Raw genomic sequence first — 115,343 nt, forward strand, 5'->3', positions numbered from 1 at the left:
TTCGGTTGGTATGAGCACCCTTGCTATAATTAGACCCGCTACAATTATTCCAATAGTTTGCTTGATAGTTAATTTAAAGGCCGCATACATTAATAGTGGTACGATAATAACCAAATCGATTAGTGAACCCATTACTGCACCAGTATTTAGTTGCAGAGACAAAAAGTCCTGTACAGAGGATTGATATATTAGGAAATTGGATAAAAGAACTAAGAATAATAAAGTAATTGCTATATTTGCATACTTGGTTTTACGATAAACCATAAAATTCCCTCCTTTATATATCCTGCCTATATTATAACTTTCTGTTTTTACAGAACACCAGTATAATATGTAGAACTATTCAAAAAAGGAGCACAATTGTATGAACATAGAAAAATACCAACTTGAAAAGCGAATTTTAGTTTCTCAACAAAAACTATCCGCAGATTTTATCCTCCGAAACGCTACTGTGGCGGATATATTTTCACTGAGATGGATAAAAGCAGACATAGTCGTTTCAGATGGCATGATTGTTGCAATTGATGCTACAGGAAATTATGAAGCATTGCAGGAGGAAGATGCTGAAGGAAAATATGTTATACCTGGACTGATCGACGGACATATTCATATAGAGTCTTCCATGGTAACTCCTGCTGAATTTAGTCGTATATTACTCCCTCATGGTATTACAACCGTTATTACTGACCCGCATGAAATAGCAAATGTAGCTGGAGCGGAAGGAATTCAATTTATGCTAGATGATGCAACAAATTGCGAAATGGATATTCATGTAATGCTTCCATCCAGTGTTCCAGCTACACCTTTGGAGCACACAGGTGCCATTCTTCATGCAAGTGACTTGCAGCCTTTCCTTGAAAATGATGCAGTTCTAGGGCTTGCGGAAGTAATGGATTTCCCTGCTGTCCTATCTGCTGAGTCTAATATGATGGACAAACTCAAAATGGCCATGGATGCGAATGTAATAATTGATGGTCATGGTTCTGGACTTAACTCCGAGCAAATTAGAGGATACCGCGCAGCAGGTATTCAAACAGATCATGAATGCGTTACAGCTGACGAGGCATTAGACAGAGTTTCTCAAGGAATGTATGTCTTGATGAGAGAAGGCTCAGCTGCAAAAAATGTACGGGATTTACTACCTGTTGTTAACACTTATAACGCTCGTCGATTTTTATTTTGTACAGATGACAAACATTTAGATGAACTTCTCGAGGAAGGCAGTATTAATCACGCTGTTCGGTTAGCTATAAAAGAAGGCATGGAGCCTCTCCAAGCAATTCAGTTAGCGACACTAAACGCAGCTGAATGTTACCAACTAACCAATAAAGGAGCACTTACACCAGGCTTTGTAGCGGATTTCTTACTAGTTGAAAGCTTAGAGGATTTAACAGCTATTGCCGTTTGGAAAAATGGAGTTAAAGTAGCACAGCATCAAGAAATGCTTATTAAAGAATACAATAAACAGGAACCATCTACTCATTTAACTAATACAGTGAACCTACCTAATTTGTCGACGGATTCTTTTGCCATTCCTTTTACCAATGACGGAATGGCTAATGTTATGGAGATTATGCCAAACCAAATTACTACGAAGAAAAAAGTAATGAAAGTGCCAGTTGAAAATGGTCTATTCGCAACAAGTGTTGAGCAGGATTTACTTAAGCTTGCCGTTATTGAACGCCATCGCTCTCTCGGAACGATAGGACTTGGAATTGCTCACGGTTTCGGTTTGAAGCAAGGTGCCATCGCAACTACCATAGCCCATGACTCACATAATCTCATCGTCTTAGGAACGAACGATGAGGATATGCTAAAAGCTAGCCAGGAATTAGAGGAGATTCAAGGTGGATTCGTTATCGTCCACGAAGGAAAGGTACTCGCCTCCCTCGCTTTACCTATTGCGGGTTTAATGACAAATCGTCCCGCTAAAGAAACCGCACTAGAATTAAAAAAACTGCATGAAGCGCTCCATATACTTCACCCAGATTTGGATTTCCACTTATTTTTAACGTTATCCTTTATCAGTCTTCCGGTAATTCCAGAACTGAAGTTAACGGATAGTGGGCTTTTCGATGTCGTCCAGTTCAAACATATCCCGATTCAAGTGGATTGAAGTTATCCAACCAAACACCAAAAAAGCTGCTCCATTTAGGAACAGCTTTTCTCACGCTATTTTCTTTGCACCTTTCCAAATAATAGACCCAATCGTAGTTATTACTAATACAACCAGCCCTAATAAAAAAGGATAAATGATATTCACATCATATAACACACCAGCAAGTAATGGTCCTAAAACATTTCCTATACTCATGTAAGCGTTGTTCATACCCATCGCAAACCCTTGCTCGTTTCCAGCTAACTTTGATATTAATGTTGTCAAGACTGGGCGTAAAATTGAAGTAGAAAGGAAGATAATCATCGTAATAACAAAGAAAAATGCATAGTTCGAAACTAGAATTGAAAGAAGAAATCCAAATGCTGCAACACCTAAAAAGATTCTTAATACATTTGTTTCGCCGAAACGCCTCACAACTTTATCCACAACAAATAGTTGAATAAGGACACTCACGATTCCAGTACCAGTAATCATCCATGCAATATCCTGTGGGGTTGCTGAAAACTGATCATCAACAAAAAGTCCTAGAACAGATTCATAGGCAAGTAACCCAAAGCTCATTACTAACGTAATAACGAGGGGGATGAAGTATGGCTTTTTAAACGATTGAGCAATTTCTTTCACCATCGGTTCAGATTTAACATTTGGTGCACTCACACCTTCTGGCTTGCTTTCCTTTAACACAAGAGCAGAAAAGACCACAGCCACGACACCAACTAACGCAGAAACGAGCAGTGGAATTTTTAAACCAAATTCCGCTAAAAATCCACCTATTCCCGGTCCAACCACTATACCTAAAGACATGGCTGCAGATATTAAGCTATTTCCCTTTGCTCGTTGATCCATGGATGTAATATCTGCTACATATGCAAAAATAGCGGGAACTAATAACGCTGCACCGACTCCACCAATAACACGGGAAACATACAAGATACCAATAGAATCGGAGAAATAAAACACAAACATCGATAATGCAAGTCCACTGAGGCCAGCAATAATCATAATTCTTCGTCCATATTTATCTGCCCATTTTCCGGCAATCGGAGACATCACTAGCTGTGCTCCAGCAAAAATAGATATCATTAAACCAGCTGCCATTCCACCTTGATCAATGGATTTTAAATATGCAGGTAAAATAGGAATAATAATACCAAAACTCCCTATAGCAATAAACATATTAATCATTAATATAAATAATTTCTTTTGTTGATCCTTCGTCATCTTATACCTCTTTCATCTACAGTATCAATACATAAGGAATAGATTAACATGCTTTCTCTATATAAGTAAACAACAAAGCTACCTTTCACCCTTGGAACTGGTGACAGATAGCTTTTGTTTACTTATTCATTTAACTTTTCAATCGTCCTAGCCGCTCCTTGAGCAGGATATGATTCATCGAGAGCAGTGTATCCAACCTTCACTTCATCATATAACTTAAATCGATTACGCTGATCCATAGTCAAAGAAAACCAAGCAGCTTCATTTTCAGTTGCTAGTGCTTCATCCACCGACATATTTTTTGCTTCATCAGCTGTTAATCCACCAATTACTAAAATAGAAGCATCCTTTATATCGACAATAATCCCCTCGTTATAGCCAGTTGGCTGCTGAGGCTGAGTAGGATTATCTTCAAAAAATTGCATGATAAAATAAAAGCTAGCACCGATCGCCAATAATAGAATACCTATCAATATTCCTACCGTATACTTACCCTTCATCATTAAAGCCTCCTTACTTTTTCTCTGCTAGTCGGAAGCCTTCTTCTAAAAGGTACGCTTTTGCTTCACTATAAGAGCCAAAGCTTTCTTCTAAGTTATACCCGTGATAAATATTCCAAAGTGTATCTTCTTGTAATAATGTCAGCTTAGAATCTTCTTTGTTTTTCCAAACTTCTTCTATTTCCTCGTCTTGTAGCTCTTCTTCCTCTGTTGAAAGATAAGTTATAGAGTCTTTAATAATCTTTCTTAGTTCATCAGCCGAAGCTTCACGAATATTCAATAGTCCTTTATCGTCAGCTGCTTCATATTGAGGAAGGTCTCCTACGTAAACAAAGCCATTTCCATTCGGATGGAGGTGATAAATAACCGTTGTTTTTTCATATAAACTTTTTTCGTAATGATAATTTACTCGTTTCATTGACACTTCTTTACGAGTAAGCTCTGTAAATTCTTGAATAATTGCTTCTTTTTCTTCAAATGTTAGCATGCGATTCCTCTTCCTATACGTTTTTTCATTTATCTAGTATAGCATAACCTTTATCCTCTTCGCGTCCACCATTCCGCTAATATAACAAAACAAATAACTACCGCAATTACTACTGCAAAAAACCAATCTGGTAAGCTCCCCAAATTTATGCCTCCTTACTAATTCGCATCACAAATCGTTCGAAATTCTTTGATGTGAACCCTTCTACTTCCTCGCTTGTATAGCTTTTTAATAATTTCCTTACTAAATTTTGTGTTTTGGATGCATCCTCTAAGCCCACAACACAATCACTAATCCCATCAAAGTCAGAGCCTAATCCTATAAGATGTTTACCCCCAAGTGAAACGATATGCTCTATATGTTTCTCCAAGTCCTGTATTTCCACTGACTTTTTGGTAGCATCTATAAATGGTGGATAATACACCACATGAATCGGGCTGTTGTTAGCGATTAGTGCTTTTATTTGCATGTCACTTAAATTTCTCGGCGAGTTACATAGAGCTCTTGAATTAGAATGACTTGCCATTAGCCATTTCGCCTTAGGAAGAACATCCCAAAAAGATTGCTCACTCAAATGAGAGACATCAACAATTATATTTTGGTCGTTCAACAAGGATATGACTTCTTCTCCAAATGGAGTTAACCCAGTACCAGATTCCTCGGAAGACCCATCTGCTACTTTGTTAGCCCCATTCCAAGTCAAACCGACTAATTTCACTCCATGCGATAAAAGTAGCTTCAGCTTATGCATATCGCCGTCTATCATATCAAGTCCTTCTAATGATAATACAGCCCCAATTTGTCCTTCTTGTAATGATTCAAGCTGTTCCCACTCGTATATAGGGATTATATTGTCATCCTTCCCCACGATTTCAGTGTGAAAAAACTCAATTTGACGAATTGCCTCTAAAAATAGCCGTTCCTTCGGAAAACCTTCCGAAACGAATACTGCAAACACCTGGAGTGCTATTTCTCCAGCTTCTAAAGCTTGTTTGCTTGCCTGTAGCTTCGATGAGTCAGCAAAAGAAAGAGGTTCCTCCGCTTTCGCTAATTTGTATAGCACGTCACAGTGTAAATCATAAACTCTCATCTTATCCTCCTAAAATCTTGAGCACTTCTATAATCATTCTGGTGCTTCTTCACCAAACGCCAACCACTCGTCTTTCGATGGTCCATACATTCCCGGAACCGGCAAACCAGCTTGTCGCATAAGTATTGTCATCTGCCCGCGGTGATGTATTTGGTGGTAGATTAAAATTTGCAATACGGTCGCAACTGTCCACTGTTCACCGTACATATCTCTTTCTACTAAAAGGCTTTCATCCGTCCATTGTTCTTTCATAGCCTTAACAACTGAGTCACTAGACTGTTTGTAGGCTTCTACCATTTCGTTCGTAGTTGATGGTTGGGCAGATTCATGTGGAGTCGCGGAAAATTGCAATCCAGTTCTCCCTACCATTTCGTCTATGCTTGTAATAATATGCCATGTGAGTTTTCCAAGGGTACGACCGTCCTCAGAAACTCTTTGTTTTAATGACTCATCTGTCAATGTTTCTAAAATTTTCAGTGTTGAATTACTTTCATGCTGCCAATCAGCGAAAAAATCTTCTAGGCTTCTTATCATGTTCATTCCTCCAAACAGTATAATATAACTAATTTCGTCACTTGCTTTAAATAATCCTGCAAAATACCTTTCGAATAGATATTGCAGACCAGTTCTGATATAGTAAAGAATAGACAATAAGAGGACGTGAGCGAATGATTAAAATTGAATTACCAAAACCAACTGTAACGATTACACAGCGTGAACAAGTACTAAAAGAAGGCGATGTAGAAATCCCAGCAATCCATGGATTTATCGACTTTCATCAAATCCCTCGTGATAAAGGCGGCATTTTCTTTTTCTACAATAAGAATGATGAGCTTTTATTCGTCGGTAAAGCACGTAAAATTAGACAGCGTATTAAAAAACACTTTGAAGACAACGTTTCACCAATGATCAAACATCGCGATGAAGTGTACAAAATTAGTGTTTGTATAGTAGAAGAAGCAATGGATCGTGAAATTTACGAAACCTATGCGATCAATACACAAAAAGCCAAATATAATATCGATAAAGCATTTTTTAGATAAGTCGAATGAAATCCCATGTTCTCCTAAAAGAGAACATGGGATTTTTTTCTGCCTAGTTTCAGCTCCTAGCCCCACGACTCGCTTCAGGATTTCGGGGTCGCACTATGTCGGCCAGTCGATAGTCACGACACAATGCAGCGAAATGAGACTGACTTCCAAAACATGGGTGCTTGCGCTTTTCTTACTTTACTTCTTCAAAAATACTCGTGCTGTGCTTTGGCTGTACGCGTGCTTTTGGATCTATGAATGCTTTAATATGACTAATAGCAATTGGAACTTCTCCAAATCCTACGGCAATCAGTTTTACTTTTCCATCATGCGTACATACATCGCCAGCAGCATATATTCCTTCTACACTTGTTTCCATTTTTTCATTGACTACTACTGAATTCTTTTCCATTTCAAGACCCCATTGTTTAAGGGGTCCGAGTGATGCAACATTTCCATAGTTCACTAAAACATGGTCTGCTGTGATTCTTTCCTCAGTTTTATCTTTACTGACTATCACTACTTCTTCAATCTTTTCGCCATCACCAATGACTTCTTTTATTCCATATGGTGTTTTGACTTGTACAGTAGAATTTTGAAGTTGTTGAATGGTCATTTCATGTGCAGTAAACTCTCTGCGATGGCAAATAGTCACTTTCGAAGCAACATCCTCTAACATTAGTGACCAGTCGAGTGCAGAATCTCCTCCACCTAATACAAGTACATCAGAACCTCTGAAATTCTCCAAACTCTTTACATTATAATGAAGGTTTTTCCCTTCATACTCAGAAGCTCCTGGAACATTTAACTTACGTGGCTGAAAAGAACCAATGCCAGAAGTAAGTAGAATCGTTTTGGAATAATGCACATCTTTATCCGTTGTCAGCGCAAAATAATCTGGTAGTCTCTCTAGCGCTATTGCTGTTTCCTCTAAGCAAATGGTTGGATTACTATAAGCAGCCTGTTCTACTAAATTTGCTACTAAATCCTTTGCTAAAACTTTCGGAATGCCACCAATATCATAAATATATTTGTCAGGGTAAAGCTCCATCAATTGTCCACCTAGTTGTGGAAGGCTATCGATAATCTTCACTTTCAAATCACGTAGTCCTCCATAAAAAGAAGCGAACAAACCTGTTGGACCCCCTCCAATAATCGTTACATCATATAAGTCACTATCCACTATTTCACCTCATAACTACATTATTATAGAAATCGATTTCGTATCTCGGGAGATGGAATCGAACAGCTATCTTTTTTGCCAAACCATGCGTACCGATTTTTTGCTACAAATTTATATACAATATCACGTAGCCGTTTAGGAACTAGCTTCAACACATATAAAAATCCCCATAGTCCACTTAAGTGTTTGGTAATGTGGAGAGCAGCGTCCGAGGAGTTATACACTTTATGTTGGTCAACAACGACTAAACTATCCATAGCTTCAGGTATAGCATATTGACGTTTCAGTTCTTCTCCTATCTCGCTTTGCTGGGCCGCAAATTGGAAATAGCCTTTTGGATCACGTTTAATAATAAATTGCACACTTGCATCACAAAAATTGCATTCCCCGTCAAACAAAATGATAGCTGGCATCGGACTCCCCCCTTTCCCCTAGTGTACTATAATCACTGCTGAAATGCGCTTGTCGGCATTATATAAGAAAAACCGGGCAAAAAAAAACCGTCTTTTTAGAATAAAAACCTGGATATGCCGTTGATTGTAGCGAAGGTCGGACGCTTTCCGCGGGCACTGCACAAGCCTATAACTTCCTAAGCAGGAACAAAAAAAGATGCCCTTAAGTCCACTAGAACTTTCCAGGCATCACTCTCATCATTGTTTGTCTTGTGGTGAATCAGATGAACCGACCTCTTCTAGTATCTCAAAGCTATTGGAGTAATCGCGAAGTCTATCATCTTCATCCTCCACCGGCTGATCTGTTGAAGAATTTAGAAGTGATTCTTCCACTGGACGACTGTCTTCATATACACCTTGATGCGCATGCTCCACACATGTCAAAGTAGTCGGGACCGCTTCTAATCGAGCAAGTGGGATTTCTTCTCCGCATTCAGCACATTTCCCGTATGTACCCTCCTCGATAGCAGCTAACGCTTTTTCAATGTCCTCCATTTCCTCATCAAAATGCCTATTTAACGCTAGACGCGTATGCTGATCGGTTAAGTCAGTTGCATTATCCGCAGGATGATTATCGTAGTTAGATAACTCCGTAGTCTCAAACTCCTCTTCATTTTGTTTTTGATGCTCTAACTCTTCAAAACGTTTTTCTAATGTATTTTTTAATTTATCGTATTTTGTCATGTAAATTCCTCCTTGGGTTACTTAAGGATTACCCAAATAAGAGCGAAATAAAACAATCTGCCACAACGTTTAGAAATTACCTTTTTGTCTATATAATCAAATAGAAGGACTAGTTTATCATTTCACTTTAATTCATAGTGATTTAGTATGGTATTTTTTAAATTTTTCCAGTATGATTATATTTAGGGAGTGATTGTGAATGGGTATACATAAATTTTTTATGAGTATGAACGATTTAGAAAGAATTATTCGCTGTCCCGGACGTTTTAAATTTGAAGAGCATAATGTTGCTGCTCACTCATGGAAAGTTTCCCAATACGCTATGTTTTTTGCAACACTAGAAGAGAATAACGGTGCAACAATTAACTGGAAATCACTTTATGAAAAAACGATCAACCATGACTTTGCAGAGATTTTTATCGGAGATATTAAAACACCAGTGAAGCATGCATCTCCTGAGCTTAAACAAATGCTTGCACATGTTGAAGAAAAAATGATGGAGAAGTTTATATTAGATGAAATTCCAAAAGAATTTCAGCCAGTATTTTTTGACCGTATGAAAGAAGGGAAAGACGATACGATTGAAGGTCGTCTACTCGAGTTAGCAGATAAATTGGATCAGGTGTACGAAGCTTTTGCTGAATTGCAGCGCGGAAATACGGATGCAGAATTTGTAAATATGTACGAAACTGCATTAAGAAAGATTCTTCATATCCCATTAAATACAAGTATCAATTATTTTAAAGAGGTTATTTTACAGGAAATTATGAAGGAAGAATCCGTTATAGATGTAAAATCTATCACTGTACAATTACTAGTAGAATAATCTCTTCCAATTTATGCGATATATTGTATAATATGTTGTATGATATTGTTGAACTATTAAGACAATTGAAAGGAGGGAATCTTTGTGCCAATTCCGGTGAATCATACTAAACCTGTTCGTACAACCGCCAAGTTGCATGCTTTTAACCAATTACAGCAGTGGATTATCGACGGAACTTTACAACCTGAAGAGAAGCTAAACGATATTGAACTCGCCCAAGCTTTAGGGGTGAGTAGAACACCTATTAGAGAATCCTTACAGCTTCTAGAATCCCAAGGTTTTGTAACAATGCACCCTGGTAGAGCAACGCAAGTCACAGCCGTCGAGAAAGAGGATATTAATAATCTCTTGCCACCATTGGCAGTACTGCAAGCGCTCGCAGCTGAGATAGCCGTTCCTAATATGGATGAGGAAGTTCTAAGTCTATTAGAAGAAAAAAATAGAGAATTCGCTAACGCTCTACAGCAAAAAGAATTTTCCACAGCTCTAAAAGTGGATGAAGAATTTCATCAACTTATTGTAGACACTGCTAATAATCCATACATACATTCCATGGTAGAAATGCTTCAAGCACATGTACGTAGGCTATTTTATTATGAAAAAATTGTCCTACGAGAATATTCTATTGAGCAACATGAGAATCTAATTCGCGCATTCCGCGAAAAAAACACCAAAGAACTAGCAGAAGTAATGCGCTCCAATTGGATTTATACAATCGAAGAGTTTTAAAAACGAAGATAATTAAAAGGTGGCAGAAAGCGTTGTGATATTCACAATCTTTCTAACCACCTTTTTTATTTATTTAGCTGATTTTACTTCTGTTTTTTCAAATCTCGAAATGATTCCAGTTACAAGCATTACTACGATAAATGGTATTAACCATCCTAACCCTACATTATAAAATGGCAATACATTCTCGTAAAAACTTACGATTGGTTGTAGCCAGTTATAATATTCAATATCTAATGAACCACACAGCGCTTTAAAACCATCTACAATACTGATTAAAAACGTCACGAACATTACACTAACATACACCATTCTCGCATGATTAAACAATGGTGACAAGAATGTTAAGAAAATCAATACAATCGCTAGTGGATATAATAACATTAAAACCGGAATAGAATAAGTAATAATATTAGACAATCCAAAATTTGCAATTATACATGTGAAAACACTAAAGAAAATAACAAATGCTTTGTAACTAATCTTAGGCATTAAAGTGTGGAAGTATTCCGCGCACGCTGTAGTCAATCCAATACTTGTAGTTAAACATGCTAAGAAGATAATAATGGATAAAAGTATAGCGCCAAATGACCCGAAATAATGCTCCGATGCAGCACTTAATACTGGACCACCATTTTCAAACAGGCCATATGTTTGTACACTAGTTGCCCCTAAGTAAGCTATCCCAGCATAAATTAAACCTAAAAACAAAATGGCAATCCCACCAGATTTCGCTGTAGCAACTAAAATTCCCTTAGTCGATGTTACACCCATGGAACGAATTGCATGAATTACGATAATACCAAAAACTAAGGAAGCCAGTGCATCCATCGTATTATAACCTTCTGTAAATCCTGTCATAAATGCATTTGTTACATAGTTCCCTTGTGGTTCTTGAAAGCTACCCATTGGCTTAAAAATTACAAATAATAATAAGAAGAATAATCCTATTATTATTCCTGGAGAAAGAAATTTCCCGACATTATCAACGATTTTAGATGGATTCAGTGACAGCAATAACGTGAGTCCGAAGAAAATAATCGTAAATATTAACAAACCAATTTGTGCAGAATCCTGATTCATAAATGGCAGAATACCAATTTCAAATGAAACGGCTCCTGTTCTTGGTAAAGCAAAAAATGGTCCTATTGTTAAGTAAAGCAGTGAGGTAAAGATTACGGCAAAGACGGGATGTACTCTACTAGAAAGATCCTGTAAATTTTTACTTCCCGAGAATCCCATCGCTAGAGTACCTAAAAACGGCAACCCAATTCCAGTTAGTAAAAATCCAATAACTGCTATCCATACCTGTGTTCCTGCATTTTGACCTAAACTAGCTGGAAAAATTAGATTTCCTGCTCCAAAAAATAATGCAAATAGCATAACCCCAATCACTAAATGATTAGAGAATGATAACTTAGTCTTCATTTTTTGTTCCTCCTGTGATATAAGAAATAATCATTTCTTTGTTTTCTGGATGTTTGTTATGAATGCTAGACAAATGATTGTTCCTAATCACGCCGTATGCAATATATCAAAGTTGATAATACTATGGAATTTGGTAGAATGCAATATATTAGACGAAATTAATTGAACATTTATTTTATTTCAATAAATAGAATTAAATAAATCGATATATTCTCAACTACTCTTTTAGATCTTTAAAACCTTGTGCTACAAAGGATACCTCACATTCATTCTGGTTTATGAGCCTTTCATCTGCCATCAATATTTACCATAAATTACCACTATTAACATTAGACCTAATATACGAAATTATAAACATGAAATCCAATTACTGGTTTTTATAAAACTATTAAATTACCAATTCCCTCCAAGTGCAGAACCTTTTTTCTCTTTGAGCTTTCCTTCAACTATAAGAACTGATTAGTAAAGCTTTTGAGGATCTACAGCATACAACGCATAGAGTCTATTCCGAAAACCACACATTGTAAAAAAAGCTATACAATCGGAGATCTCTCCAATCGTATAGCTTTTCTTTTGTTATTTATCCTCAGGAAATAATACTTCCTTTAAAGCATCATCGGAGGAATTTTCGGTAAGCTTCACTTTCGATCGATAAGCTGCACGCGTTAGCAAATGCCCTGAGACAGGGGCGGTTAAAAACACAAATAATATACCTAGTATAAGACGAACGCTTACTAAATTTTCGCTTACCCAAAAATATATAAAGGCTCCAGTTAGAGACAACAGTACTGCTACCGTTGAACTTTTGGTCGCTGCGTGGGAGCGCGTATAAACGTCTGGAAGACGAATAATACCAAAGGCACTAATCACACTCATAACACTTCCTAAAAAAATGATAATAACCGCAACTAGCTCAATTATCTGACTTATGCTCAATGATAGCCCCCCTTTCAATATACCTGGAAATAGCAATCGTGCTAATAAATGCAAGTATACCTAGGATAAGAATAGCTTCTAAAAAAGCTTTGGTATTCAAAACAATCGAAATAATAGCGATCATCGATATAAGATTTACACCAATCATATCTAATGCTACTGCCCGGTCTGGCATGGACGGGCCTTTAATGATTCGAAAAAGTGCAATTGCAATGGAAATAACAAATAGCGTTAGTGAAACCAACAGTATTTTATCAATCATTAACGGGTCACCTCCATAATTGCTGCTTCAAATTTAGTAATCGATCTCAATACATCCGCCTTAGACTGCTCTATATCCATTGCATGTATATAAAACATGTCCCCTTCTGGATTTACTTCCATCACAACGGAACCAGGAGTTAATGTTAACAACATTGCTAACGTGGTAATTTCCCAGTCTCCTTTAAGCTCCGTTTTATAGGTGAAAATTCCAGGCTTCAGGTCCCAACGTGGGTTTAATATTTGTTTACTTATTAACAAACTCGACTGAGCTAATTCTGATATAAATATGAAAATTAACTTAATGACGGAGAATAATCTTCTCAAATAAAACTGAGTCCCGAATAAGCGATGCATTAAGAAAATGATGAAGATCCCTACGATGAAACCACTAAAAAACGTCGTCATCTTCAGTTCGTCTTCATCTTTTAAGGTTGTCCATAAAAATGCGATGAATAGGTTTAGTAAAAATTGTGCTGGCATATTCTCACCTCTCAATCACTTATTTCCACCCATTACCGCATCAATATAAACGGATGGATTGGCTAGAGTATGAGCTGCATCCGTAACATAGTCGGATATAAACTCTGCTCCAAGTCCCAATGAAATCGTTGCTATCCCTAACAAAACAATTGGGATAATCATTCCCTTTTTCATTGGTTTTTCATCTTCCGGACTAATAATAGTTTCCCCAAATATAGTATTTAAGAAAATTCGAAGAAGTGAATATAGTACAACAATACTGGAGAGAAAAGCCAATGCTAGCAATATGTAAGAACCAGATTCAATTGCCCCTTGCCCAACCAATATTTTCCCAACAAATCCACTTAACGGTGGAATACCTGCCAATGAACAAGTGACTAGGAAGAACATCCATCCAAATAGAGGATAATTTCGTATTAGCCCACTCATTTCATCTATTTTGGATTTTCCAGTCACATAAATCATCGTACCAGCCAACAAGAATAGCATGGCTTTAGCAATCATGTCATGAATGACGTAATATATAGATCCTGCGATAGACGTTTCCGTACCTACAGCCAATCCGATTAATATAAATCCAACTGCAATTACTACGTTATAGGAAACGATTAACCGAACATCCTTAAAGGCTATGGCTCCCATACACCCAACAATTAGTGTAATTCCTGCCATTATCCCTATTAAAGTGTGGGATATTAAGGTCTCGTGATAGAATATGAGCGTAAATGTCCGGAAAAGCGCATATATCCCGACCTTTGTAAGCAATGCTCCAAACAATGCTGCAATTGCAGTTGGAGGCACTGAATAAGATCCTGGAAGCCAAAAGAATAGCAACAACCCTGCTTTCAAACTAAATACGATTAAAAACAAAATACTTATTGTTGTAAGTAAAGGTCCTTGCCCTGCTTCTGCCACTCTTTCCGATATATGAGCCATATTTAAAGTACCTACAGTACCATATAAATAAGCAAGGGCTACGAGGAAGAACCAGGAGGCTAGAATATTAATCACCACATATTTTATTGCTTCTCTCAACTGACGCTTGGTTCCTCCCAATGTCACTAATACATAGGAAGCTAATAACATAACTTCAAAACAGACAAATAGGTTAAATAGATCTCCGGTTAAAAACGATCCATTAACTCCTGCAACTAAAAATAAAACAAAAGGATAGAAATACATTTTTTCGTGTCTTTCTCCAATAGAAGAAAAAGCGTAGATTAAACAAATAGCAGTAACAATACTTGCCGTAAGCACAAGTAACATAGCAAAGGAATCTGCCACAAATAGAATCCCAAATGGGGGCTCCCATCCACCAAAATCTAGACGGAGGATTCCGTCAGTCTGAACTATATTTAATAGAAATAAACTTATTCCAGCTGTGACAATCATTGTTAGTAAACTAATGGCACGCTGTATTTTTATATATGGTCGTAAAAATACCAATATAACCCCAACCATTATTGGTAGGATCAACGGTAAAACAATTAAATTATTCATCTTTTGCCCCTCTCAATTCATCGAGATCATCCGTACCAATATCTTGATAAATACGGTAGGCAAGCACAAGGATGAATGCAGTAATTGCTAAACTAATAACGATAGCAGTTAAGATAAGCGCTTGTGGTAAAGCATCGGTATAAGGCGCATTAGCTTCCTTTAACAAAGGTACATTTCCTTGCTTTAAGTCCCCCATCGTTAAAATGAGCAAATGGACTGAATGAGAAAACACTGCAGTTCCTAAAATGATTCGAATAATATTTCTGGAGAGGATTAGATACGTGGCAACAGCAACTAAAATCCCTATTAACATAATGATTAATGTTTCCATTTTTTATCCACCATCCTCACTTATGCTAAAAATAATCGTTACTAGTACACCGACAACAGTTAAAGCTACACCAGCTTCAAATATAGTCACCGTTGTCAGTTCTGTTACACCAAATATAGGCAAATCAAAATAGGCAAAGGTTTGAGACATAAACGGAACTCCAAAAATGATGGACCCAAAGCCTGTGGATGTAGCTAGTAACACGCCGAGCGCTGCAACATATTTAAAATCTAACGGAAGACTCTTTTGGACGGTTTCCAAGTCTGTAGATAAATAGAGCAGTACAATTGCACATGCTAAAACTAAACCACCTATAAATCCACCGCCGGGTGTATTGTGACCTGAAAGAAATAAATACACACCAAATGTCAAAATGATAAATACAACAATTCTACTGATTGTACGGAGTATGACATCATTGATCTTCAATGTTTTCATCCTCCTTTTTTGTTCTTAGCTTAATCATCGAATACACACCCAAACCTGCTATAAATAGGACAACCACCTCGAGCATCGTATCAAAACCACGGAAATCTCCCAATATGGCATTAACGATATTTGCTCCTCCAGCTAGTTCATAGGCATTCTCAAAATAACTTGAAATAGGATCAAAATGATTGAAATCTACTACGGATAAACCAATTAAAACAACTATTAATCCCACTGCTACTGATACTATTCCATTGATTAGCTTTGTACGTGTTGGGAGTTTTTCCTTCTTCCAGTCTGGCAAATGAGAAAAAGCTAGTAGAAATAAGGCTGTCGTTACAGATTCTACAACTAACTGAGTTAAAGCTAAGTCCGGAGCGCGGAAAAGGACAAAAAAGATAGCTATAGAGTACCCTAATACCCCGTTTAACAATGTCGCTGTTATACGTGACTTCGCAAAGAGCATGGACACTGCTGCAACCCCCATAATAGCTACTAAACACACTTCAAAGACACGGAAAGATGCATTGGTTGAAATATCAAACGAAAATGCTCTTGAATAGAACAGATAACTACCTACTGTCACTATAAAGAAAACAAATATATACGTTAAATAATGTCGTAATAGTCCGTTCATATAGCGATTCGTTACTATGTTAGAGTTCCTAACAGAAAATGCCAACAAATTATTATAAAGTGAGTTAAATGTAAAAGAGGATGAGAATAATCCATAGACAAACGGTTTCCACAATTTAAGGAATTTATATAGAAGAGCACCTATTAAAATAACACCAATTGTCATGAGTAATTCAGGTTTTACTCCATGCCAAGCGGAGATTTTCGGTGTTAAATCTGCAGAATCTCCAAACGTTGGGTAAATACTACCCATTGCTGGTTGCAAAATATATTGACCTAATAGATTTGGAAAGAAGAATATGCCAACCACCAAAGCACCAAGAATCATAGGAGATAATAACATTCCGATAGGAGCTTCATGGATAGGTTTATCCAATTTCTCTTGCTGAGGCTTACCAAGAAATACTTTAAAAACGATAATCATACAGTAAACAAAAGTTAAAACACTCGCAATCCAAGCTACAACCGGGAAAATAATTCCGAATGAAGGTAAAGAAAAAATATCTACTTCCATAATATAAACGGTTGAGGCAAAGAACATTTCCTTACTAAGGAATCCATTAAACGGTGGTAAACCCGCCATCGATAAACTTCCTATTAGAGCAACCGTAAATGTAAACGGCATAAGTGTCATTAATCCCCCAAGCCGTCGGATATCCCGAGTTCCTAGCTCATGATCGAGAATTCCAACGACCATAAACAATGCACCTTTAAAGGTTGAATGATTAATCAAGTGAAACAAAGCAGCGAATGTTGCCTGTGTATACAAAACTGAATCAGCTGAATAACCAAACTGCAATGCTATAGATCCTAAACCAAGCAAACTCATGATAAGTCCTAGCTGACTAACAGTAGAAAAGGCTAATAATGCTTTTAAGTCGGTTTGTCGAACAGCATTAAAAGAACCCCAAAATAGAGTAATCATCCCGACTATACTTACTACCCAAAACCATACTTCATCCGCTCCAAAAACTGGCGTGAACCGTGCTACCAAGTATATACCTGCCTTTACCATTGTCGCCGAGTGTAAATAAGCACTAACAGGGGTCGGTGCTTCCATTGCATCCGGTAACCAAATATGGAAAGGGAATTGTGCTGATTTCGTAAACGCCCCAAGTAGTATTAATATCATTGCAGGTATGAACAAAGCATGGTCACTAATCTCATTCACACTGGCAATTATTTCTCGAATACTAAAGGAGCCAGTCATTGTATGTAGCATGATAAAGCCGACTAACATAGCAATACCACCACTTACAGTGATTAGCATAGCTTTTTGTGCACCTTGTCTTGATCCTTGACGGTGATTCCAAAAGGCGATCAATAGGAAGGAAGAAACACTCGTTAATTCCCAAAAAACATATAACACCATTAAGTTATCTGAAAAAACAACACCAAGCATGGCACCCATGAATAATAGTAAATAGCAATAAAAATGCTGTAAGGACTCTTTAGAAGACAGGTAAAAGATAGAATATAGAATAACTAAACTACCAACGCCTGTGATTAATAGAGCAAAGATCATACTAAGACCATCTAAATATGTTGTGAAGTTAAAATCTAATGTGGGAATCCATTCATATGTATGGACGTATGTTTTTCCATCTGCTACCGAGGGAATTAGCCTAGCAAGAAGAACAAACAAAACAGTAGGTACTATTAAAACAAACCAACCTAAGTGATTCTTTTTGAATCGCCTGAATGAAAAAGGTAGGAGTGCAGCAACAATAAATGGGATTAATATAACTAAATTTATAGAAAACAATTTTTAACCTCCTATTGGTTAAGTAAGAATTAGGATGGGGTGTTCTGAGGGTAGAAATTCTTTTTCAAACTATAGACTTGACTATCCTAACAAGAAGTATCATAATAGGATTCCATATGAGGCCCTTCAAAATACATTAGAATTTAGGATATTTAACTTGCTAGTGTTAAAAGCAAGTGCATATTATGTATAGAACATTAGTAATTTCTCTCTATATATGCATTTAATAATTATACATGAAAGTAGGGTGCAACGCACTTTTCATGTTTTGAAGCATAGTGTTATACAATAGAAAATTATACGACAATAAATAGAACAAGAAAAAAGAAGAGGTGTGTAAAACCGTGAAACGCGTAAAAGGTCGAATGGATGAGAGTATACTTGTCTGCGTATACTACGGACCAAATGGTGAGCGACTAATTAGAAGAGGACATAAAATGGCAAGCATGCTGGATTGTCCACTATATATACTAACAGTTGACCCACTACCATATGATGCATTCGATGCTGAGAAATCTGGCTATATTGAAGATTGGAAAGCTTTAGCAGAAGAATTGGAGGTTGAGGAGTTTATCATTCGTGATAACGAAAAACGTCCTTCTCCAAAAGTTATTAAAGAAGTTGCCCACGGATTAAATATAACCCAAATTATTATAGGACAAACTGCACAAAGCAGATGGGAAGAAATAACAAGGGGTTCCTTTATGAATGTCTTATTAAAAGAAATCCCTTTCGTGGACTTCCATGTTGTTTCTGTTGCTCGCTATATCAAAGATGAAGAAGATGGCATTTTTGAAAAAGGAGTCCGTGCTTATTTGGTGACTGACGGAGATTCTTATAAAGTTTCCTTTACGTGCGCGAAAAATATGTGCCAAGAAGGTATTTTCTTCAAAGAAATTGGAACAGATTTTGATAACGGTATTTTCAAATTTATGCACAATAACAAAATGCACCAAGTTCATATACATGAGAATCTTGTTACCGACCCTACGCAAGTTCCGGATGGTTGTAGCTTAAAATTATAAGGACAGATGAAAAGCGAGCGATTTCATAATCACTCGCTTTTTTTAATTGGGTATCCCTATTTTTCGATCCTTCGGTAGTGCCAAAGCTACTAATCCTATTATTGGTAACGTCGACACGACAATCATTGTCGTATAAACCCCTATATAATCCATCAATATACCGATTACTACTGCTCCTATTGCTCCCATACCAAAAGCTAGTCCTACAGTTAAACCTGCCATCGTCCCAATTTTACTTGGCACGAGCTCCTGCGCATACACGACAGTTACCGAGAAACTTAACATGATGAAAAATCCTATCGCAATGAGCAATAATATTATGGACCAAACAGGAACGTAAGGAAGTGCTAGACATAATGGAATGGGAACCGCTATTGATAGTAATATAATATTTTTTCTTCCAAAGCGATCAGCCATTGGTCCCCCAAACAATGTTCCTACTGCTCCCAATGCTAGGAAAACAAAGATAATTAACTGCCCTTCTTTTATAGACAAGTCATAGTTCTCCATCAAGTGAAAAATATAAAAATTGGTCATATTAGTAACATAGAAGGAACGAGCAAAAATGATGACCATCAATAATGTTAAGGCAACTCCAATTTGTCTATTAGTCAATGCTGGTAAAGAAGAAAGCAACGTCCTCTTCCTTTTGGAATGCTTCTCTGCTTCCAACTGGCTTTTATACCATGCAGAAATCCTCGACAATATGAAAATTCCAATTGCCGCTACTATTAAGAACAGAGCTGCTCCCTTTTGACCCAAAGGCACTAATATAAAGGCACTTATCAATGGCGCTAGTGCTTGTCCAGAGTTTCCCCCCACTTGATAAATAGATTGGGAAAGTCCTCGTTTAGAACCAGCTGCCATAAAGGATACACGTGAACCCTCTGGATGAAAGACTGCGGACCCTAGCCCTAAAAATATGACGGACACAAGGATCATCCAATACTCTGGTGCAAGGGCTAATCCTGCCATTCCGACGAACGAACTCGTCATTCCAAGTGGCAATGCATAAGGCATAGGTTTTTTATCACTTATAAAGCCGACAACTGGCTGTAGAACCGATGCAACAATATTTAATACAAATGAGATGAGTCCTAATTGTGTAAATGTAAGACCTAGTTCCAATTCTAATACAGGAAACATCGCAGGAATTACCGCCTGCAACGTATCATTAAATAGATGACATACGCCTATCGCAAACATTATAGGATATACTGGATTACCCATTTTGTGACTAGAGTTCAATTTGAACATATTTCCACATTCTTTCTAATTAATACATGATTAAAATTATTATAGCTCAAATTCGACAAATTAATTTAAAAATGAATCAATCTGAGTCAATTTCATAAACTATGTCGATAAAAACGAACATTAAAGTAATTTCACAATTAGTTAACTGAATAGTATAGCGACAAATTTTGTGGCAACAATAAGTATTACGTCTAGAATGAAATGAGGTTATATGCGAATATGGAAACCTTTTTCGAAATGAACTTTTGGGAAATGATATTGAGAACTACGATTTCCTTTATGGCATTACTTGGATTAGCAAGACTATTAGGAAAGAAACAACTGAGTCAACTAACATTTTTCCACTACATTACTGGCATAACGGTAGGATCCATAGCAGCTGAGATTGCCTCTCAAAAGGAAACACCTTTTATTGATGGATTGATTTCACTTATTTGGTGGGCAGTTCTCGTAATGTTAATGAGTTATATATCATTAAAATTCCCTACCATTAGAACATGGATTGATGACGAGCCTACCATTATTATAAAAGACGGTGAATTAAGTCCGAAGTCTTTAAAATCAGCACGCTTACATATGGATGATCTATTAATGCTGCTTAGAGAGCAATCTATTTTTTCCATCCAGGATGTACATTATGCTGTTTTGGAAACAAACGGTGAATTAAGCGTGATGAAAAAAGTCGGGTTACAGGAAGCAACAAAACAGGATGTAAAGGTGCCAATTACCCTTCCTTTGTTCATGCCCTCTGAAATAATAGCTGACGGCAAAATTGTAAAAAAAAATCTAGAAGAATTAGATTTAACCGAAGAATGGGTTATGAAGAAACTCAGAAAACATGGAGTTGAATCAGTAAGTGAAGTATTTTATGCACAGTTACAAACAAATGGCTCGTTGCATATAAGCTTAAGAGACAATGGCATTTAACCAATTTTAAGGAGCAACAAAATGTGATGTATTCACTTTTGTCGCTCCTTTTTGTTTATGCTTTCTTTATATAAGAGAGAATAGCATTAGACAGTTCCTCCGGCGCCTCATACATACTCATATGACCTGCGCCCTTTATCATTACTTGTTTAATATTTTCTCCACTCGCTGTAAATGTCTTGTCAGCTGGAATCAGTTGGTCATCTTCTCCTGCTATTAATAGTACTGGTAGCTCTGTATTCCCCAAAACCTTCGTACGATCTTTTCTGTCTTTCATCGCTTGAAGTGCATTTTTAGCTCCTTGAGGGTGTACTTCATATCCAATTTTCTTAACTTCCTCTAGCGATTGTTTATGGGTTTCCACATTAGCTGGAGCAAATAGCTTTGGAACTAGACCATCGATGAATGGAGTGATTCCTTCTTTATCAATTTTTTTAGCAGATGCAGTTCTTCCTTCTTTTGCTTCTTTAGAATCTGGAAAACCTGTGGAATGAATCAACGAAAAGCCATTTAAATAGTCACTATAGCTTTCTGCGAATGCCAGTGTGATATAGCCTCCTAGTGAATGACCGAACATCGTCACTTTCTCTATTTTTAGCTCCTCTATAAAGTCCTTTATAACTAATGCGTAGTGTTCTATTTCCTGCACTTTATCGTTTCCTTCCGACGCTCCATGACCAGGAAGATCTATTGCAATAACTCTATAGTTCTCAGAAAGCTTAGGAATTACTCTGTTCCAATAGTTGGAGCTTCCACAAAATCCGTGAATAAGGAGTAGTGCTTCCCCTTGACCTTCATCTTTATAAGCAATGTTAGAATTAGTAGTTTTCATTACATCATCTCCCTAATGTTTCATTAATTAATTGGTTTAACTCTTGTATGTTTACCCCATCTAGCTGTGTGTTACTCAAATTATATTTCTTTTTAATAGAGAGAATTCTTTTCACACTTTCATCAATTCTTTGTTCCGTAATTTCTCCTGCTTCTATCGCTTGGAGAATTGCTTCTTTCGCTTTAAATACATTTGCGTAGTCATGGGCTACTAACACTATATCATTTCCAGCTTTAACTGCGGATACTGCTGCTTCCCCTATTTCAAATGTATTTAAGATTGCTTTCATTGTCATATCATCTGTGATAATAATCCCTTCATAATCTAGTTGTTCCCTCAAAATATCAGTAATAATTTTCTTTGATAAAGAAGAAGGATAGGTAGAGTCGATTTTAGGTAGCAAAATATGTCCTATCATCACGACTTCTGCTCCATGATCTATAGCTCTAGCAAAAGGTATTAACTCTAAGGCATGTAAGTCCTTTAAACTCTTTTGAATGATGGGAAGTTCTTTGTGGGAATCTACCATAGTATCGCCATGTCCTGGGAAATGCTTTACAACCGAAATAACTCGCTCACTTTGAATACCTTCCATTGTCCGTATACCTAGTTCACTTACTATTTCCGCATCTGTTCCATAGGATCGGTTTCCAATAACCGGATTGTCCGGATTGCTATTTATATCAAGAACAGGAGCAAAATCTAGGTTAAAGCCAAATGCACTTACTTCTTTTCCTAATAGCTTTCCGATGTCATAAGAAAGAGTTGCGTCATTTTGCTTTCCTAGATCTTCGTTTGTCGGTAGCTTGGTTACCCCTGGCAGCCTTGAAATTCTTCCTCCCTCTTCATCGACGCCTAAAAATAACGGAACCTTATTATTAGTATTTTCTTCTTTTATCGCATTTAATAAGGTAACAGATTGATGGGCGTCCTTTAAATTGTCCTTGAACAAAATAATACCGCCGACTTGATCTGTTGAAATAATTTTCTTTGTTTCATTTGTCATAATCGTTCCTTTTATCCCTGCAAATATCATCTGCCCGACCTTTTCTTCTAGGCTTAAATCGGATAAGGAGACTTCTTCTTCAAATTCTGTGAAAACAGAAATGTGATGAACCGTTGGATTTGGATTTTCTTCCGATGGCTTAGGTAATATCCATTTCAACTGAAAGTCCTTTGTAACATCGTATATAAGTATCGTTTGATTTACTTGGTCATCCTGATAGCTTCTAATTTTATCTGGTTCACCTTTAATGGATATAATATCCTTGAAATGGATTTGCTGAATCTCAGGTGAACTAGACCGTATATCAAAAACAACTTCAGAATGATAACCAACTGTAGCATCGTTTGACAGAAAATCTTCATAAATAGCACTAGCATTCTCACTTTTTTGCTCTGGCGCTCCCCATAATTCATGCACTTTTTGGATTGTCGTTTCCCCTACGATAAAAGGGGAATTAATCGTTTGTCCCTTTTCCGCTAGTTCAAACAAGAGGGATACTAAGGATTCCGTATCTGAAGACACTTCTATAGACACTTCCTTTTGTATATTTCCACCTTCCTTTGGTTCTTTGTGCATTACAATTAGAGCAATTACTAAAAATAATATTAGAAGTATTACTACCTTCTTCGTCATCATAAAACCTCCAAGCAAATGATGAGCTTATTCCTAACTTCCATAAGCCTAACCAATATCCCTTTAATTTAACTAAAATATAAGCGTTAAATTTGTTATATCTTTACTTTTCAAATATAGTACTAGGTGAACAAAGGTATTCATAAAACGAATGAAAAGGGGAAAGGTTATGACCAATAAAGATGCTTTGATATGCGATATAGAAACGGGTATATGTGGACCTGTAGGAGAAGGTAATTCTGTTATAGAACTAATTGACTTAACTAGCCTATCTCCTAAAAATGATTCCGATTCAGTAATTGAGCAAACAGAAAAAAATAAATAGAACAATGCAAGCTCATTATAAAGGCAAAAATCTAGTCTTAATTGTTTCCGGTTGGCTATCAACTGACTTTCCATATACGAAAAAGAAAGCCCGGGTTGCTCCTTCTCTTTTAAATAATTAAAAACGCCCTTCACTAATGAGTAGCTGAAGGGCATTTTCTACAATTATTCAGACTCCGGCAATGTTTCATAAGCCATTTTACAAATAATTTCTTTGTGTTGAGGATAATCATGTAACAGTTCCTTTTGCGTGAAGAGTTCAAAATCCTCGTATTCAAATCCTGGTGCTACCATACATCCCACGAGTGAAAATGTTCCATTTTCTATAACGGATGATCCAAAAATAGTATTTTTGGGCACTAATACTTGAGGAACTTCCCCATTTTCTAAATCTAAGCCGAGCTTATGTTCCACATAGTTACCTTCCTCATCGATTACATGTACCAAAAGTGAGCTACCATCATGGAAGTACCATAGCTCGTCCGACTTTAAACGATGAAAATGAGACACATCCCCAGCACCTAATAGAAAATAAATACTCGTATATAGCTTACGATTACCTTCGGAGTACTCAGAAGCATAGCTACTTTGAAAATAACCCCCTTCTGGATGGGGCTCTAATCCTAACTGCTTTATATAATAAGAAGCATCTTTCATCATTGCACTTCCTTCCTCTCTAAATGATTCATACAGTTAAATAGATGACATACATTTCCACTATCCCCCAGTTCTACAATTGTAACGGAAGTGTTACCGATATCATGAGAAAATTCTCCGTCTGGAACAAGTGCATTTAATAATCTACTTATGAAGCCACCATGACTAACTACAAGCACTCGTTTTCCTAAATGTTTTTTCTTTACTTCTTCTATAAAGGACATTCCACGAGAACTAATAGCATCTTCCGGTTCAAAGCCCATGTCCTGGTTTCTCCAATCCGAACCCCATTTAGCAATCCGTTCATCTTCTGTCGTTCCTTCGATAATGCCCCCACCAATTTCACCAAGGCGTTTGTCTTGAATAAAATCGACTCCCGGGTGCTTATCCGCAATAATTTCAGCTGTTTTCTTCGCGCGGATGAGTGGACTTGTATAAATAACGTCCCATTCCTCATCCTGCATTCTTTTTGCTGCTCGCTCTGCCATTTGAATTCCTTCTTCATCTAAAGGCACATCTGTATTCCCCTGTGCTCTACCTTCTTTATTCCAAGCAGTGACACCATGTCTTACAAACCCTATCGTTGTCATGTGATTTCCCCCCTACTTATTCTTTTATTATAATCAAAGAAAAATAATTGAACAATTATTGCTTGACCTTAACGTTACGGTAAGGTTTAGACTGAATATATGAGGGGGTGATGATGTGGAATATACAGTACAAAAGCTTGGCCAGCTTGCTGGTATTAGTACAAGGACACTTCGATATTATGATGAAATCGGTCTACTAAAACCATCACGTATCAATTCATCTGGCTATCGTATATACGGTGCTGCTGAAGTAGATCGTCTACAGCAAATACTGTTCTACCGGGAACTTGGAGTAAATTTAGATAGTATTAAAGAAATTATGACTTCCCCTACATTCGATGCAACTGGTGCGCTTCGAGATCATAGGGAAAAACTACTTGAAAAACGTGCACAGTTAGATGCACTTATTAACAATGTGGATAAATCAATCCAACTAACAGAAAGGAAGATTAGCATGACGGATAAAGAAAAATTTGAAGGCTTTAAAAACAAGCTTGTCGAGGACAATGAGAAGAAATACGGTAAGGAAATTCGTGAACAATATGGCGAAGAAGCTGTGAACAAATCCAATGCAAAGGTAAAGGGTATGACAAACGAGCAGTATGAGGAAATCCAAAAACTAGAGGAACAGCTATTTAGGACGCTTAAATCCGCTATGGATACAGGGGATCCTGCAGGAGAGCTAGCCCAAAAAGCAGCAGATTTGCATAAACAATGGCTTTGCTTTTACTGGGATCAATACTCCAAGGAAGCTCATGCTGGTCTTGCAGAAATGTATATCGCTGATGAACGATTCACAGCTTACTACGATAAAGTACAGCAAGGAGCAGCAAAATTTTTACGAGATGCAATTGTTATATACACAAAAAACTAGAGGGCATCATGCCTTCTAGTTTTTTAACGCGTTTTTGATTATGTGAATATCCTCTGGATAAGCTAAATTCAGAGGATATCCACAATTTCTGCGAAAAAATATACCTTTTTACATTTCAATTACTTTTAGTAGTTTTCCATCTAAAACTCCAAAGGCTTTTATTGTATTTTTAGTGATCGCTTCTCTCCTATAATTAACCATAATACCTAAAGGAGGATTCAGTATGGGCACACGTTTATTACGCTTTAAATATGATGGACAAGATCGTTGGGGTGTTTTTGAAGAGGCTTTGCATCTTATAGAAGGTACTTTTCCAACTTTACGGAGCATTCTAACAGACGGACACTCACAAATTGCAAAGGCTAAAACAGTAGGTACCATTATCTCGTTCGAAGATATTACACTTTTATCACCCATTACGACGGACGGGAATATTTATTGCCAAGGTACTAACTACGCTGATCACCGCGAAGAAGCTGGTTTTACGCAACAAAAGCCAGCGTATAATTTACTATTTATGAAGTCCCCAAGCTCATTAAGTGCCGCTAATTCAAATATTATTTGCCCCCAAAATGTTCAATTGCTTGATTATGAGATTGAATTAGGGCTCGTCCTAAAGCGAGATATTACAGAAGAAACCAATATAAACGAGCATAATATAGTTGACTATATCGGTGGATTAATTATTGCAAATGACGTTTCCGCACGCGACATACAAATTGTAGAACAACAATGGTTTAAAGGGAAAAGTTACCGTACGTTTTGTCCAACGGGGCCATATCTTTACTTATTAGAACGAGACGAAATTCACTATCTTAATGATTTAGAACTGATATTACGAGTAAATGACGAAGTTCGCCAACATTCTTTTAGTGACCATTTATTATTTAAACCGACTGAAACATTAACAGAGATGTCTACTATTTTTGATTTACGTATTGGCGATTTAATATTAACCGGGACACCCGGAGGAGTCTGTTTACGATTAAATAAAGATATTCTCGGAAAAATGATCGACGCAAATGCTACTTACGAAGAAAAAATCAATTATTTTGTAGATACACAAAAAGAAAATAGTTACTTACAACCAGGTGATGTTATTGAACTTGAAATTAAAAGTCGCGACCAATATATCGACCTCGGGAAACAAAGGTCAACCGTCGTCCAAAAGATAACTGTAAACTCGTAAAATTAGGCCATTTGATGATACCGAGGCGACTCCTGCGGCAACGATGACATAACCCAGATCCTGTTGGCCCGAGTAGATTGAAGCTGTTCCCACGGAAAGCATTCATCTAATTACTTCATTATTAAATTGACTTATGTTTAGATAAAAAAAGCATTTTCCTACGCATGTATTTGTAGGGAAATGCCTCTTTTTTTTATATTAGATTGGCTACTGAACGAACGGATAAGCCAAAGTCCATATCAGCTGTCACAGCTGGTAAGTTATAATAACCGCGTAACTTTTCTAAAACCTCCGCTGGTGGTTTTTCATTGAAAAAGCCTGTACGGGCAATCGACATGCCACTTACTTTATATAAATCCACCATCGTTTCACACATTTTAATACCCGCACCAAAAGAATCTATAATTGGCACATTGTCCACATGATGAATACCAAAACTCGCTAAGAAGATATTCATTGGCCCCTCACCAGGAATAATCACATCTGCACCTTGTTCTATAGCTTGCTGCGCTGCTTTAGTAAACTTTTCGATAATAGGTTGTGGATTGTCAAAGCCTTCTAAAATATCATAGAAGCCAATATCCGCTTGGATAATCGGACCTACCTTTTGTGCCAAGCCGTATTGTTGAGCATTGAAACGCAGCTGATCAACAAGTGGAGCTAAAAAATTCACAATACCAATCTTCGCCCCTAGCATAGATGCAATATGCATAGATGCTTGCCCGTAACCTATCACAGGAATATCAACAATTGATCGTGCTTCGATTAACCCTACGTCTGGAATCGTACCAATAAAAACGGCATCATATCCAGCTTTTTCAGCAATCATTGCATTCCTAATGAATTGTTCCTTATGCAAACTTTGTAAATAATTATACGTAATAAAATGTCCTGGATATTGTTGAGGATATGTTTCCTTCGACATACCATGTAACACAATGTCTACATCAGGACGTGCGATTTTCGACAAATGTTTTACAACGGCATTTCGATAAGCTGGAATGTCTTCAATGGATGTTAAACTTTGATGCCAAATTTTCATACCAACGCCTCCTCTGTATATGATTGTTGGATTACTTGTTTAGCAGCAATGCGACCAAATATTGCAGCTTTGCCGAGTGAACTACCCGTCATATATCCTGCTCCGTGGAAGCCACCTACAACTTCACCTGCGGCAAAAAGGCCCGGAATACTTTCACTATAGGGATTTAACACTTCTGCTTTTTCATTCACGGTTACACCTGCATATGTAGCGAGCATAGCTGTTGAGGTTCTCATTGCATAAAAAGGAGCTGTTCTAATTTTTGTTAGATTGCCAAATGTATGCGAAAGTGTTGTTCTTCCCAACTTATCATTACTTGTATCTATCGCGTTATTATAATCGCTTACTGTTTGTTGTAACGATATAGGTGGAACGCCAATTATCATTGCTAATGCTTCGATAGATTCTGCTTGCTCTATTAATCCTATTTCATAAAGTGAGGCAAAATCATATAAGGCATCTCCTTTTACACCTTTGTCCATTACTGTTTGATCCCAAATTTGGAATGTACATTGATTCGACTGTTGTAATGCTGCATCTCCTAATAATTTATAGGATATAGATTCATTTACAAAACGATCTCCTTGCTCATTTACAATAATGCCTCCCTTATAAAACGTATGGGCTTGCCGTTTATTGTCATTTGTAGAGCTCGGATGGAATCCGTACGTGCCTTTTAAGTATGGAGTATCTCTTAACCATGCACCTTGGTCACATGCCAGCCTGATTCCATCCCCTATATTTCCCGCTCCTCCTAAACGAATTGTATTAGTTAAACCGGGAGCAAATTGTTCAAGTAATTCTTCACTACGGGAAAAACCACCTGAGGTAATAATGATACCTTTACGTGCTTCCACAACAAATGAATGACCCTCATATGTTACATACACTCGTGCAACTCGCTCGTTTATTTTTTCTAGACGAGTAACTAAAGCATCCGTGTATATAGTTGCACCATGCTCAATTGCCCGTTTTTTTAATATATCCATTGCTTGATGTGGAGTAATTGTATGCCCACGTGGATTTGTATGACCACTCACCGCTTGGCAATCTTTGAATTGCACTCCTTGTTCTACAAGCCAATTGTACGTATCTAATTGATGGTGTCCATACGTTTCAATGAGTGCACGATCATTTTTATATTGCCCAACATGCAACATATCCTGTATTAAACTTTCCACGGAATCAGTAATCCCCAATTTTTCCTGAAGCTCTGTTCCTGCAAATGCCATAAAACAACCGCTTAATAAAGAGCTCCCTCCAATATTAGGTTGTTTTTCTAATACGATCACATTCGCTCCCGCAGCAGCGGCTTCCACTGATGCGCATAAGCCAGCCATACCAGCGCCGATAATCACCATATCCACTACTGCTTTCATAGGCTTAAGCTTCCTTTGTTAAAACAGCAAGAATATCTAATCCTGCTTCGCATACTTGCATGTCATGTGTATAGTGTCCACCACTTACTCCTATTCCACCGACACATTCTCCGTTAAGCTGAATTGGGTAACCTCCACCAAATACTACTAAACGATCAGTATGGACAAGACCTGTCATTAATGGTGGATCATCTTTTAAACGGTCATACCATTCATGTGTTGCACGATTGTATGCTGCGGCTGAGAATGCTTTGTTTTGTGCTATTTCTAGCGCTAAGACAGGTGCACCATCCATTGCGGAAAATGCTTTTAAATTCCCTGCTTTATCTACTATAGAAATAGCAAATTTCATGCCTAATTCTTCCCCTTTTTTCTCTGCTGCTTCTAACATTTGTTTTGCTAATTGTAACGTAATTGTTTGCTGTGTGAATGTGTATGTTTGCTCCATAATTCTCTATCCCCTTAAAATTATTATTTTGTAACACCCACTGGCATTCCAGTTCCGAAGGCCTCAATCGAGGAGGCCGTTATAGCTTTACTATGTGGTAATGCGATATTGACAATAACATTTGCCATATCTATTGGTTGTAACCATCCTGTTTTATTTAAATCCGGTCCTAATTCATCGGTCATTTTCGTATCTACTGGCCCCGGACAAACTGCATTAACGCGAATTCCGTATGGCTTTAACTCTTCACCTAATGCTTTAGAAAAACCAATTACCGCATGTTTAGAAGATATATAAGCGCTGCGATTTGGCCCACCTTTAGTTCCCCAGATCGATGAAATATTAATAATGGTACCTTCTTGCTTAGCGATCATGTCTGGCACAATTTGAGCACAGAAATAGTAAGGTCCATTTACATTAATATCATGTACTCGCAGCCATTCCACTGTTGTTGTCTCCACAAAAGGTAACATGCTCATTGCGCCTGCATTATTTATTAGTATATCTACTGAGCCTAATTCTTCTTTTACTATGGCGCATGCTTCTTTAACCTGGGCTTCGTTGGTTACATTGCAAGTTACAGCAATTGCTCGTACTTTGTATTGCTCACTAATCGCATTTAAAACTTCCTGACACTCTTCTTCAAGAAGTGAACAGACCGCAACATGTGCGCCATGAGAAGCAAGTAGTAAACATGTTTCGCGTCCAATACCTCGGCCACCACCTGTAACAAGGGCAACTTTTCCATTTAATAGCATACAAATCCCCCCATTATAAATACGCTTTTTGTTGTGAACCGATTATGTTAACTGCATGTTCTCCTGCACGTTTTCCAAATACTAAACAACGTAATACTGATGTACCTCCTGGATATTTCCCATAGTAAAGCCCTGATGTTTCTCCTGCTGCATATAACCCTGGAATTGGATGATTGTCTCCAGATAGGACACGGCCGTTTGTATCCGTTGCTAAACCACCATTTGTAAATACATTGCAACAAATAATCGGATATGCAATAAATGGACCTTTATTAATTGGAATGGACCAGTTAGATTTCGGTGGTGTAATCGATGTCGCTGCTAATCCATCCTTTTGGTTAAATACAAATTCTCCTGTTGGGCAAGCTTCGTTAAATTGCTCTACCGATTTGGATAACATTTCTGGTTGAATGTCTAATGCTTCAGCTAGTTCTTCAATTGTGTTTGCTACAATTGGAGGGACTTCTGTTTGCAAAGCTTCTTCATAGCCAGGTATATTGTACATTTTTTGATCAGAAATCATATAAGCAATGTGCCCTTCACATTCATAGAAAATCTTTCGTGCAACAGCTTCATATTGTTCATCGATCGTCGTTTCACCTTCATCGACAAAACGCTTGCCTTGTTGGTTTACTAAAATGCCGTACGGGTACATCATGACTCCCGCTTCTTCCCTTTTACTTCGAGGATCAACAGTTTCAGCATGGAAAGCATCAAATTGCCCTTGCCCTTTTGCACCAATTCGTAAAGCCATACGAATAGCCTCACCTTTATTGAATAATCCACCTTCTGCAACCGTTGGAATTTTATGTGCATGACGGCCAATATATTGTGCCATCATTTCATGGCTACCTTGGAAACCTCCTGCTGCAAGTATGACTGCATTGGTCGATAAGGTAAGAGTTTCTCCTTCAGCAATACGTACTTTAAGACCTTTCACGTTGCCTGATTCTTCCAGCACTAAATCCCACGCAGTTGCTTCATAGATAATTTCTACACCGAGGGCACGAGCACGAAGGCTGAGTGTATCAACAATGGCACGACCGCCACCAACAGGTAACAAACGTGGTTTAGAAGACGTTAAAAACATAGTAGGTAAAAAATCAAAATCTACACCTTTAGACTCTACCCAGCGTAATGTCGCCCCTGCATTTTCATGTAGTGTACGTATGTACTGCTCATCCGCATAATAATCCGAAAACTTCAACATATCTTCTATAAAGTTTGGTGCAGGTTTATCGATATTCTCCATTCGCATATAAGCAGCTGTCCAACGGGTATTTCCTCCTCGCTCTTCAAAAGATGCTCGTTCTAAAATGGCAATTTTAATATCTAGATTTTGTGCTTTTGCTTCTTCTGCGGCTGCTAGGGCAGCAGATGTCCCCGCAGCACCGCAACCTACAACAATAATATCGTAATCTACTTTTGTCATATGCTTCCTCACTTTCTTACTTACCAGAATATTGAAGTTCCAATTGTTGAATTTCTTTTAACTTAAACAGTTGTTGGCGTTGTTCCCATGAGCAGATTAAATCATTCATATTTTTTTGAGATTCTTCCTGATGTAGTAATTTTATTGCTTCTACAGCCCCTTTTATCGCCCCACGTAAAGTTGTATTAGCACATAACATAATTTGGAATCCCATTTCTTGTGCCTCTCGCCGTGATACAAGTGGCGTTTTACCACCCTCGACTAAATTTATAATATGTGGAATTTCAGGGACTTCTTTTGGAATCCGTAACAGTTGTTCCATTTCTGTCGGCGCTTCTACAAAAATGGCATGTGCTCCCGCTTCTTTGTAGGCATTTGCACGCTCTAATGCTTCTTCAATTCCATAAACACCTACTGCATCTGTTCTGGCGATAATTGCTAAGTTATCATCTAATCGTGCATCTAAAGCAGCTTTAATCTTGCCAATCATTTCTTCTTTTGAAATAACCGATTTCCCATTGAAATGTCCGCATTTTTTTGGCATCACTTGATCTTCAATTTGAATCGCTGCGGCTCCGGCACGTTCTAACATTTTCACTGTACGTTGCATATTAATCGCATTGCCAAAACCTGTATCCGCATCTACAATAATCGGAACATTCGTAACATCTGCCATCCAAGATACTACTTGAGCAATTTCCGTTGCAGTAGTTAAACCAACATCTGCCCAACCAAGTTGTGCATTCGAAATGCCTGCACCTGTTGCGTAAATGGCCGGAAAGCCTGCTTCTTCGATTATTCGTGCTGTCATCCCATCATAAGCTCCTGGTAATATAAACGTACTTGGATTTTGCAATAATTGTTGAAATTGCTCCGTCTTCTTCATATGTTCCCACCTTTAATTTACTAATTCCTTCATATAGTGAGGATCAGCTTCATAAAACGCTATTTTGATTTTGTCATTACTTTGAATGTCCAACCCTTTAATGAATTGCTCATCCATTACTTCAATTACGCTTGAATAAATATGTTGTGTAGTATGAATCTTGACGTTGTAATATCCCTGTTTTGGTAATGTAAAATAAGGCTCAATGCCATTTTGCAAATCGTATTGAATTGTATATGGTCGCCCACATAGTGCATAAATTTTTTCAACTTCCCCAGCTTTTAATAAGCTCCGACAAAGTGTTGAACTAATTTTTTCACCTGCCATTTCGACTTTTGGAGCAACTACAACTTGGATTTGTTGCTGACTTTGCTCAGCAATCATATGCACTTGTCCTTCTCCCTTATAACCGTATTTATAATCAAAACCAGCGACAGCAACTTTAACACCAAGCTTCATCAAATATTGTTCAACAAATGTCTGGGGAGATAAGGAGGCAAACTTTTTTGTAAAATGAACGATATAAAATAAGTCGACACCCAACTTCTTTAATTGGTGGGTCTTTTCTTCTATGGGCATTAAATAATCCACATAGCTATTGGTTATAACCGTTTTCGGATGAGGGAAAAAACTCATCACGGCCAAGGGCAATTGCTTTAGAGTTGCATGTCGTTTGGCAATTTGAATAACGGTTTGGTGTCCTTTATGGAGCCCATCAAAGAAACCGAGAGCCATCACGCTCTGTTCACTTTTTATTTGTACAGCCTCTAAATTTTCTGCATCAATTAAAATGACTTTCATGATGAAGCCCCTCCTTTTATTGTCGTTTGGTTTACATTAATTTGATAGCGTTTACATTTTTGAATTATTGCCGATGATCTCTTCCGTTTTTTTTACAATTCTAAAAGATGGTTTAATCATATAAAATAAACTATTCATCAACTAGAATAGTTTTTTACGAGAATCAATTTATTTTCCGATACATTTTAACGAATTTTAATATATAAAGTGAAAAACCTTACATTGTTTGGAGAAGGTTATCCACATAACATGAATAAAAAAAAGCTGCGCAGATACGTATTACTCTGCACAGCTTTTTTTTTATTTTGTAGCCCGAATGGTTTGTGCGACTTCATAAAGAAACTTGAATATACGCCTAAATATCCCATCATTAAACTAGATCCACTAATTTTTTGTGGACGTAGCATCATAAGTGCCACGACAAAATTAGCCACATCTATAATATCATATAAATGAACGCCCGATTCCAACTATCACGGACATCTATAAATAATCAAAGCGCTCAATCTTATACATTAAATCCGTCCCAATATTGCCTGAATCAATAATTCCTAACTTTAACTTTGACATACCGTTACCTCTTCTATGAAAATGCGACACGGACGGTGCCGTACGTTCCGAAATCTGCTTCGAATGTATCACCTGCTTCAAACGGTACAGCTGCAGTTATGGCTCCAGCTAAAATGAACTGTCCTGCCTTTAATGTAATATCGTAATCGCTTAACATATTCGCAAGCCATGCAACAGCCTTTGCTGGATTTCCCATCACAGCACTACTTACACCTTTGTCAAATACTTCTCCGTTACGCTTAACTACTAATTCAATTGCCTCCAACGCTTGTAAACCAACAGCTGTACGCATTTTTCCGATTACCGTTCCTGCTGAAGACCCGTTATCAGCGACAGTATCTTGAAATTGAAATTGCCAATTTTCTATTCGACTATCAATAATCTCAATTGCGGGAGCAATAGCCTCCGTCGCTGCAATGACATCATACTCTGACACATTTGGTCCTTGTAGATCTGATTTTAAGAAAAAAGCGAGTTCAAATTCCACTTTTGGTTGTAAAAACTGGTGGATATTAATCGGTTCTTCTTCGGCGAACACCATCGTATTTAATATATGCCCGAAGTCAGGCGTCGTCACCTTAAACATGTCCTGCATCACTTTACTTGTTAATCCAATCTTCATGCCCACAACTTCGGCTCCCACTTCTGTTTTTTCTTGAATTTGAAGAAGTTGGATTCGATAAGCATCGTCAACTGATATGTCAGTTGACGATGTAAATGGGGCAATCGGTTGCTTATTCTTTTCAGCTAATTTTAATAGTTGAGCGCCTTGTTGAATATCCACCGATGTTTCCCTCCTTATACTGGTACTGTCTCCAGTGAGCGGTATTTCCCTGCATAAAACAATAATGGCTCTCCCTCTTGTACACGAATATCACGAACTTTACCAATAAATAATGTATGATCGCCTTCGATATACTCAGCAACTACGTCACAACTTACTTGTGCTAAAGCAGCTGGTATTACAGGAATATCTGCCAGTGTCTCAAATGTCACTTCACGCTCTTCTTTTATTTGTCCTGCAAAAATCATTGACTGTTCCTGTTGATCTGCAGCTAAAATATTGACGGCGAAAATGCCACTTTCTTTGATTTTTGACAGACAACGTGCGTTTCCTCCAATTGAAATTACCACTAATTTTGGATCAAGCGATACGGACATAAATGCATTCGCTGTCATCCCATGTGGCTGTCCTTCATGTAGCGTTGTAATAACTGTCACACCTGTCGCAAATTTCCCCATCGCATCACGGAATAAACGATCTTCCATTTTCCATTCCCCCTATGCTTTAATTGTTGGATTATTTTCCGTTTTGGCATCCATCTGGTCGCCCCAATACGTAAAGCCAATATCCATTTCATCTAATGTCCAGCGAATCGGCTCCCAATCTGGTTCGAATATTAAGTAACCGTTTGTAAAGATTTCAAGACGTACGCCACTACCTGGATCAATAGCATAGATATACATAGCTTGTGAAATACCGTGTTTTCCAGGTCCCTTAAAGTAAATACCGTTTTCTTTTAAAATATCTGCTGCGCGCAATAAATCTTGTGCATTATCTAACCAATACGCGATGTGGTGCACTTCATGTGTAGATGGTGCGTTTGGGTCAAAACTTACGGCAATATCGTGTACAAGTGGAGTTACACTTAGCCATGCCCCTAAGTAGTTACCATCTGGCGCTTCAATATATTCACGCAAATTAAAGCCTAATTGTTCTTGTAAAAAGTCAGCAAACTCTTTAGTAGGTAAGGAAGATAATAAATTCACGTGGTCAATACGTCTTGGTGATACCCCTCGATTCCAGGAACGGTGCGTTTGGTTTTTTAGTACCGAGCGTGTTTCAGCTGACGCTAATGTTTTTTCCATTTCAAAGTAAATTTCAAACGTATGTTGACTCGGTGTTTTAAAGCGGAATGCTTTTCCTTGCCCAGCTTCTGTACCCGGTTCCACCCATTCAATTTCTAACCCGCTAGCCTTTAAAGACTCCGCAAATGCATCAACATCTTCCGGACGTTTCGTACGCCAAGCAATATGATCTAGGCAGGATTCTTCTCCAGAACGAATTGATAATGTATGATGTTCAAAATCTCCCCATGCACGTAGGTAGTGTACCCCGTTTACTACCTCTGTTTCCTCTAAACCAATTACTTCTTTAAAGAACCATAATGATTTTTCTAAATCTGTACTCACTAATCCAAAATGTCCTAATTTTGAAATTTCTGGTTTCATATCTCATACCTCCCCTTTTCTTATGTTAGTTACCTTGCTTCGATTGTAATATTATTTAACTCTTTATCTTGCACACTATCTCCCCAATATGTGTTTCCTACAGTTAACTGTTCATCGCGTGTCCACTCAATTGGTTCCCAATCTGGTTCGAATATTAAATAGCCCCCCGAGAATAGCTCTACACGACAACCACTTCCTGGATCTATTACATATAAATAAATCGCTTGTGATATTCCATGTTTACCTGGACCTATAAAAGGAATGCCTTGCTCTCTTAAAATGTCTGCAGCTCGTAAAATATCCTGCGAGTTGTCTAACCAATAAGAAATATGATGTACACGTGCTTTTGATGGTAAAGTTGGCTTTTGTACTAGTGCAACATCATGAACAAGAGATGTTACACTCATCCAACCAGCTAAAATCCCTTCTTCTCCTTTTACATATTCACGCAAGTTAAAGCCGAGTGTATCAAGTAAAAAATCAAATGTGTAATTAGCATTTGTAGATGTATGAATATTCACATGGTCAAAGCGGCGTGGAGATGTACCTTTTCTATGTGCTTTATATACTTGGTTTTTTAAAATAGATTTATATTCTGATGCAGCGTCTGGTTTTTCTACATCATAATAAAGTTCAAATGTATGTCCGCTCGGCAATTGGAAACGAACCGCATCCCCAATCCCAGGTGTTGTTCCTTTTGGAAATTCTTCCACGACTACTTCTGCTTGTTGCAATAGTTCTTTAAAGCCTAAAACACAGTCATTCGTTTTCGTTCGCCAGCCAATTCGTTTTACATAAGAGCTGTCACCTTGTTCGATGCTTAGCGTATGGTGCTGGAAGTCTCCCCATGCACGCAAATAATGTACTCCATCGATTGCAGCTGTCTCTTCTAAACCAACGATTTCTTTAAAAAACCATAATGATTTCTCTAAGTCTGTACTTACTAATGCTGCATGACCTAATTTTGCAATTTCTGGTTTTGCCATTCTCAACCCTCCGCTACCTTACCTTCATGTTTAGTTTCCTAAACTTATATTTATCATATAAAAAGAAAGCGATTTCAGTTAGAACTCTTTTTATCTATAATTTCAACTTTTTTAAACAATTTTTATTGAATTTTGCTTTTTTGCATGACAGGTACTAAAAATTGCTCCATACCGACACTTGATATTGGTATCTCTAATAGATAGCCTGCTAAAGGTTCTTTAGTGGCACGTGCTTGTGATAATGGCTCCCTGGCCGTTGTAATATAAAGCATATTTAGATCTTCACCACCAATAACACATGATGTAACGTGTGAAACTGGTAAAAAAATTTCTTCTGAAATTTGCATCGTTGTTGGATTTAAACAGATAATGCGGGATGGCTTATCACTTTTTTGAGCAATCAGCCCTCCTTTAAACAACGCTATCCATAAATTATCTTCAGCATCAATCGTCATTCCACCTGGAAACCCTTCTAGCATTTCAGATGTGTACACAATCCGTTGAAATTCTAAAATACCATCCTCTGTAAATTGGTATTGAAAAATTGATTGTTTAGCTGAATCAATATGGTAGAATGTATTGGTTTCCTTTTGCCACGCTAAGCCATTTGATAGTGTAATATTTTCAAGCAACGCCTGAACATCTCCATCTGGACTAATACGAAATAACTTTGAATTATGAAAAGGATAATCCGACATCGCAGTTGGAGCCGTTTCTCTAAACTTTTTAAAAAAACCATCTGATGAACCAACCCATAGATAGCCATCCGGACCACATTTCGCATCACTTAAATAATGCATTGCGCTTAATCCAGGTGGAAAGGCGAAAGGTTTTTTCGTCCCCATTTTAAAGTTAATATTGTATAAGCCATCTTTATATACACCGATAAATTGACCATCTTCTACAGACACGATTGCTTCGATCGGACCCATAGCATCATAGACATTTTCTTCTTCTGTCGTTGGATGGTATGTAATAATTTTTTGTGCGCTAATATCTAACCAAATGACTCCGAAATGCTTATGCCAAATGGGTCTTACTGCAAACTTCGCTTGATAATGACCACAGATTTTCATCTTTTCACCACCTAAAAATGATTATAAGAAAAACCGGGCAAACGCCCGGTCTTTTCAGAACAAAAACCTAGATATGACATTGATTTCCGCTCCGGTCGGACGCTTTCCGTGGCCACGGCTCGAGCCTGTAGTCTCTCCCTCGTGCTGTTCCACTGGAGTGGCCGACCTGCACTACAATCAACAAGAACCGCTTTATATAGGAAAATTACATACAATATCGCATAAAAGTCATTCTTCTTACAAGTCCCTTAAAGCCAGTGTTCACAGGACATTTTATATACTTTCTTATCTATTTAAAAAAGAGAAGAGTCTTAAACTTTCCTCTTCTCTTTTTGCTGTAAATAATTTATTATGCAAAATACGTATTCGGCTCTAAGTCACAAAGAATTCGCCCATGTGTTTCTAAAAGTGAACTTGGTGTAATAAACGCGTGTAAATGCATAGTTACGAAGTCGCGGTAGAAGGCTTGGAACACATTGCTATTATAAGCAAATACTGAACCCGCTCCTGCAAGCATTAAATCATAGGATTCCTTACACAATTGATTTGCAAAACCAAATTCAGCTTTCATACGAATACTTTCTTTTTGATTAAATAACTTACCTTCACGGGAATACTCGTCAAGTTTATTAATCACGTCTATAAACATTAAACGGGCTGCTTCAATTTTCATTTCCGCTTCTGCAATCTGTAAATGAGTTACGGGTGCCTCACTCATTTTCTGATAGAATGTATTGCCAATACCCGCCTTCATGACCCGTTCCATGTGTAAATCGAACCCCCCTAGGGCAAGCCCTAATGCTGGCGCTACAATAGATAATGTTAAGGATGGAACAAATGGTGTACGGTATAATGGCTCATCCTTTAGTTCATCAATAAGATAATGACCTTGGACTGCTAATCGATCTAGTGATACACGATGGTCTGGGATAAATACATTTTCCATCACTATACTATTACTACCTGAACCTTTTAGTCCCACTACATCCCAATCATCTAAAACCTTAACGTCCTGACTTGGAACGATGAAAATAGCCATTTCTTGTCCACCATTTCCATCATCAACAGGTGCACCTGAATAAAACCAATCTGCATAAGGAGAACCAGATACGAAGGGCCATTGTGCTTTTTTTACTAAGTAGCCCCCCTCGATACGCTCTAAATCGATATGAATTGGTTTGAAGTTTCCAGCTAGCACCACATCTTTATCGCGGTTTTCCCCAAATATTTCGGTTAAGGCTTTTCGACCGAAAGCATAAGAAACCATATAGTCTCTAATGTTACTTAGAGATACAAACCAACCAGCAGAACCATTGCCACGTGAAATTTCAGTCACCACTTCAAAATAGGTGCGCATATCTGTTTGATAACCACCAAACAATTTCGGTCGTAATACTTTTAATAACCCTTTATCACGAATCATCTGAACAATTTCATCAGGGATTTTACTCGTTTGATCGATTTCCAAGGTAGCATTGCGTAAAACCTTCTGCATTGAACGTGCATTTTCAATCAGCATATCGCGCACCTCAATTTGTTGAACTGTTGTTGGTGTCATAGTGCCATCCTCCTTTTTATTGTGCATATAGAATATTAAGTGATAATACCAGCATTTGTTTAATATTACTTATATAACTTATACGTTAACAGGCTCCGATTTTGAAGAGACACTTTTTTGGAAGAAATGTTTTGTTGCATGTAAAAACTCTTCGCGTTGTTCAATCATTGCCCAGTGACCACATTTTTTAAATACGTGTAATTCACAATTTGGCAAGTGATCCAATGCATATAAACTACTTTGTAATGGAACAAAGCGATCAAAATACCCGTGAATTAAACAAAACTCATTTTGCATACGTTCAAAGGCTGTTTGAGGAATTAACATATCAGTTAGGCTAGATTTCGTAAAATTCTCCCGATATGAACGATAAATTTCTGGACGTTGGAACATTTCAAAGCGCTGTTCTACCACGTCGTCGACAAAATCTTTCATATTTTCAATGTCATACACAAACCATGATAATAAGTTCCGTAAGTTTTCTTTTGTAGGATCTAAATGAAAGTTAGCCAACTTCATTAGCTCAACTGTTGGTTCTTTTAATAACACACCAGCTCCCATTAGTACATTTTTCGGGAATCGTTCTGGAGCCGCCATATTTAAATACATGGCAATCACGCCACCTAGCGAGTTCCCTACTAAATGGGCTTTTTCAATTTGTAACGTATCCATTAAGTCTAAAACCTGTTTTACACGTTTTGACATCCATTGGACGCCATTTTCGGGATATTCCGTTGGATGATCTGTATCTCCAAATCCTACTAAATCTAGTGCTACAACATGATAATCCCTCGCGTAATCCTCTAATACATTTTGCCAATTTGCTTTTGCTCCGGCCCCTGGTCCTGAACCATGTAATAAAATCACCGTTTCTTTATTTCCCTTACCAGCTTCATAGACAAATGTTCCATAATCCCCTGTTTGTACTTTATGTGCTTGAATAGACATACAAGTTCCTCCTATTTCAGTTGATATTCTGCCTGAACATATTTTGCTGCTTGGCTACCGGCAATTTTGCCAAATACAGAGCCTGATGTAAGACCTGCCCCACCCGGATAATTGTCATAATATAGACCACCTACAATTTCTCCAGCTGCATATAAACCTTCAATTGGATCTGTATCTTCATGTATTACTTGTGCTTTTTTCGTAATGTGTAGACCTCCATATGTAAACGTAATGCCGCAACCAATGGCGTATGCTACAAATGGTCCTTCATTGATAGGAAGTGCCCAGTTTGATTTTGGCACTATTAATCCATCTGTGCCTTTGCCATCTAACACATTCGGATCAAATGGGACATCCATTACAGCTTTGTTGAAGTTTTCTACTTCTGTTAAAAAACCCTCATGGTCTACATCACCCATCAGTTCCACAAGTTCCTCTAGTGTGTTGGCTACTACTTTTGAGACAGCGCGTCCTTCATATTCTTCTCGCAAAAAACGTTTTCCTTTTGCATCAAAGACTTGCCATGCATATTGACCTGGTTGTCTTAAAATTTCTCTTCCGATTTTGGCATACGTATAATTCCGGAAATCCGCTCCTTCGTTGATGAAGCGTTTACCGTTTTTATTAATAAGGATGCCAAAAGGATAGCTTAACTTTTGAAAGCCTTCTTTAAAGTTTGGCAAATACCGATCACCACCGACTGCATGGGCACCAGACCAATTGCCAATCGTTCTTGCCCCTACATCGATGGCCATTTTTAATCCTGCACCTGTATTAAACTTACATCCCCGCGTATGAACGGTATCCCATCCAGGTCCTAAATACTTTGTACGCATTTCGACATTCGCATGGAAGCCACCACTCGCAAGTACAACTGATTTACACTGGATATATGCATCTTGCTTTTGCTTCCGAATATGAATACCTTGAATCCGTTTATGCTCCATATTTAATTTAACTGCAGAGGTATTATATAAAATACGGACCCCCAAACGTTTTGCCTCCAAATGAAGTGCATCAACTAGCCCTTTACCACCGCCGACTGCTTCTAAGACCATGCCTCCCCAAAACTTGAAAACTCCGTCTATTTTAAAGGCTTGGCGTCCATAAATAGGAATCCATTTCACATGATGCGATGTTAACCACTGCATTACTTTATAGCTTTCCTTTGCCAAAATGTTGGCTAAGTCATAGTCTGTTCGATAATTTGATAGGCGACTCACATCTTCGAAAAATTGCTCTTTGGTATATTCACCAAAGTCTGTCATGCAAAATTCCTCATCCGTCATATCTGGTAATAGTGCCCTAATTTCTTCACCATTTTTGTACGCAAAGCGCATTGAACCATGAGTATATGTGGTGTTTCCACCTTTTTCTGCTTCTGAGGAAATTTCTAAAACGATGACATCGCTTCCTTGTTCTGCGGCAGCAATTGCGGCGCACATGGCGGCATTGCCAGCACCCACTACGACAACATCTGCTGTCAATGCTTGTGACATAATCACACCCCTTTTTTGAAAGCGCTTTATATTTTGAATTTAGTTCATACTAATTTTTTAAAAAATTGTTGAATTAAATAATTAAATTCATCTTTTTTTTCAATTTGAGTCCAGTGCCCACATCTGCTAAAAACATGTAGTTGTGCATTGCCCAGATGTTCTAGTAAATAGTAGCTAGAGTCAATAGAGCACACTTTGTCATCTCGACCATGTACAAGTAAAATTGGATGTTGCAGTCTGTTTAATGCGACTGTTGGAATCGGCACCGCCGCTGTAGCAAAAATAGAGTTGTTCGAACGTTTGACTTCTTCTCGCATTGCATTTTCAAATCGTGGCTTTGTCACTTCATCAATGACAGGTTGCATAGCGTCCTTGTCATAGACAAACCATCCCATAATCTGCTGAAGGCGTTTTTCAGATGGATTATCATAAAAGTTTTTAGCACGTGCCAGCTCTAAACTTAATTTCGTATTAGGTGTCCCTCCTGGCCCCATTAGTACAATGCGACCAAAACGTTCTGGATATTCCACGGCTAATTCCAAAGCTATCGAGCACCCTAATGAGTTGCCAACTACATGGACTTTTTCTAATTCGTAGTAATCTAAAATTTCTATGACTTGTTCCATCCAGCAGTCCATCCACGCTTGACGGTTTTTTAACGGGACCTCTGGATGATCACTTTGGGCAAAACCATATAAGTCGGGAGCTAAACAATGAAACTGTGACCCACAATCATTCAACGCATATCTCCAGTTTGCAATGGCTGTTACTCCTGGGCCAGAACCATGTAAAAACAAAATTGTTTCTGGATGTTGCTTACCTGATTCATTCATCCATGTTTTGTATTTACCTGTTTTTATTGTTTGTGATGTAACCGTTACTTCTGTTGTCGCCTGCATATATATACCTCCCTCTTATGCTTCAATTGTTGAAACAATTAGTTCATTTCCTGTAATACTGTCACCCCAAAATGTATTGCCAAGTGCACGCTCTTCCGGTCGCCATACAACTGTTTCCCAATCGGGCTCGAAGATTAAGTATCCTCCTGTAAAAAGTTCTACACGACATCCACTACCTGGATCAATAACATATAAATAAATAGCTTGCGAAATACTATGTTTGCCAGGACCGATAAATTGTAGATTAGATTCTTTTAAAATATCTGCCGCTCGTAAAATATCCCCTACCTCGTCTAGCCAATATGAAATATGATGGAATCGTGCGGTCGTTTCTAACTTTTTATGTGTTACAAGAGCGATATCATGAACAAGTTCTGTCACACTCATCCATCCTGCTAGTAATGTGCCATTTTCATCCTCAATGCATTCATTAATGCGGAATCCTAGTTCATCCACAAAAAATGCATACACACTTTTTGCATCTGCACATGTATGAATGTTGACATGATCCAAACGTCTAGGTGAAATTCCCTTTGCCCAAGATTTGTACGTTTGGTTTTTAAGTACCGATTTACGATGTTTCTCGACTTCGGGGCGATGGATTTCATAATATAATTCAATTCGGTGACCAGATGGTGCAGTAAATCGAATTGCTTCTCCAATACCAGGTGTTGTCCATGCAGGTACATTTTCTATTTCATAGCCTTTTGCAGATAATTGCTGCGCAAATAATCCCACATCTTCTTTTCTTTTTGTGCGCAAGCCAAAATGTGTCACCTTTCCAGTCTCGCCTGGACTTAGAACTAAACTGTGATGTTCAAAGTCACCCCAAGCACAGAAGTAATAACTATCGCCGATTTGTGCAGTACATTCCAGTCCAATTACTTCTTGAAAAAAGTTAACGGATGTCTCCATATCTGACGATTGCAATGACACATAACCTAACTTTGCAATTTTAGGATTCATTTACTGACTAACTCCTTTCTTTCGTTATTGCTATTTTAATAGAAGCAAATTCTTCAAAACTATAGAAAAAACATATGGAAAACAAATTATTCTTCACTAGTTTTTACTTAATAGCGAATTGCATTTGGCTCTAGGCCTACTAATAATCGACCATAATTTTCACGTGTTATAACGGGAGATAAAGAACGATGAGAATGCATCGTCATAAAATCACGAATTAACCGTTGCATTGGGCTTTGGTCGTATACAAAACCTGAACCACTGGCAGCAAGTAACTCATCCATCGCTTCTTTTAATAATTGGTTCGCATAACCGATATCTGTTAGCGCTTTCAAACGAAGCTCTTTTGGCATAATTTCTTGTTTATCTGCCCACTCATCCATACCTTTAGCTAAATTCATTAAGTACATTTCAGCTGTTTCTACTTTTAATGTTGCTGTTGCAAACAATGTATGTGTGCTTGCTGCATCTTTAATCATCTTTACGCCCATATGTACAGCTGTACGATAAGGCAAACCCTTTTTAAAGTTTTCCAACATTTCTTGTACAACCCCTAATGCCGGTAAGCCTAGCGAAAGAATTAATGCTGGGAATAAAGCAGTACTATATAAAGGAATATCGCGTAAATGTGATGATTTGAAATCTCCATTTAATACATCGAGATAAGACGTTACACGATTTTCTGGTACAAAGACATTTTTCATACGAACAGCATTACTCCCGGTGCCTCTTAAGCCAAGTGTGTACCAATCATCTTCAATTTCGAGTTCGCTAAATGGGACGGTCATTAACAGTTGCTCCAAAATATCTCCGTTTTCATCTTTGATATACATGCCAAAGTAACCCCATGTGGCATGCAATGATCCTGAACAAAACATCCAGTGACCTTCCTCGATTAAATAGCCCCCATCTACTTTTTGTACTTTGCATTCTCGAGGCTCGTATACCCCTGCAAAGAGAACATCTTCTGGATCTTTGCCAAAAATCTCTTTATGTGCTTCTTCATTAAATGATTCCGCAACCATTAATTCACGAATAGCACATAAAGAAGCAATCCAACCGGTTGAAGCACATGCCTTTGAAAGCTCTACTATGACCCTTGCATATGTTTCCACACTTAATTGCAATCCACCATAACGTTTTGGACGTAAAATTTTAAAAATACCTGTATCTTTTAATTCTTGAATCGTTTCTTCTGGAATACGGCGTAACTCCTCCGTTAATTTTGCACGCCCACGTATTTTTTCTGCTAATACCTTCGCTTCATCAATAATGGCTAGCTCATTTTTTGTTAATACATCTGGCATCGTATTCACTCCTGTCTTGTAAGATATATTAAATGTAACGAAAGTGAATTTTGAAATGTACAATGAAAAGCGTTGAATTTTAAACGTCAATACCAATAAAAACTACTCAAAATATAGAAATAGTTAATTTTTATTTAATTAACACTATATTTTACTAAATTTTCTGATAAAATATCTTTAATAACGATTTTATCCCTGTAAAGAATTTGCGAAAAGAGGCGAACAAATGACTTTACCAACGTTTGACAAAGAGCTGTATACAACTTCAAATTCATTTGGCTTATTGCGTAAAGAACTTATCGAACACTTAGGACATGAGCATGCGAAAACATTCTTATTACGTTATGGATGGAATTTAGGAGTAGCCCATGCAAAAGAAGTAGATCGCATGCAACTTAGATTACGTGAAAAGTTAGATTGTGCAGCTACTTATCATTTAAACACGGGACAAATTACTGATTTAGTAACCGAACGAGTATTAGATTTAGATGAATACGATAATATTAAAGAAATTTATGCAAAAGGAATTTGGATTGATTCATATGAAGCTTCAGAGCATTTGCAGCATTTTGGCATGAGCAAGCATGTTGCTTGTCATACATTGGCTGGTTATGCAAGCGGTTTCACCTCCTATTTAACAAAAAAAGAAATATATATAATTGAAGTAACCTGTCGGGCACGGGGGGATGCGGAATGTGCATTTGAAATGAAAGCTCTAGAAGATTGGGATAAAGAAACACAATCATATGTTATTAAAATGAACCATTCTCGTATGATTGATGAATTAAATACAACCTATGAACAACTCTATCAAGAAAAGAGATTAACAGAGCTAGTATCTATTTTTCATAACAATTTAACAAAAGGACTAACACAAGGAATGAAACTGGAGCAATTATTAGAAACTGTTCACGAAACGCTTCATACACCTGTTGTGTTACAAGATTTAAACTTAAACCCATATCTAACTGTTGGTATAACATTAGAAGAACTAGATGGTTTATACGAAGATTTTGCTAAGCAAGTTGGGCAAACCAGATCAGGTAAACTTTTGTTGAAGCCAATTGAACCCGAGCATCCATTACAAATTGATGCTAAAGAACATACGCGCCTCGTTTGTCCAATTACAGTCCATCATCAAGTCATTGGTTATGTTACTTTTATCTATCCACCACAGACAAAGCAACTAGAATTTGAGCGAGACTTTATCCAACGAGTAGGAACCACTTGCTCTCTTCATTATTTAAATGAGAAATCGAGTTTAGAAGCTATTGAGAATATGAAAGCTTACTTCTTTGAACAACTTTTACAAAAGCAATATACATCAAAATCGAGCATGGTTAATCGTAGCTATTTAATGGATATTGACTTAAACCAATATTTTTTTATAGGCAATGTCAAAATGCTTAAAAGTAACCTGCAGATTAAAGAACAACATTTATTATCAAAAGTGATCCAAACATTTGCAATATACTTGGAAATGCACAAAATCCCTATTTTTATTACCCAATATCAAGATGAAATTATATTTTTAATGCAAAAACAAGCAAATACAATAGAAATTGCTGAAAGTATTTTGAAGCACTTACAACGTTCTTTCAAAATATATGATTTTCGGATTGGCATTAGCCGTGTAATTGAAGATATCGAGGATATTCCAGAAGCTCACCAACAATCGATTATTGCTTTAAATGTTGATAAAAAGAAACCAATCGTCTTATTTGAAAATACGAGTATCATTAGCTCAATTATTAATGCGCACAATAAAACATCAATTATTCAATTAGCAAAGCACGAGTTAAAAGCTATTCTAGAGCTAAAAGAATCAAAAAAAGTGGAGTTTTTAAAAACACTCTATACATTTTTAAAAAATAATGGTAACTTGCAGCAGACAATGTTTGATTTAAATTTATCAATGAGTGGCTTAGTATACCGCATTCAAAAACTCGAAGATTTATTAAATAAAAATTTACGGAATTCTAAGGATTCTTTCGAATTAACGTTCTGTATTGAAGCGTTAGAGATATTAGGAGAAGTGGAAATTGAATAAACTTTTACAGCTTACGCTTTTTAGAGGCGTAGGCTTTTTTTGAGGATTAAATCATTTCTCAATAAACTATTATGAAAGCAGGCATCGTTATTAGATAAAGTTTATCTATTTATATAAAAACTAAAAATGCTACTATTTTAGTAACTTCAAAGAAAGGGGATAGACGAAATGTAAACGCTTACTTAACTAGAGGAGATACAGTTTTGTAATCCAAATGGGTCTTATTCTTATTATGATTACTTGTACAAATCTCTTAAGTATGACGTTACCATAAAAATATGTAATCATTGTTCCACTATTCCTGGTGATAGTCAGTTTTTAGGTAAGTACTACTAATAAGAGGAGGTAACATTATTTTTCCAACAAAAAGTAAAAACTTTTTAAAGTTCCTCATTGTCATTATTGCATTCCAAGATGTGGCAGCAGGTGTAGCAGGATCTATTATGGCAGATCTAATTGAAGCTTTCCCTGAATTTGCACCATCTACTGTTATGTTAATTGCAACTATTCCTGGACTATTTATGATTTTCCCTTCCTTATTTTACGGTAAACTTTCATCCAAATTCACATCACGTAGTTTACTATTTGCTGGTTTGGTATTTTTTATAATTGGTGGTATTATGCCATTCTTCCTTGATAATTTATTTTTAATTATTCTTTTCCGAGGAATATTAGGTCTTGGTGTAGGGCTTACATTACCATTATCAATTGATATCATTACTAGGTTCTTCGAGGGTCGTGAGCGAGATTTCTTAATTGGATTCGGTACATCCACAATCGCTTGTATAGGTGCAATTTTCTTCCAACTTGGTGGTGGTATGTTAGCAGATAGCTTTGGTTGGCAGTATGGTTTCTTAGTTTATTTATTCCCTATTTGGATTTTAGCAATTACGTTTCTTTATTTACCAGAACCAGAAAAGAAAAATACAGTTCAAGCTTCTTTAAAAGAGACATTATTCTCTGCACCTAAAACGGTATATGGTTTTACTATCGGGCAAGTTTTTTTCTCCATGCTTGTTTTTGGATATGTGACAAACATATCTATTCTTATCCAATCAGAAGGATTAGGAAGTGCCACAGAAGCAGGTCTAGCAATATCCTTATTCACTTTTGGGACATTAATTATTGGTATGTTCTTCTCTAGAATTCGTGTACTCATGCCTACTCAAATCGTACCTATAGCTGTTTTATTAACTGGTGGTGGAATACTTGGGTGTTATTTATCAAGTAGCTTAACAATGATTTTTATTGCTAGTTTTATTGGGGGAATGGGCTTAGGATTAACGCTTCCCGGAGTTTTTGCACGAATATCTGAATTATCAAATGAGCAAAAAGGCATTTCATTTGTTGGTTTCATAGTAGCTGCACAAGGTCTTGGCGGTTTAATGAGTCCAATTTTTTATCAAACTATTTTAAATATTACAGGCTTAGAAGGTGGACGTAATACATTATTGTTCGCTTCACTCGGTTTGGTTATTTTAGCGATTGTCTGGTCAATTATATTAATAATAAGCAATTCGAAATCACGTGTAAACGACACAAGTGCTCCTGCCTTATAATTAGACTACCCAAAGAGAGATCATACAAAAAAACTAGAAGGTTTATTTTTACCTTCTAGTTTTTTTATGTGGATATCTTTTGTATAACTTATCTATTACATAAACACCACCCAATAACAAAAAGAAGGCGATAATATAGTTAAAAAAACTTTTTTCAATTTCAAGGATATTTAATAAATAAAGAAAAACAATCGCCCAGATTGTTGTTATAACAATTTTAATACTATCTCAACACCTCTCTAATTTGGAAGTTCATCAATTTGGTTTTTTAATACTTTTTCGATTATGTGGATATCCTCTGGATAAGCAAGATCTAAGGTTTGAATTTCTTCAAGGGACTTCCATGCAATTTCATGAATAAACTCATCTGGGTCTTGAAGTGTAATTTCTCCACTTATTATCTCTACTAAAAAATAGTCCACATGATAGGAGATGCCATGTTCACTAATAACTCCACTCTTGTTATGTATTTTCTCTATTATTTTCACTAGGAATCCAGTTTCCTCATTGAATTCTCTTATACAGCATTCTTCTAAAGTTTCTCCTTCTTCAAGTGTCCCGGATGGAACTGTCCACTTCTTATCTTCCCCTGGTGCTGCTTGAAGTACCATTAATACGTCCTGTTGTTCATTTATACAAATTCCTGCTGCACCTTTCCAGCTAAACATCTGTCATCCCCCCTTTCTCTAAATCCCATCTTCCTCAGTAATTTGAAGATCATAACGTGATTTTTTCAAATCGACACGTCCATTGGTTAAAAAGTAGACCCCTTCCGCTTCTAGCATTGCTTTTTGTGAGTATGCCGCTTCTTCATCCGCTATAACAATTTCACCCTTGGCATTAATCACACGGTGCCACGGAAGATTATATTTGGCACTCATGGAATGTAATGTGCGAACGACCTGCCTTGCCCCTCTAGGGCTTCCAGCAGCTTTTGCAATTTGTCCATACGTCATCACTTTTCCTGATGGAATAGACTTTATTAGTTGAATTACTTTTTCGGTAAATTGGTTCATCATGCGACTTCCTTTCATTCCTCCTTATTATAACTGACAATTTTAATAATTATAATTGTATTTAATGTAGTACCTTGCATAAGATAATACCGTATGATATATTCTATCTAAGGTACTGTTCAATGATTAGTAGTGAAAGGAGGAGTTAAAAATGAATATTCAATTTAAAAAAGGAGTATTAAATTTATGTGTGCTTGTTTTACTGGATAAACAAGATCGATACGGTTATGAGCTTGTCCAAAAAATATCTGACCAGATATCAATTTCAGAAGGTTCGGTTTATCCATTATTAAGACGATTGACGAAAGAAGGCTATTTCACTACCTATTTACAGGAGTCCACAGAAGGACCCCCTCGTAAATACTATAAGCTAACTGATTTAGGTCGCTCTTACTTACATGAACAGCTAAAGGAATGGGGAAGCTTCACAACTGGTGTCAACAATCTTATAGAGGAGGGTGTAAAAAATGACTGAACAACAATTTTTAAATGAACTAGAGCTTGCTTTAACAAGACTTCCAGCTGAGGAGAAAAATGATATTCTTTCGGACATTAAAGAGTATTTCTCAAATGGGCGAGAGGATGGGAAATCGGATAGTGAAATTGCAGCTTCCTTGGGATCACCGAAAGAAATTGCTAAGGAACTTTCCGAAAACCAGGTTCAAATTCCAGAAAAAAGTACCTCTACGAATAGAGTCATTAAAATCCCTCATGCGAATTTTTCGAATATAATGATGGATATTGACTACGGCTCTTTACATGTTATCTCTTCAGAAACAGACGCAACTACTATAGAGTTAATCGGAGAAAACGAAAAGCTAGAACTAACGGCAGACGTCATAAATGATACATTATCCGTTCGATTAAAAACCAAAAAGTTTAAATTTTTTAGTTTCATGTTCTTAATAAAAGAACTAAGAGTAAACGTTTCTCTACCTAAAAAGTTGTATTCAACCGTAAATATGAAAACCGATAATGGACGAATTCGAGCAGAAAAAATACTCGGGAAGAATATTAAGGCAACATCAGATAACGGGAGTATTGGATTAAAAGAATTTGCTGCAACCATTCTAGAAGCAAAAACGGATAATGGACGTATTGAAATGGAGAAAATCCAAGCTGATAAGCTTACTGCTGAAACCGATAATGGGAGAATTGAGCTTCGACATATCGATGCCGAGCAGGTTCACACGGAGACAGATAACGGAAGAATTATTATGCAGCACGTGAACGGGAGTATTATCGGAAAAACAGATAACGGCCGAATCGAGCTATTAACGACTAGCTTGGATCGCATGATTGATTTGGAAACAGATAACGGAAGCATATTAGTTGAAACAGAAAATACTCCAACGGATGTATCCATTCATACAAAAGTGGATTTCGGCAAAATAAGTGTGTTCGGCGAAAAAAATTCACGCACTGTATTCGGTAACGGCACAAACAAAGTCCGTCTTTCTTCGGATAATGGTAAAATTATAGTTGAACAGAAAAGCAAAACAACCGTTTTTTAAACTGAATGTGAAAAGAAGAGAATCGTGATCGACGTCATTTTCTCTTCTTTTTTGATTGAAGTGCATGGAATCTGCAAACTTACAGGGAATTTTTAACTATTCTAACTAAGCTGATCATTTTTCCAACTAAACTAACCAAAATTCCAACTATACCCTTCATTATTCCAACTAAACTGCACCAAATTACAACTAACGACAATTTCTATTGCATTCCATTGGTTCTCCTTTCTTTTTAGTACAATATCATATAAAAAAACGCTCCAAGACTTGAAACGTCTTGAAGCGTTATCACTTTGTCCAGACCGCGCTTGCGAATAAAGGCAAAGTACGCCTTTATTGCAATTCTTCCAGCGCTTGTCGGGGCTTACACAGGCGCTTACGCTTTTCTTGTTAGTTTTCTTCTATTTCTCTACGGTTTTTCTTAAATATTTTTGATAATATCTCATAAACGATTGGTACAACTATTAGCGTTAATAATGTAGAACTTGTTAAACCACCGATTACGGTAATACCAAGACCTTTCGAGATTAAACCACCGCCACCTGAACCAACAGCTAACGGTATTAATGCACCAATCGTTGCGATTGCTGTCATTAATATTGGACGGAGACGAGTTGCTCCTGCTTCTAAAATCGCTTCACGCATAGTCATGCCATCACGTTCCATATGAATAATTCGATCCACAAGTACAATCGCATTCGTTACGACGATACCGATTAACATGAGCATCCCCATCATAACCGAGACAGAAATGGTCTCTCCTGCTATTAGTAAACCAACGAACGAACCAATTACTGCGAATGGTAAGGAGAAAAGTATAGCAAATGGTGCTACACCCTCACGGAATGTTACAACTAAGATAAAGTAAACGATTGCGATAGCCGCAAGCATTGCTATTCCAAGCTGTGTAAATGTTTCGGTCATATCAGCTGCTACACCCGCCACACCAACTGTAACCCCTTTAGGTAAGTCTAATTTATCAATGGCTTTATCTACTTCAGATGTTGCAACTGAAATGTCGTCTCCAAGGATTGTTCCAGAAACAGTTGCATAGTACTCCCCTTTACTGCGTGCAAGAGTATTTAGTGTCGTTCCTTCTTCCACTGTTACCAGCTCAGAAAGAGGCATTGTCGTACCTAATGCTGTAGGAACTTCCGTTGCTAAAATATCATCTACAGACTTCGGTTGTTCCGCTTTTTCTTGCTGAACAATCACATCTAACGTATTGCCATCCTTTTCAATTGTCGTCAATACATCCTTTGTAGTCATTGGGTTCAGCATCATTACTATCTGACCTGTTGTTAAACCATACTGAAGTAATTCATCTTGTTCTACTTTGAATGTATATTCGACGAAAGCATCTTCTGTACTTGAAGAAACGTCTTCCAAGCCATCATTGTCATTCATTACATCTTCTACCATTTTTACAGCATCATTTAGTTTATCTAAATCTTCACTGTAGAATGTATAACTAACTTCATTTGAAGACATCGACATAGCGGAGAAGTTTTGGGTCTTCCACTCGCCTGTTTGCCCGATATTAAATACGTACTCTTCCACTTCTTCACGCGCTGCCGGGAAGTCTTCCATCTCTGGATCGAAGATAAGGTACATTAATGCACCACCTGCTCCGCCCCCCATCATTGCAGCAGACGGATCTACGCTATCACTATCCGTTACGGATAATTGAAGAATATCAATATCTTTACGTTTTAATAACTCTTCTTCTACTTTAGCAACATTAGCTAACGTATCGTCTTTTAACTCACCAGCTTCTGGTGTATACGTTAAATACATAACTTTTTCTTCTTCACTACCTAAAAAGCTGAAGCCGATTAACGGAGTTAAAGCTAAACTACCAACCAATAAAACAATAGAAACGATAGAAGTAATTATTTTATGATTAAGCGTCCATTCCAAAATACGTTTATAACCATTAGCTAGTTTACCAGCTTCTTTATGATTACTTTCTTTCTTTTCACCATATAACTTATTTTTAAATAGGAAATGGGACAATGCCGGAACAATTGTAATCGCCACGATCAATGATGCTCCAAGTGCAAATGTCATTGTTAATGCGAATGGCATAAACAATTCTCCGACCATACCACCCACAAATAATAATGGTGCAAATACAGCAACCGTAACTAGTGTAGAGGATAGAATTGGCTTGAACATTTCAATTGTTGCTTCACGTACAAGCGCACGACCTGATAATTTTTCGTCTTTTAAATGAAGACGACGATAAATATTTTCCACTACTACAATGGAGTCATCTATTACCCGCCCTATGGCAACTGTAATAGCTCCAAGGGTCATAATATTCAACGTAATATCCATCCAGTTCAATAATAGTAACGCCATAAAAATAGACACTGGAATCGATACAATTGAAATTATCGTTGATTTAAAATCTCGTAAGAACAGTAATATGATTAAAACGGCGATCAAACCACCAAATAGGGCTTTTTCAATCATGGTGTTTACTGATTCTTCAATTGGTTCACCCTGGTCAAGCGATACATCAATTACAAGACCATCGATATTTTTCTGCTCTTCTTTAATGAGCTCTTTCACACTATTCACTACATCCACTGTATTAGCCTGTTGGGCTTTAACAATTTGAATAGAAATAGCGTCTTCCCCATTTGTACGTGACACAGATTGAACTCTACCAACTTCTTCAATAGTAGCAATTTCACTAAGTTTCACAAATGGAGATGGATTCGTTGCAGATGGTGTAACTGGAATTAACATTTCCTTTAACTCGTCTGAAGTCATGAACTTGCCGTCTACAGAAACAGCTTCTTCGCCTTCTTCAAATTCATAAAGACCCAATGATACTGCTAGATCACTTGCTTGAATCATTTGTTTTACGTCATCAGTTTTTAAGCCAAGTTCAGCCATTTTTTCTTCGTTATACGTAAGATTGACTTCCTCAATGTGCTGTCCTGCAATAGTTGCAGAAGCTACACCATCGATTTTCTCGATTTTAGGAACTAAAAGTTCTGAAACCGTAGATGTTAACTCTACAATATCTTCTGTCGTACTACTTACACTTAACGCCACAACTGGCATCATATTCATACTAATAGCAGTGACAATCGGCTCTTGTGCTCCCTCAGGTAATTTTACACCCTCTAAAGCAGATTTTAATGCACGATTTGCTTCTGCCATATCTTCACCATATTCATATTCCACTTGAATGCTCGCCATATTCGAATTGGAATTTGAATAAACAGATTTGACCCCTGCTAGATTTTCAACTGCTTTCTCTAACGGCATAGATACTTCTTCCATAACTTGTTCAGGTGTTGCACCTGGATATACATCCATTACCATTAAATACGGAATAGAAATATCAGGTATTGTTTCCATGTTCATGCGTGTTCCCGAATAAATCCCGGACACAGTAATAATAATAGTAAGTAACCATACCGCTAATTTATTATGAAGAACAAAATTGACTAAACCTTTCACTCTTACACCTACCCCTAATTGACTTTTATTTCTCAATTACTTATAATAATGACTAATTAGTCAGTTGTCAACAATATGAACTAGGAGCGATAGTTTTAAATGGGTAAAAAACAGTTAATCATGGAAAAAGCATTAGAACTTTTTGCACAACAAGGATTTGAACTAACTTCTGTTCAACAAATTACAGAGCACTGTGGCATTTCTAAAGGTGCATTCTATTTGTCATTCAAGTCTAAAGATGAATTGATAATAGCATTAATAGATCAATTTATGAGTCAAATGATTTCAGACACTGACTATCAGGTCACAAACACACAAAACGATGATTACACACTATATGAATTTTACTTTACAATGTTCAAATCCTCTCAAAAGCACTCTAATTTCGCTAAAATTTTAATGAAAGAACAGTCCCAATCATTTAATAAGGAACTTGTTAGTAAATTTCACCATTATGATCGGTTACTAGAAAAAACTATTCTCACTATGATGGAAGGGTTATTTGGGGAAAAGATTGAAAACACGAAATATGATTTAGTCTATTGTATTAAAGGTTTCATTAGTATTTATTCGGAATTGATATTATTCAATAATGTCCCGGTAAATTTAGAACAACTCGCACAATCATTAGTAGAAAAAACAAACTTACTTGCTACACAGATTACAATTCCCTTTGTCACCGAGGAAATATTCCAACTTAAGCGGTTGTCTCACGAAGAAGTAACAAAAGATCAACTGCTCGAAATTTTAGAGCAAAGTTTAAGCGAAGCAGAAGAGCTACTTGAACAAGAATCGCTTAGCTTGTTAAAACGACACTTGCTAGAGCCCTCTCTAAGTACTGTTCTCGTAGAAGGTCTTTTAAAAAATATTCAAGGCTACCCTAATTGCAAATGGATTGCCTATTTACTTCGGAATTATTTTGCACTTGAATATAATGGGGAAAAATAAGAATAGAGAGTTACTGTTTCAACTGAAGTACGGGAAAGGTCGTATCGAAGTCATCGATTTGAAAAAAACTATAGTGAAAGCCCTTGTAAAAGTTTATCTATTGTGTAAATTTTACAGGGGCTTTGTATGTTTATGAAGCCTGAACTTCGTAGCATTCGAGATTAAAACACTACAGTTTTAATAAATTTCAAAGAAGTAATTGCTAGTTGGAGATTATTTCAAGGTTCGTTTTTACTCGAATCGGGTATTTTATACTCAACATCACTTTTATTAGAGAGTAGCGATAAAATGTTTGGATTTTCGGATTTACTATCTTTGGTAATTTCAGCTTTTATCATTCTACCTATTGTTTCATTTCTGCGAGAAACTGGTTACTTGATAGTAAGTGAAATTTTTGGCGTGAAGAATGCAAGATTGACTATTGGATCAGGACCACGAGTTTTCAAGTTCTGGATAATTGATGTCAGGAAATATTACCATATATTTAGCTGGTTTTCTTATGATGCTTTAAGAAGGGAAAGTAAGCTAGCATATATATGTATTTACGCAGGCCCAATCCTTATGAATCTTTCAGTGGCTTTACTATTAAATGCATTATTAGCAAACGGTCTTTTAGAAGAACATAAAACGTTTTGGGATCGCTTTGTATTTTACGGGTTTTATTATGTTTTGTTTGATATTATTCCGATGAGAACGGTAAATGGTATGCCAAATAACGGCATGATTATTTATGAAATGCTTAGATACGGAAAACGGACCGATTACAACCACGAACCTTTTATATACAATACAACCGATATTGAAGAAGAATACCAAGAAACTATGGAAGAAATAGAGGATAAGAAAAAAGAAGAAAGTTAATAGAGAAACTCTAGAAGGAGATGGAGTGGGCGACTATGCCCTATCCTTCTCCTAGCCTCTTAAGTATTGAATCTTATTAAATTATTTTTCTGCCCATTTGCCCTAATGCATAGTGAATGCCATGCTGCAATGTCTGAAAGCAGTCGAATTGGGATAACGAAACGTTTGACTGAGCAATAATAATACCTAGCTGTGGTGAAATTCCTACAAGTACAGTCTTAATCCCTATTAAGGAAGAGGCCGAGCCAATTCTTTCGATAAAGCTCGCTGTATGCAGACTAATATCTTCATTAAGTCCTGTTAAATCAAGTACTAAATAATTCGCTCTGTATGAAGGTAAATTAGTTAGTGTTTTCTCCAATAATGCCTCTGAACGATCTTCGTCATACTTACCGATCAATGGCACTACGACTATCGCATCCAAAACTGGGATAATTGGTGAGGAGAGTTCTTTCACTAATTCAGTTAAGTCTCTTACTTTATCTTCCACTACTGCTTCTAGATGAAGAATTTCATTCATTTCTGTTTTTCGAGCAAGCTGACGAATATTACTTTTTACTGTAATTGTAGATGGGAAGTATTTTACTTCAGTAAATTCCTCGCCCTGCAATTGATCTTTTACTACCTCGTACCAAATCTTTTCATCCAGAAGTCCTGAGAATATACCAGCATAGTGCGCTGGCATATACTTTCCACCCTTTGATTTTTCCTGCGCTATATTTATTTTATATTCCCAACTATTTTTAAATTTAGCTGTGAAAGTCTTTTCTTCGACATTGAGGTTTTCTATTTTTGCTAATCCCCAGCCAGCAGAGGCATATGTATTCGTTATTAGATCAACTGCTTCTTGGACACTAACATTTTTCATCTCCTGAAAATACTCTCCGACTAATATGCCTTGACGAAATCCGGTAGCCTCAAAAACTAAAGCTGATGCCTCATTACCCGAAATCTCTTCTATAGTATCAAAGAAGGATTTCATCGCAGAGGTAACCCAAAAAAGAACAGCATCCTGTTGTTCAAAGAGAAATTCTCCTTTTTCTAAATCCCAATTAAACTGAATGCCACCTATATCAATCCCGGCTTGCTTGTCCAATGTATAATCCCCTTTCATGTTAAAGTCTTATACTTAGTCTACTACTCTAACAGCGAAAGGACACTACTTATATTGTTTCTAATTTTAAATGAACGGAATCTACAAGCTTCTGATAGCCTATTTCCTGATAGATTTTATTGGATGTTGGATTGAGCATGTCTGTATATAGCACACAAAACTGAAATTCCTTCAATAACTCTTTACTTACTGCAGCAACCATAGTTCGACCATAGCCTTTTCTTCGTTTTTCTGCGGGAGTAAAAACAAGAGAAACTGTAACCCCATTTGCAGTTGGTCTAGCCTTTTTCATCATGGATACAACTTCTCCATGGTCTTCCCAGAGGAAGACTTCCTGTCGCTCTAACATAGATTTTACACGTTTTTTTATTTCTTCTGGAGCTGATGCGGATAGGCCAGCATCCCGCTCAAATTGTGCGTACCATTTCTCTATAAGCAGTGCATCATTTGCCGTTCCATAGCGCCACATGCCTGAGCTCATTTCTAGTGATTCCTCTACCCTGTCTAGTCGATATAGCCCTTGATCCATCAATAAAGAGTAGCTTCCATCTGTTTTTTCTTGCCACTTGTGTGCAAATAGAACAGCCCACTCCTTCACACTGATTATTGATTCTACTGGTACAGCATGAGTGATTAATTCGTTTATGCATATGTTAGTGCAAGTAGATATTTGATTTTCATCAACAAAGATAATATTTAAAGGATGTGGAGGTGTCATTTGAAAAATTGCTAATAATTGACCGTTTTCTTCAATAGTAGCCATGTACGGATTTTCGTATACCCCGGCTTTTATACTTTCTAGAACACCTAGAAATAAGCTGAATTTATCTTGGTTTTTCTCCAAAAAGGGTGTAACTCTACTTGCAAATTTGTTTACATTTTCATAATGCTGAAAATTCATATAAATGACCTCCATTTCTCTTTGTATGTTAATATAACCTAAAACACTGCCGGAGGGGATACTTTTATGAAAGTTGTTTCAATCAGAGATATCCATATAGGAAAAGGTGCACCAAAAGTCATTGTTCCGCTAATGGGAAGAACTCTAGATGAGCTCCTTTTGGAAATAAAAACAATTAAACAAATAAATTTGGATATTGTTGAATGGCGTGCAGATTTACTTGATGATATTGAAGATATAACTAAAGTAAAACAAACACTTGCTGTCATTCGAGAAGAACTATACCCTATCCCACTTCTGTTCACTTTTAGAACACATCGTGAAGGTGGCAATAAAACAATAGAAGACTCATACTACGAGGTCCTTCTAGTAGAAATGATGAAAACGAAAGAAATAGATTTGCTAGATGTGGAGTTATTCTCGCCTAAGGTGACAGAAATTATGGAAGCTGCAAAAGAAGAAGATGTTACTATCATCATGTCTAACCATGACTTCGAAAAGACTCCAGCCAAGGAAGAAATCATGTGGAGACTTAAAAGAATGCAGGAGCTAGATGCACATATAACTAAAATTGCCGTAATGCCGAACAATCCAGCAGATGTCCTGACACTGCTAGATGCAACTTGTACAATGCAGTCATTATATGCAGACCGCCCGATGATCACCATGTCTATGGCTTCTACCGGAGCAATCAGTCGATTAGCCGGTGAGGTTTTCGGCTCTTCCGCAACATTCGGTGCTGGTGTAGAGGCCTCTGCTCCTGGTCAGATTCCAGCAAATGACCTTAAACATATTTTAGAATTACTACATACAAAATAAAAAACCGGGTCCTTCAAGGTCTAGCCTATTTCTATCGTCTTCGAAAGGCTTTGGACACATGTGTTGCTATATTATTACCGAGTGAATATTTGGGGATGCTGGTCAGACGTCACAACCAGTCAGCATCCTTTTTTATCGATAATCTTAGGCGTTTGTCTATCCGTTACCCTCCTCCAACTTGTAGAATATACTCTAATTGAAAAATAAAAGAGGTGAGCCAAATTTGTATTGGGAAGAAATAGAGGACAAAATACTATTACATACTCCATCTGGATTTAGCTTTTCTAAGAATCTTCATTATCTTTCCAGATCAACCAACGAATGCTTGTTTCTTATTCAGGACAATAAAATCCGAAAAGTAGTATCACTTGAAACCTGCACTCCATTAATAGAGATCAGCGAATGCGAAGAGCAAATTCTAACAATTGAATTTTTAAATCATACACGTCCAGAAAATAATAGCAGTCGCGAAGAGGTCGTGGCCTATATAATAGAGTGGTTTGATCTAAAAGTGGATTTGAGGGAATTTTATAAATTAGCGTCCGGTGACCCTTTATTGTCACACGCGATAAAAAAATTTGAAGGACTACGCATTATGGGCATTCCCGATTTGTTCGAAGCAATGGTCTGGGGGATACTCGGTCAGCAGATCAATTTAACTTATGCTTATACATTAAAGCGTCGTTTAGTGGAAACTTTCGGTCGTTCCATTCATTTTGAAGGTCATGACTATTGGTTATTTCCAACATCCTATGTTATTGCGAACCTGACCGTACAGGATTTAAGTGAGTTAAAAATGACCGTAAAAAAGTGTGAGTATTTAATTGAAGTGGCGAACTTAATCCATAAGGATGTCCTGACAAAGCAAATGCTCCTTGAAACAAATGATGTAAAAAAAGCAGAAAAGATTCTTACTCAAATCCGTGGGATAGGACCATGGACCGCTAATTACGTATTAATGCGTTGTTTAAGATTTCCTTCCGCATTTCCTATAGATGATGTAGGACTACATAATGCTATTAAACAGGCAAATGGTTCGCCAACCAAGCCTACGAGAAGCGAAATTATGCTGCTAACTCAAAACTGGATAGGTTGGGAAGCATATGCAACCTTTTACTTATGGAGATTGCTTTACTGAGGGTTATAAATAACCCATAACTTACCTTACTCTCAATCTAAAATAACCCATCCTTCTCCATTCAAAAAGGATGGGTTTATGCTTATTTTAATATTTCTAAGATTTCTTCAGATACATATGTTTTCTTATCTTTTAACACCGGTTGTTCTAAAAATAATTGTAAACTTTTATTGTAGCTGTAGACTTTCATATCACGAATTATTTGGATAGAACTGTTCCCTTTTGTAAGGGTTACTTTCTTTTGAGTAGAGGTAGAATAACTTTTCACTTCATACCCTAGTTGTTCAGCTACTTTACGAAGCGGAATCATCTTTATCCCATTTTGTATAAAATAATCATTAGTAATAATTTGTTTCAATTCGGGTGAAATATAGTTTAAAGCAACAACCTTCGTTGGAATTGTTTGGGCTGGAATGCTTTTTGTTGCCATCGTATAGAATACAATAAGCTCTTTTCCACTTAAATCTTGAAGTTCTATCTTTTCTCCTGCAGTATTTTCTAGGATAGTATTATTATTCACTTTCAAATTCAATTCATTATCTAAACTACGTAGTTCTTCATCGAATTTCCCTACTTTAACGGAACCGAATTTTTTTTCATCATGTACAATCACTAATTCCGGAGATATTTGCGCTGGATATATCAGAATCATCGGTTTATTTTTGTCATAGTAAGCTTCTATTTGCTGTCCTTTTTGGAATGCTGATTTCTCCATCTTTTTCGTGGATCCACTATTGAATACTAGCGATTCCTCCGTTACGTTAAAAAAAGTTATCTGCGGCTCATTGCTAATTGTTTCTACCGTTAATGTGACAGTATCCTTTTTTGTTTCTACATCTGTTATAACTCCAGATGCTTTTACAAAATTAGTCGCTTCTACTTTTGCATCCCCACCTTGTGCATTCACTCCATGGCTCCATATAAGCCCTACCGTTAAAACCATTACGATAGCTCCACAAATTTTCTTCATCAAATCGCTCCTTTTTTGGGTTCTCTATACATATGACGGGCTTATTTACAAAAACGTTACAATTTAAGTGAAACATTCTTACTATTGATTCGTATAAGATGAAAAGAGAAAAATAGATAGGAGTTTGAATATGACGTTATCAATTAATCAAGTAACTAAGAAATATCAAGACTTCGTTGCTGTTAATGGTTTGTCCTTTACAATAGAAAAAGGAGAAATCTTTGGCTTGATCGGGCAAAATGGTGCAGGTAAAACAACGACATTCCGCATGATTTTAGACTTACAGGAAACAACAAAAGGAAGTATTACATGGAATGGGCAGCCTATAAATTCAATTAATCGGGATATTCTAGGTTATTTACCTGAAGAGCGCGGCATCTTCCCTGCCATGACAGTAGAGGACCAATTATACTTCTTTGGAGAGCTTAGAGGTAAGCATAGAAAAGACTTAAAGAAAGAGGTAGATTATTGGATTAATCGTTTTGAATTAGAGGATAAACGAAAAGCAAAAGCAGAGACCTTATCCAAAGGAAACCAACAAAAGGTTCAATTAATCGCAAGCTTTATACATGAACCAGAGTTCCTTATATTAGACGAGCCATTTAGCGGATTGGATCCTGTAAATATGGATTTACTAAAACAAGCTATTCTAGACTTGAAGCATAAAGGAACTACCATTTTGTTTTCTAGTCATCAGATGGATAATGTGGAAGAGCTTTGTGACCATTTATGCCTTTTAAAACGTGGAGTATCTTTGTTTTCAGGTAGGTTACTTGATTTAAAGAAACAATACGGAAAAACAAAACTAGCTATTCGTACAGATGTACCTAAGGATGTTTTAGCTGGATTACACGGTGTAAGGAATATTCAAGTTGGTAGAGACCATTACACATTAACACTTGAGGATGAATCGTATGCACAATCAATCTTTGACTATGTATCTAGTGGAAAGTATATAGAGAAATTTAGTTTGGATTATTTATCATTAGATGAAATTTTCAAGGATAAGGTAGGTGCTACACATGTCTAAGTTTTGGTTATTAGTGAAGCAGCTTTATGTTCAAAAAGTTAAAGCGAAATCATTTATATTTTCTATCGTATTATATGTTGCTGTCATTAGTGGTGTTATGTTCTGGTCCGATATTAAAGAAGCGTTTTTCCAGGAAGATGCTCTAAAAATTGCTTTGATCAACGAGACAGATGTGGAAATCGAAGCTTTGTTCGAATCGACTAGTGATATCCAATTTACCTTCCCTACAGACGATGTAGAAAAGGTAGAAGAACAAGTGATAAACGGCGAATTTTCGGCTGTAATTTTCGTTGAGGATCAAGATAATTCACTTACTGCAGAAATTGCCACCTTCGAACCACTGACGTTTAATGATCAGCAAAGCCTTTCTGCCACTTTACAATACGCGGGGAAAATTTATGAAGTGCAGCAGCTGAATTTAACTGCAGAGGAAGCTAACAAAATCCTTCAATCGGAAACTAACATCACGATGAAAAGCCTTGATGAATCTACCTCTGGTAAAAGTGAGGATGAAAAGGCTGCAGGAATAGGCGCTTCATTTTTAGTAGGATTTTTAATTTATTCATTTGTTATGACATTTTTATCGATGATTACAACAGACGTTGCTTCTGAAAAAGGTTCACGTGTTTTAGAAGTTTTACTTGCAAGCGTTAAACCAGCTACACACTTTATGGCAAAATTAACGGGGACATTTCTTTTAGCATTAACTCAAATTGCAACATTATTAGTCGTTCAAGGTTTGTTATTTGCACTGATTGACGGAGGATCCAAATGGGAGGTAGTGCAAGAACTGGTCAACGAATTATCCTACTCATTTATCGGATACTCTGTAGCATTTTTATTGATAACAATTATTTTATATTTAATACTAGGTGCACTATTAGGTTCTTTAGTCTCTAAGGTGGAAGAATCGAGTCAGGCTATGATGCCAGCGATGATGGTTGGAGTTATCGGATTCTACGTCCTAATATCCGGGATGGCAAGCCCAGACACGATGCTCATTAAAGTATTCTCTTACATCCCTTTCACATCTGGTATGGTCATGCCACTTCGAATTGGGGCAACGGATATTTCTTCATTCGAACCAATTCTTTCCATGTCTATATTAATTGGCACTGTGATTCTTCTGTTCCTATTAAGCTTATCCTTCTATAAACGAAGTGTATTAACTTATAGTAGCGGAGGAATAATCCAAAAAATCAAAACCGTGCTAAAGGTTACCACTTAACTTAACTTCATTACATCAAAACAATTGCGAAGGTATCTTTGCGATTGTTTTTTTATACAATTCTTGACCTCTTGCATAAAATAATGGATGAAAGAAGGGATGCATGTATGTGTGGAATTACTGGTTGGATTCATTTTCAAAAGGATTTGAGAAACGAATTGTCAGCAGTTGTAAAAATGACAGGAACCTTAAAGAAACGGGGTCCAGATGACGATAATATTTGGAGTTCTCCGCACGCCGTGTTTGGACATCGTCGACTCACAGTAGTAGATCCTGTTGGTGGAAAGCAACCAATGACCAAAAATTATCAATCAAATGAATATACACTAACGTATAATGGAGAACTATATAATACGGAGGATCTCCGAAAAGAATTATTGAAACGTGGGCATACTTTCTCTGGTCATTCAGATACCGAGGTTTTATTGACCTCCTATATCGAATGGAAGGAAAAATGCGTTAACTATTTAAACGGTATATTTGCATTTGCTATTTGGGATCAGTTGGAACAAAAAGTTTTTATTGCACGAGATCGTCTAGGAGTTAAACCACTTTTTTATACCGAAAAAAATGGGGGATTCCTTTTTGGTTCTGAGCAAAAATCGCTTTTTGCACACCCTTCTATTTCACCAATCCTCAATAGAAATGGCCTTGCTGAGATTATTGGATTAGGTCCATCGTATACCCCTGGTTCGGGTGTATACAAGGACATAAAAGAATTACGCCCAGCCCATGCATTAAGCTTAACTCGGAACGGGCTCCGGACTTGGCGTTATTGGAATGTAGAAAGCAAGGAGCATACAGATTCTTTAGACGAGACAATTGAAAAAGTTCGATTCCTAGTAACCGATGCTGTAGAAAGGCAGCTTGTATCAGACGTACCTCTTTGCACTTTCCTTTCTGGTGGTTTGGATTCTAGTATTATTACATCCATTGCTGCCAAATCCTATTCACAGGATTCTATATCCCCACTGCACACATACTCCATTGACTATCAAGACAATGACCAGCATTTCCAAGGAAACACCTTTCAGCCTTCAAACGACCTCCCTTGGATTCAAAAGGTGACAAACCATCTCGATACGAAACATCATTTCTCCATTATTAGCCAGCAAAAACTGGCAGAACATTTAAGAGAAGCTGTTCACGTGAGAGACCTTCCCGGAATGGCAGATATCGATTCTTCTTTACTATGGTTTTGCAGAGAAATAAAGCAAGACTTTACGGTCGGCCTATCTGGAGAATGTGCAGACGAAATATTTGGTGGCTATCCTTGGTTCCACCAGGTAGGAAATTCGGAAAAAGGATTTCCTTGGATACGATCTAGCAAGGAACGTTTTCAATTATTGAACGATAGTTGGCAAGGTAAATTACAAGTAGAAGAATACGTTCAAAATGCATATAAAACAACTTTATCTGAAACTCCGCTATTAGAAGGAGAAACAACTATAGAAGCAAAAAGACGTGAGCTATTTTATATGAATATGACGTGGTTTATGACAACTCTTTTAGTTAGAAAAGATCGGATGAGTATGGGGGCTAGTCTAGAGGTACGCGTCCCATTTGCCGATCATCGGCTAGTAGAATATGCATGGAATATTCCTTGGGAATACAAAATGGTTGGTAATCAGGAAAAAGGTATTCTACGAAAGGCATTTGAAGGCAGTCTGCCATTTGATGTACTTTATCGCAAAAAAAGTCCATATCCAAAAACGCATAATCCTGTTTATACGGGTATTGTGAGTACTATGTTAAAAGAGCAATTGCAAGATAAAAGCTCCATTCTTCATGAACTCTTTCAAAAGCAGCGGTTGGCAGATTTAGTCGATTCAAATGGAGAAGCATTTAAAGTACCATGGTTTGGTCAGTTAATGTCTGGTCCACAGCTTCTGGCCTATTTGGTACAGATGCATATTTGGTTTAAGGATTATCAAGTACAACTGGTGGATTGAAGGTATTAATCAAACAGAAATTGGATAAAATCACGTTTCGAGAGTAAATCATTCCCTAGAGCAAGTATTCAATTAGCGAGAGCAAGTAAGCTAGATGACCGCGAATAATTGCCACTACAGAGATAGTAAACAATAAAAAAAGGGTTTACTCTGCTCCAGACAGAGTAAACCCTTTGTATTAGCTTGAAATTTCACGAAAATAAGCATCTATAAATGGCACTAGATAGTCTATGACCGCTTCATCAGGACTTAGCATTGGATGATGCAGTCCATACGCTGAGTTAACACCAGCCCAAAACAGCAACCCTGGTATTTCTTGTAGAAAATAACCAAAATCTTCGCCAGTCATAGCCGCATCACATAAAATCGCGTTAGTTGCTGGGTCTCGTTCTGCAAATGCCAAAAATTCATCCGCAAGAAAAGCATCATTTTTCACCTGATAATAAGATGAACCGTAGTCTATATGAATGGTACACTCAAAAGCAATTTCTGCTGCTCGACAGAACGACTCGATTCTTTCTTTAATAATTGTCATCGTTTCTGCATCCATTGTACGAATAGTGCCCTCTAACCGTGCATGACCAGAAATGATATTTTGCACGGTTCCTGAGGTAAACTTTCCAATAGTAAGGACTGCGGGATCCATCGGATTAACAGAACGGCTTACAATTGTTTGCAGTTGTAATAATAGAGTAGCGGCTGCGACAGACATATCTCGAGCTTGATGAGGAAATGCCGCATGCCCTTCCCTGCCAACTACGTCAATAAACAATTCAGAAGTATTGGCAAATAGTAAACCTGGACGAGTAGCCACAGTTCCAACAGAGTATTCTGGTGCTATATGGAAAGCAAATATTTTATCGGGCATCAATGCCGGTTGCTCTTTTTTCAACCATTCTCGCATAGGAAGTGCACCACCTGGACTTTCCTCTGCTGGTTGAAATAGAATAACTACATGATCTTTTACAGGGTTTTCTACTAGTTTTCTTAGTAAACCCAATGCCACTGTCATATGCACATCATGACCACAAGCATGCATTTTCCCGGGATGGCTGGATTCGAATGGAAGTCCTGTTACCTCTGTTATCGGAAGACCATCTATATCCGTTCGCCAGCCAATTGTTTGTGCCGGCTCGGTTCCCGCTATTTTCACAACAATACCTGTTTTCCAAATAGTAATGGACAGTCTATCCTGTGGAAGTGCACGGATCTGTTCCAATAAATAGCTTTGTGTTTTTACTTCTTCAAAACCTAATTCAGGTATGCGATGTAAATCTCTCCGAATATCTTGTAAGGTTTTCATCATCCACCAACTTATAACTGACGCAATTCTTGCATGATTTCCGTTTTCGATCTTGTTTGATCATCAATTTCTTTGATCACTTTAGCAGGTGCTCCAACTGCTACCGAATTTGGTGGGATGTCCTTAGTAACAATTGCACCAGCAGCTACAACCGAACCTTTACCAACTTTACAGCCTTCAAGAACTACAACATTTGCTCCTATTAATACATCATCTTCAATAATAACTGGAGTTGCAGAAGGTGGCTCAATTACTCCCGCTAGCACTGCACCAGCACCAATATGACAGTTTTTCCCTACGGTTGCACGTCCCCCAAGAACCGCACCCATATCGATCATCGTACCTTCTCCAATAACAGCACCAATATTAATAAGTGCACCCATCATAATAACGCTATTATCTCCAATACTAACCTGATCCCGAATAACTGCGCCTGGCTCGATTCGAGCATTTATCCCCTTCAAATCTAATAGTGGAATAGCAGAGTTACGACTTTCATTTTCTACTACTACATCTTCAATTTGATTTTTATTTTCATTTATAACGGTTTCAATTTCAGACCATTCTCCAAATAATACTAGGGAATTACCTTCACCAAACACCTTTGTATTTTCCCCGAAGGAGAGCTGATCTATCTCATTTCCTTTTATGTATACTTTCACCTGTGTTGATTTCTTTGCGTGTTGAATATATGAAATAATTTCATGTGCATCTAGTTGTTTCATTTTCCCTACCTCCTCAAATATGTGTCTATTCTACAGGAATTTTTATTAAAAATCACGAATTTAAATGCAATTATCAAAAATAAATTTGAAAATTCATATTTTCGAATAACTTCCAATCTACATTATCGTTTCCTTTCATACTCTGAGACAATTAAATATAAAATATGTTACAATCCAAGTAACAAACATGAAGGGACGATGGGTGGACAATGATTATATAATCTTATTTCTCGCATAATATTTGCTGCTTCGTGCAGAACATAATATTTTAAGCGCAAACGGAAATAGGATTAGTCTGCCCATTTTTCAGAACGATACGAATGATTTTCTCTACACTAATGAATGTGTAGCGTTTTTTCGTATATTTTTCATGGTCAGCAACATCCTTCCGTATTATTCGGAGGGATTTTTTTTATCCCTCCAAAAGGAGTTGTTTGTATGACATTATTAGGAAAACTAAATGATATAAGCGTCATATTTGGAGAGAATGAGGTATTACAAAATATAAAAGCTGATATCCCTTCAAATGTAGTTATTGGAATTGTTGGTGGAAACGGCGAAGGTAAATCTTCGTTGCTCTCCGTTCTTTCTAATAAAGCATTTCCTGCTAGTGGGAAGGTGGAGTGGATTGGGAATCCCCCTTCAATAAGTTACTTTCAACAGGAAGATGAGCACTTTAGTCAAACAGAGTATGAGCATGATGAATGGGCCTACTTCAGTAAATGGACGGTGCCAGAAGGAAGAGAATATTCCCACCTAAGTGGCGGGGAAAAGATGAAAAGAAGACTGTCTCGTGTATTTGCGGAGAACTCTCAGGTTTTATTGCTAGATGAACCTACTAATCATTTAGATCAAGAAAGCTTAGCCTTCTTAAAGAAACAAATTCTCTCCTACAATGGCACAATCCTTTTAGTTTCACATGACCGTTACTTCTTAGATGAGGTAGCTGATTATATCTGGGAAGTTGAAAATAAAAAATTGACGATATACGCAGGAAATTATTCGACTTATAGAGATAAAAAAGCCGAGAAAATCCTAACACAACAAAGGCTATATGACGCCCAACAATCAAAAATACAGCAGGTCGAGAAACAAATTACTGAGTTGAAAAACTGGTCCTCTAAAGCCCATGCAGACTCGACCAATCATGAATTCAACAAAGAGTATTACCGGGTAAAAGCGAAAAAAATGGACGTCCAGATACGCTCTAAAAAGAAACGACTAGAACTGGAACTTACCAAAAATACTGTAGATAAACCAGACGAAGAAAAAGATGTGTCGTTTTCCATAGAAGGAAACAAGAAAAAGGGTAAACGTGTCATAGAAGCAAAAAATCTGAGAAAAGAGTTCGGTAAAAGAACACTCTTACAGAACGCTTCCTTCACTATTCAGGCGAAGGAACGTGTGGGATTATTAGGTTCTAACGGTAGTGGAAAATCGACCTTTTTCCGTATGCTATTAGAAGAAGAAAGCTTCCAAGGAGACCTTTGGAAATCAGAATCTATGAATATTGGCTATTTACGTCAAACTGTTTTTGACTTACCTGAAGAACAAACGCCATTTGATTTTTTTGGACCAACTGATTTTGAGATGAGAGGACTTATCCAAACACTCATGACGAATTTAGGTTTTTCCAAAGAACACTGGTCACGACCTATATCAACAATGAGCATGGGAGAACGAGTAAAGCTGAAGCTAATGGAGTTCATGCTCGACCAAAAGGACGTATTACTGTTAGATGAACCGACGAACCATTTAGATCTTCCTTCACGTGAGCAATTAGAAAAAACACTATCTACTTTTCCAGGCACCATTTTACTCGTAACACATGATCGGTATTTCCTAGAAAAGCTAACGAACAAATTGCTTATTTTTGAAAATAAATCGATCCGAAAAATGGAAATGAACTATAGCGAATGGTTGCATAAAAACATTGAATCGTTACTTGAAAAAGAACTCTTAACACTAGAAACAGAACGGCAGGCCGTGCTCGGAGAACTTAGTTTTTTAAAGAGTAATGACCCTAGATATAGCAAGCTAGATATACAATTTAATGAACTAACGAAGAAAATAAATGAATTAAAAAAGAAATAATTTCGAAAGCAGCTCTTCCCCAAGAACTGCTTTTAATGTGTAGATTTCTAAGATTGTCGTTTCAAATCATGTTGTGCCGATTTCCCGGGAAATATGTCAGGATATGTGTTCTTTTATTTACTTTCGGCTGAAATGGACATATAATAAAGTAAATCCAATAAGAAAAGTAGGTTTTAAAGTGAAAACAATTCCGAAACCTCTCGTAATGATCAATCAATGGTCTATTGTTTTATCAGTTATCATTGCACTTCTAACGCAATCTGCGTGGATCTTGCTTATCCCGTTAGCCGCAAATTTATCGAGTTTATTAATAGGTTTTCACCCAATACTAATTGTGGCTAAAAGGTTTTTATCTAAACCTGCCAATCAATATATACAAGAAGACTATGCACAACTTAGATTTAATCAGTGGTTGGCAGTTGGATTTTTGCTCGTGGCTAGCATTAGCTTTTTCCTAAGCTGGTTGTTATTATTCAATATCGCAACTATCATGGTCGGTCTGGCTGCATCCATCGCAATAGCTGGGTTTTGCATCGGCTGCTTCGTCCGATTCCAATTTCAACAATGGAACTATCGCAGAAAAAATTCAGCAGTATAATTAGAAAAAACAGCCTTCCCATCAAACAGGAAAGGCTGTTTATTTGTCTTCAAATTCGAAGATACTTTTTAATTTACTTGTTCCTTCTTCGTCTAATCTCCCATAGGAATCGCCTTCAATAATCGTAGAAGTACCGTTAACTTCAAACCAAATATAATACTCCACTAACCGTTCAGGCATATTAACGTCATCCTCTAGAAAAAGGACTGCTTTTACATCCTCTTTTCTCGCCATTTGTGGCACTACATTTCTTTCCCATTCAATCTGTTCGAATGCTTGGCTTAACTTTTCAACTGTATTCAGATCAGCGATAATTATTTCATCTGCATAATTACCATCTACAGTTACCTTAAAAACATCTACTCTCGTCAGTTTTTCTATTGTTTCATTTTCAGTACAACCTACTAACAATACGATGCCCAGCATCATGAATAGACAAATTACTTTTTTCATCAATTCACTCCCCTACTGAAATCTAAAATCATATTTTTCCTTAGGCACATTTAAAGTATGCTTATTGATCATTACTGTATCATCGTCTACCCAAGAAATTTCTGCGGTATACTCTCTATAATTCCAATATATATTTTGGTCTTTCCATTCTTCTCGTTAAAGACAAGTTCGCCACGAATTGCATAGGAAGTTGTGGCTCCTCCATTTGTAACATAAGCTTTTAACGTATACCTCTTATCCGGTGATGATTCCTTCGTAAGAAATTCTCCCTTTGGAATATTTTCCATACTAACGAAAAATGTATACATGAAAATCCACAGTAGAACTACAATCAAAGTAATCGGTATGCTTACTACAAGGAGAATTATTTTTAGATTTCTTTTCATTCTTCGCTCTTTTTCCAATAATAATTTCTTCCAATCATTATAATAAGGATCCCCAGAATAATTGCTCCAACAAAAAATGGAGAACCTAGATTGCTTATACCATATTTATTGCCAGCGTACTCCCCATCTCTCGTCGCCTTAATAAATGTTCCATCATCCTCCTGTATAGCAATCGCTTCATCCGTGCTTATCCCTTGGATGGAATAATACTTAGTTCCTTTCGGATAGGCATTTGAGAAATTACCAGAGTAGTTTCCTTCTCTGTCCGAATACTTCGTTACATGACCAATTTTTTTGTCCACCTCATCGACCTGTTCAGTCGTGATTACATATAGGTAGTCATCCCATACGACAAATGCATATGCCCAATCTGCTAATGGTTTACTTGGAAATAGAATAGATAGAAATAATATAAAGCCAACACCAAATCGATAAGTGTTTTTATTATTCAAATAATAACCCCCTTAGAGGAGTGGACGTTTCATTTCCCTTTCAGTTCCACTATCTGTATTAAGAAAAAAAAGGCTATTCCAAAGTAGAAAACTACTTTGAAACAGCCTAGTCTTTATTCCCCTAAATCTACATTATGATAAACTTGTTGAACATCTTCTAAATCTTCAATTGCATCGATCATTTTCTCAAATTGTGCTTGAGCGTCTGCATCTAATGCAATATCGTTTTGAGCAAGCATTGTTAGCTCTGCTACTGTAAAGTCAGTGACTCCAGCTGCTCTTAACGCTTCCTGTACAGCATGGAATTGATCTGGCTCTGCATAGACGATTACTGCATCTTCCTCTTCTAAAATGTCGCGTGCGTCAACGTCGGCCTCCATCAATATTTCTAATACATCATCAGCAGTTTTACCTTCTAAACCAATAACTGCAGTTGCATCAAACATATAAGCAACCGAACCACTAACACCCATATTACCGCCATTTTTACCAAATGCAGCACGTACATCGGATGCAGTACGGTTTACGTTGTTTGTTAGTGCATCAACGATGACCATAGAACCGCTTGGTCCAAACCCTTCGTAACGAAGCTCATCAAAGCTTTCTTCGGATCCACCTTTTGCTTTTTCAATCGCTTTATCAATAATATGCTTAGGCACACTGTATGTTTTTGCACGTTCCAGTACTACTTTTAATGCTTGGTTAGAAGTAGGATCAGGCTCACCTTGTCTTGCAGCAACATATATTTCACGACCAAATTTCGCATAAATACGACTAGTATTAGCGTCTTTGGAAGCTTTCTTTTCTTTAATATTATTCCACTTACGACCCATAAGTCCCACTCTCTTTCGCAAAGCTAAATTTTATACTGTAATATTATACATGAAACCCATATAAACTAGCAAAATAAATACATTAACTTCCAGTAACATGCTATTGATTCGGATATAATTCTTGTAGAAATGCTATAGATTGGGTAATCATTTCCTTTAGAACATCTACTTCTATATCATCGACTTTGTTTATATACACGCATGATTTTCCCGTCGTATATTTTCCAAAGCGTTTGAGCGTCTCTTCTCGCGTTGTATCACCTGTTGCAAAATACAAACTGATTTTTGCTTTTCTCGGTGAAAAACCTACTAAAGGGGCATCCCCCTCATGACCAGAAGCGTATTTATAATGATAACTACCAAACCCAATAATGCTTGGCCCCCACATTTTAGCTTCATAACCGGAGGTCTGCTCAAAAATTTCTAATAGCCTGTGTGCATCCTCCCGTTTCTTTGGACTATCAACAGCCTCGATAAATTCTATAACATCCACATCTGTCTCTTTTGTCTTCGCTTCGTATTTAGCCAATTTTTCTTAGCCCCTTTCGATAACTACTTTTTATAATAAGCCCGTGAAACGAGTAGTCCAACCACTCCTAGAACTATAAATAATGATGCCTTAACAGCTACAGATACAAATGAAATATCGAACAAAATGATTTTTGCTAACGTCACAAACAGAATACTAACACCGACGTACTTACCTTGTGGCAAAGAAAAACGACTTAATACCATAAATAGTATAGCCACGATAATCCATAATGAACTAGTGATGACTCGCTCCATATTGCTACCAATATCCCCTGAAACTAAAGTAGCAATCATATGCAAGTAGTAGAGAATCATAATCGCAACAAAAGATACACCAATATTTAAAAATGATTTATCTTTAAATATCCTTGTTAGCAAATAGACTCCATACACTGTACCTATTAAAAATACCGTCCAGTGTAGCATCTCCCATGATAACCAACTCGTAATCGAAATAGGTAGCACATAGTAGACAGCCATGAAATAACTAATACTCATAAGAACTAGGTGTAAAGTATGTTTGAATTTTTTATATACGAAGTAGTATATAAAGCTCAATCCTATTATTCCTTCAAATAGTAAATTGTCTATTTGGAGCTGCATTATATTTAGCAATGCAACGGATCCACTCGCAATAAAAATTGGTGCACGTATGGGATCTTTTTGATATACATAATAACAAATTCCATAGACGATCGTAATAATTGTCATTAGAACTGTCGCTTCATTATCCGTGAATATTACACGAATCCATAAAATAGATAATAGCATTACTGAAAATAGCGTATATGCTTGTTCCTTTAGAAACTGCTTCGTCTTCAAAAGACTCACAAATAATGTAATATGTTGAACGAATATAGGAACCATTGCGATCCATTTATATACCTCAGGTACATTTGTGAAAACAAAAAAAGCTATTAATGCCACCTGCAAAAAAATGATCGAAATATAATATAAAGCCTTGTATGAATATTTTAGGGCAATCCATAGAAATACTGTAAAAAGTACCGTCTCGTAAAAAGAGAACAATGGAATATTTGGTGACGTACTTTTTATTAGAAATGGAACAAATACGCCCCCAACTATAGCAACAATACCAATACCTTGTGAGCGGTACTTATACGTTAGAAATACTCCTAAGGTAATCCAAATAAGATTGGAAATAAAAGCTACTGTTGGTCCAGATATATTATACAGCTGATGCATTGCAAAAGTGGTCAACATTAAAATAGGTATAGACCCGCCAAGAAGCATATGCCCTAAATTCTTTCGACTTACTTTAACCTGCCAAATACCTAATGCGATTAATGCAAAACCAACGACATAACCAATTATTACTTTTACGATTGGTTGTAAAAATCCGTAATCCGACACTGCTTTGAATCCCCAAATTATTCCTATTATAAATACGACAATAAATAAGGGAGGTAGTATTTTCTGGAAGATAAGTACGTCCCATTCAACAGGTTGTTTCACTTCTTCTTGCTGCTGTATGATAGGTCGCTCTGGCTGAGAGATATTTGGTTTAGTATGTATTTGCTCTTCTAAAAATCGAACCCTTTTTTCTAACTGCATTATTCGCTTTTCAAGAAGTTCATCTTTTTCCATTCTAGCCCTCCTTTTTCAATATGTTCTACTCATACTATTAGACAAATATTGAAAATATCCTTTAACTGCATTGATAATTGATTATAAACGAAATGAAGAGCTATCATTTAGATAGCTCCTCATTTCGTTTAAATGGTTATGTCATTTTTTCATAAACCTTAATTGAGCCTCCAAAGGGACCGTAAGTAACAGCTGAATTCACCCAACCATAGTTTTCATAGTACCCTTCTAAATCACTAGATAAATATAGCTTTTTATACCCTAGCTTTGCAGTCACGTTCAGCCCGTGTTCTAAAAGAATTTTACCAATCGACCTTCCCCTATACGTCGGTTTCACATATAAGCAAGCTAACCATGGAAATAAATCTTGTCTGCTATTAATATCATTTCTAAGTAATGCATATGTACCAATAATTTCATTGTCCTCTACAGCAATATAAAATCTTGGTATAGCATCCTTTTCCGTACTTGAATGTCTCATACAGTCTTTGTAAAAGTCATAGTTCGTTTCATTTCCCCATTGCTCCCAAAATACTTTCACTGATTCCTCAAACAAATCAGATCGTTTTTGGATATTCAAAATTTCCATTTTAGCACCCCTTTTTATATCATCTTCATCTTCTTTCAATATATAATATAAGATACTTAGTTTCCATAGGATGGTGAAAAAAGTGAGAGATCGTGGAGCAACTATTATTATTGAGAATGGCCAAGTAGCACTCATTAAACGAACGAAACCTCATATGACGTATTACGTGTTTCCGGGAGGAGGATTGGAAAACGGAGAGACTCCTGAGCAAGCAGCGATTCGAGAAACATATGAAGAGATTGGCGTGCATGTAAGAATCCAACGTCCTTTTAAAATTCTCGAACAAAGTGGCACACAACACTTTTTCCTAGCTGATATAATTGGCGGAAAATTTGGTCCCGGAATTGGCGAAGAATATACGGATCCATCTCCTCAAAGAGGTGGCTACGAACCTATATGGTTAGACATCAAAGACCTGTCATCACTGGATGTACGTCCTAAAGAAATTACCGAACTTATTACGGAAAATTAGACCGTCCAAGGTGAGCATAAAATGACAGGATAACTTTCAGACCTTCTATTAAGATACATATAAGGAGTGAAGCCAATGGGATGGGTAGAGTCGATACAACAAGCAATAAACTATATGGAGGATCATTTACTAGAGGATTTAACGATGGAACAAATTGCGAAAGAAGCGCATTCTACTGTTTTTCATTTTCAGCGTACCTTTTCCATATTAACGGATATGTCCATCGGAGACTATATTCGAAGAAGACGTCTAACTTTAGCAGCGCAAGAATTGCTGAATACGGACAATAAAATAATCGATCTCTCCTTCAAATACGGCTACGACACTCCTGAATCCTTCACAAAAGCATTCCGTAAACAACACGGGATAACGCCTAGTGAAGCAAGAAAAAAGATAGGGAAAATAAATTCCTATAACCGCCTGATCATTCAGGTAAATTTGAAAGGGGCAGAACCGATGAAGTATAAAATTGTAGAAAAAGAAAGCTTTCAAGCTGTCGGAGTGAAAAGAACGTATAACTGCAAGAATGGAGAAAATACACAAGGTATACCTTTGTTTTGGGATGATGTAAATGCAAATGGGACAGATGATTTGTTGTTCCAACTAAATAATGGAGGAATCGAAGGTGTACTCGGGGTTTGCGTTGCAGACGAAGCATATCAAGAGAATAGCTTAATTGATTATTGGATTGCAACAGATCATGTAGGAGAAGTACCAGAAAACTTATCAGCTATTACAATTCCAGCTTCTAAGTGGGTTATGTTCGAGGTACACGGTCCTATGCCAGATGCTATGCAGGATACATGGAAACAAATATATTCTGAGTGGTTTCCTTCCAATCCGTATGAGCCAGCAGGAACACCAGAGCTAGAAGTGTATTCCGATGACGATCCTTCTAGCGCAAATTGTTATTCAGAAATTTGGATACCGATTAAATAATAGCTAACAACAGGACAATTATTATTATTCGTGAAAATTAGCACCTTTTATGCTAATGTCAGTATATGAAAAAACTTATCCCTCTTTTACTATTACTGGTTGTTGTATTTTTAGCATCAGGACAAACAGCTGAACAGCAATCTTTGCAGGAGATCTTAAAGGCATGGCTCCCTAACAAACCATTAGAGTCTTTTCTCAGTCTTATTCAGATTCCATATTGGGGTATTGAAGTTTCGGTGAAGGAACGTGGGTACTATGCTTTTGTAGAGTTTTTAATAAGAAAGGGTACACATTTCATTTATTTTGGAATAATTGCTTTAGTCATCTATATTACGTTGCCTAGATTTAAGTATCGTAAGTTTACAGTAGTTGTGATCACTATGTTACTTGCTGGTGCAGATGAATATCGTCAATCTTTTACAAGCGGTCGGACTGCTTCTTTCCAAGATGTTATGTTGGATACATCCGGGGCGATTGCTGCGTTATTATTGGTGACATTAGCTCAATGGTTAAAGCATAGAAAAAACGTTAACCAATGACAGGGTTAACGTTTTTTAAGCATCCTAATATTTATCATGTATGTATAGGATATTTCAATGCATTTTTCTCCATTTTTTGCTGTGCAGCTTCTATTAAGTCAATTCCAAGAACGTCAGCAAATTGTAAAAGATAAATGAATACATCCGCTGCTTCATCAGCAATTGCCTGTTTGTCTTTTTTGATTGCTTCCTCTGCAGTAATCCATTGGAAATGCTCTAATAGTTCACTTGCTTCTAATGAGACCGAAATAGCTAGGCTACGAGCATCAGGATTTTCTCCCCAACCTCGTTCGTCCCGGAACTTCTTTATCTCTTTAGTTAGTTCTTTCATATCTTTTGCCCCCTTACGCTTTTTTCAAGACTAACTCCATATGCTGTTCTTCATAATAGGTTTCTCCTACCTTTAATGCCATCTCTTCTGTCCCAAAGACGTTAAAGCCTAATTGAAGATACAGATTCTTTGCTGCCTCATTACTTGATACGACAGATAGGTTTATCTTTTCAATCTCTTTACTTTCTTTTGCTTGTTTGATTGCCAATTCCATTAAAGCTTTGCCTATACCTTTTCCTCTGCCAGTTGGACTTACATACATAGCGAAAATATTAGCACGATGCTTCATCTTCAAGCTATCCTCCTGTAAAAGAGTGACCATCCCGATTAATCTAACTTGATCGAACGCCCCAAACGTATAATTTCCTTTTATCTTAAAATTGTTCTTCACTCGTTCAATTGGATTGTCCCGTTGAATCGCTTCTTCATAGCTAGTACCAAATGCTTCTGGACTGTTTTGCAGAGCCTCTAATCTTAACTCCCAATATGCACCCGCATCTTCAGCTACTAATTGTCTATATTCCATCCTTATACCTCCGAAAAATAACTTTCCTTACAAAATTTATGCGCATATAAAACAAAATCTCTACAAGCTTCGGCACGAAGAATTTCTGTATCAAACAGTGATTGTGGATGCCTCGACATACGTATTCTCCATCCTTCTTTCAATAATAGATGCCAACGTTCAGGCAAAGTCTTCAAGCCGTTTTCCAATGCTCTTTTCTTGGAAATAATCTGCCTATTCTCTAAAGAGTAGAGAATCCTACAAATAGTTGTAGTGATGGATTCCACTATTTCATCCGAAACTGAAGTCCTTACTTCTTTCACTTTGCTGTACCAATATTCATTCATATTATATTTTAAAGTATTGAAGACATCTTCCCATTTAGTTGCAATATTTAGCTCTATAATTGGTGTTCCTTCTATTACAATTCCGTACTCCTTTAATACCCACCAGGTTACATGATTAATATCCCAACGACCAATCTCTAAACACCCATCCGAGCAGTAAGGATAAGGAGCTAGAGTGTCATTAGTTTTTCCTATATCTTCTTTTAATATATACATTCCATCTAACCTTGCTCCGCGGTTTTCATTAGTTAATTGAATATGAATATCCTTTAGAATTTCTATTTCTTGTTTGTTAGCTGTTCGCTTCAATAAAACAATAAAGTCAATATCGCTCTTTTCCTGTTCAAAAGCCCCTAATGCAGTAGATCCATAAATATAGACCCCTTCTATAAAATCCTTTGAGAAATATGTATTCAATAAATGCAAAAAAGCTTGCATCAATTGATCTACCTCCTGCGGTATGGATTGCTTCATGATTCACTCCCCTATATCTCTATATTCAAAACGTATCTTATGATATAAAAGAGCTTGCACTACTGTACAAACTCTTCTTTTAATAAGGAGCAAATTGCCGCATCACAAAAATGACCTTTTTCAAACGCTGATTTTCGCAAAGTACCTTCATGTACAAAGTCTGCTTTTTCTAATGTTTTTTGGGATGCTATATTTTCAGGATCAAAGAGTGCTTCAATTCGATTTAACTCCATTGTCTCGAAACCGTAACGCAAAATAGGTTGTAAAACCTCTGTCATTACACCTTGTCGCCAAAACTCTGGAGTCACTTCAAAACCAACTTCCGCTTTAAAATGTTCCTTCTCCCAATTGTGATAACCACAGCTACCAATAATCTCATTATCTTCCTTCGTAGCAATTCCCCAACGGAAACCCTCTTTCTTGTGATAGCGCCTTTGCCAATTTTTTATTAATACTTTTGCTTCCTTAATGTCCTTAAACGTATTCAAATCATAATACTTTGTGACCTCGTCTTTTGAAAAATAATGAAATACTTCTTTTGCGTCACTAGTTTCAATCGGCCGCAAAAAAAATCGTTCTGTTTCCAATTTTGGAAATCTCTTTTTATGATTATCATAAAGAAGTAAAACTACAAATTGAACAGTAGCTATTAACCCCGCTAAAATACTTAAAAAGATACTGACCCAAATATGGTTCGCAATTTCTCCATTTCCAATAGGCCCTACTCTCGGTTGATACATAGTATAGATTCCCCAGGCATTACCAGCTAGAATAGCGAGACCTCCCAATAATAATATCCACTTTCCCATTCACCGACCTCCGTAATAGATTCATTCGTTATTTACTACCGAAAATCCTTGTTGTAATGAGATGTGTTTTGTATTTTATATTTTCTTCTCCTCATTTAATTCCTCTATAAATGCTGAAATACTCATTTCACCCAAAACACCTACTTTATGTTTTCGAACAGAAACTGCATTATTTTCTTTTTCATGATCTCCTATAATGAGCATATAAGGATGCTTTTGTATAGCTGCTTCACGGATTTTTAATCCAACTTTCTCTATCCGATTGTCTATCTCCACTCGATAACCCTTCTGCTCAAGTTGTTGTTTTACTTCCTCTGCATACTCGATATGTGCCTCGGAAATCGGCAGTACTTTAACTTGAACTGGAGATAACCACAGCGGAAAGCTACCTTGAAAATGTTCTAAAAGAATCGCTATGAATCGTTCAATGGATCCGTAAATCGCACGGTGAATCATAATCGGTTGTCGTAGTTGATTGTCCTCGTCGATATATTTACAGCCAAACTTCTCAGGCATTTGAAAGTCGAGCTGAACAGTGCCACATTGCCAGCTACGTCCTAGTGCATCTAATATATGAAAATCAATTTTCGGACCATAAAATGCTCCATCGCCCTCATTTACTTGGTATTCTACCTCCTTTTGCTGAAGAACTTTTTCAAGGGATTTCTCTGCTTGATTCCAAACTTCTACTGATCCCATATAATTCTCTGGTCGAGTTGATAGCTCAACTTTATAGCTAAAGCCAAATTCTGAGTAAAATTCATCTACAAGGTCAAGCACCTTCGCTATCTCACTTTCAATCTGCTCCTCCAAAACAAATAGGTGAGCATCATCCTGAGTGAATGCTCGAACACGTAATAATCCATTCAATGAACCTGATAGTTCATGACGGTGAACTAAACCAAGCTCCGCATATCGAATAGGTAGCTCCCTGTAGCTTCTTCGCTTACTATTAAAGATTAATACCGCGCCTGGACAATTCATTGGTTTAATCGCATATTTTTGATCATCTACATCTGCAAAATACATATTTTCATGATAGTGATCCCAATGCCCTGATTTTTCCCAAAGCTCCTGCTTCATCATAATGGGAGTTTTAATCTCTTGATATCCTCCTCGTTGATGCTTTTCCCTCCACAAATTTTCAAGTTCATTCCGTAATACCATTCCTTTTGGGAAGTAAAACGGCATTCCTGGTGCTTCTTCCATCGACATAAACAGTTCCAATTGCTGCCCTAAATTTTGATGACTTACTCTTTCTTCTTTCACTGACATGTTAATTCCTCCATTTTAAACATAAATTTTTCCTAACAAAAAAAGACCACACCCATCCCGGTAAAGGGACGAGTGTGGTCGTGGTTCCACCCTAATTTGCAACACAAAAAGACTGTTGCGCTCAAATAAGATAACGGTTTCCCGATTATGGATAGTTACATAAATGTGTTCCCCATAATTACTCCAAGGTGGTAAATCATTTGTTTTTCTTTAGGGGCTTTCAGTCGGTGACCCCATTCTCTGATAAGAAAATACTAAATGATTCATGTCCTCTTCTTCGCTTGAATATTAAAATACAAAAAGACCACACCCATCCCGGTAAAGGGACGAGTGTGGTCGTGGTTCCACCCTAATTTGCAACGTAAAAAAATCTGTTGCGCTCATACAAGATAACGGTTTCCCGATTATGGATAATTACATAAATGCTTTCCCCATAATTGCTCCAAGGTGGTAAATCATTCGCTTTTCTTTAAGGGCTTTCAGTCGGTGACCCTATTCTCTGATAAGAAAGTTATAAATGATCCATGTCCTTTTCTTCGCTTGTTACTAATTGATTTTTCTTAGTATATGTAACAAAATTTAAATTGTCAACATTACTTTTTTATTTTTTCGCAGTATTTCGTTTTGCCATTTGCTGTAACGGATCCCAAACACCATTATACGGAGGGGCATATGCGAGATCAAGATCCAATAACTCGGAAAAGGTCATGCGATGATAAAGTGCTGTTGCTAATACATCAATTCTTTTATCCACACCATTCCCTCCAATAATTTGTCCACCTAAAAGTAGTTGATCATCCTTACGGTAAATTAATTTCATATGCATTGTTTCTTTACCAGGATAGTAACCTGCGATATCTGTCGCTTCCTGAACATGTATGTCATATGAAATACCAAGCTGCTCTGCTTCTTTCTCAGACAAGCCAGTTTTTCCGAGAGACAAATCAAAAAATTTCATGATGGATGTTCCTACGATCCCTTTAAATTCATTGTTTTGGCCAATCATATTTAATCCAGCCAATCGCCCTTGTTTATTAGCAGTAGTTCCTAAAGGGATATAGTCATTTAGTTGTTTAATACGATGAAAATGAGTAGCACAATCTCCCGCCGCATAGATATTTTCCACATTCGTTTCTAAATGTTTATTTACTATAATTGCTCCATTCGAGTGCATTTGAATACCAGTTCCGTTCAAAAATGAAGTTGTTGGTTCTATTCCAGCAGCTACTAACACCAAATCAGTTTGATAGCTTCCCTTGTCCGTTATTACTTCGCTTACTCGAATGTCTCCTGTGAACGATTGAACTTCCTCATTTAATAATACTTCCACACCTTTAGCCTTTGCATGCTCCTCTATCAAACATGCTACGTCGTTATCGAATATACTTGCAAGCTGAGCTCCTCTTTGAATAATCCGTGCTTTTTTCCCTATACTCACAAAGTTTTCAGCCATTTCTAACCCGATATATCCTCCACCAACAATAGTTACTTGACGTACATTTGCTAAATCCGCAATAATCGCCTCTGTGTTTGGTATCGTTTTAATCGTATGAATCCCTAACAAATGACGACCATCCCAATTAGGAATAACGGATGTACCACCAGTTGCGATTAGTAAACGGTCATAATGAATGATGAATTTATCTCTCGTTTGTGTAATATTGCCTGAAACCGTTTTATGTATAGGATCCACATCAGTCACTTCATATCCTGTTTTGGCATCTATGCCATATTTACTTCGGAACATTTCAACACTTCGAGCGATTAGATCTGTTGAAGAGGCTATCTGTTTTCCAACTACATAAGGTAAACCACACTGCCCATAAGAATAAATATGCCCTTTTTCCAACGTTGTAACTTGAGCACCTGGTTGGTTTCGGACAATTTCCATTGCCGCACTCATTCCTGCTGCATCCCCACCGATTATTACGTAGTGCATGAAACCCACTCCTCTGTTTCTCTTCTATTCATCTCATTCTATATCGTTTGCGTATTCTCCTCCTAGTATTCGTTAATCCTATCGTTTATTATACAAAAATGGACATGCCCAAATAGTTGGACATGCCCATCTCCCGGTTTAAACTGCTCGGTTCCAAAAACGATGTGTAGCAATGGCTTTCAAGAAACTATCTACAAAGCTCTTGCCAGTTTCTTTGGAGAGAACGCCAGCTTGACCAGTGAAGTGAAGATTATCGACTAGTTGCTCACCGTTAAATGTAGCACCAATCGGTTTGAAATGCGCATAAGCTTCCTTAATGAAATAAGATGCCTTTTTTTCAAACATAGCCGTTTTGCCTTGAGAGCTTGCTACGTAAACTGCATCAAACAATACAGAATCAGCAGTTAGGAAAGTATGGTCTACCGGTAGCAGTGTTCCATCTGCTCCCGTGACTGATCCATGATGATCACTCACTATTTCTGGCATTGTCCCACCAGCTTTTAAGTCTGCTAGAATCTCAGCTAAGTTCTCGTCAAACCCTTCTCCCACTAGGACGGCAATCTTTCGCGTTTGTGGTGTCATAATCGTATTCAGCTGACTCAGTGCTGGTGAAGACTTTGTACTAGTAGAAGTACTTACACCTTGCACTACCAGCCCTAAATTTTCCGCGACCTTACTTGCTAAATCCAAATCTACATGCGAAAACATCTCTAGTACTTGTTGACGTACCGTCAATTCTTTACATTTACCAAGTTCAAAACTAAATGCATTAATAATATGTTCTTTCTCTGGATCACTCATGCTATTCCAAAATAACGTTGCTTGTGAGAAATGGTCTTTAAAGCTCTCACTTCGAGCTCGTACTTTACGAGCATCTATCTTCTCCTGATAATGTGCATACCCACCTTCAGCTTCACTAACAGGTGTGGGTGTATTTCCAGCGAGTGAGTTTTTATGATAACTTACTCTTCCTACATTAATAGTTTGTCTGCCAAATCCATCTCGTTGGTTGTTATGGAAAGGGCAAACTGGTCTGTTTATCGGTAGTTCATGAAAATTAGGTCCACCAAGACGGATTAATTGGGTATCTGTATAAGAGAACAATCGTCCTTGCAGTAGTGGGTCATTGGAAAAATCAATTCCTGGGACAACACTTCCTGGATGGAAAGCGACTTGCTCCGTTTCGGCAAATACATTATCTACGTTACGATTTAATGTCATTTTGCCCAAAATTTTTATTGGTATTTCTTCTTCTGGCCATAGTTTAGTAGGATCTAAAATATCAAAATCAAATTTAAATTCATCTTCTTCCGCAATTAGTTGGACTCCAAATTCATACTCTGGATAATCGCCATTTTCAATCGCCTCATATAGGTCACGACGATGGAAGTCTGGATCTTTCCCATTTAGCTTTTGTGCTTCATCCCATACAACCGAATGGGTACCAAGTAACGGTTTCCAATGAAATTTTACAAAATGGGACTTACCTGCCTCGTTAATGAAACGGTATGTATTTACACCAAACCCTTCCATCATACGGAAGCTACGTGGAATCGCACGGTCCGACATAGCCCACATCACCATATGCGCCGTCTCCTGATTATTGGCAACAAAATCCCAAAACGTATCATGTGCAGTAGCTGCTTGTGGAATTTCATTGTGTGGCTCTGGTTTTAAAGCATGTATTAAGTCTGGGAATTTAATAGCATCTTGAATGAAAAAGACTGGAATATTGTTTCCTACTAAATCATAATTCCCTTCTTCCGTATAAAACTTCGTTGCAAATCCTCGAGCATCCCGTGCTAATTCACCAGATCCCCGGGATCCTGCCACAGTAGAAAATCTTACAAAAACTGGGGTCTTCGTGCCAGGTGTTTGTAAGAATTTCGCTTTTGTAAATTCACTCGCTGATTCATATAACTCAAACTCTCCATGAGCCGCATATCCTCTAGCATGTACTACTCGTTCTGGTATACGTTCATGGTCAAAATGCGTCATCTTTTCGCGGAAATGGAAATCTTCTATCAAAGTAGGACCTCGTTCTCCTGCTTTTAGAGAAAACTCATCCTCGGATACTTTTAATCCTTGATTTGTCGTCATTGCTTGTCCTTGATCGTCCACACGGAATTCTGCTAATTGTTCATCTTTGCTGTTTCCAGTTACTTTCTTGTCCAAACAAACTCCTCCTCTATTTATCTCTTCACTATTATAGATACCCAGAATGACTTTCCAAAAACCTTAAATTTAAAACTATCATTTAATTCCGATTGAAATAATATGAATTACTATTGACTTCATCCTGATGAAGTAGTACGATAATTTTAACAACTTCATACTACTTATTAAGAGAAGCGAAGGGACTGGTCCGATGATGCTTCAGCAACCGCCCCCACTAGGGTATGGTGCTACTTCCAGCAAGAAATTGAGAGATAAGTACATAATACTTCTAATCGCTCTTTTCGTTTTGTGAAGAGCTTTTTATTTTTTTATAATACCGACTTAACAAATTGGATTAATTAATACAAGGAGACGATAAATTTTGAGTAATTTATACATTAAAACAGAAAAGCAGCGACAATGGATAAATCGTTTATACGAATTAGAACATAAATTTAAGAGTAAGTCCGCGGAAATTGACGAACAATCTATTTTCCCGCATGAAAACGTGGAGGATTTGATAAAGCTTGGTTATGCAAGTCTTACTCTACCTGAATCATATGGCGGCAATGGCTTTTCGGTTTACGATATGGTTCTTCTACAAGAAACACTTGCCAGCTTTGATGCAAATACGGCCCTGTCTGTGGGCTGGAGCTTAGGGGTAATTGGTGAGCTATACGAAAACAAACTTTGGACGAAAGAAAAATTAGAATTTTTCGCAGTAGAAGTATTAAATGGTGCTCTCATCAATCGTTCTGTCAGTGAAGCTCAGACTGGAAGCCCAACGCGTGGAGGTAGACCTGGCACGACTGCTATTAAGAATGGAGATACATGGGTTTTAAATGGACGGAAAATATTTACTACCGCTTCCCCTGTGCTATCTTACTTTTTAACTTCTGCTTGGATTGAAGAAAAAGAAAGAATTGGTTTCTTCCTTATTCCACGTGATACAGAAGGTCTTACTATTGAAGAAACGTGGGATGTAGTATCGATGCGTGGAACAAGTAGTAATGACTTAGTACTAAATAACGTAGTTGTACATGAATCGTATTTGGTAGAGCTCCCAGAATTCGCTAGTGGTGGGAAGATCAATGGTTGGCTACTACATATACCAGCAACCTATCTCGGAATTGCACAGGCTGCTAGAGATTACGCAGTCCATTTTGCTAATACCCATTCACCGAATAGCCTGAATGGACCTATTGCTCAGTTGCCTAACGTTCAGCAGCTCATCGGAGAAATAGAATTAGAGCTTACGAAGGCTAGATTAGTCATTTACGGAGTTGCTTCTGCCTATGACAATGAGTCTACTAAAGAACTATTATCCAACGAAGTAAGCGTAGCGAAGCATATCGTTACTAATTCAGCAATTACTATTGTCGATAAAGCCATGCGTTTAGTTGGTGCCAAAAGCTTGCAGCGAACAAATCCACTACAACGTTACTACCGAGATGTTCGTGCAGGACTCCATAATCCTCCTATGGATGATATGACAATTAAAAAACTAGCACTTTCTGCGTTAGAAGAAGATAAAAATAAAAAATTAGAGAAATGATAAGGAGAATGAATATGAAAAAGTATTTTAAATTAGCAGCAGTTGGGTTAGCATCTATTACGATTTTAGCGGCTTGTGGTTCTGGAGAGACTTCTACTTCATCAGAGGGCGGAGATGTTCGCAAGGTAAAAGTGGCATATGACATGGCCTCTAAACCTATTTCTTGGTTAGATGACAAAGGTAATGCGACTGGCTACGATGTAGAGGTTATGAAACTAGTGGATGAATTACTTCCTGAATATGAATTTGAATATGTAGGAACTACAAGTGATGATCTATTAATCGGAGTAGAGCAAGGTAAATTCCAAGTTGGTGTAAAAAATGCTTTTTGGACAGAAGAACGCACTGAAAAGTTTATTTACCCTAAGGAATTTTTAGGATTAAGTAGCGCAGGTCTCGTATTGAAAAAAGAGAATGAGCATATTAAATCATTAGAGGATTTTGCATCTGCCGGTTTCTCATTAGCACCGATTGCAGCAAATAATGCACAGTACACAGTAATTGATGAATATAACAAAGCAAACCCAGACAATCCAGTTAAACTAGATGCTGGAGATGCATTTACAGTGGATGTAGTTCAATGGGTAAATGAAGGTCGTGTAGACGGTGGTGTCATTATTGAAGGACCATTCCAAAAACAAGTATTAGATGAGGCTGGCCCTTACTACAACTTAAAAGATGAAGTAGTTTACAATGAATTTGCTGTTATTAAGACATGGCCATTATTCAACAAAAAAGAGCAAGAGTTTGCAGATGCATTCGACAAAGCTATTAAACAATTACAAGAAGATAAGAAAACGAACGAACTTAGCAATGAGTTCTACGGTAGGGACCTTTTTGAAGTGTTAGACAAGGTAGAAAGATAACAGATATGTTTCCTATAGAGGCTGCCTAGCGTAGGACGCGCAGGCAGCCTTTCAAAATTTTATAGGGGGAAAATGCGTAATATGGAAAAATATTTTGATATATCGTACATTTGGAATTCGCTACCAGTATTGCTTCCGTTTTTAAAAGTAACTTTTATGGTTGCGGGTTTGTCTATTATTTTCGGGACTTTTTTCGGATTAATCCTTGCGGTGATGAAACTTGGGAAGAGTAAAATTGCTCAAAAAACTGCGAATTTGTATACTACAATTTTAAGATGTACGCCATCTATCGTGCTACTGTTTTTAGTGTATTACGGAGTTCCTGCCTTAGCCGATAATTTCGGGTTATATTTACATGATTTAAATACAGCAGTATTTGTAGTCATTACATTTACCCTACAATTCGCTGCTATTATGTCAGAGGTTATTAGATCTGCCTATGAGTCTATTGAAAAAGGACAATTTGAAGCCGCAGTTAGCGTTGGTCTAAGCCCCTTTCAAGCATATAGACGAATCATTTTCCCACAAGCACTTGTTGTTGGACTTCCTAATTTCGGAAATGGTCTTATCGCATTACTTCAAGAAGGCTCCCTCGCTTATACAATCGGGTTAATCGATATCGTTGGTAAAGCGAATTTAATCATTGCCGCTAACTACAATACTCATGCGTTAGAGATCTTCATCGCTCTTGCGATTGTTTACTGGGTTTTATCTATACTAATTGAAAAATTCTTTGGGAAGCTTGAAAAAGTATTTAGCAAAGGAAAGCAAACAATTAACACGTAAGGAGTGTAAATAATGTCGGAAGGTTTAAATTATACGTTTTTAATAGATACATTCTTCGTTGCATTATCCGGTGTGCCAATTACGCTTTTCGTTACGATTGTAGCTTTATTTGTTGCACTACCTTTAGGTTTTTTACTTGCTTTAACACGCATTAACCAAGTGCCCGTATTAAATTGGTTCTCTAGAATATACGTTTCTTTCGTCAGAGGTACACCGATCATTATTCAAATTTTCATCGTTTATGCAAGTGTGCCATTAATACTCTCGCTTTTCTTTAACCAGTACAATATTAAGATTAACGTCTACGACATCAATCCTATTTGGTACGCTTTTATCGTATTCTCTTTCAGCACTACAGCTATATTGATAGAGGTATTTAGATCGGCGTTGAGTACTGTAAACAAAGGACAACTAGAAGCAGCTCAATCCGTGGGTCTTTCTAATTTCCAAGCCTATCGTCGAATCATTATACCTCAAGCACTAGTCGTTGCTATGCCTAATATTTGTACTGCTACCGTAAATCTTATAAAAGCTACATCACTCGGCTATGCTATGTCTCTACAGGAAATCACATTGAAGGCGAAAGTAGCAGCAAATGTAGGCTATAACTATGTGGAAGCTTATATAGATATTTTCCTTGTATATATTATTTTGTGTAGTCTTGTCGAATACGGATTCAAACTATATGAAAAACGCCTACGTAGATACAAGTATGTGAGCGCTTAAGGAGGATTAGCCATGTTAAAAATCAATGATATTCATAAATCATTCGGTAAAAACGAGATACTCAAGGGTGTCGATTTAAGTATTGATAAAGGGGATGTAGTAGTTATTCTCGGTCCAAGTGGATCTGGAAAAACGACTTTACTCCGCTGTATCAATTTTTTAGAAAGAGCCGATAGTGGAAATGCAACTTTTGGTGATTTACAAGTTAATTTACACGATGCCTCTAAAAAAGATATACATGCGATTCGACAAAAAACGGCTTTCGTTTTTCAAAACTATAATTTATTTAACAATAAAACAGCATTGGAAAACGTTACGGAAGGTCTGATCATCGGTCGTAAAATACCTAAGTCAGACGCTATTGCGATTGGTAGAAAAGCTCTAGACAAAGTAGGTTTATCCGATAAATACGACTCCTACCCTAGCCAGCTTTCCGGTGGCCAGCAGCAGCGAGTTGGAATTGCTCGTGCTGTTGCGTTAAACCCAGATATTATCTTATTTGATGAGCCAACCTCTGCATTAGATCCAGAATTGGTTGGCGAAGTACTAACTGTTATGAAAAATATTGCCAATGAAGGTACGACGATGCTAGTAGTTACACACGAAATGTCATTTGCAAAGGATGTTGCTTCGCACGTCATCTTTATGGATGGAGGAGTAGTAGTGGAAGAAGGTTCCTCTCACGATATCTTCGTAAGTCCAAAGGAAGAGCGCACGAAGAAATTCTTAAAACGCGTATTACCAGAGGATTATACATTTTATATTTAGAAAAAAAGAAGCAGTGGAAAATGACAAATCATCTTCCACTGCTTTTATTTATGAATAATAATTAACCCATTATATTGTATCCAGAATCTACGAAGATGACCTCTCCTGTTACACCACTCGACAAATTACTCAATAGAGCTACGGTCATATCGCCAACTTCTTGCTGTGTCACATTTCGTTTAAGGGGTGACTTTTCTTCAATCTGATGCAAAATTGTATTGAAAGAAGCGATTCCCTTTGCCGCTAGTGTTCTAACTGCTCCAGCCGAAACAGCATTTACACGTACATTGTTTTTTCCTAAGTCCAAGGCCAAATACTTAACGGATGCTTCTAGAGATGCTTTCGCAATTCCCATCACATTGTACCCTTCTAGTACACGTTCAGCCCCTAAATATGTCATCGTTACGATAGAACCACCCTCTGTCATAAACGGAGCTGATTCTCTAGCTGCAGCGATTAGTGAATACGCACTTGTATCCTGAGCGAAAGAATATCCTTCTCTAGATGTTTGTATGAAGTCTCCTTTAAGATCCTCTGCATGTGCAAATGCGACAGAGTGAACTAGACCATGGATTACTCCAACCTCTTTTCCAATTTGTTGGAAAGCAGCTTTCATACTATCATCACTATTTACATCACATTCTACTACTAGTTTTGCATCTAAGTTATTATCCTTCAATAACTTTTCTATTTTTCCAAGGGAACGTTCTTTACGGTATGTAAAGATAACATTAGCGCCAACTTCAAATAATGATTTTGCTACTCCCCATGCAAGGCTACGTTCATTCGCAACACCCATCACAACAATATTTTTGTCTTTTAATTGTATTAAGTCTCTCATAAGTACCTCCAATTTATTATTTTCATATATTATACCTGTTATTAGTACCTGGTTATTAGTTTAATCATACCATAAACTCTCCTTTTTGCACTAAAATCTCAACAAATCAAAAACCAACTATTAATAAAAAAATAGTTGGTTACTTTATATTATTGAGTTCGGACATTTTAAATCAACACTAAAACATAATATATTTAAACGAGCGAACCTCCCGTTTTACTATATTTAATAATTCCTTCTGCACTTTTATAGGCTAGAGCTGCTACTGTTCCCGTAGGATTGTAGCCCCCATTATGCGGAAAGTTTCCTGCCCCTACTACAAACAGGTTCTCTGCATCCCAGTGTTGTAAATACGGATTTACTACACTATTTTCAGGACTAGCCCCCATGATAGTGCCGCCCGTATTATGAGTTGTCTGATAACCTACAATATCGTAGTCCGTTATAACCTCTTTTCCTTCTACCGTTTTCGCTCCCATTTCCTTCATAATATTTTGAGTTACTTTTGTAATATACTTATGCAACGCTCTATCCTGATCTGTAAAATTATACGTCATTTGAAGTAGTGGCAACCCATAAGCGTCCTTGTATTTACTATCTAAAGATAAATAATTTTCCTTATGCGGCATTGAGGCACCCTGAGCTCCAATTGATAATGTGCGAGTATAGTTGTAAATAGAATTTTTCTTAAACTCTGCTCCCCAGGTTGGTGTTCCCCGTTGTATTGGATTTGTTTCGATAGGTCTAAATCCTGTTTGTGTGATGGAAATACTACCACCATGAATAAAGTCTAAATCACTATGATCAAAGTTATCTGCATTATAATCATCAATCGACATACCAAGGGCTCCTGCCCCCATAAATGTGTTCATTTGTTCTTCAAAGTAGCCAGTTGCACCCGGTAATATTTGGTAGCAGTAATTTTTACCAAGCGTACCCTTTCCAGTTTCAGGGTCATACTGTTGACCAATATTAGATACCATAAGCAACTTAGCGTTATTCATAACGTAGCTTGCTAGAACAACTACCTCGGCTTCTTGTATAAACTCTTCTCCAGATTGTGTATCCAAATATTTTACACCAGTCACCTTATTTCCACTTTTTACGACTTCCACTACATTCGCATGAAACCTCGCTTCAAAATTCCCAGTTTTTGTTGCGGTAGGAATAACCGTTACTTCAGGTGATGATTTTGCTCCATATTCGCATCCAAATCGTTCACAGAAACCACAGTATTGGCAGGCATTTATGAATTCTCCATCCGGATTTGTATAGGCTTCCGATAAGTTAGCAGATGGTAGCATAAATGGAGCATATCCAAGTGATTTGGTTGCCCCTTCAAATTTTTTCAAAATGGGTGTTCTTTTCATAGGAGGAGTAGGAAAATCCTGCGCTCTCTTCCCCCAAAAAGGATTTTTATCTTCCCCAGAAATTCCTGCGGTCTGATCATATTTATAAAAATAAGGTTCTAGTTCATCATAGGTAACGCCCCAATCTTGAAGTAAGTAATCACTAGATAATTTATTTGGACCATATTTTTCGTCTGTCATTGTTTTAATTTGAAAATCATACGGATAAAATCTCCATGTATGCCCATTCCAATGAGTTCCCGAACCCCCAAGGCCATCACCGAGTAAGAAAGAGCTCAACTGTCTCATAGGCAGTGCTGGCATCTTACGATTATTTCGAATAGTAATGGTCTCTTTCGCTAAGTCCTGCATCAATTCATAACGGACAGCATACCGATATTCGTCATGTATTTTCTGATAGTCCTCAGTCCCTCGTTTTCTTCCTCTTTCTAAACCAATAACCTTTAACCCTGCTTTAGCACATTCAGCCGCAATGATTCCACCAGTCCAACCTAAACCAACGATAACCACATCTACTTTTGGTAATGTTGTAGCCATAATTTTATCCCTCCTACTTTCCTTTACATTCCACCAAGTGACTTTGGCTCAATTTTTTGGAACTTTTCTTTTTCAATTACATCAATATAGGCCATTTGGTGACCAGGAAACTCTTTCATTTTCCAACCATCCATGTTGCGATTTCCACCATACATTGGATCTGCATAAGCTCCCTCTAACGTCGCCGTTCGAAGTAAGCGGAAGAAAAATGCTGAAGTAACTCCCGTCATAGGAATTTCATCTTTTTGAAAAGCAGTTAATATCTCATCCATTTGCTTAGCTTCTAAACCGGAAAACCCTTTTTCAAATCGTTTATTTGCCTCTTCTTCCAACTTAGCAATTCCCTGCATAAAGATAGACGCTCGTGTCAATCGGCTCTGATAGCCTTGAGTTTTAGCACCTACAGCGAACGGACCTTGCATGTATTCTTTCGTATTACTTCCGTACTGTCCAGCCAGTTGCCGATCAATAAAATAGGGAACCCCTAACTCAATAGCCCCTGGCCCTAGATCATCTTTTGGAAAAATACGTTCTGTCGCATTAGAGAGCACATCGAAATCTCTCTGATTTTGAAAGAATTGAAACGCTTCGTTAGTATGCATGTCATGATTTGTAGTACCTGTATCAGATACATGTTGACTTGACTTGTCTACATTTAACCCTACTAAGCCACCTATTAACCCCCCACCTATTAAAGCACCAGTAGCAATCCCTGTAGTTTTAAGAAAATCTCTTCTTGAATAGTTTTTCGGTTTTTCTGTCATATACATTGTCTCCTTAAAGATAATGATCTTACTAGGACCTTCTTAGAAAAGGATATACAAATCTTCATATTTCTAATCAGTCGACACAACTTTTAGCACCTATAAATATCCAAAACATGACTGTGGTTGCTAAATAGTCCATTAAATACTTCGAAGAGGTTAGCTCACTTTTAGCTCAAAACGTCTTTCATTCAGTTTTTGGTGGCATTCAGACAGATTTTTTGCTTATATACTTCAATACTAAAAAAAGCTACTAACTCTCCAAGAGAGCTAGTAGCTTTGTCATTTTATATCAAAAACTTCCTCCAAATCATTACTTACGTGAATTGATTTTAGTTGTTTCCCTTTTAAATAATTATGTGAACCCACTCCACCTATATAAAACGTAACCTGGTCTTGTTCACCTGCAAATTGGTCGAGTCTTCGGAGTAACTTTGGATCCCTTTCAAATGGCAATGTCGTGGATGCTGACAGTAAAACAATTTTTGGTTTTAACTTACTGACTAATGATTCGATTGCTCCCGGTGCTGGTGATGCACCTACTAAAACAGTTTTCCAACCACGAAGCATGAATTGCAGCAATACTATATGCATCGGCAGCTCATGATTTTCCTCTGGCAAACATGCACCAATAACTAACGGTGCATCCTCCCTTAGCTGAAAGGTCTTTCTAATTTGTATTAAATAGTCCCGAACACTCATGCTAGAGACTGCCTCTTGGTATTCGTCCCATTCTTCTCTTTCCCATCTAGCACCTACTTCATGGAGAAAAGGGATAACCACATTACTGATAAATAGATCTAACCCTAACTGATGGTAGGCCTGTTGCAATATAAGATTTAATTCTCCTTCATTACAATAAGTTCCTTTTTCTAGTAATTGAATGACGTAATCGTTAAAGTTGTTTAATTTAGGTGGCTCCGCTATAAAAAAGGCTCCTACATTGTCAGGTTCTTTTTCAATCATCTCTATGGCTTTTTTGATCGAATATCCTTTTTCAGAAAGAATCTTAACACTTAATAACGCATTTACATCCTTTTCGCTATATACTCTATATCCATTTTCTAATCGTTCAGGTTGTACAAGCTCATAACGCTCTTCCCATTTACGTATAACCTGCTTAGACAAACCAGTGACATCTGAAACTTGCTTAATCGTATATATTCCGTTTCGTCGTGTTTCGTCCATAAACGGCACCCCTCCTTACTACAAGTTTGAAACAATTTGTCCTAAAAGTATGCCTCATTATAATAAAAAATAGTATAACATTCAATATACAAACATTATACAACCATTTAATATAAAGAAAAGACCTTAATCGATAGGAAGTGAATTTAAGTGAAATTAAATAAAAATTTATATGTAAAGATAGTTATAGACGGAATTATAGCCGGTGTAGGTTTGACCCTCTTTTTAAAAGTAATTCAGTTTAAAACGGAGTATCAAGTATATACCCTCTTATTAAATATAGATTACATACCATATTTAAACGAGTTTACATTTCCTGAAGTAGTGGAGGTTGCATTTCATTTACTAGTTTCCATAATACTTTCGGTTTTTTTATTTTTGTTCATTCAACGTCAACAACCAAAGTCTACTGCTAGAGTCATAGGAATTTGTGTTTCGATTTGTTTTATAATTGGAGCTCTTTACTTTCCAACAACACTTTTATCCAATAGGACCCCAGCAATTTCTAGCATCCCTTCTCTGGTATATTGGTTGATCGGACACGTTTTATATGGGTGTCTCTTGGGTATATTATTTAAAATAAGATTATACAAACGTTAGACAATAAAGAGAAATTATGATATGATCCATTTATTAAATAGACAAACAGGATGTGACAAAATGTTTTTAGCATGGCATGAAATGAAAAAGAATAAACTTCGCTTCTCATTGATTGTAGGAGTATTAATGCTCGTATCCTATTTAGTATTTTTCTTATCTGGGTTAGCAACTGGGTTAGCGAGCTTGAATAGGGAAGCAGTTGATAAGTGGGGTGCAACAGCCATTATTCTAACCGAAGAGTCAGATAAAAGCTTACCCCAATCCTCTCTAACTACCGAAGAGCTAAATACTATTAACGAAAACGAAACAGCAATTCTTGGACAATTAAATTCAATCGCTACAAATGGTGAGGCCAAACAAAATATTTCTCTATTTGGTATAGATCCTGAAGAATTTATTATGCCTGACGTAACAGAGGGAGAAGTATTTTCAGAAGTAAATGAAGTAATTGCTAGTGACACGCTAAAAGAGGATGGATTTGAACTTGGAGACGAGCTTCAACTATCTTCTACTGATGAAAAATTAACAATTGTAGGTTTTACAGATAGTGCACGCTTCAATGCAGCTCCAGTTCTTTACGGCGAAATAGATACTTTTCAAAAGATTAAGTTTGGAGAAGCTGCAACAGAAAACGAAACACCAATAAATGGTATTGTTGTTCGTGCAGGTGACCTTTCTTCCATCTCTACCTCTAATGAAGACCTCGAGGTTATTGAAATAGAAACATTTATTGAAAACCTTCCAGGATATACGGAACAAGCCTTAACGTTGAACTTTATGATTTATTTCTTATTTGCTATTTCATCTGTCATTGTGGCAATCTTCCTTTATGTTTTAACAGTTCAAAAGATTAGTATGTTTGGAGTAATGAAGGCACAAGGTATTTCGAATGGCTATTTATCTCGTTCTGTTATTGCCCAAACATTTTTGTTGGCATTCACCGGTGTTGTTGTCGGCTTTGCACTAACACTGATTTCTGGAGCATTTTTACCAAGTGCAGTTCCGGTTTCCTTTGATATCTTCACCATGATTATTTACGGCGTAGTGCTCATAACTGTTGCTATCCTTGGTGCTGTATTCTCAGTGTTAACAATCGTAAAAATTGATCCGCTTAAAGCAATAGGAGGTTAATAAAATGGCTATTTTAGAGCTTAATAACGTAACAAAAACATTTGGCACGGGACATAAACAGGTGGATGCTTTAAAAGAAACAAATTTTTCCGCTGAGCAAGGTGAGTTAATAGCAGTCATTGGTCCCTCGGGTTCAGGAAAAAGTACTTTCTTGACGATTGCCGGAGGATTACAAACTCCTTCAAGTGGCGGTGTTTTAGTTAATAACCAGAATCTTGCTGATTTAAACGAGAAAAAACGCTCAAAAGTTCGTTTAAAAGAAATTGGTTTTATCTTGCAGGCATCTAATCTAGTACCATTTTTAAATGTCGATAATCAAATGAAACTATTAGATAATGTAAAAAAAGATAATATGACAACAGAGGAATTGGATGCTTTATACGACAACCTCGGCATTAAAGATTTACGCAAAAAATATCCTGCCGATTTATCGGGTGGGGAGCGTCAACGTGTCGCCATTGCCAAAGCCTTGTACAGTAAGCCTTCCATTCTTCTAGCAGATGAGCCTACCGCATCTTTAGATTCGGAGAAAGCCTATGAAGTTATGGAGCTATTAAAAAAAGAGACGAAGCAAAACAAAACTACTACAATCGTTGTAACGCATGATACACGACTCATTGAGTATTGTGACAAAGTTTATGTAATGACCGATGGAGTACTAAGGTTAATGGAGAAATCTTCCTTTAAGTGAAAGTAAACCTACGATTTTTATATAGAAAATCGTAGGTTTTTTTATTTTTCAATGTAATATATTGCATTTCATATTTTTCACAATTGTATCGAAAATTGTGATATGATAAAACATAAAATTTCATTCGTGTTAGGAGTGCTCATATTGAAAGTTCAACCATCTAAAAAAATGTCGTTATTTGAAAAAGCAATTTTTGGAGACTTGAAAGCCGCCGCAGCTGCCAAACAAGCTCAAGGATTCGACTTATATGATTTAAGCTTAGGTAGCCCTGACCTCCCACCAGATGAGCGCGCTAGAAAAGTTTTGTCAGATCTTAGCTATTCGACTGATTCATATGGTTATACACTTACTGGAACTATGCGCTTTCATGAAGCCGTAGCAGATTACTATAAACGTCGCTCCAATGTTACTTTGGATCCAAAGACACAGATTGTTCAAACGATGGGTTCACAGGAAGGACTCGTCCATCTCCCACTTGCATTTTGTGATGAAGGAGATATTATTCTTACAACAAACCCAGGTTATGTAGCGTATGATGCAGGGATAAAACTTGCCGGTGCTGCACCCTATTATATGGAACTTTTAGAGGAAAACAAATTCTTACCAGACTTAGATGCAATACCTGAAGAAATTGCGATGAGAGCAAAACTCATGATATTAAATTTACCTGGAAACCCAGTTCCGGCAATGCCTGATCCCATTTTCTTTGATAAAGTTGTTGCCTTTGCCAATAAATACAATGTAGTTATTCTACACGATGCGGCCTATTCAGAATTCTATTTTACCGGAAATTCACCAAGTAGCTTCCTTTCCACACCTGGAGCATTAGACGTAGGTATAGAGATCAACTCTTTATCGAAAAGCTTTAGCCTTGCCGGTACCAGAATCGCTTATATCGCAGGAAATACAGAGATGATCAGTATCATGAAGCAGCTAAAATCCAATTTAGATTTTGGGATATTCGGTCCTATTCAGGAAGCTGGGATTGTTGTGTTAAACCATGCAGAGGAAATAACAGAAAGCTTGCGTAAGATTTTTTCAGAAAGACACGCCTTCCTCACAAATGCATTAACTGATTTAGGATGGAATGTAGCCCCTTCTACTGGTGGGATGTTCGTTTGGGCAAAATATCCTTTTAACATGAATGACAAGGATTTCGTTTTTGAAGTAATTGATCAAACCGGCGTAGTAATGGTGCCAGGAACCGTTTTTGGTTCTGCAGGAGCCGGCTATGTTCGTGTTGCATTAGTGCAGGATATCGAAATACTGAGACAAGCAGTGGAACAATTGAAAAAGTTAAAAGTACCTACTATTTGCTAATGCAATCTAAAAAAGCAATCTTTAGTCGATTTCTCGACCAAAGATTGCTTTTTACTTAGGGCATTGAAAACAGACTAGATTTTTACCCGCATTTTTAATAGCCCGCTTAGGTTTCACGTAGCCCATCTTCCCTTTCTTTAGGATGCACAAGTGCGAACCTTTCCCAACGTCGACTTTTCCATCTAAAATACATAATGGTGGCACGAGTCCATTCATCTGCTGCTATTGCCAGCCAAACACCAACTAACCCTAAATCCAGTACAAATATCAAAAAATAGCCTAACGGTAAACTCATCAATACCATAGACAATGCTCCCATAATTACTGGAAAAGTTGCATCCCCCGCTGCGCGCAAGGAATTGATAATGACAATATTTACGGTGCGACCAGTTTCTAATGCAAAGCTTAGTAGCAGCACAGAGGCTCCAATTTTGATAATTTGTTCATTGTCCGTAAATAACCTCATTAATGGATAACGAAGGATGATGACAATCGTTACTAGTGTTAACGTAAAAATCATCGCCCATTTCACACTAAACCATACCGATTTAAATGCTTCTTCTTTTTCATTTGCCCCTACAAATCTTCCGACAATAATTGCTGTTCCCATACCGATGGCGATTGCAAATAAATAAGTGAACATCGATATATTCACGGCATATTGCCTTGCTGCCAATGATTCTGCTCCCAAATAAGTTACATAATATAAAAATACAATTTGACAGCCTTGGTATAAAATCTGTTCAAAAGCAGATGGAAGACCAATTCTTAGAATTTTTTTAATATACTCCTTCGAAATAGTAAAGTAATAATTAACCTGCACCCGATACTCCATCACTCGGTACAGCAGCCAGAAAAATACAAGTAACGCGATAAAACGACTAAGCACAGATGAAATAGCTGCTCCTTGAACACCTAATTCTGGGAAGCCAAATTTCCCAAATATTAATACATAGTTTCCTAGAACGTGGATAATATTCATTCCAAGGGAAACAAACATCGTCTGCTTCGTAAAGCCATGAACACGAATGATAGCGGCAAGTGCATTAATAATGGCCTGCAAGAAAATAGCTCCCCCAACAATAGACAAATATTGATGCGCATGAGCTAGCACATCCCCTTGCAAATTCATCGCAATCATCATATTTTTAGAAAATACAACAAAACCAATGCTCAGAAGAATCCCTACACATAAATTTAATGTTACTGCCAAACCGGATATCTTCGATGCTTCTAAATATCTTTTCGAGCCTAAGTATTGAGACACGACAATAGCTGCACCATTTCCGACAACCTCTAATACTAGTATGGCTATATGAATATACTGATTCGCTGCGCCTACTCCAGATACAGCATTATCTGATACTGCACTGAGCATAAACGTATCCGCAATACCCATTAACATAAACAAAAATACTTCTAAAAATATCGGCCAAGTAAGTGTGAATAAACTCAACTTTTCGCCAAGATTGTTCTTTTTAGTTTTTACCACCGCTACTCCTTCTTTATCCTGAAATTTCAATAAGAAGAATCTTACCACAAATAATGCCTTTCTTCTATAGATATTCAAAAAACACGTCTGCCAAGTAGAAACTAGGCAAACGTGCGCGATACATTATTCAATTCCTACATGCTTATGAATATACTCCTTAATTTGTGGAATGGATAACTCTATATCATATGTCAGAAGATTATCCTTTAAATACGCTAATTTATTTCGTTCTACTGCATCAGATTGGATGTGTAATATATTGTCCAAATATAGTATTCCCTCATTTGTGATCATTCGGTCATGATCACTTAATAATCCTTTATCGTTCAGTTCTGTCTGAATGCTTGTTAAATTTTCACCTACATTGTTTAAAGCCTCTCTAAGTTCTCCTTCATTTTTTTCATTCTTCTCCAAGAAGTTACAAACATAGTAAGCTAGAAGTACCTGTTCCTTTTCTACTAATTTCCCCATGTGTTCTCCCCACTTTCTTTTTTTCCTGTTATTCCCTTTATCCTATGTTTTTAAACACAAAAAAACGAGCAAAAAGATGCCCGGTATTTTAGAAACAAAGCCCATATATTCTATTGATTCCCACTCCGGTCGGACACTTTTCGTGGGCATGGCTCGAGCCTGTAGTCTCTCCCTCGTGCTTTTCCACAGGAGACGCCGACCTGCGCTACATTCAATAAGCTCGTGATATAAAAGTTGCACACAATATAGTATAAATTAACGGTTACTTAGATCGAATTCCCCTTGTCACAAAAATTATAGGAATATTCATTCTTTCAAGTCCCTTGACCCTAGTGCTCAGGGTTATTTTTATATATTTTCTTCCAAAAAAGCCTGAATATCTACTATTCAGGCTTGGAATTATGTATTAATCATTTTTTCAATGTCAGCTTTTATCGATTCTGGGCTATCTGTTGGAGCATACCTTTTTATGATTTCCCCATTTTTATCGACAAGAAATTTAGTAAAATTCCACTTAATGCTTTTCGATAAAATACCTTTACTATTTGTAGTTAAATATTGAAATAGAGGATGTGCATCTTTTCCATTAAGCTTAGTCATTTCATGCATAGGAAACGTGACTCCATAGCTCATTCGACACGCTTGCTCTGCTTCTTCTGCATTACCCAACTCTTGTTTGAATTGGTTTGAAGGGAATCCGAGTACTACAAGTCCTTCATCCTTATAATCATTGAATATCTTTTCAAGTCCATCAAACTGACCTACTAGACCACATTTTGTTGCTGTGTTAACGATTAGCATAGGTTTTCCCTTGTACTCATTTAACTCATACTCATGACCATCTGATTTTTTCACTTTAATATCATATATACTCAAACTAATCACCCCTCAAGTTGATTTACTCTTTAAGTTAAGAACCTATATACAAAGCACATTGGCTAATGGCAATAAACAATGCTGCATTTTTCACTGGAGAATGATCTTTTACTTCTAGCTTCATTTGAAAGACATTGTCTAAAGTCGCTTTCCATCTCGCAATTTCGCTTTCATTGTAAATAAACTTACACCAATCTTCCATTTCCTTATCTAATTTTATTTGCAAATGTCCATCTGTGATAAGTAAATCAGGTACGAGCTCTTTCCACTTGTCATACGCAACCATGTATTTCTTTTGGTCGATGTAGTCGAAGGCCTCAAAATAGACTTTTCCTTTACGGGATACTTTTTTACACATAAAGACTAACTCATCCTTCGTGTCGTAAACGTTATACCAAAGAAAATAACGGTAATCCATTAGTTTATCCAATCTTTTCTTCAAACCATTGGAATAATACCGTTGAAAGGTATAAATAATTTCTCCCTTTTCGTTATAAACAGAGGTTTTCGGGGTCTCCTCAATATTAATAGGTTGCTCGTATGTATAGTAAGCCACGTTCGTTCCTCCTGTGAAAAATATTACATAACTCGACTAAATTATTTCCCGGGAAACAAACATCCTAATTTTTCTCTTTATTTTTCGGGTACCGACTCATCTGCTGCAGGATAAATAAAAACACTCCAACGAGCACAAGAAATCCACCAACAATTTGCCAGCCTACTAATCGCTCGCCTAGGAAAATAGCAGCGAGAATGGTTGCCCCTACTGGTTCCCCTAATATACTCATAGAAATAGTAGTGGCAGTTACATAATTCATCAGCCAATTGTTGATCAAGTGAGAAATAGTCGGTACTATGGCTAATAACAAGAAAATTCCCCATTCTTTTAAATCATAGCCAACCATTACTACGCCTGTCAGCAAGTTATAAACAATGAGTGCTATCGCCGCAAACCCAAAAACAGTAAAACTATAAATCCAATGCGACACTTTCTTTACTGCTTTTTGCCCAATTAATAAATATCCCACCACAGCAATAACACTTAAAAATGAAAGAATATCTCCAATAATGGCATTTCTACTCAGTCCAAAATCGCCCCAACCAATCATCACTGCCCCTATAACTGCAATACCCATAGTCAATAGTGCTGCTTTAGTCGTTCTCTCTTTGAATAATAGGGCACCACCGATCAAGGCAATAATCGGTTGGAGTGCTAAAATAATAGTGGAGCTGGCAACTGTTGTTAGCTTTAAAGAACCGAACCATAATGCAAAATGTAAAGCTAAGAACATACCTGCAACAAACAGCAGGATCCATTCTTTGTTTGCTATTTTTTTGAAATCTGCTCTTTTTAACCATACGACAGGTAATAGCAACAGTGTCGCTAAAATCATTCGGTACATACTCAATATAGTTGCAGGTGCATGAGACCATTTGACAAAAATGGCCGCAAACGAAATCGCTATAATGGAAATGATTAATGGTAACACAATTGATTTAGATGTATTTGCTTGATTCACTTCTTTTACCCCGTTCTTTTGCAATTCTATTATATAATCTAATATACGGGATATAGCTTGAAATAGGAAACACAAAAAACTTCTTCATCCATTGATAAGAAGTTTTAAGATCGGTCCCTTTTCCATTTTCGATATTTATCGTAAATTCCTTTACCTCCTGTGTATCCAATTAAGGCAATAGATAAGCCAATTCCCGTTAACGCAGTAATAAGGGAAATCCATTCAAAAAAAGAGTAACCCGGAACCTTCCCCCAATCTGTTTTTCCCTTCCAATCCTCAATCACCAGATTCATCCCATAAATACCGGACACTACCGTAAAAATAGTTAACATAAATAACAGTGAATTATTTCGTTTGTCTGATTGATTGTCTTGAGCACGGTATAGATCATCTACAGTTTGTTTCACTTCATCGAAAAGACCCTCCAAACGGAATACTTTACGTAACTGCCGCGTAAGCTCTTTTCCTTCGGACCTAGTAGAAACCTCTTCAAAATAATAACGAGAATAAAATTTTGATATGAGTTCTATTAACTCTTCCACATATCTTTTATCCTTTGCCCAACTAACCTCACTATGCTCAAAAGCAACCTTCAACAACATAATTTTATAGTAATAATGAAGCATTAAATTATAGTAATGCACACTCATAAATTGAGAAATCTCTTGCTCTAATTGCTTTTTTTTCTTATTAGAAAGAGTAACCTGGGTATGCTCTGAAGCAATTGTATATGTACTCGGTGCCCAGCGATTATGGACATGGTCGGCAACGTATCGCTTCACATAATCCGCATTGGAGCTAGATATAAACTCATTCCCGTTTATATCCTTTCCATCTAAATGCGCTAAACGAAACAACTGATCTTCTGTAATCTCAGATTGATCTTTGGCGATTAAAAAGACAGAGCTATGCATTCGCTCATCTTCAAAATAAGGTAGACTGCCATAATAACCCGCAAGCTTTTCATCGTGGATGATAAACGGTTTTATAGGCTGACATATATAATCAAAAACGAGCTCGTTGGTCGTCCCGTACACTTTGTTTTTCCGGTGAATTTTAGAGCCTTTATCGAAAGGAAGCTTTGGCTCTAACACTCGAAAATGAGCAATGTGGTCCACAATATTGGTCAATGTTTCCTGCTCTTCATCCATAGTCGTCCGAAGAGTAATTATCCCAATACCAAATGGACATAAAGTAATATCCACACTGTTAATGATAAAATCAAAATTGTTCTCATTCACCTCAAGTGTAAAAGATTCTTCTACTTCTTTTGAATAACGCAAAAAACCCCTATTATTCGTACTAGTAGGGAATAATTTATCTTCGATGAACGGCAAAAAGAACTGATCTAATTCTTCATGGACTATTTTTATATCATCTCCATAATATTTATCTTGTAGTTCCTCTTTGTCTAAAGTGAAAAAGGTGAAATGATGCTTTTTTAGCTGCTCCATTAACTTCTTCCGTTCTTTTTCTCGAAAAGAGAATGGGAATAGATAAGTCATGTATGCATTCGTAACATCCAAGGGTCTAATCTCTATACTATCCATTTTTTCACCTACTTTATGTTGTTATTATTATTTACCTTACTTGTTCCATTTATAAACCCAAAATACAGTCATTCCTAAAGTTATCTTTAGGAATGACTGTATTACAAGCTAATTATTTTATGTTGTTATTATTTTTGTTGCGATTGTTATTGCGCTCATTTTGGTTGTTTCTTTTATTTTGTTCGTTTTGATTTTGCTCGTTTAAATTGTCAAAGTTGAAATCCTCACCAAACTCAGCTGGATTGTTTTGGTTGTTGTTATTGCGGTTATTGTTGTTATTATTGCGGTTATTATTGTTTCCCATGACTGCTCACCTCCTTGACCATATTAGAATGGTCTGAATGGTGAATTATATACTTTGGTCTAGAACTTTTTATCAGCTCTTTTTTCTCGCCCCTGGTTCGCTAAAGCATCGATATCCACTTCATCGGCAAATTCCGTTTGTAGATTCGTCCGGTTGTAATATCCTGTTTTTTCATCCGGATTAGATTTCTTCGGTTCGAAGATATTTGTGTGCATATATCGGTGTAAATAGAGTTCACCTATCATTAATAGCAATGCCGAGATAAAAGCTGCCGACCCAAGAGCCATTGGTTGTTCATATATAGTAGACCCTAAAAAGTAAATTACCGCATAAGCAAGGACAAAATCACTTATTGTTGCCCATACATTTCCTATTTTAGGTAATATAAAAATATCTCCTACATATCCTACTACCGAAAGAACCACACTAGTAACGAGTATATCCGGAATAGATACATCATAAAATATACCCAAAACTACCCATAACACCAAGGTAATCATGACAAACTTCATCAAAAAGGCTTTCATGTACATTTGTTTCAGCTCCTATCTACCTCTTTTTTGATGAGTGTGATTTAGCTTGCTGCTTTGCAAACCATTCATTTATTTCACGATAACTCATACCTGAATTAGCATTTAATCTTTTCACTTCCTCAATGTCTGTGCCAACTACGGTAAATTTTTTATTAGTACTGATAGCAAATCCTTCCTTTCTAATATGGAATTTAGGACGACTTTTTTTGTACCATTGATAAAAAAGTATAACAATTAGTCCTACCTCCACAGTATCCCCACTGTAATACATAATCATGCCACCTAATTCTGCTTGGGTTTTTGAAACCCCAACTGGAGGATTGGCATATATATATTTTGCCAACACAGCATGGCCTGCTAAAGCAAAAAGAAAGACGATCGTACGATATAAATAACTTTTTTTAAAAGGTGCCAAATCAACAGAAATAATGGAAATCGTAAATACATACCCAGCTAGAAAAATATGAACATGAATGATTACATATAGGAGCATATATTCGTGCATCATATGAAACAATTCAGTTGTGTAAAGCAACCACAACCCACCTATATTTAATATGAAAGTAGTAATAGGATGCTGAAAAAAATGAACTAGATGACTACGCAAAATTGAAGTTAGTTTCCTAGCTATAGGTACACTAATTGTTCGTAGGAGAAGCGTTATCGGGGCGCCTAAAGCCATGAACAGTGGCGCTAACATTCCAAGTAATACATGACCAATCATATGGACAGAAAAATCGGAGTGCGCTATATCTGCAATTGGACCAATTACAGCGAGCAATGCACATAAGATGCCCATGCTCCATGCCACAGCTCTGTATACTGGCCATCGCTTTTTCTTTCGATTGGACAGATCTACTGCCAAAATATAAAAAACAAATAACAACAAAAAAGGAATTGCCAACAAAACTTGGGGGCTGACTGCAGAATACTGTTCGTGCGTATGCATCTAAAATTATTACCTCCATTTATGATTTCGTACGATAGATAAGAACCGCTCCAATCACAATCATAATAGCGGCCAAAATATTCCATACTAAATCATACTGAAGAATGTTCACATCATAACGGATTTGATGTAAGCCCATCCACTTATGTTGAATGATTCCATCATATAGTTGAAAAACTCCTGCGCCTAGAAGGATCCCACCCATCCATCTCTTCAACCAAAACGCATGACGCCTATGAAGGTCTGCAAGTAAAAATGAGGCACCTATCGTAGCTATAAAGCTAAACGCATGAAATAGCCCATCCGATACTAGTCCAATATCCGTTGTAGATTTATCGTAAAAATGATGCCAATGCAGAAGTTGATGAAAAACTACTTCATCTATAAATGCCACAATCCCAAATCCAAACAAAATACCCGTCCACATATTCTGTTTGGTATATGCTTTTTTATGAGGGTTTTGATTATAATCAGCGGAAGTGCCTATAGAAGTCGTCATTAATAACACCCTTTTTTAGAGTAGCTTCTCCTTTTGAGGGAGGATTTAAACTCTAGGTTATCGTATGATTCCAATGATGAGTGCTAAAGAGGCTGTGACATACGGCTGTCTTTAAATTTAAAAACGTGAAATCGGTCCGATTTCACGTTTTTTTCTTATTTGATAGATAATAGAAAATAATAGAACCTTTATATACTGGTTGTTTGAAGTGCAGGCGGCGACTCTCCTGGGAGAACAGCACGAGTGAGAGACTGAAGGCTCGAGCCGTGCCCCTGGAAAGCGTCCGCCGTAACGGAAAACAACTGTAGTGGAAACCTAATAGAAAGCCAAGAAAACTTTATTGTTCTTAAAATTTTGTCCCAGAATTTTAGTACAAAATTATTAAATTAGTCTACCTATATATTTCATACTATCTACTGATTTTCCATCAGCTTTTCCATCTAAAATATATTCGACATCTTGTAGTGTTTGGGTTAGTGAAACCTCTTGTCCAGTTTGACCTGTGAAGGACTCTGCAACATAAAAGGGTTGCGTAAAATAGGATTCTAATCTTTCTCCACGTTCGTAAGTTTCTAATTCATTACTTCTAATTTTATCTAATCCATGGACAGAAACTAATGATCGAAGTTCTTTATAACGTCTAAGTAGTTTCTGGGCTCTTTGTCTTAAGTTAAAGTGACGTTGATCCACATCCACCCCTTCCATCAGGGAGGAAGTGGAAATAATAGGTTGAATAGCGGGATAGAGATGACGCGCTGCGAGGTCAGCATCCAACTGCCAAACTGTTTCTAACGGTCCAAAAGGAATATCCTCATCGACAACTTCTCCAGAAAGGTCCAATAGTATTGTCGTAACGTTTTTAATTCCCTCTTTGATCATTTTTTCCTGCAGATCTAATAACTGACCGGAAACCACATAACTATTATCTGTTATCAACAGGATATCCCCAGAAATTTCGGATAACTTTGAAAATGTCTCTTCTGTGGATTCGGTTAAATAATTCGCTAACCCAGTAATACCCTCTGTTTCAAGTGCATCTCGTTGTGTTTTAGGCAATAAAAATATCGTTGTATAATCACTATCCTTAAATCTGTGCATAAGTTCTGCAAGAATAACTAGCTGCCCCATTCCAGGTCGTGCAACTAAACCAGTTGTACCCTCTTTCACTAATGGTGCAAAAAAATCTAATGCTTTAATTCTTGTTTCAATCATATCCAACTTCTCCCCCCGTATGATTAATTCATCTACCGTACAATTTGCTAGAGAAGCTAGACCTACAAGGGTTCTAACCTCCGCTTTTCCTAAATCAATTTTTCCAGTACATAAATTCGAGACAGTCGCTGGTCTAATCCCTATAGATTTGGCCGCCGTCGTCAAATTTGGAACCTTCCTTCTTAATAAGGCAACATTTAATCGAATATCTTCCATACTACCCCTCCTCCGTTACTTTATATAGTAAATTATTTTACTCTAAAAAGCAACTAAATTTCTCTTTAAAGTAATTATTTTTACTCCATAAAATTAAATACCAGGTAAATCAACAATGATAGTTGTTGATTTACCTGGTATTTTACAGAAAATATATATGGAAGGAGTGAGCGTCACTTTTAATTGAGCGGCTTATATATCATCGATGCGAATCATGTAATGGCTGAAACAAATCTTCTGCAGCATTTCTTACCATCGAAAAATTATCTACATTATAATGTCCGTGTAATACTTTATTGTGATGGTTAATAATTTGTTCAGGCGTAAGAATTGAGGAACCTTTCGTAGAATGCCCATCTCCAACTAAAGTGACATCCAATTGCGATACAGTTGCGGTCCGTACAGCTGTGTCTATACAATGCTCAGTCTGGCAGCCCATAATGACAACGTGTTTAACCTCCCGCTCCTCAAAAAATTCTTTTAATCCAGTTCCATAAAATGAATTCGTAGCGGCTTTATCAAATATCTTCGAATCAGTGGGTATAATAATATCGCTGTGGACCTGGAAGCCTTGTCCTTTTCCTTCCGCAACATCTGTATCTCTAACAAAAACTACCAAAGCATCTGATTCAGTAGCTTTTGTAATAACTAAGTTAATGTTTTCAATTAGCTGTTCTTTTTGAAAAACACTCCCCTCCTTTTCATTCCCTTCTACTAATTCCTGTTGTGCATCAATGATTAATAATGCTTGTTTCATAACAATCCTCCCTTTTTTATTTTGTACATCCTCATTAATCTCTAGTTATCTATAAACCATTCACGTACTCGAGTTATCCAACGTGCTAGTTAAAGATTCATTTTTAACTTGGACAAAGTACTTTTGTTGTACATACAACTTCCCACCATGCTGGTCATACCAGGAATTTACATGGTCTATATGGTCTCGGTCACTTCTAATGTCTGACTCAATTTCCGCATAATCCTCGTAGCTATCGTATTCCCATATAGCAAAGATCTCGACATTATCTCCTTTCGAATCGAGCATCCATCTTCCAACTAATCGGGCTCCATTTTTTAGCTGATTCGGCAAGTTAATTTCCTTGAAGAGTCTATTAAAGTTTTCCACAAATTCTTTTTTCACTATATAGTATTTCCTTCTATAGAACATTTACCTACCTCCTACAAAGTCGATTGCTACTTGAGTGGACTTGATAAGAGATTCATCACCCTTTTTAATGCGTAACTCCATTGCTTTTTGAAAGTATTCGTTAGCCTGACTTTTATCTTCTAGTTCTAACAGGCATTTCCCTTTATGCTGATAAGCAAAGTCTAAAAGCTGAAAATGTTCCTTCTTAGCACATTGATCAATTACACCGTTAAACACACTTAATGACTTTTGATGTTGACCTGCATATTTCAAAGCCTCTCCTAAGCGAATAAGATTAACTAGTTTTTTGTTTCCTTCACTTAATTCCACTGCTTTAGAAAGAGCACCAATCGCAAATTTCACTTCTCCTTTTATCCTATACAAGTTTCCAATCGTGCCATAAAGAAATAATAAATCCTCTAGTGGACATGAGCTACTCGAGTTATAAATTGTTCTTTCAAATTCGTTAATTACTCTTTTCAAAAAATCTTCATCCGAACATTTCTCCCGAAGAAAATCGTTTTCATCAAAATAAATGAATGACTGGAGCAACACAAGTTCACTCTTTAAATTATCTATTTTCAAGCTTTCGCCCATTCCATTAAAAGATGAGTATCTTCTAATTCTTTCACAATGAGAAACCCGCATTTCTTATAGCACTTAATAGCCTGTAAGTTAGTTCTTTTGACATCCAGAACCACCTTAGACACATCAAGCTTTGAACTCAAGAACTCTAACAAAGCACTAATCATCTGAGTCCCTAGCCCTTTACTCCATAATTTAGGTTCTCCGATAAATTGGTCAATCCCGAATATAGACTCTTCCTTAGGATAGCCGTAAAATTTAGATTGCTCTTTAGGCGTTCTATAATATTGCATATAGGCTATCGGTTTATCTCTATATTCCACAATGCAAGGTTTCACATAGTGTTCCCCGTTAATTCTCGGACCATATTTTGCAATAACTTGTTCCAATGTTAGGCTCGGTCCATAATATTCTATAACCAAATCATCATTCAGCCATTTTGCCATGTAAGGATAGTCTCTTTCACTCATAGCTCTTATAGTCAAATCACTTTTATGAATCATCATCTTCCTCCTTTATTTCTCACAGAAATTTGAAATATCAGAATGGACATAAAAACCCTTCATTAACACTTTGCCATTATCAAACAATGTCATATCGTACGCTTCACCAGACACCATTTCTACTGTGACATCGTGGCCTTCTGGAAATTCCATTTCTTCTGTACCTTCTCTTCTACTATTATTGATTTCCTTTAAAACTTTCTTAAGCAGCTTTTTATCATTTACTTGCAGTAGTTCTTCGGAACCTATGCATTTGATAATCACCTTTTCCAACTCCTCGGTGATAAGAGGAAGTTGGTTACTACATGAAACAAGCAAAAGAAAAAGCAGTAAGATAAGAAAAAGAAACATCTTTTGGGATGAAAACACTTAGCCACCTACCTATTCTATAAATTCCTCATATTCATACAATAGCAATGAAACCAATTTAAAGGAGAGTATATCATGCATCAAAAAAGGTATCGCAGACGAAATACAATGGCATTTACGGTATTGGCTTATTTTACGCTATTTGCTGGTGTTTTCTTGTTCAGTATTGGTCTATATAATGCAGATAACTTGCAGTTAAATGAAAAAGGATATTATATTGCGGTCATGATATTGGTTGCAGTTGGAGCAATACTTACCCAAAAAGTAACACGAGATAATGCAGAAGATAATGACATTATCGCTGAGCTAGAACAAGAACGACAAATGAGCGGCAACCGAATTACGCCAAGTGCAAAAGAATAGGGAAATTTAAGAAGTAAATCCTGTTGTTATATACATACACAGGATTTTTTTATTGTTCCATTCGTTTTATATGGATAATGTCATTAACCTTTTCCAGTACAAAAATATCCGGATTTTTCATCTGTTGCCATTGAGTAAATCCAAATGTTGTTTCATAGTGATTAATAAGCAGGGACAAAATGTTCCCATGCGAAACAATGGCTACACTATGCATTTGCTGATTTTCGAAAACCTCATCCACTACTTTCCTGATACGTGTTAATGCGTAATTACTAGACTCTCCACCTGGAAATGTTAAATCTCTCTCTATAAATGTTTTCTCTAATTGCTCTCTCCAATCTTCCATAGGATCAGCACTAAGCACTCGTTCTTGTAAATTTTCATCTATAAAAATAGGAATTCTACTACATTCCGAAAACGGTTTAATCGTTTGTAGCGTTCTTTTATATGGACTCGAAATAATAGAATCGATGTGAAATTTCTCTAAAATGGGTACTAGCACTAATGCTTTTTCTTTTCCTTCGTTTGTTAACTCTGCGGAAGTCTCTTGGCCCGTTGCCTTACAATGTCTGATTAAGTAAATTTTCTTTTCCACCATCTTCTCACCCCCTACATTAAATTCGCCATTTCTTCTTTTATTCCTTTAAATATATGAATTTTCGGAACTATTATATATACTTAAGTTACTAACAATTGAGGAGTGATTATTATGAAAAACATTCTACAGGTGATTGAGAAGTAAAGAGAAATTCACTTTCTTCTTTTCAATCCAATAAAAATATAAAAACTACAGGATGAAAAGAGGAATAACTTTGTATCAAGACAATGAATTAGTTATCAGACCTATTAAACGTGAAGACTTAACTAGACTATGGGAATTAATGTGCAAGGACGAAAAGCCCGAGTGGAAAAAATGGGATGCCCCCTACTATGAATATAAATCAGTACCGTATGACCAATTTATGGAGAAGGCTGATTCATATATTGATAGAGAAAATTTCTGGGGAATTGAAGTAGATGGAGTATTAAGAGGAATCGTTTCTTATTATTGGGAGCATGAACCTTCTAAATGGTTGGAAATGGGCATTGGATTTCATGAAGCAGGTACTTGGGGAAAAGGATTAGGGACACGTGCTTTAAACCTTTGGATGAATCATTTATTCACTACACTACCTCTTGTCCGAGTTGGCTTTACAACTTGGTCAGGTAATCATCGTATGATTCGAGTTGGTGAAAAACTAGGAATGACAATGGAGGCTCGTATTCGTAAAGTACGATACTATAACGGACATTACTACGATTCGATTCGGATGGGGATTTTACGAGAAGAATGGGAAAGCTTTCTTATTAAAGGAGGGATATGATGGCACGTGAAGTAATAGACCACCTTGGCAGACAGGTTGTTATTCCTAAATCACCCAAGCGCATTATTTCCATCTGCCCCGCCATTACCGAAACACTTTTTTCTCTCGGCTTAGAAAAAGAAGTAATTGGCCGGACAAAATATTGCATCTTTCCTAAAGGCGCAGTTGATCTTGTATCAATTGTTGGTGGAACAAAAGAAGTAAATCTGGAGAAAGTAAAAGAACTCCAACCAGATCTTATATTCGCTGAGAAAGAGGAAAATACAGAAGCAATGGTGCTGGCACTCGAAAAAATAGCACCGGTATTTGTATTGGAGGTAAAATCTATAAAGGATGCATATCGATTTATCACAACATTAGGTGAGGTGACAGCAACTACAGAGAACGCCAGCCTTCTCTTAACTTCTTGCCAAAAATCCTTTCAATCTATAGAAGGTAAAGAGAACAGCAAAGCTGCATATGTTATTTGGCGAAAACCATATATGGTCGTTGGTGGGTCAACCTATATAAATGATGTGTTGCATAAAATGGGTTTTCAAAACCCTTTTACGGACGAAGAATCACGATATCCTGCTTTGACAAAAGAACAGCTAGCGGATGCTAAGCTCGATAAGCTTTTTCTTGCCTCCGAACCTTTTCCATTTCAACAAAAACACCTAGCAGAGTTCCAATCTTTTCTACCAAATACGGAAATAGTACTAGTTGATGGCGAAATGTTTTGGTATGGCTCTCGAATGCTCGTAGCTGGAGAGTATTTAGCAAAATTGGTCAAAAGCTAATCCCAAAAGTTTCTTAAAAGACAAAACAGTGTGAAGCAATGGCTCACACTGTTTTGTTATGTTATTGAGCTGATTTTAACCTTCTTGGGAGTTTCATGAATTTATTTTCACTGACAAATGTTGCACCTAAAAGCAATGCACCACCTAGCAGTTGAATAAATGTCATTTGCTCCTGCAAGATAATTACAGAGATTACTAAAGAGGTGATTGGATCTGCATAGCTTAGTGCCGCTATGCTTTGCCCTTTTATCTTCTGCATTCCAGAGAAGAAAAACAAGAATCCAATACCAGTGTGTACAAACCCTAAGATCAATATAAATGGAATGGATGAACTTGATACTTCCAAAATACCGAATCCTTCCGTAAATAAAACATACGGAATTAGAAATATTGTAGCCATTCCAAGCTGAAGCAATGTAGTTTCTAATCCATCCATGTTTTTAATAAACTTATTCAACAGCATTAAGGAAGCATATAATATGGCTGCCATTAAACCATAACCAATACCAATTAAATCTTCGAATCCAGATGTACTTACACTACCATTACCAACAATGAATAACATCCCTAGCATAGCTACACTAATGCAGATTATTTTCTTAGCTGATAATTTTTCCTTAAGTACAAGTGGTGAAAGCATCAGGACAATGACAGGTGCAAAATAGTAGCTTAATGTGGCATTGGAAATGGTCGTATACTTAAATGCTTGAAAAAGGAAAATCCAATTTCCACCTAATGCAATACTCGAAAGTATTAATACAATTGCATTTACCTTAACCAAGGCCCATGAAATTTTCTTCTTCATCATGAACATAACGGTCATTAAAAACAAACTACCAATTAAACCACGTAATAAAGCTATTTCACTCGAAGATAAATCAATGTATCTTACAAATACACCAATTGTACCGAAGATTATCATTGATAATAAAAACTGAATTTTAGATTTCATCGTCTACTCCTCCGAATCTGCGAAAGAGCTTTTCGCAGATGCTTAATCTGTTTTTAATTTTAGCTTATTGTGCACTGACTGGTCAGCTGGAGTAAACGGTGGTGGCGGTGATGTTGAAAATGGCTGCCAAATGTATTGATTGTCATTAGCTAATGGCATAATAATTCCTCCTACTCTATGATGGACTAATAGTGTAATACTGCATTTCCCATGCCCATAATCAATTACTTAAATCTTTTTCACGAATTCTGATTTTAGTTTCATCGCGCCAAATCCATCAATTTTGCAATCGATATTATGATCTCCTTCAACTAAACGGATACTTTTTACCTTGGTACCTTGTTTTAATGTAGAAGAGCTTCCCTTTACCTTTAAGTCTTTAATA

The 115,343-nt window shown here is 37.0% G+C and carries 120 protein-coding genes, 1 pseudogene and 1 riboswitch (2 of these 122 cut by a window edge); of the genes and pseudogenes, 36 read left to right on the forward strand and 85 right to left on the reverse strand.

Going from position 1 to position 115,343, the window contains the following annotated elements:
• Positions 1 to 264 carry the 5' end (the start) of a beta-carotene 15,15'-monooxygenase gene (locus ACIQX2_RS12670; protein WP_402850832.1) on the reverse strand. The gene continues 765 nt to the left of window position 1, outside the view, so 264 of the gene's 1,029 nt are visible here — the first part of the coding sequence; its start codon is at positions 262 to 264; its stop codon lies beyond the left edge, outside the window.
• 100 nt (positions 265 to 364) lie between these two features.
• Here ACIQX2_RS12670 and ade point away from each other — a divergent pair, with 100 nt between their 5' ends.
• On the forward strand, positions 365 to 2,116 hold the full coding sequence (ade, locus tag ACIQX2_RS12675; RefSeq protein WP_402850835.1) for an adenine deaminase: 1,752 nt from the start codon (positions 365 to 367) through the stop codon (positions 2,114 to 2,116).
• Between the two features lie 51 nt (positions 2,117 to 2,167).
• Here the strand turns inward: ade and ACIQX2_RS12680 are convergent, their stop codons facing one another.
• The 5 genes from ACIQX2_RS12680 to ACIQX2_RS12700 all read right to left on the reverse strand — a co-directional run bounded on the left by ACIQX2_RS12680 (position 2,168) and on the right by ACIQX2_RS12700 (position 5,951).
• Positions 2,168 to 3,340: an MFS transporter gene (locus ACIQX2_RS12680; RefSeq protein ID WP_402850838.1), complete on the reverse strand. Its 1,173-nt coding sequence runs from the start codon at positions 3,338 to 3,340 to the stop codon at positions 2,168 to 2,170.
• 122 nt (positions 3,341 to 3,462) lie between these two features.
• Complete coding sequence (locus ACIQX2_RS12685) at positions 3,463 to 3,843, reverse strand: YobA family protein (protein WP_402850841.1); 381 nt, start codon at positions 3,841 to 3,843, stop codon at positions 3,463 to 3,465.
• A gap of 10 nt (positions 3,844 to 3,853) precedes the next feature.
• On the reverse strand, positions 3,854 to 4,327 hold the full coding sequence (locus ACIQX2_RS12690) for a hypothetical protein (RefSeq protein ID WP_093061658.1): 474 nt from the start codon (positions 4,325 to 4,327) through the stop codon (positions 3,854 to 3,856).
• Between the two features lie 145 nt (positions 4,328 to 4,472).
• Positions 4,473 to 5,417 (reverse strand): dipeptidase, encoded by a 945-nt coding sequence (locus tag ACIQX2_RS12695; RefSeq protein WP_402850845.1) that lies wholly within the window; start codon positions 5,415 to 5,417, stop codon positions 4,473 to 4,475.
• Between the two features lie 33 nt (positions 5,418 to 5,450).
• Positions 5,451 to 5,951: a DinB family protein gene (locus ACIQX2_RS12700; RefSeq protein ID WP_402850847.1), complete on the reverse strand. Its 501-nt coding sequence runs from the start codon at positions 5,949 to 5,951 to the stop codon at positions 5,451 to 5,453.
• A gap of 134 nt (positions 5,952 to 6,085) precedes the next feature.
• On the opposite strand from ACIQX2_RS12700, the gene ACIQX2_RS12705 reads away from it, so the two are divergent.
• Complete coding sequence (locus ACIQX2_RS12705) at positions 6,086 to 6,460, forward strand: nucleotide excision repair endonuclease (protein ID WP_093061661.1); 375 nt, start codon at positions 6,086 to 6,088, stop codon at positions 6,458 to 6,460.
• Between the two features lie 181 nt (positions 6,461 to 6,641).
• Here ACIQX2_RS12705 and ACIQX2_RS12710 read toward each other — a convergent pair whose 3' ends face one another.
• From ACIQX2_RS12710 to ACIQX2_RS12720, 3 genes are all read right to left on the reverse strand, one after another.
• Complete coding sequence (locus ACIQX2_RS12710; RefSeq protein WP_402851333.1) at positions 6,642 to 7,634, reverse strand: NAD(P)/FAD-dependent oxidoreductase; 993 nt, start codon at positions 7,632 to 7,634, stop codon at positions 6,642 to 6,644.
• A 20-nt stretch (positions 7,635 to 7,654) separates the two neighbouring features.
• The gene (locus ACIQX2_RS12715) at positions 7,655 to 8,044 is read right to left on the reverse strand and encodes a thiol-disulfide oxidoreductase DCC family protein (protein WP_402850850.1); all 390 of its coding nucleotides are present in this window, start codon (positions 8,042 to 8,044) and stop codon (positions 7,655 to 7,657) included.
• Positions 8,045 to 8,281: 237 nt separating this feature from the next.
• On the reverse strand, positions 8,282 to 8,767 hold the full coding sequence (locus tag ACIQX2_RS12720) for a TraR/DksA C4-type zinc finger protein (protein ID WP_402850853.1): 486 nt from the start codon (positions 8,765 to 8,767) through the stop codon (positions 8,282 to 8,284).
• A 199-nt stretch (positions 8,768 to 8,966) separates the two neighbouring features.
• On the opposite strand from ACIQX2_RS12720, the gene ACIQX2_RS12725 reads away from it, so the two are divergent.
• Together ACIQX2_RS12725 and ACIQX2_RS12730 are read left to right on the forward strand one after the other, a co-directional pair.
• Positions 8,967 to 9,593 (forward strand): YfbR-like 5'-deoxynucleotidase, encoded by a 627-nt coding sequence (locus tag ACIQX2_RS12725; RefSeq protein ID WP_093061665.1) that lies wholly within the window; start codon positions 8,967 to 8,969, stop codon positions 9,591 to 9,593.
• Between the two features lie 84 nt (positions 9,594 to 9,677).
• Entirely contained in the window at positions 9,678 to 10,322 is a 645-nt protein-coding gene (locus ACIQX2_RS12730; protein WP_402850858.1) for a GntR family transcriptional regulator, read from the forward strand.
• Positions 10,323 to 10,391: 69 nt separating this feature from the next.
• On the opposite strand, the gene brnQ is transcribed toward ACIQX2_RS12730, so the two are convergent.
• The 8 genes from brnQ to ACIQX2_RS12770 all read right to left on the reverse strand — a co-directional run bounded on the left by brnQ (position 10,392) and on the right by ACIQX2_RS12770 (position 18,091).
• Complete coding sequence (gene brnQ, locus ACIQX2_RS12735; protein WP_402850861.1) at positions 10,392 to 11,750, reverse strand: branched-chain amino acid transport system II carrier protein; 1,359 nt, start codon at positions 11,748 to 11,750, stop codon at positions 10,392 to 10,394.
• A gap of 576 nt (positions 11,751 to 12,326) precedes the next feature.
• Complete coding sequence (locus ACIQX2_RS12740) at positions 12,327 to 12,686, reverse strand: Na+/H+ antiporter subunit G (RefSeq protein ID WP_402850864.1); 360 nt, start codon at positions 12,684 to 12,686, stop codon at positions 12,327 to 12,329.
• Positions 12,664 to 12,948, reverse strand: a complete 285-nt coding sequence (locus ACIQX2_RS12745; RefSeq protein WP_402850867.1) for a Na(+)/H(+) antiporter subunit F1 — start codon at positions 12,946 to 12,948, stop codon at positions 12,664 to 12,666. The genes ACIQX2_RS12740 and ACIQX2_RS12745 overlap by 23 nt, the downstream gene beginning before the upstream one ends.
• Entirely contained in the window at positions 12,948 to 13,430 is a 483-nt protein-coding gene (locus ACIQX2_RS12750; RefSeq protein ID WP_402850870.1) for a Na+/H+ antiporter subunit E, read from the reverse strand. Before ACIQX2_RS12750 ends, ACIQX2_RS12745 begins: the two co-directional genes overlap by 1 nt.
• Positions 13,431 to 13,445: 15 nt before the next feature.
• Positions 13,446 to 14,930 carry a Na+/H+ antiporter subunit D gene (locus ACIQX2_RS12755; protein WP_402850873.1) on the reverse strand — a complete coding sequence of 495 codons (1,485 nt, stop codon included), beginning with the start codon at positions 14,928 to 14,930 and terminating at the stop codon, positions 13,446 to 13,448.
• Positions 14,923 to 15,261 (reverse strand): Na(+)/H(+) antiporter subunit C, encoded by a 339-nt coding sequence (locus ACIQX2_RS12760; protein ID WP_402850876.1) that lies wholly within the window; start codon positions 15,259 to 15,261, stop codon positions 14,923 to 14,925. Before ACIQX2_RS12760 ends, ACIQX2_RS12755 begins: the two co-directional genes overlap by 8 nt.
• A 3-nt stretch (positions 15,262 to 15,264) precedes the next feature.
• Complete coding sequence (locus ACIQX2_RS12765; RefSeq protein ID WP_402850879.1) at positions 15,265 to 15,690, reverse strand: Na(+)/H(+) antiporter subunit B; 426 nt, start codon at positions 15,688 to 15,690, stop codon at positions 15,265 to 15,267.
• Positions 15,677 to 18,091, reverse strand: a complete 2,415-nt coding sequence (locus tag ACIQX2_RS12770) for a Na+/H+ antiporter subunit A (protein ID WP_402850881.1) — start codon at positions 18,089 to 18,091, stop codon at positions 15,677 to 15,679. The genes ACIQX2_RS12765 and ACIQX2_RS12770 overlap by 14 nt, the downstream gene beginning before the upstream one ends.
• A 344-nt stretch (positions 18,092 to 18,435) precedes the next feature.
• Between ACIQX2_RS12770 and ACIQX2_RS12775 the strand changes: the two genes are divergently transcribed.
• On the forward strand, positions 18,436 to 19,116 hold the full coding sequence (locus ACIQX2_RS12775; RefSeq protein WP_402850884.1) for a histidine kinase: 681 nt from the start codon (positions 18,436 to 18,438) through the stop codon (positions 19,114 to 19,116).
• Between the two features lie 42 nt (positions 19,117 to 19,158).
• On the opposite strand, the gene ACIQX2_RS12780 is transcribed toward ACIQX2_RS12775, so the two are convergent.
• Positions 19,159 to 20,373 (reverse strand): MFS transporter, encoded by a 1,215-nt coding sequence (locus tag ACIQX2_RS12780; RefSeq protein WP_402850887.1) that lies wholly within the window; start codon positions 20,371 to 20,373, stop codon positions 19,159 to 19,161.
• Positions 20,374 to 20,592: 219 nt separating this feature from the next.
• Between ACIQX2_RS12780 and ACIQX2_RS12785 the strand changes: the two genes are divergently transcribed.
• The gene (locus tag ACIQX2_RS12785) at positions 20,593 to 21,300 is read left to right on the forward strand and encodes a YetF domain-containing protein (protein ID WP_402850890.1); all 708 of its coding nucleotides are present in this window, start codon (positions 20,593 to 20,595) and stop codon (positions 21,298 to 21,300) included.
• A 55-nt stretch (positions 21,301 to 21,355) separates the two neighbouring features.
• On the opposite strand, the gene ACIQX2_RS12790 is transcribed toward ACIQX2_RS12785, so the two are convergent.
• Both ACIQX2_RS12790 and nagZ read right to left on the reverse strand, forming a co-directional pair.
• A complete protein-coding gene (locus ACIQX2_RS12790; RefSeq protein WP_402850893.1) occupies positions 21,356 to 22,132 on the reverse strand; it encodes an alpha/beta fold hydrolase in 777 nt (258 codons plus the stop codon).
• A 4-nt stretch (positions 22,133 to 22,136) separates the two neighbouring features.
• On the reverse strand, positions 22,137 to 23,771 hold the full coding sequence (gene nagZ / locus ACIQX2_RS12795; RefSeq protein ID WP_402850896.1) for a beta-N-acetylhexosaminidase: 1,635 nt from the start codon (positions 23,769 to 23,771) through the stop codon (positions 22,137 to 22,139).
• A gap of 169 nt (positions 23,772 to 23,940) precedes the next feature.
• Here nagZ and ACIQX2_RS12800 point away from each other — a divergent pair, with 169 nt between their 5' ends.
• A complete protein-coding gene (locus tag ACIQX2_RS12800) occupies positions 23,941 to 24,096 on the forward strand; it encodes a hypothetical protein (RefSeq protein ID WP_402850899.1) in 156 nt (51 codons plus the stop codon).
• A 164-nt stretch (positions 24,097 to 24,260) separates the two neighbouring features.
• Here the strand turns inward: ACIQX2_RS12800 and ACIQX2_RS12805 are convergent, their stop codons facing one another.
• Both ACIQX2_RS12805 and ACIQX2_RS12810 read right to left on the reverse strand, forming a co-directional pair.
• Positions 24,261 to 24,755: a cupin domain-containing protein gene (locus tag ACIQX2_RS12805; RefSeq protein WP_402850902.1), complete on the reverse strand. Its 495-nt coding sequence runs from the start codon at positions 24,753 to 24,755 to the stop codon at positions 24,261 to 24,263.
• On the reverse strand, positions 24,752 to 25,342 hold the full coding sequence (locus tag ACIQX2_RS12810; protein ID WP_402850905.1) for a histidine phosphatase family protein: 591 nt from the start codon (positions 25,340 to 25,342) through the stop codon (positions 24,752 to 24,754). The genes ACIQX2_RS12805 and ACIQX2_RS12810 overlap by 4 nt, the downstream gene beginning before the upstream one ends.
• Before the next feature lie 115 nt (positions 25,343 to 25,457).
• On the opposite strand from ACIQX2_RS12810, the gene ACIQX2_RS12815 reads away from it, so the two are divergent.
• Both ACIQX2_RS12815 and ACIQX2_RS12820 read left to right on the forward strand, forming a co-directional pair.
• Entirely contained in the window at positions 25,458 to 26,216 is a 759-nt protein-coding gene (locus ACIQX2_RS12815; protein WP_402850908.1) for a MerR family transcriptional regulator, read from the forward strand.
• Positions 26,217 to 26,439: 223 nt separating this feature from the next.
• The gene (locus tag ACIQX2_RS12820; protein WP_402850911.1) at positions 26,440 to 27,405 is read left to right on the forward strand and encodes a fumarylacetoacetate hydrolase family protein; all 966 of its coding nucleotides are present in this window, start codon (positions 26,440 to 26,442) and stop codon (positions 27,403 to 27,405) included.
• Between the two features lie 193 nt (positions 27,406 to 27,598).
• Here ACIQX2_RS12820 and ACIQX2_RS12825 read toward each other — a convergent pair whose 3' ends face one another.
• The 18 genes from ACIQX2_RS12825 to ACIQX2_RS12910 form a co-directional block, all read right to left on the reverse strand.
• Positions 27,599 to 28,447 (reverse strand): aspartate/glutamate racemase family protein, encoded by an 849-nt coding sequence (locus tag ACIQX2_RS12825; protein WP_402850914.1) that lies wholly within the window; start codon positions 28,445 to 28,447, stop codon positions 27,599 to 27,601.
• Entirely contained in the window at positions 28,444 to 29,826 is a 1,383-nt protein-coding gene (locus tag ACIQX2_RS12830; protein WP_402850917.1) for an FAD-dependent oxidoreductase, read from the reverse strand. The genes ACIQX2_RS12825 and ACIQX2_RS12830 overlap by 4 nt, the downstream gene beginning before the upstream one ends.
• A gap of 4 nt (positions 29,827 to 29,830) precedes the next feature.
• A complete protein-coding gene (locus ACIQX2_RS12835; protein ID WP_402850920.1) occupies positions 29,831 to 30,274 on the reverse strand; it encodes a GlcG/HbpS family heme-binding protein in 444 nt (147 codons plus the stop codon).
• Between the two features lie 23 nt (positions 30,275 to 30,297).
• Positions 30,298 to 31,032 (reverse strand): SDR family NAD(P)-dependent oxidoreductase, encoded by a 735-nt coding sequence (locus tag ACIQX2_RS12840; RefSeq protein WP_402850923.1) that lies wholly within the window; start codon positions 31,030 to 31,032, stop codon positions 30,298 to 30,300.
• Positions 31,033 to 31,045: 13 nt separating this feature from the next.
• Complete coding sequence (locus ACIQX2_RS12845) at positions 31,046 to 32,464, reverse strand: FAD-binding protein (RefSeq protein ID WP_402850926.1); 1,419 nt, start codon at positions 32,462 to 32,464, stop codon at positions 31,046 to 31,048.
• Between the two features lie 16 nt (positions 32,465 to 32,480).
• Positions 32,481 to 33,350 carry an isocitrate lyase/PEP mutase family protein gene (locus ACIQX2_RS12850; protein ID WP_402850929.1) on the reverse strand — a complete coding sequence of 290 codons (870 nt, stop codon included), beginning with the start codon at positions 33,348 to 33,350 and terminating at the stop codon, positions 32,481 to 32,483.
• 12 nt (positions 33,351 to 33,362) lie between these two features.
• On the reverse strand, positions 33,363 to 34,151 hold the full coding sequence (locus ACIQX2_RS12855) for an FAD synthase (RefSeq protein ID WP_402850932.1): 789 nt from the start codon (positions 34,149 to 34,151) through the stop codon (positions 33,363 to 33,365).
• 583 nt (positions 34,152 to 34,734) lie between these two features.
• Complete coding sequence (locus ACIQX2_RS12860) at positions 34,735 to 35,505, reverse strand: 2-keto-4-pentenoate hydratase (RefSeq protein ID WP_402850934.1); 771 nt, start codon at positions 35,503 to 35,505, stop codon at positions 34,735 to 34,737.
• A gap of 14 nt (positions 35,506 to 35,519) precedes the next feature.
• A complete protein-coding gene (locus ACIQX2_RS12865; RefSeq protein ID WP_402850936.1) occupies positions 35,520 to 35,990 on the reverse strand; it encodes a flavin reductase family protein in 471 nt (156 codons plus the stop codon).
• A 12-nt stretch (positions 35,991 to 36,002) separates the two neighbouring features.
• Positions 36,003 to 36,953 carry a VOC family protein gene (locus ACIQX2_RS12870; protein ID WP_402850939.1) on the reverse strand — a complete coding sequence of 317 codons (951 nt, stop codon included), beginning with the start codon at positions 36,951 to 36,953 and terminating at the stop codon, positions 36,003 to 36,005.
• 29 nt (positions 36,954 to 36,982) lie between these two features.
• Entirely contained in the window at positions 36,983 to 37,939 is a 957-nt protein-coding gene (locus tag ACIQX2_RS12875; RefSeq protein WP_402850942.1) for a VOC family protein, read from the reverse strand.
• Between the two features lie 122 nt (positions 37,940 to 38,061).
• Positions 38,062 to 39,015, reverse strand: a complete 954-nt coding sequence (locus ACIQX2_RS12880; RefSeq protein ID WP_402850945.1) for an SMP-30/gluconolactonase/LRE family protein — start codon at positions 39,013 to 39,015, stop codon at positions 38,062 to 38,064.
• A gap of 349 nt (positions 39,016 to 39,364) precedes the next feature.
• Positions 39,365 to 40,573, reverse strand: a complete 1,209-nt coding sequence (locus tag ACIQX2_RS12885) for an acyl-CoA dehydrogenase family protein (protein ID WP_402850947.1) — start codon at positions 40,571 to 40,573, stop codon at positions 39,365 to 39,367.
• Between the two features lie 78 nt (positions 40,574 to 40,651).
• Positions 40,652 to 41,521 (reverse strand): alpha/beta fold hydrolase, encoded by an 870-nt coding sequence (locus ACIQX2_RS12890; protein ID WP_402850950.1) that lies wholly within the window; start codon positions 41,519 to 41,521, stop codon positions 40,652 to 40,654.
• 11 nt (positions 41,522 to 41,532) lie between these two features.
• Complete coding sequence (gene tcuA / locus ACIQX2_RS12895; RefSeq protein ID WP_402850952.1) at positions 41,533 to 43,020, reverse strand: FAD-dependent tricarballylate dehydrogenase TcuA; 1,488 nt, start codon at positions 43,018 to 43,020, stop codon at positions 41,533 to 41,535.
• Positions 43,021 to 43,064: 44 nt separating this feature from the next.
• Complete coding sequence (locus ACIQX2_RS12900) at positions 43,065 to 43,919, reverse strand: alpha/beta fold hydrolase (protein ID WP_402850955.1); 855 nt, start codon at positions 43,917 to 43,919, stop codon at positions 43,065 to 43,067.
• A gap of 15 nt (positions 43,920 to 43,934) precedes the next feature.
• A complete protein-coding gene (locus ACIQX2_RS12905; protein WP_402850958.1) occupies positions 43,935 to 44,885 on the reverse strand; it encodes a VOC family protein in 951 nt (316 codons plus the stop codon).
• A 107-nt stretch (positions 44,886 to 44,992) separates the two neighbouring features.
• Positions 44,993 to 46,192: an acyl-CoA dehydrogenase family protein gene (locus ACIQX2_RS12910; RefSeq protein ID WP_402850961.1), complete on the reverse strand. Its 1,200-nt coding sequence runs from the start codon at positions 46,190 to 46,192 to the stop codon at positions 44,993 to 44,995.
• Between the two features lie 226 nt (positions 46,193 to 46,418).
• Here ACIQX2_RS12910 and ACIQX2_RS12915 point away from each other — a divergent pair, with 226 nt between their 5' ends.
• A complete protein-coding gene (locus ACIQX2_RS12915) occupies positions 46,419 to 48,242 on the forward strand; it encodes a V4R domain-containing protein (protein WP_402850964.1) in 1,824 nt (607 codons plus the stop codon).
• 401 nt (positions 48,243 to 48,643) lie between these two features.
• Positions 48,644 to 49,801: an MFS transporter gene (locus ACIQX2_RS12920; protein ID WP_402851336.1), complete on the forward strand. Its 1,158-nt coding sequence runs from the start codon at positions 48,644 to 48,646 to the stop codon at positions 49,799 to 49,801.
• Positions 49,802 to 50,040: 239 nt separating this feature from the next.
• Here the strand turns inward: ACIQX2_RS12920 and ACIQX2_RS12925 are convergent, their stop codons facing one another.
• Positions 50,041 to 50,469 carry an NUDIX hydrolase gene (locus ACIQX2_RS12925; RefSeq protein ID WP_402850966.1) on the reverse strand — a complete coding sequence of 143 codons (429 nt, stop codon included), beginning with the start codon at positions 50,467 to 50,469 and terminating at the stop codon, positions 50,041 to 50,043.
• An 18-nt stretch (positions 50,470 to 50,487) separates the two neighbouring features.
• Complete coding sequence (locus tag ACIQX2_RS12930; protein ID WP_402851339.1) at positions 50,488 to 50,817, reverse strand: MGMT family protein; 330 nt, start codon at positions 50,815 to 50,817, stop codon at positions 50,488 to 50,490.
• A 151-nt stretch (positions 50,818 to 50,968) separates the two neighbouring features.
• Between ACIQX2_RS12930 and ACIQX2_RS12935 the strand changes: the two genes are divergently transcribed.
• Positions 50,969 to 51,292: a PadR family transcriptional regulator gene (locus ACIQX2_RS12935; RefSeq protein WP_402850969.1), complete on the forward strand. Its 324-nt coding sequence runs from the start codon at positions 50,969 to 50,971 to the stop codon at positions 51,290 to 51,292.
• Positions 51,285 to 52,331: a DUF4097 family beta strand repeat-containing protein gene (locus tag ACIQX2_RS12940; protein WP_402850972.1), complete on the forward strand. Its 1,047-nt coding sequence runs from the start codon at positions 51,285 to 51,287 to the stop codon at positions 52,329 to 52,331. The genes ACIQX2_RS12935 and ACIQX2_RS12940 overlap by 8 nt, the downstream gene beginning before the upstream one ends.
• Positions 52,332 to 52,721: 390 nt before the next feature.
• Here the strand turns inward: ACIQX2_RS12940 and ACIQX2_RS12945 are convergent, their stop codons facing one another.
• Positions 52,722 to 55,811: an efflux RND transporter permease subunit gene (locus tag ACIQX2_RS12945; protein WP_402850975.1), complete on the reverse strand. Its 3,090-nt coding sequence runs from the start codon at positions 55,809 to 55,811 to the stop codon at positions 52,722 to 52,724.
• A gap of 99 nt (positions 55,812 to 55,910) precedes the next feature.
• Between ACIQX2_RS12945 and ACIQX2_RS12950 the strand changes: the two genes are divergently transcribed.
• Positions 55,911 to 56,759, forward strand: a complete 849-nt coding sequence (locus tag ACIQX2_RS12950) for a TetR/AcrR family transcriptional regulator (protein ID WP_402850977.1) — start codon at positions 55,911 to 55,913, stop codon at positions 56,757 to 56,759.
• Positions 56,760 to 57,047: 288 nt separating this feature from the next.
• Positions 57,048 to 57,620 carry a hypothetical protein gene (locus ACIQX2_RS12955; RefSeq protein ID WP_402850980.1) on the forward strand — a complete coding sequence of 191 codons (573 nt, stop codon included), beginning with the start codon at positions 57,048 to 57,050 and terminating at the stop codon, positions 57,618 to 57,620.
• A gap of 76 nt (positions 57,621 to 57,696) precedes the next feature.
• Here the strand turns inward: ACIQX2_RS12955 and ACIQX2_RS12960 are convergent, their stop codons facing one another.
• The gene (locus ACIQX2_RS12960) at positions 57,697 to 58,716 is read right to left on the reverse strand and encodes an STAS domain-containing protein (protein ID WP_402850983.1); all 1,020 of its coding nucleotides are present in this window, start codon (positions 58,714 to 58,716) and stop codon (positions 57,697 to 57,699) included.
• Positions 58,717 to 58,783: 67 nt separating this feature from the next.
• On the reverse strand, positions 58,784 to 59,635 hold the full coding sequence (locus tag ACIQX2_RS12965; RefSeq protein WP_402850985.1) for a GNAT family N-acetyltransferase: 852 nt from the start codon (positions 59,633 to 59,635) through the stop codon (positions 58,784 to 58,786).
• 66 nt (positions 59,636 to 59,701) lie between these two features.
• Between ACIQX2_RS12965 and aroD the strand changes: the two genes are divergently transcribed.
• Together aroD and ACIQX2_RS12975 are read left to right on the forward strand one after the other, a co-directional pair.
• Positions 59,702 to 60,454 carry a type I 3-dehydroquinate dehydratase gene (gene aroD / locus ACIQX2_RS12970; protein WP_402850988.1) on the forward strand — a complete coding sequence of 251 codons (753 nt, stop codon included), beginning with the start codon at positions 59,702 to 59,704 and terminating at the stop codon, positions 60,452 to 60,454.
• A gap of 223 nt (positions 60,455 to 60,677) precedes the next feature.
• Positions 60,678 to 61,592 carry a DNA-3-methyladenine glycosylase family protein gene (locus tag ACIQX2_RS12975; protein ID WP_402850991.1) on the forward strand — a complete coding sequence of 305 codons (915 nt, stop codon included), beginning with the start codon at positions 60,678 to 60,680 and terminating at the stop codon, positions 61,590 to 61,592.
• An 82-nt stretch (positions 61,593 to 61,674) separates the two neighbouring features.
• Here the strand turns inward: ACIQX2_RS12975 and ACIQX2_RS12980 are convergent, their stop codons facing one another.
• Positions 61,675 to 62,562, reverse strand: coding sequence for a stalk domain-containing protein (locus ACIQX2_RS12980; RefSeq protein ID WP_402850994.1), 888 nt, complete (start codon positions 62,560 to 62,562; stop codon positions 61,675 to 61,677).
• A gap of 130 nt (positions 62,563 to 62,692) precedes the next feature.
• Here ACIQX2_RS12980 and ACIQX2_RS12985 point away from each other — a divergent pair, with 130 nt between their 5' ends.
• The 3 genes from ACIQX2_RS12985 to asnB all read left to right on the forward strand — a co-directional run bounded on the left by ACIQX2_RS12985 (position 62,693) and on the right by asnB (position 66,772).
• The gene (locus ACIQX2_RS12985; RefSeq protein WP_402850996.1) at positions 62,693 to 63,592 is read left to right on the forward strand and encodes an ABC transporter ATP-binding protein; all 900 of its coding nucleotides are present in this window, start codon (positions 62,693 to 62,695) and stop codon (positions 63,590 to 63,592) included.
• Entirely contained in the window at positions 63,585 to 64,820 is a 1,236-nt protein-coding gene (locus tag ACIQX2_RS12990) for an ABC transporter permease (protein WP_402850999.1), read from the forward strand. The genes ACIQX2_RS12985 and ACIQX2_RS12990 overlap by 8 nt, the downstream gene beginning before the upstream one ends.
• Before the next feature lie 107 nt (positions 64,821 to 64,927).
• Complete coding sequence (gene asnB / locus ACIQX2_RS12995; RefSeq protein ID WP_402851001.1) at positions 64,928 to 66,772, forward strand: asparagine synthase (glutamine-hydrolyzing); 1,845 nt, start codon at positions 64,928 to 64,930, stop codon at positions 66,770 to 66,772.
• 178 nt (positions 66,773 to 66,950) lie between these two features.
• Here asnB and ACIQX2_RS13000 read toward each other — a convergent pair whose 3' ends face one another.
• Positions 66,951 to 68,075, reverse strand: a complete 1,125-nt coding sequence (locus tag ACIQX2_RS13000) for an N-acetyldiaminopimelate deacetylase (RefSeq protein ID WP_402851005.1) — start codon at positions 68,073 to 68,075, stop codon at positions 66,951 to 66,953.
• Between the two features lie 11 nt (positions 68,076 to 68,086).
• Positions 68,087 to 68,800, reverse strand: a complete 714-nt coding sequence (gene dapD, locus ACIQX2_RS13005; RefSeq protein ID WP_402851008.1) for a 2,3,4,5-tetrahydropyridine-2,6-dicarboxylate N-acetyltransferase — start codon at positions 68,798 to 68,800, stop codon at positions 68,087 to 68,089.
• A 438-nt stretch (positions 68,801 to 69,238) separates the two neighbouring features.
• Between dapD and abc-f the strand changes: the two genes are divergently transcribed.
• Both abc-f and ACIQX2_RS13015 read left to right on the forward strand, forming a co-directional pair.
• The gene (gene abc-f, locus ACIQX2_RS13010; RefSeq protein ID WP_402851011.1) at positions 69,239 to 70,894 is read left to right on the forward strand and encodes a ribosomal protection-like ABC-F family protein; all 1,656 of its coding nucleotides are present in this window, start codon (positions 69,239 to 69,241) and stop codon (positions 70,892 to 70,894) included.
• Positions 70,895 to 71,072: 178 nt separating this feature from the next.
• Positions 71,073 to 71,492, forward strand: a complete 420-nt coding sequence (locus tag ACIQX2_RS13015) for a DUF4395 domain-containing protein (RefSeq protein WP_402851014.1) — start codon at positions 71,073 to 71,075, stop codon at positions 71,490 to 71,492.
• Positions 71,493 to 71,531: 39 nt separating this feature from the next.
• On the opposite strand, the gene ACIQX2_RS13020 is transcribed toward ACIQX2_RS13015, so the two are convergent.
• The 7 genes and pseudogenes from ACIQX2_RS13020 to ACIQX2_RS13050 form a co-directional block, all read right to left on the reverse strand.
• Positions 71,532 to 71,945, reverse strand: coding sequence for a hypothetical protein (locus ACIQX2_RS13020; protein ID WP_402851017.1), 414 nt, complete (start codon positions 71,943 to 71,945; stop codon positions 71,532 to 71,534).
• Between the two features lie 12 nt (positions 71,946 to 71,957).
• Positions 71,958 to 72,331 (reverse strand): annotated as a pseudogene (locus ACIQX2_RS13025) (DUF5412 domain-containing protein).
• Positions 72,328 to 72,783: a hypothetical protein gene (locus ACIQX2_RS13030; RefSeq protein WP_402851020.1), complete on the reverse strand. Its 456-nt coding sequence runs from the start codon at positions 72,781 to 72,783 to the stop codon at positions 72,328 to 72,330. The pseudogene ACIQX2_RS13025 and the gene ACIQX2_RS13030 overlap by 4 nt, the downstream one beginning before the upstream one ends.
• Positions 72,784 to 72,896: 113 nt before the next feature.
• Positions 72,897 to 73,616: a YebC/PmpR family DNA-binding transcriptional regulator gene (locus ACIQX2_RS13035; protein WP_340777454.1), complete on the reverse strand. Its 720-nt coding sequence runs from the start codon at positions 73,614 to 73,616 to the stop codon at positions 72,897 to 72,899.
• A gap of 100 nt (positions 73,617 to 73,716) precedes the next feature.
• Positions 73,717 to 74,145 carry a DUF1801 domain-containing protein gene (locus ACIQX2_RS13040; RefSeq protein ID WP_402851025.1) on the reverse strand — a complete coding sequence of 143 codons (429 nt, stop codon included), beginning with the start codon at positions 74,143 to 74,145 and terminating at the stop codon, positions 73,717 to 73,719.
• Between the two features lie 23 nt (positions 74,146 to 74,168).
• Positions 74,169 to 75,755 (reverse strand): DUF2339 domain-containing protein, encoded by a 1,587-nt coding sequence (locus ACIQX2_RS13045; RefSeq protein WP_402851028.1) that lies wholly within the window; start codon positions 75,753 to 75,755, stop codon positions 74,169 to 74,171.
• Between the two features lie 136 nt (positions 75,756 to 75,891).
• Positions 75,892 to 76,344, reverse strand: coding sequence for a GNAT family N-acetyltransferase (locus ACIQX2_RS13050; RefSeq protein WP_402851030.1), 453 nt, complete (start codon positions 76,342 to 76,344; stop codon positions 75,892 to 75,894).
• Positions 76,345 to 76,426: 82 nt separating this feature from the next.
• On the opposite strand from ACIQX2_RS13050, the gene ACIQX2_RS13055 reads away from it, so the two are divergent.
• The 3 genes from ACIQX2_RS13055 to ACIQX2_RS13065 all read left to right on the forward strand — a co-directional run bounded on the left by ACIQX2_RS13055 (position 76,427) and on the right by ACIQX2_RS13065 (position 78,294).
• Positions 76,427 to 76,816 (forward strand): NUDIX hydrolase, encoded by a 390-nt coding sequence (locus ACIQX2_RS13055; protein ID WP_402851033.1) that lies wholly within the window; start codon positions 76,427 to 76,429, stop codon positions 76,814 to 76,816.
• 75 nt (positions 76,817 to 76,891) lie between these two features.
• Positions 76,892 to 77,755, forward strand: coding sequence for an AraC family transcriptional regulator (locus ACIQX2_RS13060; protein ID WP_402851036.1), 864 nt, complete (start codon positions 76,892 to 76,894; stop codon positions 77,753 to 77,755).
• Between the two features lie 65 nt (positions 77,756 to 77,820).
• Positions 77,821 to 78,294: a VanZ family protein gene (locus ACIQX2_RS13065; protein WP_402851038.1), complete on the forward strand. Its 474-nt coding sequence runs from the start codon at positions 77,821 to 77,823 to the stop codon at positions 78,292 to 78,294.
• A 34-nt stretch (positions 78,295 to 78,328) separates the two neighbouring features.
• Here the strand turns inward: ACIQX2_RS13065 and ACIQX2_RS13070 are convergent, their stop codons facing one another.
• The 7 genes from ACIQX2_RS13070 to ACIQX2_RS13100 all read right to left on the reverse strand — a co-directional run bounded on the left by ACIQX2_RS13070 (position 78,329) and on the right by ACIQX2_RS13100 (position 86,149).
• Complete coding sequence (locus ACIQX2_RS13070) at positions 78,329 to 78,625, reverse strand: nucleotide pyrophosphohydrolase (protein ID WP_402851041.1); 297 nt, start codon at positions 78,623 to 78,625, stop codon at positions 78,329 to 78,331.
• A gap of 13 nt (positions 78,626 to 78,638) precedes the next feature.
• Positions 78,639 to 79,151, reverse strand: a complete 513-nt coding sequence (locus tag ACIQX2_RS13075) for a GNAT family N-acetyltransferase (protein WP_402851044.1) — start codon at positions 79,149 to 79,151, stop codon at positions 78,639 to 78,641.
• A gap of 2 nt (positions 79,152 to 79,153) precedes the next feature.
• Positions 79,154 to 79,951, reverse strand: coding sequence for a nucleotidyltransferase domain-containing protein (locus ACIQX2_RS13080; protein WP_402851047.1), 798 nt, complete (start codon positions 79,949 to 79,951; stop codon positions 79,154 to 79,156).
• A gap of 59 nt (positions 79,952 to 80,010) precedes the next feature.
• Complete coding sequence (locus ACIQX2_RS13085) at positions 80,011 to 80,760, reverse strand: GNAT family N-acetyltransferase (RefSeq protein ID WP_402851050.1); 750 nt, start codon at positions 80,758 to 80,760, stop codon at positions 80,011 to 80,013.
• 75 nt (positions 80,761 to 80,835) lie between these two features.
• Positions 80,836 to 82,035 carry a threonine--tRNA ligase gene (gene thrS / locus ACIQX2_RS13090; protein ID WP_402851053.1) on the reverse strand — a complete coding sequence of 400 codons (1,200 nt, stop codon included), beginning with the start codon at positions 82,033 to 82,035 and terminating at the stop codon, positions 80,836 to 80,838.
• Between the two features lie 601 nt (positions 82,036 to 82,636).
• Positions 82,637 to 83,974, reverse strand: coding sequence for an FAD-dependent oxidoreductase (locus ACIQX2_RS13095; protein WP_402851056.1), 1,338 nt, complete (start codon positions 83,972 to 83,974; stop codon positions 82,637 to 82,639).
• 138 nt (positions 83,975 to 84,112) lie between these two features.
• Positions 84,113 to 86,149: a catalase gene (locus ACIQX2_RS13100; protein ID WP_402851059.1), complete on the reverse strand. Its 2,037-nt coding sequence runs from the start codon at positions 86,147 to 86,149 to the stop codon at positions 84,113 to 84,115.
• A 161-nt stretch (positions 86,150 to 86,310) separates the two neighbouring features.
• Positions 86,311 to 86,410, forward strand: a riboswitch (SAM riboswitch).
• Between the two features lie 103 nt (positions 86,411 to 86,513).
• Between ACIQX2_RS13100 and ACIQX2_RS13105 the strand changes: the two genes are divergently transcribed.
• The 5 genes from ACIQX2_RS13105 (at position 86,514) to ACIQX2_RS13125 (ending at position 90,832) form a co-directional block, all read left to right on the forward strand.
• Positions 86,514 to 87,686 carry an acyl-CoA dehydrogenase family protein gene (locus tag ACIQX2_RS13105; RefSeq protein ID WP_483880199.1) on the forward strand — a complete coding sequence of 391 codons (1,173 nt, stop codon included), beginning with the start codon at positions 86,514 to 86,516 and terminating at the stop codon, positions 87,684 to 87,686.
• Positions 87,687 to 87,700: 14 nt separating this feature from the next.
• The gene (locus tag ACIQX2_RS13110; RefSeq protein ID WP_402851062.1) at positions 87,701 to 88,552 is read left to right on the forward strand and encodes a transporter substrate-binding domain-containing protein; all 852 of its coding nucleotides are present in this window, start codon (positions 87,701 to 87,703) and stop codon (positions 88,550 to 88,552) included.
• An 81-nt stretch (positions 88,553 to 88,633) separates the two neighbouring features.
• Positions 88,634 to 89,338 carry an amino acid ABC transporter permease gene (locus ACIQX2_RS13115; protein WP_402851065.1) on the forward strand — a complete coding sequence of 235 codons (705 nt, stop codon included), beginning with the start codon at positions 88,634 to 88,636 and terminating at the stop codon, positions 89,336 to 89,338.
• 12 nt (positions 89,339 to 89,350) lie between these two features.
• A complete protein-coding gene (locus ACIQX2_RS13120; protein WP_402851068.1) occupies positions 89,351 to 90,064 on the forward strand; it encodes an amino acid ABC transporter permease in 714 nt (237 codons plus the stop codon).
• 12 nt (positions 90,065 to 90,076) lie between these two features.
• Positions 90,077 to 90,832: an amino acid ABC transporter ATP-binding protein gene (locus ACIQX2_RS13125; protein ID WP_402851071.1), complete on the forward strand. Its 756-nt coding sequence runs from the start codon at positions 90,077 to 90,079 to the stop codon at positions 90,830 to 90,832.
• 61 nt (positions 90,833 to 90,893) lie between these two features.
• On the opposite strand, the gene fabI is transcribed toward ACIQX2_RS13125, so the two are convergent.
• The 4 genes from fabI to ACIQX2_RS13145 form a co-directional block, all read right to left on the reverse strand.
• The gene (fabI, locus tag ACIQX2_RS13130; protein ID WP_402851073.1) at positions 90,894 to 91,673 is read right to left on the reverse strand and encodes an enoyl-ACP reductase FabI; all 780 of its coding nucleotides are present in this window, start codon (positions 91,671 to 91,673) and stop codon (positions 90,894 to 90,896) included.
• Between the two features lie 194 nt (positions 91,674 to 91,867).
• Positions 91,868 to 93,580: a GMC family oxidoreductase gene (locus ACIQX2_RS13135; RefSeq protein WP_402851076.1), complete on the reverse strand. Its 1,713-nt coding sequence runs from the start codon at positions 93,578 to 93,580 to the stop codon at positions 91,868 to 91,870.
• A gap of 23 nt (positions 93,581 to 93,603) precedes the next feature.
• Entirely contained in the window at positions 93,604 to 94,344 is a 741-nt protein-coding gene (locus tag ACIQX2_RS13140; RefSeq protein ID WP_402851079.1) for a gluconate 2-dehydrogenase subunit 3 family protein, read from the reverse strand.
• Between the two features lie 282 nt (positions 94,345 to 94,626).
• Positions 94,627 to 95,532 (reverse strand): MerR family transcriptional regulator, encoded by a 906-nt coding sequence (locus ACIQX2_RS13145; protein WP_402851081.1) that lies wholly within the window; start codon positions 95,530 to 95,532, stop codon positions 94,627 to 94,629.
• A 660-nt stretch (positions 95,533 to 96,192) separates the two neighbouring features.
• Here ACIQX2_RS13145 and ACIQX2_RS13150 point away from each other — a divergent pair.
• The 3 genes from ACIQX2_RS13150 to ACIQX2_RS13160 all read left to right on the forward strand — a co-directional run bounded on the left by ACIQX2_RS13150 (position 96,193) and on the right by ACIQX2_RS13160 (position 99,274).
• Positions 96,193 to 97,263 carry an ABC transporter permease gene (locus ACIQX2_RS13150; RefSeq protein ID WP_402851083.1) on the forward strand — a complete coding sequence of 357 codons (1,071 nt, stop codon included), beginning with the start codon at positions 96,193 to 96,195 and terminating at the stop codon, positions 97,261 to 97,263.
• A 4-nt stretch (positions 97,264 to 97,267) separates the two neighbouring features.
• Positions 97,268 to 97,954: an ABC transporter ATP-binding protein gene (locus ACIQX2_RS13155; protein ID WP_402851086.1), complete on the forward strand. Its 687-nt coding sequence runs from the start codon at positions 97,268 to 97,270 to the stop codon at positions 97,952 to 97,954.
• A gap of 144 nt (positions 97,955 to 98,098) precedes the next feature.
• Complete coding sequence (locus tag ACIQX2_RS13160; protein WP_402851088.1) at positions 98,099 to 99,274, forward strand: aminotransferase class I/II-fold pyridoxal phosphate-dependent enzyme; 1,176 nt, start codon at positions 98,099 to 98,101, stop codon at positions 99,272 to 99,274.
• Between the two features lie 106 nt (positions 99,275 to 99,380).
• Here ACIQX2_RS13160 and ACIQX2_RS13165 read toward each other — a convergent pair whose 3' ends face one another.
• From ACIQX2_RS13165 to ACIQX2_RS13240, 16 genes are all read right to left on the reverse strand, one after another.
• Entirely contained in the window at positions 99,381 to 100,814 is a 1,434-nt protein-coding gene (locus ACIQX2_RS13165) for an MATE family efflux transporter (protein ID WP_402851345.1), read from the reverse strand.
• A gap of 75 nt (positions 100,815 to 100,889) precedes the next feature.
• Positions 100,890 to 101,237 carry a hypothetical protein gene (locus ACIQX2_RS13170; protein WP_402851091.1) on the reverse strand — a complete coding sequence of 116 codons (348 nt, stop codon included), beginning with the start codon at positions 101,235 to 101,237 and terminating at the stop codon, positions 100,890 to 100,892.
• Positions 101,238 to 101,636: 399 nt separating this feature from the next.
• Positions 101,637 to 102,113, reverse strand: coding sequence for a glutathione peroxidase (locus ACIQX2_RS13175; RefSeq protein WP_402851094.1), 477 nt, complete (start codon positions 102,111 to 102,113; stop codon positions 101,637 to 101,639).
• Positions 102,114 to 102,147: 34 nt separating this feature from the next.
• Entirely contained in the window at positions 102,148 to 102,669 is a 522-nt protein-coding gene (locus tag ACIQX2_RS13180) for a tubby C-terminal domain-like protein (RefSeq protein WP_402851097.1), read from the reverse strand.
• 64 nt (positions 102,670 to 102,733) lie between these two features.
• Positions 102,734 to 103,633, reverse strand: a complete 900-nt coding sequence (locus tag ACIQX2_RS13185) for a DMT family transporter (protein ID WP_402851100.1) — start codon at positions 103,631 to 103,633, stop codon at positions 102,734 to 102,736.
• A gap of 104 nt (positions 103,634 to 103,737) precedes the next feature.
• Entirely contained in the window at positions 103,738 to 105,183 is a 1,446-nt protein-coding gene (locus tag ACIQX2_RS13190; protein ID WP_402851103.1) for a magnesium transporter CorA family protein, read from the reverse strand.
• Positions 105,184 to 105,295: 112 nt separating this feature from the next.
• Entirely contained in the window at positions 105,296 to 105,487 is a 192-nt protein-coding gene (locus ACIQX2_RS13195; RefSeq protein WP_402851105.1) for a histidinol-phosphatase, read from the reverse strand.
• Between the two features lie 59 nt (positions 105,488 to 105,546).
• The gene (locus tag ACIQX2_RS13200; RefSeq protein WP_402851108.1) at positions 105,547 to 106,020 is read right to left on the reverse strand and encodes a YndM family protein; all 474 of its coding nucleotides are present in this window, start codon (positions 106,018 to 106,020) and stop codon (positions 105,547 to 105,549) included.
• Positions 106,021 to 106,036: 16 nt separating this feature from the next.
• Positions 106,037 to 106,969: a cytochrome c oxidase assembly protein gene (locus ACIQX2_RS13205; protein WP_402851111.1), complete on the reverse strand. Its 933-nt coding sequence runs from the start codon at positions 106,967 to 106,969 to the stop codon at positions 106,037 to 106,039.
• A 19-nt stretch (positions 106,970 to 106,988) separates the two neighbouring features.
• Complete coding sequence (locus tag ACIQX2_RS13210; RefSeq protein ID WP_402851348.1) at positions 106,989 to 107,396, reverse strand: DUF2243 domain-containing protein; 408 nt, start codon at positions 107,394 to 107,396, stop codon at positions 106,989 to 106,991.
• Between the two features lie 453 nt (positions 107,397 to 107,849).
• Positions 107,850 to 108,896, reverse strand: coding sequence for an ATP synthase beta subunit C-terminal domain-containing protein (locus ACIQX2_RS13215; protein WP_402851113.1), 1,047 nt, complete (start codon positions 108,894 to 108,896; stop codon positions 107,850 to 107,852).
• Between the two features lie 199 nt (positions 108,897 to 109,095).
• The gene (locus ACIQX2_RS13220; RefSeq protein ID WP_402851116.1) at positions 109,096 to 109,653 is read right to left on the reverse strand and encodes an isochorismatase family protein; all 558 of its coding nucleotides are present in this window, start codon (positions 109,651 to 109,653) and stop codon (positions 109,096 to 109,098) included.
• A gap of 60 nt (positions 109,654 to 109,713) precedes the next feature.
• A complete protein-coding gene (locus ACIQX2_RS13225; RefSeq protein ID WP_402851119.1) occupies positions 109,714 to 110,064 on the reverse strand; it encodes an NIPSNAP family protein in 351 nt (116 codons plus the stop codon).
• Positions 110,065 to 110,526 (reverse strand): tetratricopeptide repeat protein, encoded by a 462-nt coding sequence (locus tag ACIQX2_RS13230; protein WP_402851122.1) that lies wholly within the window; start codon positions 110,524 to 110,526, stop codon positions 110,065 to 110,067.
• Positions 110,527 to 110,624: 98 nt separating this feature from the next.
• On the reverse strand, positions 110,625 to 111,131 hold the full coding sequence (locus ACIQX2_RS13235) for a GNAT family N-acetyltransferase (RefSeq protein WP_402851125.1): 507 nt from the start codon (positions 111,129 to 111,131) through the stop codon (positions 110,625 to 110,627).
• 12 nt (positions 111,132 to 111,143) lie between these two features.
• Complete coding sequence (locus tag ACIQX2_RS13240; protein WP_402851128.1) at positions 111,144 to 111,395, reverse strand: hypothetical protein; 252 nt, start codon at positions 111,393 to 111,395, stop codon at positions 111,144 to 111,146.
• Between the two features lie 180 nt (positions 111,396 to 111,575).
• On the opposite strand from ACIQX2_RS13240, the gene ACIQX2_RS13245 reads away from it, so the two are divergent.
• The gene (locus ACIQX2_RS13245) at positions 111,576 to 111,863 is read left to right on the forward strand and encodes a YiaA/YiaB family inner membrane protein (RefSeq protein ID WP_402851131.1); all 288 of its coding nucleotides are present in this window, start codon (positions 111,576 to 111,578) and stop codon (positions 111,861 to 111,863) included.
• 49 nt (positions 111,864 to 111,912) lie between these two features.
• Here ACIQX2_RS13245 and ACIQX2_RS13250 read toward each other — a convergent pair whose 3' ends face one another.
• On the reverse strand, positions 111,913 to 112,461 hold the full coding sequence (locus tag ACIQX2_RS13250) for a histidine phosphatase family protein (protein ID WP_402851134.1): 549 nt from the start codon (positions 112,459 to 112,461) through the stop codon (positions 111,913 to 111,915).
• A 214-nt stretch (positions 112,462 to 112,675) separates the two neighbouring features.
• Here ACIQX2_RS13250 and ACIQX2_RS13255 point away from each other — a divergent pair, with 214 nt between their 5' ends.
• Both ACIQX2_RS13255 and ACIQX2_RS13260 read left to right on the forward strand, forming a co-directional pair.
• Positions 112,676 to 113,227, forward strand: a complete 552-nt coding sequence (locus tag ACIQX2_RS13255) for a GNAT family N-acetyltransferase (RefSeq protein WP_402851137.1) — start codon at positions 112,676 to 112,678, stop codon at positions 113,225 to 113,227.
• Positions 113,227 to 114,006 (forward strand): ABC transporter substrate-binding protein, encoded by a 780-nt coding sequence (locus ACIQX2_RS13260; protein ID WP_402851139.1) that lies wholly within the window; start codon positions 113,227 to 113,229, stop codon positions 114,004 to 114,006. The genes ACIQX2_RS13255 and ACIQX2_RS13260 overlap by 1 nt, the downstream gene beginning before the upstream one ends.
• Positions 114,007 to 114,067: 61 nt before the next feature.
• Here ACIQX2_RS13260 and ACIQX2_RS13265 read toward each other — a convergent pair whose 3' ends face one another.
• Positions 114,068 to 114,958, reverse strand: a complete 891-nt coding sequence (locus ACIQX2_RS13265) for a DMT family transporter (RefSeq protein ID WP_402851142.1) — start codon at positions 114,956 to 114,958, stop codon at positions 114,068 to 114,070.
• A gap of 228 nt (positions 114,959 to 115,186) precedes the next feature.
• Positions 115,187 to 115,343: the 3' end of a zinc ribbon domain-containing protein YjdM gene (locus ACIQX2_RS13270; RefSeq protein WP_402851145.1), read on the reverse strand. 182 nt of this gene lie beyond the right edge of the window; only the last 157 of its 339 coding nucleotides appear in the window; its start codon lies beyond the right edge, outside the window; the stop codon is at positions 115,187 to 115,189.

This window comes from Psychrobacillus sp. NPDC096623 (genome assembly GCF_044762655.1).
GTDB lineage: Bacteria > Bacillota > Bacilli > Bacillales_A > Planococcaceae > Psychrobacillus.

Coding starts and splice junctions, on each gene's coding strand:
- ACIQX2_RS12850 (WP_402850929.1), bottom strand. CDS start 33,350: ATGAAGAAGACGGAGCAATTTCAACAATTATTGCAAAATCCAAGTACG.
- ACIQX2_RS12880 (WP_402850945.1), bottom strand. CDS start 39,015: ATGAAAATCTGTGGTCATTATCAAGCGAAGTTTGCAGTAAGACCCATT.
- ACIQX2_RS13095 (WP_402851056.1), bottom strand. CDS start 83,974: ATGCACTACGTAATAATCGGTGGGGATGCAGCAGGAATGAGTGCGGCA.
- ACIQX2_RS13110 (WP_402851062.1), top strand. CDS start 87,701: ATGAAAAAGTATTTTAAATTAGCAGCAGTTGGGTTAGCATCTATTACG.
- ACIQX2_RS12965 (WP_402850985.1), bottom strand. CDS start 59,635: ATGAATTTTCAGCATTATGAAAATGTAAACAAATTTGCAAGTAGAGTT.
- brnQ (WP_402850861.1), bottom strand. CDS start 11,750: ATGAAGACTAAGTTATCATTCTCTAATCATTTAGTGATTGGGGTTATG.
- ACIQX2_RS12875 (WP_402850942.1), bottom strand. CDS start 37,939: ATGGCAAAACCAGAAATTGCAAAATTAGGTCATGCAGCATTAGTAAGT.
- ACIQX2_RS13020 (WP_402851017.1), bottom strand. CDS start 71,945: ATGAAAAAAGTAATTTGTCTATTCATGATGCTGGGCATCGTATTGTTA.
- ACIQX2_RS12780 (WP_402850887.1), bottom strand. CDS start 20,373: ATGTTCAAATTGAACTCTAGTCACAAAATGGGTAATCCAGTATATCCT.
- ACIQX2_RS12685 (WP_402850841.1), bottom strand. CDS start 3,843: ATGATGAAGGGTAAGTATACGGTAGGAATATTGATAGGTATTCTATTA.
- ACIQX2_RS12950 (WP_402850977.1), top strand. CDS start 55,911: ATGGGTAAAAAACAGTTAATCATGGAAAAAGCATTAGAACTTTTTGCA.
- asnB (WP_402851001.1), top strand. CDS start 64,928: ATGTGTGGAATTACTGGTTGGATTCATTTTCAAAAGGATTTGAGAAAC.
- ACIQX2_RS13060 (WP_402851036.1), top strand. CDS start 76,892: ATGGGATGGGTAGAGTCGATACAACAAGCAATAAACTATATGGAGGAT.
- abc-f (WP_402851011.1), top strand. CDS start 69,239: ATGACATTATTAGGAAAACTAAATGATATAAGCGTCATATTTGGAGAG.
- ACIQX2_RS12990 (WP_402850999.1), top strand. CDS start 63,585: ATGTCTAAGTTTTGGTTATTAGTGAAGCAGCTTTATGTTCAAAAAGTT.
- ACIQX2_RS12930 (WP_402851339.1), bottom strand. CDS start 50,817: ATGAACCAATTTACCGAAAAAGTAATTCAACTAATAAAGTCTATTCCA.
- ACIQX2_RS13245 (WP_402851131.1), top strand. CDS start 111,576: ATGCATCAAAAAAGGTATCGCAGACGAAATACAATGGCATTTACGGTA.
- ACIQX2_RS12700 (WP_402850847.1), bottom strand. CDS start 5,951: ATGATAAGAAGCCTAGAAGATTTTTTCGCTGATTGGCAGCATGAAAGT.
- ACIQX2_RS13145 (WP_402851081.1), bottom strand. CDS start 95,532: ATGGACGAAACACGACGAAACGGAATATATACGATTAAGCAAGTTTCA.
- ACIQX2_RS12695 (WP_402850845.1), bottom strand. CDS start 5,417: ATGAGAGTTTATGATTTACACTGTGACGTGCTATACAAATTAGCGAAA.
- ACIQX2_RS13220 (WP_402851116.1), bottom strand. CDS start 109,653: ATGAAACAAGCATTATTAATCATTGATGCACAACAGGAATTAGTAGAA.
- ACIQX2_RS13000 (WP_402851005.1), bottom strand. CDS start 68,075: ATGAAAACCTTACAAGATATTCGGAGAGATTTACATCGCATACCTGAA.
- ACIQX2_RS13250 (WP_402851134.1), bottom strand. CDS start 112,461: ATGGTGGAAAAGAAAATTTACTTAATCAGACATTGTAAGGCAACGGGC.
- ACIQX2_RS12925 (WP_402850966.1), bottom strand. CDS start 50,469: ATGTTTAGCTGGAAAGGTGCAGCAGGAATTTGTATAAATGAACAACAG.
- ACIQX2_RS13155 (WP_402851086.1), top strand. CDS start 97,268: ATGGCTATTTTAGAGCTTAATAACGTAACAAAAACATTTGGCACGGGA.
- ACIQX2_RS13170 (WP_402851091.1), bottom strand. CDS start 101,237: ATGGGGAAATTAGTAGAAAAGGAACAGGTACTTCTAGCTTACTATGTT.
- ACIQX2_RS13045 (WP_402851028.1), bottom strand. CDS start 75,755: ATGGAAAAAGATGAACTTCTTGAAAAGCGAATAATGCAGTTAGAAAAA.
- ACIQX2_RS12910 (WP_402850961.1), bottom strand. CDS start 46,192: ATGCCAGATGTATTAACAAAAAATGAGCTAGCCATTATTGATGAAGCG.
- ACIQX2_RS13265 (WP_402851142.1), bottom strand. CDS start 114,958: ATGAAATCTAAAATTCAGTTTTTATTATCAATGATAATCTTCGGTACA.
- ACIQX2_RS13050 (WP_402851030.1), bottom strand. CDS start 76,344: ATGGAAATTTTGAATATCCAAAAACGATCTGATTTGTTTGAGGAATCA.
- aroD (WP_402850988.1), top strand. CDS start 59,702: ATGAAAGTTGTTTCAATCAGAGATATCCATATAGGAAAAGGTGCACCA.
- ACIQX2_RS12680 (WP_402850838.1), bottom strand. CDS start 3,340: ATGACGAAGGATCAACAAAAGAAATTATTTATATTAATGATTAATATG.
- ACIQX2_RS12955 (WP_402850980.1), top strand. CDS start 57,048: ATGTTTGGATTTTCGGATTTACTATCTTTGGTAATTTCAGCTTTTATC.
- ACIQX2_RS13190 (WP_402851103.1), bottom strand. CDS start 105,183: ATGGATAGTATAGAGATTAGACCCTTGGATGTTACGAATGCATACATG.
- ACIQX2_RS12885 (WP_402850947.1), bottom strand. CDS start 40,573: ATGACACCAACAACAGTTCAACAAATTGAGGTGCGCGATATGCTGATT.
- ACIQX2_RS12830 (WP_402850917.1), bottom strand. CDS start 29,826: ATGAAAGCAGTAGTGGATATGGTGATTATCGGCGCTGGTATGGCTGGC.
- ACIQX2_RS13210 (WP_402851348.1), bottom strand. CDS start 107,396: ATGTGGACGGGTATTTTGTTTGGATTTGGGATTGTGGCATTTATAGAT.
- ACIQX2_RS12760 (WP_402850876.1), bottom strand. CDS start 15,261: ATGGAAACATTAATCATTATGTTAATAGGGATTTTAGTTGCTGTTGCC.
- ACIQX2_RS12745 (WP_402850867.1), bottom strand. CDS start 12,948: ATGATTGATAAAATACTGTTGGTTTCACTAACGCTATTTGTTATTTCC.
- ACIQX2_RS12705 (WP_093061661.1), top strand. CDS start 6,086: ATGATTAAAATTGAATTACCAAAACCAACTGTAACGATTACACAGCGT.
- ACIQX2_RS13200 (WP_402851108.1), bottom strand. CDS start 106,020: ATGTACATGAAAGCCTTTTTGATGAAGTTTGTCATGATTACCTTGGTG.
- thrS (WP_402851053.1), bottom strand. CDS start 82,035: ATGTCAGTGAAAGAAGAAAGAGTAAGTCATCAAAATTTAGGGCAGCAA.
- ACIQX2_RS12845 (WP_402850926.1), bottom strand. CDS start 32,464: ATGACAAAAGTAGATTACGATATTATTGTTGTAGGTTGCGGTGCTGCG.
- ACIQX2_RS12835 (WP_402850920.1), bottom strand. CDS start 30,274: ATGGAGCAAACATACACATTCACACAGCAAACAATTACGTTACAATTA.
- ACIQX2_RS13075 (WP_402851044.1), bottom strand. CDS start 79,151: ATGGAATATAGACAATTAGTAGCTGAAGATGCGGGTGCATATTGGGAG.
- ACIQX2_RS12870 (WP_402850939.1), bottom strand. CDS start 36,953: ATGAAACCAGAAATTTCAAAATTAGGACATTTTGGATTAGTGAGTACA.
- ACIQX2_RS12755 (WP_402850873.1), bottom strand. CDS start 14,930: ATGAATAATTTAATTGTTTTACCGTTGATCCTACCAATAATGGTTGGG.
- ACIQX2_RS13035 (WP_340777454.1), bottom strand. CDS start 73,616: ATGGGTCGTAAGTGGAATAATATTAAAGAAAAGAAAGCTTCCAAAGAC.
- ACIQX2_RS13260 (WP_402851139.1), top strand. CDS start 113,227: ATGGCACGTGAAGTAATAGACCACCTTGGCAGACAGGTTGTTATTCCT.
- ACIQX2_RS13085 (WP_402851050.1), bottom strand. CDS start 80,760: ATGGGAAAGTGGATATTATTATTGGGAGGTCTCGCTATTCTAGCTGGT.
- ACIQX2_RS12865 (WP_402850936.1), bottom strand. CDS start 35,990: ATGGAAGATCGTTTATTCCGTGATGCGATGGGGAAATTTGCGACAGGT.
- ACIQX2_RS12810 (WP_402850905.1), bottom strand. CDS start 25,342: ATGACAACGATAGGGTTTGTAAGACATGGTGTCACTGCTTGGAATAAA.
- tcuA (WP_402850952.1), bottom strand. CDS start 43,020: ATGTCACAAGCATTGACAGCAGATGTTGTCGTAGTGGGTGCTGGCAAT.
- ACIQX2_RS13080 (WP_402851047.1), bottom strand. CDS start 79,951: ATGAAGCAATCCATACCGCAGGAGGTAGATCAATTGATGCAAGCTTTT.
- ACIQX2_RS13140 (WP_402851079.1), bottom strand. CDS start 94,344: ATGACAGAAAAACCGAAAAACTATTCAAGAAGAGATTTTCTTAAAACT.
- ACIQX2_RS12805 (WP_402850902.1), bottom strand. CDS start 24,755: ATGATGAAAGATGCTTCTTATTATATAAAGCAGTTAGGATTAGAGCCC.
- ACIQX2_RS12720 (WP_402850853.1), bottom strand. CDS start 8,767: ATGACAAAATACGATAAATTAAAAAATACATTAGAAAAACGTTTTGAA.
- nagZ (WP_402850896.1), bottom strand. CDS start 23,771: ATGACGAAGAAGGTAGTAATACTTCTAATATTATTTTTAGTAATTGCT.
- ACIQX2_RS12715 (WP_402850850.1), bottom strand. CDS start 8,044: ATGCCAGCTATCATTTTGTTTGACGGGGAATGCAATTTTTGTGATGCA.
- ACIQX2_RS13205 (WP_402851111.1), bottom strand. CDS start 106,969: ATGCATACGCACGAACAGTATTCTGCAGTCAGCCCCCAAGTTTTGTTG.
- ACIQX2_RS12785 (WP_402850890.1), top strand. CDS start 20,593: ATGGAAACCTTTTTCGAAATGAACTTTTGGGAAATGATATTGAGAACT.
- ACIQX2_RS12915 (WP_402850964.1), top strand. CDS start 46,419: ATGACTTTACCAACGTTTGACAAAGAGCTGTATACAACTTCAAATTCA.
- ACIQX2_RS12800 (WP_402850899.1), top strand. CDS start 23,941: ATGACCAATAAAGATGCTTTGATATGCGATATAGAAACGGGTATATGT.
- ACIQX2_RS13235 (WP_402851125.1), bottom strand. CDS start 111,131: ATGATTCATAAAAGTGATTTGACTATAAGAGCTATGAGTGAAAGAGAC.
- ACIQX2_RS12900 (WP_402850955.1), bottom strand. CDS start 43,919: ATGCAGGCGACAACAGAAGTAACGGTTACATCACAAACAATAAAAACA.
- ACIQX2_RS13225 (WP_402851119.1), bottom strand. CDS start 110,064: ATGTTCTATAGAAGGAAATACTATATAGTGAAAAAAGAATTTGTGGAA.
- ade (WP_402850835.1), top strand. CDS start 365: ATGAACATAGAAAAATACCAACTTGAAAAGCGAATTTTAGTTTCTCAA.
- ACIQX2_RS12690 (WP_093061658.1), bottom strand. CDS start 4,327: ATGCTAACATTTGAAGAAAAAGAAGCAATTATTCAAGAATTTACAGAG.
- ACIQX2_RS13125 (WP_402851071.1), top strand. CDS start 90,077: ATGTTAAAAATCAATGATATTCATAAATCATTCGGTAAAAACGAGATA.
- dapD (WP_402851008.1), bottom strand. CDS start 68,800: ATGAAACAACTAGATGCACATGAAATTATTTCATATATTCAACACGCA.
- ACIQX2_RS13070 (WP_402851041.1), bottom strand. CDS start 78,625: ATGAAAGAACTAACTAAAGAGATAAAGAAGTTCCGGGACGAACGAGGT.
- ACIQX2_RS12825 (WP_402850914.1), bottom strand. CDS start 28,447: ATGAAAATTTGGCATCAAAGTTTAACATCCATTGAAGACATTCCAGCT.
- ACIQX2_RS12855 (WP_402850932.1), bottom strand. CDS start 34,151: ATGAAAGTCATTTTAATTGATGCAGAAAATTTAGAGGCTGTACAAATA.
- ACIQX2_RS13135 (WP_402851076.1), bottom strand. CDS start 93,580: ATGGCTACAACATTACCAAAAGTAGATGTGGTTATCGTTGGTTTAGGT.
- ACIQX2_RS12750 (WP_402850870.1), bottom strand. CDS start 13,430: ATGCCAGCACAATTTTTACTAAACCTATTCATCGCATTTTTATGGACA.
- ACIQX2_RS13150 (WP_402851083.1), top strand. CDS start 96,193: ATGTTTTTAGCATGGCATGAAATGAAAAAGAATAAACTTCGCTTCTCA.
- ACIQX2_RS12985 (WP_402850996.1), top strand. CDS start 62,693: ATGACGTTATCAATTAATCAAGTAACTAAGAAATATCAAGACTTCGTT.
- ACIQX2_RS12840 (WP_402850923.1), bottom strand. CDS start 31,032: ATGCTATTAAATGGAAAAGTTGCCCTTGTTACAGGTGGTGGCCGAGGT.
- ACIQX2_RS12890 (WP_402850950.1), bottom strand. CDS start 41,521: ATGTCTATTCAAGCACATAAAGTACAAACAGGGGATTATGGAACATTT.
- ACIQX2_RS12725 (WP_093061665.1), top strand. CDS start 8,967: ATGGGTATACATAAATTTTTTATGAGTATGAACGATTTAGAAAGAATT.
- ACIQX2_RS12820 (WP_402850911.1), top strand. CDS start 26,440: ATGGGCACACGTTTATTACGCTTTAAATATGATGGACAAGATCGTTGG.
- fabI (WP_402851073.1), bottom strand. CDS start 91,673: ATGAGAGACTTAATACAATTAAAAGACAAAAATATTGTTGTGATGGGT.
- ACIQX2_RS13115 (WP_402851065.1), top strand. CDS start 88,634: ATGGAAAAATATTTTGATATATCGTACATTTGGAATTCGCTACCAGTA.
- ACIQX2_RS12905 (WP_402850958.1), bottom strand. CDS start 44,885: ATGAATCCTAAAATTGCAAAGTTAGGTTATGTGTCATTGCAATCGTCA.
- ACIQX2_RS12980 (WP_402850994.1), bottom strand. CDS start 62,562: ATGAAGAAAATTTGTGGAGCTATCGTAATGGTTTTAACGGTAGGGCTT.
- ACIQX2_RS12790 (WP_402850893.1), bottom strand. CDS start 22,132: ATGAAAACTACTAATTCTAACATTGCTTATAAAGATGAAGGTCAAGGG.
- ACIQX2_RS12940 (WP_402850972.1), top strand. CDS start 51,285: ATGACTGAACAACAATTTTTAAATGAACTAGAGCTTGCTTTAACAAGA.
- ACIQX2_RS13215 (WP_402851113.1), bottom strand. CDS start 108,896: ATGGAAGATATTCGATTAAATGTTGCCTTATTAAGAAGGAAGGTTCCA.
- ACIQX2_RS13120 (WP_402851068.1), top strand. CDS start 89,351: ATGTCGGAAGGTTTAAATTATACGTTTTTAATAGATACATTCTTCGTT.
- ACIQX2_RS13065 (WP_402851038.1), top strand. CDS start 77,821: ATGAAAAAACTTATCCCTCTTTTACTATTACTGGTTGTTGTATTTTTA.
- ACIQX2_RS12935 (WP_402850969.1), top strand. CDS start 50,969: ATGAATATTCAATTTAAAAAAGGAGTATTAAATTTATGTGTGCTTGTT.
- ACIQX2_RS13195 (WP_402851105.1), bottom strand. CDS start 105,487: ATGGGAAACAATAATAACCGCAATAATAACAACAATAACCGCAATAAC.